Source organism: Paenibacillus sp. cl123, from assembly GCF_900101595.1.
In the GTDB taxonomy this organism is placed as follows: domain Bacteria; phylum Bacillota; class Bacilli; order Paenibacillales; family NBRC-103111; genus Paenibacillus_G.
Genome location: NZ_FMYY01000007.1, coordinates 178,298 through 293,640, shown reverse-complemented (window position 1 = coordinate 293,640; position 115,343 = coordinate 178,298). Strand labels below are relative to the sequence as shown.

105 protein-coding genes, 2 pseudogenes and 1 riboswitch (1 of these 108 cut by a window edge) are annotated in these 115,343 nt (G+C 56.7%); of the genes and pseudogenes, 73 read left to right on the top strand and 34 right to left on the bottom strand.

From position 1 onward, the window contains the following. The 3 genes from BLR08_RS14935 to BLR08_RS14925 form a co-directional block, all read left to right on the top strand. Nucleotides 1-751, top strand: partial view of a glycoside hydrolase family 43 protein gene (locus tag BLR08_RS14935; protein ID WP_072330389.1) — the 3' portion only. The gene continues 173 nt to the left of window position 1, outside the view; 751 of the gene's 924 nt are visible here — the last part of the coding sequence; its start codon lies beyond the left edge, outside the window; the stop codon is at nt 749-751. Nucleotides 752-880: 129 nt separating this feature from the next. Continuing rightward, the gene (locus tag BLR08_RS14930; protein WP_072330391.1) at nt 881-2,503 is read left to right on the top strand and encodes a response regulator transcription factor; all 1,623 of its coding nucleotides are present in this window, start codon (nt 881-883) and stop codon (nt 2,501-2,503) included. Beyond that, nucleotides 2,500-4,266, top strand: coding sequence for a sensor histidine kinase (locus BLR08_RS14925; protein ID WP_072330393.1), 1,767 nt, complete (start codon nt 2,500-2,502; stop codon nt 4,264-4,266). The genes BLR08_RS14930 and BLR08_RS14925 overlap by 4 nt, the downstream gene beginning before the upstream one ends. A gap of 340 nt (nt 4,267-4,606) precedes the next feature. Here the strand turns inward: BLR08_RS14925 and BLR08_RS14915 are convergent, their stop codons facing one another. Further along, nucleotides 4,607-6,694, bottom strand: a complete 2,088-nt coding sequence (locus tag BLR08_RS14915) for an AAA family ATPase (protein WP_072330397.1) — start codon at nt 6,692-6,694, stop codon at nt 4,607-4,609. Between the two features lie 108 nt (nt 6,695-6,802). After that, complete coding sequence (locus BLR08_RS14910) at nt 6,803-7,714, bottom strand: LysR family transcriptional regulator (protein ID WP_072330399.1); 912 nt, start codon at nt 7,712-7,714, stop codon at nt 6,803-6,805. Nucleotides 7,715-7,840: 126 nt separating this feature from the next. Between BLR08_RS14910 and aroA the strand changes: the two genes are divergently transcribed. After that, nucleotides 7,841-9,181, top strand: a complete 1,341-nt coding sequence (gene aroA / locus BLR08_RS14905) for a 3-phosphoshikimate 1-carboxyvinyltransferase (RefSeq protein ID WP_072330896.1) — start codon at nt 7,841-7,843, stop codon at nt 9,179-9,181. A gap of 56 nt (nt 9,182-9,237) precedes the next feature. On the opposite strand, the gene BLR08_RS14900 is transcribed toward aroA, so the two are convergent. The 8 genes from BLR08_RS14900 to BLR08_RS14865 all read right to left on the bottom strand — a co-directional run bounded on the left by BLR08_RS14900 (nt 9,238) and on the right by BLR08_RS14865 (nt 14,871). Continuing rightward, nucleotides 9,238-9,936: an aspartate/glutamate racemase family protein gene (locus BLR08_RS14900; RefSeq protein WP_072330401.1), complete on the bottom strand. Its 699-nt coding sequence runs from the start codon at nt 9,934-9,936 to the stop codon at nt 9,238-9,240. Nucleotides 9,937-10,113: 177 nt separating this feature from the next. Continuing rightward, complete coding sequence (locus BLR08_RS14895) at nt 10,114-10,881, bottom strand: nucleotidyltransferase (protein ID WP_072330403.1); 768 nt, start codon at nt 10,879-10,881, stop codon at nt 10,114-10,116. Nucleotides 10,882-10,992: 111 nt separating this feature from the next. Further along, a complete protein-coding gene (locus BLR08_RS14890) occupies nt 10,993-11,685 on the bottom strand; it encodes a zf-HC2 domain-containing protein (protein ID WP_072330405.1) in 693 nt (230 codons plus the stop codon). After that, the gene (locus tag BLR08_RS14885; RefSeq protein WP_072330407.1) at nt 11,682-12,173 is read right to left on the bottom strand and encodes an RNA polymerase sigma factor; all 492 of its coding nucleotides are present in this window, start codon (nt 12,171-12,173) and stop codon (nt 11,682-11,684) included. The genes BLR08_RS14890 and BLR08_RS14885 overlap by 4 nt, the downstream gene beginning before the upstream one ends. Nucleotides 12,174-12,437: 264 nt before the next feature. Further along, complete coding sequence (locus BLR08_RS14880; RefSeq protein ID WP_072330409.1) at nt 12,438-12,920, bottom strand: P-loop nucleotide/nucleoside kinase family protein; 483 nt, start codon at nt 12,918-12,920, stop codon at nt 12,438-12,440. Nucleotides 12,921-12,965: 45 nt separating this feature from the next. Beyond that, complete coding sequence (locus tag BLR08_RS14875) at nt 12,966-13,412, bottom strand: CDP-alcohol phosphatidyltransferase family protein (protein WP_143014386.1); 447 nt, start codon at nt 13,410-13,412, stop codon at nt 12,966-12,968. Between the two features lie 101 nt (nt 13,413-13,513). Continuing rightward, on the bottom strand, nt 13,514-14,083 hold the full coding sequence (locus BLR08_RS14870) for a class I SAM-dependent methyltransferase (protein ID WP_083537072.1): 570 nt from the start codon (nt 14,081-14,083) through the stop codon (nt 13,514-13,516). 86 nt (nt 14,084-14,169) lie between these two features. Further along, on the bottom strand, nt 14,170-14,871 hold the full coding sequence (locus BLR08_RS14865) for a TVP38/TMEM64 family protein (protein ID WP_072330414.1): 702 nt from the start codon (nt 14,869-14,871) through the stop codon (nt 14,170-14,172). 174 nt (nt 14,872-15,045) lie between these two features. On the opposite strand from BLR08_RS14865, the gene BLR08_RS14860 reads away from it, so the two are divergent. Both BLR08_RS14860 and BLR08_RS14855 read left to right on the top strand, forming a co-directional pair. After that, on the top strand, nt 15,046-15,744 hold the full coding sequence (locus tag BLR08_RS14860; RefSeq protein ID WP_072330416.1) for a response regulator transcription factor: 699 nt from the start codon (nt 15,046-15,048) through the stop codon (nt 15,742-15,744). Next, on the top strand, nt 15,737-17,092 hold the full coding sequence (locus BLR08_RS14855; protein WP_072330418.1) for a histidine kinase dimerization/phospho-acceptor domain-containing protein: 1,356 nt from the start codon (nt 15,737-15,739) through the stop codon (nt 17,090-17,092). The genes BLR08_RS14860 and BLR08_RS14855 overlap by 8 nt, the downstream gene beginning before the upstream one ends. 211 nt (nt 17,093-17,303) lie before the next feature. Here BLR08_RS14855 and BLR08_RS14850 read toward each other — a convergent pair whose 3' ends face one another. Both BLR08_RS14850 and BLR08_RS14845 read right to left on the bottom strand, forming a co-directional pair. Beyond that, entirely contained in the window at nt 17,304-19,121 is a 1,818-nt protein-coding gene (locus tag BLR08_RS14850) for an ABC transporter ATP-binding protein (protein ID WP_072330420.1), read from the bottom strand. Beyond that, nucleotides 19,114-20,850 carry an ABC transporter ATP-binding protein gene (locus tag BLR08_RS14845; protein ID WP_072330422.1) on the bottom strand — a complete coding sequence of 579 codons (1,737 nt, stop codon included), beginning with the start codon at nt 20,848-20,850 and terminating at the stop codon, nt 19,114-19,116. The genes BLR08_RS14850 and BLR08_RS14845 overlap by 8 nt, the downstream gene beginning before the upstream one ends. 129 nt (nt 20,851-20,979) lie before the next feature. Between BLR08_RS14845 and BLR08_RS14840 the strand changes: the two genes are divergently transcribed. The 11 genes from BLR08_RS14840 to BLR08_RS14790 all read left to right on the top strand — a co-directional run bounded on the left by BLR08_RS14840 (nt 20,980) and on the right by BLR08_RS14790 (nt 35,098). After that, nucleotides 20,980-21,819 (top strand): MerR family transcriptional regulator, encoded by an 840-nt coding sequence (locus BLR08_RS14840; protein WP_072330424.1) that lies wholly within the window; start codon nt 20,980-20,982, stop codon nt 21,817-21,819. 274 nt (nt 21,820-22,093) lie between these two features. Beyond that, nucleotides 22,094-24,811: a sigma 54-interacting transcriptional regulator gene (locus BLR08_RS14835; protein WP_072330426.1), complete on the top strand. Its 2,718-nt coding sequence runs from the start codon at nt 22,094-22,096 to the stop codon at nt 24,809-24,811. Nucleotides 24,812-24,989: 178 nt separating this feature from the next. Next, nucleotides 24,990-25,472, top strand: coding sequence for a PTS sugar transporter subunit IIB (locus tag BLR08_RS14830; RefSeq protein WP_072330427.1), 483 nt, complete (start codon nt 24,990-24,992; stop codon nt 25,470-25,472). A gap of 18 nt (nt 25,473-25,490) precedes the next feature. Then, nucleotides 25,491-25,904, top strand: coding sequence for a PTS sugar transporter subunit IIA (locus BLR08_RS14825; protein ID WP_072330429.1), 414 nt, complete (start codon nt 25,491-25,493; stop codon nt 25,902-25,904). A gap of 51 nt (nt 25,905-25,955) precedes the next feature. Then, complete coding sequence (locus BLR08_RS14820; protein WP_072330431.1) at nt 25,956-27,539, top strand: PTS system mannose/fructose/sorbose family transporter subunit IID; 1,584 nt, start codon at nt 25,956-25,958, stop codon at nt 27,537-27,539. Nucleotides 27,540-27,555: 16 nt separating this feature from the next. Next, nucleotides 27,556-28,647, top strand: coding sequence for an SIS domain-containing protein (locus BLR08_RS14815; RefSeq protein WP_072330433.1), 1,092 nt, complete (start codon nt 27,556-27,558; stop codon nt 28,645-28,647). Nucleotides 28,648-28,683: 36 nt separating this feature from the next. Next, on the top strand, nt 28,684-28,947 hold the full coding sequence (locus BLR08_RS14810; RefSeq protein ID WP_072330435.1) for an HPr family phosphocarrier protein: 264 nt from the start codon (nt 28,684-28,686) through the stop codon (nt 28,945-28,947). Between the two features lie 24 nt (nt 28,948-28,971). Further along, a complete protein-coding gene (ptsP, locus tag BLR08_RS14805) occupies nt 28,972-30,642 on the top strand; it encodes a phosphoenolpyruvate--protein phosphotransferase (protein WP_072330437.1) in 1,671 nt (556 codons plus the stop codon). A gap of 83 nt (nt 30,643-30,725) precedes the next feature. Then, the gene (gene rpoN, locus BLR08_RS14800) at nt 30,726-32,057 is read left to right on the top strand and encodes an RNA polymerase factor sigma-54 (RefSeq protein WP_083537076.1); all 1,332 of its coding nucleotides are present in this window, start codon (nt 30,726-30,728) and stop codon (nt 32,055-32,057) included. A gap of 98 nt (nt 32,058-32,155) precedes the next feature. Then, entirely contained in the window at nt 32,156-33,148 is a 993-nt protein-coding gene (locus tag BLR08_RS14795) for an asparaginase (RefSeq protein WP_072330439.1), read from the top strand. A gap of 231 nt (nt 33,149-33,379) precedes the next feature. After that, nucleotides 33,380-35,098, top strand: coding sequence for an ABC transporter ATP-binding protein (locus BLR08_RS14790; RefSeq protein WP_072330902.1), 1,719 nt, complete (start codon nt 33,380-33,382; stop codon nt 35,096-35,098). A 250-nt stretch (nt 35,099-35,348) separates the two neighbouring features. On the opposite strand, the gene BLR08_RS14785 is transcribed toward BLR08_RS14790, so the two are convergent. After that, nucleotides 35,349-35,972, bottom strand: a complete 624-nt coding sequence (locus BLR08_RS14785) for a pyridoxamine 5'-phosphate oxidase family protein (protein WP_072330441.1) — start codon at nt 35,970-35,972, stop codon at nt 35,349-35,351. Next, the gene (locus BLR08_RS14780) at nt 35,972-36,451 is read right to left on the bottom strand and encodes a GNAT family N-acetyltransferase (RefSeq protein WP_072330443.1); all 480 of its coding nucleotides are present in this window, start codon (nt 36,449-36,451) and stop codon (nt 35,972-35,974) included. The genes BLR08_RS14785 and BLR08_RS14780 overlap by 1 nt, the downstream gene beginning before the upstream one ends. Nucleotides 36,452-36,572: 121 nt before the next feature. On the opposite strand from BLR08_RS14780, the gene BLR08_RS14775 reads away from it, so the two are divergent. The 7 genes from BLR08_RS14775 (at nt 36,573) to BLR08_RS14745 (ending at nt 45,356) form a co-directional block, all read left to right on the top strand. Then, nucleotides 36,573-38,054: a MocR-like pyridoxine biosynthesis transcription factor PdxR gene (locus BLR08_RS14775; RefSeq protein ID WP_072330445.1), complete on the top strand. Its 1,482-nt coding sequence runs from the start codon at nt 36,573-36,575 to the stop codon at nt 38,052-38,054. A gap of 92 nt (nt 38,055-38,146) precedes the next feature. Further along, a complete protein-coding gene (locus BLR08_RS14770) occupies nt 38,147-39,346 on the top strand; it encodes a hypothetical protein (RefSeq protein WP_072330447.1) in 1,200 nt (399 codons plus the stop codon). Next, nucleotides 39,343-40,332, top strand: a complete 990-nt coding sequence (locus BLR08_RS14765; protein WP_072330449.1) for a Gfo/Idh/MocA family protein — start codon at nt 39,343-39,345, stop codon at nt 40,330-40,332. The genes BLR08_RS14770 and BLR08_RS14765 overlap by 4 nt, the downstream gene beginning before the upstream one ends. Before the next feature lie 23 nt (nt 40,333-40,355). Continuing rightward, entirely contained in the window at nt 40,356-42,527 is a 2,172-nt protein-coding gene (locus tag BLR08_RS14760; protein WP_256257608.1) for a glycoside hydrolase family 31 protein, read from the top strand. 84 nt (nt 42,528-42,611) lie between these two features. After that, a complete protein-coding gene (locus BLR08_RS14755) occupies nt 42,612-43,019 on the top strand; it encodes a cupin domain-containing protein (RefSeq protein ID WP_083537077.1) in 408 nt (135 codons plus the stop codon). Between the two features lie 190 nt (nt 43,020-43,209). Continuing rightward, nucleotides 43,210-44,208 carry an aldo/keto reductase gene (locus BLR08_RS14750; protein WP_072330451.1) on the top strand — a complete coding sequence of 333 codons (999 nt, stop codon included), beginning with the start codon at nt 43,210-43,212 and terminating at the stop codon, nt 44,206-44,208. Nucleotides 44,209-44,519: 311 nt separating this feature from the next. After that, a complete protein-coding gene (locus BLR08_RS14745; RefSeq protein ID WP_072330453.1) occupies nt 44,520-45,356 on the top strand; it encodes a tetratricopeptide repeat protein in 837 nt (278 codons plus the stop codon). 745 nt (nt 45,357-46,101) lie between these two features. On the opposite strand, the gene BLR08_RS14740 is transcribed toward BLR08_RS14745, so the two are convergent. From BLR08_RS14740 to BLR08_RS14730, 3 genes are all read right to left on the bottom strand, one after another. Continuing rightward, nucleotides 46,102-47,358, bottom strand: a complete 1,257-nt coding sequence (locus BLR08_RS14740) for an MFS transporter (protein ID WP_072330455.1) — start codon at nt 47,356-47,358, stop codon at nt 46,102-46,104. Between the two features lie 327 nt (nt 47,359-47,685). After that, nucleotides 47,686-48,486: an archaetidylserine decarboxylase gene (gene asd / locus BLR08_RS14735; protein ID WP_072330457.1), complete on the bottom strand. Its 801-nt coding sequence runs from the start codon at nt 48,484-48,486 to the stop codon at nt 47,686-47,688. 247 nt (nt 48,487-48,733) lie between these two features. Continuing rightward, nucleotides 48,734-48,946, bottom strand: a complete 213-nt coding sequence (locus BLR08_RS14730) for a hypothetical protein (protein ID WP_072330459.1) — start codon at nt 48,944-48,946, stop codon at nt 48,734-48,736. Nucleotides 48,947-49,148: 202 nt separating this feature from the next. Continuing rightward, nucleotides 49,149-49,254: riboswitch (TPP riboswitch) on the top strand. Nucleotides 49,255-49,390: 136 nt separating this feature from the next. On the opposite strand from BLR08_RS14730, the gene BLR08_RS14725 reads away from it, so the two are divergent. The 8 genes from BLR08_RS14725 (at nt 49,391) to BLR08_RS14690 (ending at nt 56,467) form a co-directional block, all read left to right on the top strand. Then, entirely contained in the window at nt 49,391-49,972 is a 582-nt protein-coding gene (locus BLR08_RS14725) for an ECF transporter S component (protein ID WP_072330461.1), read from the top strand. 253 nt (nt 49,973-50,225) lie between these two features. Further along, nucleotides 50,226-51,758, top strand: a complete 1,533-nt coding sequence (locus tag BLR08_RS14720; RefSeq protein ID WP_083537135.1) for an ABC transporter ATP-binding protein — start codon at nt 50,226-50,228, stop codon at nt 51,756-51,758. 7 nt (nt 51,759-51,765) lie between these two features. Next, nucleotides 51,766-52,560 (top strand): energy-coupling factor transporter transmembrane component T family protein, encoded by a 795-nt coding sequence (locus tag BLR08_RS14715; RefSeq protein WP_072330465.1) that lies wholly within the window; start codon nt 51,766-51,768, stop codon nt 52,558-52,560. A gap of 57 nt (nt 52,561-52,617) precedes the next feature. After that, nucleotides 52,618-53,295 (top strand): thiaminase II, encoded by a 678-nt coding sequence (gene tenA / locus BLR08_RS14710; protein ID WP_072330467.1) that lies wholly within the window; start codon nt 52,618-52,620, stop codon nt 53,293-53,295. A 254-nt stretch (nt 53,296-53,549) separates the two neighbouring features. Continuing rightward, nucleotides 53,550-53,711, top strand: coding sequence for a cytochrome c oxidase subunit 2A (locus BLR08_RS14705; RefSeq protein WP_090586179.1), 162 nt, complete (start codon nt 53,550-53,552; stop codon nt 53,709-53,711). A gap of 39 nt (nt 53,712-53,750) precedes the next feature. Then, nucleotides 53,751-54,221, top strand: coding sequence for a cytochrome c oxidase subunit II (locus BLR08_RS14700; RefSeq protein ID WP_072330469.1), 471 nt, complete (start codon nt 53,751-53,753; stop codon nt 54,219-54,221). Between the two features lie 38 nt (nt 54,222-54,259). Then, nucleotides 54,260-55,909, top strand: coding sequence for a b(o/a)3-type cytochrome-c oxidase subunit 1 (locus tag BLR08_RS14695; RefSeq protein WP_072330471.1), 1,650 nt, complete (start codon nt 54,260-54,262; stop codon nt 55,907-55,909). 156 nt (nt 55,910-56,065) lie between these two features. Continuing rightward, the gene (locus BLR08_RS14690; protein ID WP_072330473.1) at nt 56,066-56,467 is read left to right on the top strand and encodes a DoxX family protein; all 402 of its coding nucleotides are present in this window, start codon (nt 56,066-56,068) and stop codon (nt 56,465-56,467) included. Between the two features lie 287 nt (nt 56,468-56,754). Here the strand turns inward: BLR08_RS14690 and BLR08_RS14685 are convergent, their stop codons facing one another. The 5 genes from BLR08_RS14685 to BLR08_RS14665 form a co-directional block, all read right to left on the bottom strand. Next, nucleotides 56,755-58,176, bottom strand: a complete 1,422-nt coding sequence (locus BLR08_RS14685; RefSeq protein WP_072330475.1) for an MDR family MFS transporter — start codon at nt 58,174-58,176, stop codon at nt 56,755-56,757. A gap of 419 nt (nt 58,177-58,595) precedes the next feature. Further along, nucleotides 58,596-59,375, bottom strand: coding sequence for a pirin family protein (locus tag BLR08_RS14680; protein ID WP_072330477.1), 780 nt, complete (start codon nt 59,373-59,375; stop codon nt 58,596-58,598). An 88-nt stretch (nt 59,376-59,463) separates the two neighbouring features. Further along, entirely contained in the window at nt 59,464-59,922 is a 459-nt protein-coding gene (locus BLR08_RS14675; RefSeq protein WP_072330479.1) for a MarR family winged helix-turn-helix transcriptional regulator, read from the bottom strand. Nucleotides 59,923-60,077: 155 nt separating this feature from the next. Then, the gene (locus BLR08_RS14670) at nt 60,078-61,238 is read right to left on the bottom strand and encodes an MFS transporter (RefSeq protein WP_072330481.1); all 1,161 of its coding nucleotides are present in this window, start codon (nt 61,236-61,238) and stop codon (nt 60,078-60,080) included. An 85-nt stretch (nt 61,239-61,323) separates the two neighbouring features. Further along, the gene (locus BLR08_RS14665; RefSeq protein ID WP_072330484.1) at nt 61,324-62,343 is read right to left on the bottom strand and encodes a LacI family DNA-binding transcriptional regulator; all 1,020 of its coding nucleotides are present in this window, start codon (nt 62,341-62,343) and stop codon (nt 61,324-61,326) included. A gap of 123 nt (nt 62,344-62,466) precedes the next feature. Between BLR08_RS14665 and BLR08_RS14660 the strand changes: the two genes are divergently transcribed. The 7 genes and pseudogenes from BLR08_RS14660 to BLR08_RS14630 all read left to right on the top strand — a co-directional run bounded on the left by BLR08_RS14660 (nt 62,467) and on the right by BLR08_RS14630 (nt 68,372). Continuing rightward, nucleotides 62,467-62,784, top strand: coding sequence for a UxaA family hydrolase (locus BLR08_RS14660; RefSeq protein WP_072330486.1), 318 nt, complete (start codon nt 62,467-62,469; stop codon nt 62,782-62,784). Between the two features lie 156 nt (nt 62,785-62,940). Then, the gene (locus tag BLR08_RS14655) at nt 62,941-64,101 is read left to right on the top strand and encodes a UxaA family hydrolase (RefSeq protein WP_072330488.1); all 1,161 of its coding nucleotides are present in this window, start codon (nt 62,941-62,943) and stop codon (nt 64,099-64,101) included. 23 nt (nt 64,102-64,124) lie between these two features. Next, complete coding sequence (locus tag BLR08_RS14650; RefSeq protein ID WP_256257611.1) at nt 64,125-65,249, top strand: Gfo/Idh/MocA family protein; 1,125 nt, start codon at nt 64,125-64,127, stop codon at nt 65,247-65,249. After that, nucleotides 65,243-65,665: pseudogene (gene fucU, locus BLR08_RS14645) on the top strand (L-fucose mutarotase); the annotation flags it as partial. The gene BLR08_RS14650 and the pseudogene fucU, both read left to right, overlap by 7 nt. Nucleotides 65,666-65,772: 107 nt before the next feature. Next, nucleotides 65,773-66,603: an amidohydrolase family protein gene (locus tag BLR08_RS14640; protein ID WP_176835524.1), complete on the top strand. Its 831-nt coding sequence runs from the start codon at nt 65,773-65,775 to the stop codon at nt 66,601-66,603. An 85-nt stretch (nt 66,604-66,688) separates the two neighbouring features. Beyond that, nucleotides 66,689-67,462: an SDR family NAD(P)-dependent oxidoreductase gene (locus tag BLR08_RS14635; protein WP_072330490.1), complete on the top strand. Its 774-nt coding sequence runs from the start codon at nt 66,689-66,691 to the stop codon at nt 67,460-67,462. 13 nt (nt 67,463-67,475) lie between these two features. Beyond that, nucleotides 67,476-68,372, top strand: coding sequence for a fumarylacetoacetate hydrolase family protein (locus tag BLR08_RS14630; protein ID WP_072330492.1), 897 nt, complete (start codon nt 67,476-67,478; stop codon nt 68,370-68,372). 184 nt (nt 68,373-68,556) lie between these two features. Here BLR08_RS14630 and BLR08_RS14625 read toward each other — a convergent pair whose 3' ends face one another. Then, a complete protein-coding gene (locus BLR08_RS14625; RefSeq protein WP_090586175.1) occupies nt 68,557-69,669 on the bottom strand; it encodes a PRK06851 family protein in 1,113 nt (370 codons plus the stop codon). A 347-nt stretch (nt 69,670-70,016) separates the two neighbouring features. Between BLR08_RS14625 and BLR08_RS14620 the strand changes: the two genes are divergently transcribed. Together BLR08_RS14620 and BLR08_RS14615 are read left to right on the top strand one after the other, a co-directional pair. Next, complete coding sequence (locus BLR08_RS14620) at nt 70,017-70,400, top strand: VOC family protein (protein ID WP_072330494.1); 384 nt, start codon at nt 70,017-70,019, stop codon at nt 70,398-70,400. A gap of 66 nt (nt 70,401-70,466) precedes the next feature. Beyond that, nucleotides 70,467-72,008, top strand: a complete 1,542-nt coding sequence (locus tag BLR08_RS14615; protein WP_072330496.1) for a hypothetical protein — start codon at nt 70,467-70,469, stop codon at nt 72,006-72,008. 125 nt (nt 72,009-72,133) lie between these two features. Here BLR08_RS14615 and BLR08_RS14610 read toward each other — a convergent pair whose 3' ends face one another. The 4 genes from BLR08_RS14610 to BLR08_RS14595 form a co-directional block, all read right to left on the bottom strand. Continuing rightward, on the bottom strand, nt 72,134-73,006 hold the full coding sequence (locus BLR08_RS14610) for an SDR family oxidoreductase (RefSeq protein WP_072330498.1): 873 nt from the start codon (nt 73,004-73,006) through the stop codon (nt 72,134-72,136). Nucleotides 73,007-73,078: 72 nt separating this feature from the next. Continuing rightward, on the bottom strand, nt 73,079-73,270 hold the full coding sequence (locus BLR08_RS14605) for a DUF2188 domain-containing protein (protein WP_072330500.1): 192 nt from the start codon (nt 73,268-73,270) through the stop codon (nt 73,079-73,081). 256 nt (nt 73,271-73,526) lie between these two features. Further along, a complete protein-coding gene (locus BLR08_RS14600) occupies nt 73,527-73,697 on the bottom strand; it encodes a DUF1328 domain-containing protein (protein ID WP_072330502.1) in 171 nt (56 codons plus the stop codon). 102 nt (nt 73,698-73,799) lie between these two features. After that, nucleotides 73,800-74,546 (bottom strand): EcsC family protein, encoded by a 747-nt coding sequence (locus BLR08_RS14595; RefSeq protein ID WP_072330504.1) that lies wholly within the window; start codon nt 74,544-74,546, stop codon nt 73,800-73,802. A 195-nt stretch (nt 74,547-74,741) separates the two neighbouring features. Here BLR08_RS14595 and BLR08_RS14590 point away from each other — a divergent pair, with 195 nt between their 5' ends. After that, a complete protein-coding gene (locus tag BLR08_RS14590) occupies nt 74,742-75,341 on the top strand; it encodes a DNA-3-methyladenine glycosylase I (RefSeq protein ID WP_072330912.1) in 600 nt (199 codons plus the stop codon). Nucleotides 75,342-75,500: 159 nt separating this feature from the next. On the opposite strand, the gene BLR08_RS14585 is transcribed toward BLR08_RS14590, so the two are convergent. Continuing rightward, a complete protein-coding gene (locus BLR08_RS14585) occupies nt 75,501-76,730 on the bottom strand; it encodes an aminopeptidase (protein WP_072330506.1) in 1,230 nt (409 codons plus the stop codon). Nucleotides 76,731-76,938: 208 nt separating this feature from the next. Between BLR08_RS14585 and BLR08_RS14580 the strand changes: the two genes are divergently transcribed. The 4 genes from BLR08_RS14580 (at nt 76,939) to BLR08_RS31145 (ending at nt 84,072) form a co-directional block, all read left to right on the top strand. Beyond that, entirely contained in the window at nt 76,939-78,096 is a 1,158-nt protein-coding gene (locus tag BLR08_RS14580) for a glycosyltransferase family 4 protein (protein ID WP_072330508.1), read from the top strand. Between the two features lie 138 nt (nt 78,097-78,234). Next, nucleotides 78,235-82,413, top strand: a complete 4,179-nt coding sequence (locus BLR08_RS14575; RefSeq protein ID WP_090586172.1) for a WIAG-tail domain — start codon at nt 78,235-78,237, stop codon at nt 82,411-82,413. Nucleotides 82,414-82,675: 262 nt separating this feature from the next. Continuing rightward, nucleotides 82,676-83,908 (top strand): glycosyltransferase family 4 protein, encoded by a 1,233-nt coding sequence (locus BLR08_RS14570; RefSeq protein WP_072330914.1) that lies wholly within the window; start codon nt 82,676-82,678, stop codon nt 83,906-83,908. Continuing rightward, nucleotides 83,905-84,072, top strand: a complete 168-nt coding sequence (locus BLR08_RS31145; protein ID WP_176835513.1) for a hypothetical protein — start codon at nt 83,905-83,907, stop codon at nt 84,070-84,072. Before BLR08_RS14570 ends, BLR08_RS31145 begins: the two co-directional genes overlap by 4 nt. Before the next feature lie 96 nt (nt 84,073-84,168). Here the strand turns inward: BLR08_RS31145 and BLR08_RS14565 are convergent, their stop codons facing one another. The 4 genes from BLR08_RS14565 to BLR08_RS14550 all read right to left on the bottom strand — a co-directional run bounded on the left by BLR08_RS14565 (nt 84,169) and on the right by BLR08_RS14550 (nt 86,603). After that, nucleotides 84,169-84,621 (bottom strand): hypothetical protein, encoded by a 453-nt coding sequence (locus BLR08_RS14565; protein ID WP_072330512.1) that lies wholly within the window; start codon nt 84,619-84,621, stop codon nt 84,169-84,171. Between the two features lie 103 nt (nt 84,622-84,724). Further along, entirely contained in the window at nt 84,725-85,117 is a 393-nt protein-coding gene (locus BLR08_RS14560; RefSeq protein WP_072330514.1) for a hypothetical protein, read from the bottom strand. Between the two features lies 1 nt (nt 85,118). Continuing rightward, nucleotides 85,119-86,210 carry a glycosyltransferase family 4 protein gene (locus BLR08_RS14555; RefSeq protein WP_072330516.1) on the bottom strand — a complete coding sequence of 364 codons (1,092 nt, stop codon included), beginning with the start codon at nt 86,208-86,210 and terminating at the stop codon, nt 85,119-85,121. An 18-nt stretch (nt 86,211-86,228) separates the two neighbouring features. Then, on the bottom strand, nt 86,229-86,603 hold the full coding sequence (locus BLR08_RS14550) for a hypothetical protein (protein WP_143014382.1): 375 nt from the start codon (nt 86,601-86,603) through the stop codon (nt 86,229-86,231). Between the two features lie 153 nt (nt 86,604-86,756). On the opposite strand from BLR08_RS14550, the gene BLR08_RS14545 reads away from it, so the two are divergent. Both BLR08_RS14545 and BLR08_RS14540 read left to right on the top strand, forming a co-directional pair. Further along, nucleotides 86,757-87,380 (top strand): DUF1796 family putative cysteine peptidase, encoded by a 624-nt coding sequence (locus tag BLR08_RS14545; RefSeq protein ID WP_072330520.1) that lies wholly within the window; start codon nt 86,757-86,759, stop codon nt 87,378-87,380. Between the two features lie 123 nt (nt 87,381-87,503). Beyond that, nucleotides 87,504-88,136: a DUF1796 family putative cysteine peptidase gene (locus BLR08_RS14540; RefSeq protein ID WP_072330522.1), complete on the top strand. Its 633-nt coding sequence runs from the start codon at nt 87,504-87,506 to the stop codon at nt 88,134-88,136. 9 nt (nt 88,137-88,145) lie between these two features. On the opposite strand, the gene BLR08_RS14535 is transcribed toward BLR08_RS14540, so the two are convergent. Next, entirely contained in the window at nt 88,146-89,069 is a 924-nt protein-coding gene (locus tag BLR08_RS14535; RefSeq protein WP_072330524.1) for an NAD-dependent epimerase/dehydratase family protein, read from the bottom strand. A 219-nt stretch (nt 89,070-89,288) separates the two neighbouring features. Here BLR08_RS14535 and BLR08_RS14530 point away from each other — a divergent pair, with 219 nt between their 5' ends. From BLR08_RS14530 to BLR08_RS14440, 18 genes are all read left to right on the top strand, one after another. Continuing rightward, complete coding sequence (locus BLR08_RS14530; RefSeq protein WP_072330526.1) at nt 89,289-90,008, top strand: sugar phosphate nucleotidyltransferase; 720 nt, start codon at nt 89,289-89,291, stop codon at nt 90,006-90,008. Then, the gene (rfbB, locus tag BLR08_RS14525) at nt 90,008-90,994 is read left to right on the top strand and encodes a dTDP-glucose 4,6-dehydratase (RefSeq protein WP_072330528.1); all 987 of its coding nucleotides are present in this window, start codon (nt 90,008-90,010) and stop codon (nt 90,992-90,994) included. The genes BLR08_RS14530 and rfbB overlap by 1 nt, the downstream gene beginning before the upstream one ends. Continuing rightward, complete coding sequence (gene rfbD / locus BLR08_RS14520) at nt 90,991-91,872, top strand: dTDP-4-dehydrorhamnose reductase (protein ID WP_072330530.1); 882 nt, start codon at nt 90,991-90,993, stop codon at nt 91,870-91,872. The genes rfbB and rfbD overlap by 4 nt, the downstream gene beginning before the upstream one ends. 136 nt (nt 91,873-92,008) lie before the next feature. Then, on the top strand, nt 92,009-93,139 hold the full coding sequence (locus BLR08_RS14515) for a CgeB family protein (protein ID WP_072330532.1): 1,131 nt from the start codon (nt 92,009-92,011) through the stop codon (nt 93,137-93,139). Nucleotides 93,140-93,160: 21 nt separating this feature from the next. Then, nucleotides 93,161-94,285 (top strand): glycosyltransferase family protein, encoded by a 1,125-nt coding sequence (locus BLR08_RS14510; protein WP_072330534.1) that lies wholly within the window; start codon nt 93,161-93,163, stop codon nt 94,283-94,285. A gap of 80 nt (nt 94,286-94,365) precedes the next feature. Further along, a complete protein-coding gene (locus BLR08_RS14505; RefSeq protein ID WP_072330536.1) occupies nt 94,366-94,689 on the top strand; it encodes a hypothetical protein in 324 nt (107 codons plus the stop codon). 1,875 nt (nt 94,690-96,564) lie between these two features. Then, nucleotides 96,565-98,406: a glycosyltransferase family 4 protein gene (locus BLR08_RS14495; protein ID WP_176835522.1), complete on the top strand. Its 1,842-nt coding sequence runs from the start codon at nt 96,565-96,567 to the stop codon at nt 98,404-98,406. Between the two features lie 32 nt (nt 98,407-98,438). Further along, nucleotides 98,439-99,530 carry a non-hydrolyzing UDP-N-acetylglucosamine 2-epimerase gene (wecB, locus tag BLR08_RS14490; protein ID WP_072330542.1) on the top strand — a complete coding sequence of 364 codons (1,092 nt, stop codon included), beginning with the start codon at nt 98,439-98,441 and terminating at the stop codon, nt 99,528-99,530. Then, on the top strand, nt 99,523-100,506 hold the full coding sequence (locus tag BLR08_RS14485; RefSeq protein ID WP_072330544.1) for a polysaccharide biosynthesis protein: 984 nt from the start codon (nt 99,523-99,525) through the stop codon (nt 100,504-100,506). The genes wecB and BLR08_RS14485 overlap by 8 nt, the downstream gene beginning before the upstream one ends. Further along, nucleotides 100,506-101,372, top strand: a complete 867-nt coding sequence (locus tag BLR08_RS14480; RefSeq protein WP_072330546.1) for a dTDP-4-dehydrorhamnose reductase family protein — start codon at nt 100,506-100,508, stop codon at nt 101,370-101,372. Before BLR08_RS14485 ends, BLR08_RS14480 begins: the two co-directional genes overlap by 1 nt. Further along, a complete protein-coding gene (locus tag BLR08_RS14475) occupies nt 101,369-102,379 on the top strand; it encodes an NAD-dependent epimerase/dehydratase family protein (protein WP_072330548.1) in 1,011 nt (336 codons plus the stop codon). The genes BLR08_RS14480 and BLR08_RS14475 overlap by 4 nt, the downstream gene beginning before the upstream one ends. A 14-nt stretch (nt 102,380-102,393) precedes the next feature. Further along, complete coding sequence (locus tag BLR08_RS14470) at nt 102,394-103,110, top strand: glycosyltransferase (protein WP_072330550.1); 717 nt, start codon at nt 102,394-102,396, stop codon at nt 103,108-103,110. A gap of 154 nt (nt 103,111-103,264) precedes the next feature. Next, a complete protein-coding gene (locus BLR08_RS14465; RefSeq protein ID WP_083537082.1) occupies nt 103,265-104,068 on the top strand; it encodes a glycosyltransferase family 2 protein in 804 nt (267 codons plus the stop codon). 214 nt (nt 104,069-104,282) lie between these two features. Continuing rightward, a complete protein-coding gene (locus tag BLR08_RS31715; protein WP_256257614.1) occupies nt 104,283-105,605 on the top strand; it encodes a glycosyltransferase family 2 protein in 1,323 nt (440 codons plus the stop codon). Beyond that, entirely contained in the window at nt 105,565-106,299 is a 735-nt protein-coding gene (locus tag BLR08_RS14455; RefSeq protein ID WP_072330554.1) for a glycosyltransferase family 2 protein, read from the top strand. Before BLR08_RS31715 ends, BLR08_RS14455 begins: the two co-directional genes overlap by 41 nt. Before the next feature lie 128 nt (nt 106,300-106,427). Continuing rightward, the gene (locus tag BLR08_RS14450; protein WP_072330918.1) at nt 106,428-106,718 is read left to right on the top strand and encodes a nucleoside-diphosphate sugar epimerase; all 291 of its coding nucleotides are present in this window, start codon (nt 106,428-106,430) and stop codon (nt 106,716-106,718) included. Nucleotides 106,719-106,770: 52 nt separating this feature from the next. After that, nucleotides 106,771-107,118 (top strand): alpha-helical endospore appendage domain-containing protein, encoded by a 348-nt coding sequence (locus tag BLR08_RS14445; protein WP_072330557.1) that lies wholly within the window; start codon nt 106,771-106,773, stop codon nt 107,116-107,118. Continuing rightward, nucleotides 107,115-107,447 carry a hypothetical protein gene (locus tag BLR08_RS14440; protein WP_072330558.1) on the top strand — a complete coding sequence of 111 codons (333 nt, stop codon included), beginning with the start codon at nt 107,115-107,117 and terminating at the stop codon, nt 107,445-107,447. The genes BLR08_RS14445 and BLR08_RS14440 overlap by 4 nt, the downstream gene beginning before the upstream one ends. Before the next feature lie 301 nt (nt 107,448-107,748). On the opposite strand, the gene BLR08_RS14430 is transcribed toward BLR08_RS14440, so the two are convergent. Continuing rightward, nucleotides 107,749-108,774, bottom strand: a complete 1,026-nt coding sequence (locus BLR08_RS14430) for a ketoacyl-ACP synthase III (RefSeq protein WP_072330559.1) — start codon at nt 108,772-108,774, stop codon at nt 107,749-107,751. A 1,041-nt stretch (nt 108,775-109,815) separates the two neighbouring features. Between BLR08_RS14430 and gap the strand changes: the two genes are divergently transcribed. The 7 genes and pseudogenes from gap to BLR08_RS14395 form a co-directional block, all read left to right on the top strand. Then, nucleotides 109,816-110,862 (top strand): type I glyceraldehyde-3-phosphate dehydrogenase, encoded by a 1,047-nt coding sequence (gap, locus tag BLR08_RS14425; protein ID WP_072330560.1) that lies wholly within the window; start codon nt 109,816-109,818, stop codon nt 110,860-110,862. A gap of 128 nt (nt 110,863-110,990) precedes the next feature. Then, complete coding sequence (locus BLR08_RS14420) at nt 110,991-111,809, top strand: sensor histidine kinase (protein ID WP_072330920.1); 819 nt, start codon at nt 110,991-110,993, stop codon at nt 111,807-111,809. Continuing rightward, entirely contained in the window at nt 111,806-112,477 is a 672-nt protein-coding gene (locus BLR08_RS14415) for a response regulator (protein WP_072330561.1), read from the top strand. The genes BLR08_RS14420 and BLR08_RS14415 overlap by 4 nt, the downstream gene beginning before the upstream one ends. Before the next feature lie 92 nt (nt 112,478-112,569). Continuing rightward, on the top strand, nt 112,570-113,211 hold the full coding sequence (locus BLR08_RS14410) for a YcnI family copper-binding membrane protein (protein WP_072330921.1): 642 nt from the start codon (nt 112,570-112,572) through the stop codon (nt 113,209-113,211). A gap of 217 nt (nt 113,212-113,428) precedes the next feature. Then, on the top strand, nt 113,429-114,226 hold the full coding sequence (locus BLR08_RS14405) for a CAP domain-containing protein (protein ID WP_072330562.1): 798 nt from the start codon (nt 113,429-113,431) through the stop codon (nt 114,224-114,226). Between the two features lie 158 nt (nt 114,227-114,384). Next, entirely contained in the window at nt 114,385-114,846 is a 462-nt protein-coding gene (gene mscL, locus BLR08_RS14400) for a large conductance mechanosensitive channel protein MscL (protein ID WP_072330922.1), read from the top strand. 267 nt (nt 114,847-115,113) lie between these two features. Continuing rightward, nucleotides 115,114-115,266 (top strand): annotated as a pseudogene (locus BLR08_RS14395) (LuxR C-terminal-related transcriptional regulator); the annotation flags it as partial. Between the last annotated feature and the right edge of the window lie 77 nt (nt 115,267-115,343).

Genomic DNA, 115,343 nt, shown 5'->3' with positions numbered 1-115,343 from the left:
GAAGGTAGAACGCATATTGGAAATGAAAAATATCACATGGGCCTGGCGAGCCTTATGGGCGCCATCGCCTATTGAGCGGAATGGCAAATATTATTACTACTTTGCTGCGAATGATATACAGAGCAATGAGGAACTTGGCGGCATTGGCGTAGCTGTTTCCGACCGGCCGGAAGGTCCTTTCCTGGATGCGATAGGTAAGCCTCTGATTGATCAATTCCATCACGGCGCTCAACCGATCGACCCGCATGTGTTTATTGATGATGACGGAAGCGCTTATTTGTACTACGGCGGTTGGGGTCATTGTAATGTCGTACGTTTGAATGAAGATATGATAAGTATCGGAACTTTCGAGGATGGGGAGACATTCAAGGAAATCACGCCAGAACATTTCGTCGAGGGGCCGTGCATGATCAAGCGAAATGGGGTTTACTATTTCATGTGGGCGGAAGGCGGCTGGGGCGGTCCGGATTATTCCGTTGCTTATGCGGCTGCAGACTCGCCGCTTGGCCCGTTCAGCCGGGTCGGGAAAATTCTGCAGCAGAATCCGGATGTTGCCACCGGGGCGGGGCATCACGGGATGATCCAGGTGCCTGGAACGGATGAGTGGTACATCGTATATCACCGTAGGCCGTTATCGGAGAAGGAGGCGAATCATCGGGTCGTCTGCATCGACCGCATGCACTTCGAGGAGGATGGCAGTATTCGCCCGGTAGAGATTACCTTGGAAGGGGTAAGTGCCCGACCGATCTAAGCAGGTATAGACAAGTTATTGTCGTTCAATTGACGGCAATAACTTGTCTATTTGTAGATGCTGCCCAATGCTCCAATTACGTAATAATAGTAGAAAAAGTCGAACTGACAGAGGAAAGGGGAGCGCAATATGAAAATACTCATCGTGGACGATGAACCGCGGCATCTACGAGGCATGTCTGCGATGATTCAGGCGATGCGTCCGCATGCGCAAGTTTCGGTTGCCAAAGACGGAGAAGTTGCCCTGGCGAGCATTCGTTCTGAGCTGCCTGACATTATTCTCAGCGATATTCAGATGCCTAATTTGGATGGGCTTGCATTGTTGAAGGCGTTGGAAGCGGAGGGCATTCGAACGAAAGTCGTCATGGTCTCCGCCTTTAATCTGTTTGATTATGCTCAGACAGCTCTCCGACATGGCGCGACCGATTATTTGCTAAAGCCGGTTGACGCCGACAAGGTGGAAGCGCTTCTACAGAGAATGGAAGGTCTAATCACAGAAGAAGCTAGAGAACGCGGGGAATCCGCAGACCTCAAGCAGCGGCTGCGTCTAACCTCACCCGCGTACCGGAGCCGCTTGCTTCACCAATGGCTAAGTGGCAATTTGACGTTGGATGAAGGCAAGAAATTAGATGAATGGGCGATGCTGCAGGAAGTCAATATCTTGATTCTGACTGAGATTGGCACCGGGGGCAGCTGCGCCGGAGACTCAGCGCTGCTGTCGCAATCGTTGACAGACCGTTTGTGCCAGCTGGGAGCGGTGTTCGGCGAAGCTTGTGTGTTCCCGCTGCATAGTTTACCTAATCAAGGGAGCCGTTTTGTCACAGCAATCAAGTTGAGCACGCCCGCGCAGCTGCCGAAGCTGCTCCCAGAGGTTCGTGTCCGGTTGCAAGCGATTTCAGCGTCCGGCCAAACGTGGGGCAGCTTGCGGCACGGCATTGGGTGCAGGGCGCTGGAAGAGAGGGACGGTGTGGGTATTCCTGAGCTGTATCAGCGTGCACAAATGGCGCTAGCGCACACATTCCATGAGGAATGGCAGGGGGTGACGAGCAGCTTAGAGCTTGTCCCAACGATGACAGAAGCCTTCAACTTGAACGGCGAGGAACTGTTCGAAGCGCTCCAAGGCCCGACGGTCGACGCTGCCGAAGCCATGTGCCGCGCGGCCTTCCGCGAACTGGCTTGCGGCGGCAATACCGATCCGAAGCTCATAAAAAATTACGCGTCGCTGATGCTGATGAAGATCAAGAGCCGGACCAAAGACATCGTCGACCGGCAGGTTGGAAATATGATTACCGAGACTGTCGTATCGCAAATTCCGGTATGCAGCAGCAGCGAAGAGCTCGTCGCGCTGCTGCTCCTGCGTTTGAACGAGCTGCACCGGTCGTTGGCACTGCGTAAGCAGGATCGCCACGAGCTGATCGTCGAGGAATTCCTCGGTTGGATCGCCGAGCATTTCCGCGATGATTTGACGCTTGAAATGGCGGCGGAGCGGTTTCATTTCAACGCCTCCTATTTCAGCACGTTAATCAAGAGCCGGACGGGACGCTCATTCTCTGACCACCTCACGGAAGCCCGCATGCGCCGCGCCAAGGAGCTCCTTGGCACCGGGCAGCACAAGATCTACGAGATCGCGGAGCAATGCGGGTATCGGGATACGAAATATTTTACGCGTATGTTCAAGAAGCAGTTCGGGCTGTCTCCGGAAGCCTACAAGCGAATCCCTGCTGCGACCGCCGGAAGCGAGGAACCATCATGACGTTCAGAGCGAGACTGCTGCAAAGTTATTTGATTCTCATTGCGCTGCCGCTCCTCGTGCTGAGCACAATCTTCTACAACACAAGCCTAAATGTGGTCACGGAGCAAGCGCAAAAGAATGTTTATGATGTCGTGAAAAAGAACAACGACGTGATCGATACGAAGCTCGGAATTGCCGATCAGAACAGCAGGGCCTTGTTCGTGGACAAGGATTTGTACCAAATCTTCAACAATCTCAACCCGGCCGATGCCGAGGAGCTCGTCGCCGCCGATCGCAAAATCACGGCCATCCTGAGCAAATACTTTTCGCAAAATGAAGACGTGTACGCCGCGCAGCTCTGGACTTCCTATTACAGTTTCGGCCTGTCGATGCCCCAAGGAGATCCCGCCAAATCGCAGATATATAAGGCGGCTGAGCAGGCGGCTGGTAAAATGATCTGGTACCCGACATACGATTTCACTACAATGTTCAATCAATCTTGGCTGAAGGACGGAACGTTCGACTACCGCTACTTGTTCTCCGCCACCCGGCTGCTGAATTTCTCACACCTGGAGGATAGCTCGCTGGTGAAGCTCGGAACGAATGTAGAACGTCCAGTGTTGACGATCAGCTACAAATCTACGGTGCTAGACGAGCTCTTCGAGAAGAGTATTCCTGCAGGCTCGATCTACATGGTGTTAAATCCGGACGATGTTGTCGTAGCATCAAGCGACAAGTCGCAAATTACCCAGTCTTACAAGCAGGACTGGATCCATTCGTTCCGGACGCAAGGCACCGGGACGACGCGGCTGAAGCTAAGCGGAGCGAATCAGATCGTCGTCTTCGACCGGTCAGAGGTGACGGGCTGGCTGTCGATCGTCATGATACCGCAATCCGCGCTCGTCGGAAGTCTGGTGCCCGTTATTCGCACATCGACACTCGTGAGTGCGCTGGCGCTTGGTGGTGGTGCGCTGCTGCTCGCGTATTTCATCCTCAACCATGTCACCGTGCCCATCAAAAAACTGATGAGTGCGATGCGCTCCGTGGGGGAGGGTGATTTCCAAACGAAGGTCGAGGTGGCAAGAAACGATGAGTTCGGGCTTCTGTCGCAGCGGTTCAACCGGATGAACGACCGCATCCAGATGCTGGTCAAGGAGAATTACGAGATCAAGCTCAAGGAGAAAGAAGCGGAGATCCAGGCGCTGAACATGCAGATGAATCCCCATTTTCTATACAACACCCTCAATATCATGAACTGGACTGCAATCGAAAACAACCAGAAGGAACTCAGCAAGATGCTAGTCTGCCTGTCGAGCATGCTGCATTATACGTCCCGCAAGGATTGGGGAGCCGTTCCTTTGTCCGAAGAGCTGGAATGGATGCGGAATTATTTCTACATCATGTCAGCCCGGTTTGAAGGGAAATTCAGCGTCACGTATGACATCGAGCCTTCGCTTTACAAGGAGAAGCTGCCGCGGCTGTTGTTTCAACCTTTCGTCGAGAATGCGATTTTGCACGGTTTCAGCGGGCTGGAAGAAGGCGGACGCATTGCGATCCGCGGCTGGACGGAGGAGGAGAGCAGGTTTTTCGAAATTCGTGATAACGGAATTGGCATCAGCAAAGAGGGCATCGAAGCCATTCTGTATAAGGAATCTGCCTCCGTCGGAATCAAGAATACGATTTCGCGTATCCAGATGGCTTACGGCGAGGCTTATGGCATTCGTATTCATTCGGTGACTGGGCAAGGAACGTCCGTCATTGTGCATCTCCCGCAAAGATCTTAAACTGCGGATTCAGAATAAAGATACAATGGCCAAGCCGTTTTTTTGCGACACGTGGTTTATATATCCAACGAGGAACGTTAGTTCAACGATCCGGAGCAGTATGCCGCCGCGGCAGCTGCTCCCTGGTGTCGTTGAAGTAGCGGGCAGATTTGCCCAATGGAAAGAGATGGAGAGTTATATGATCATCGACATGCTGACTTTTTTGTGCAAAAAATGCACGGTAATCTTTTTCTATCTACGTTAAATTTTATCTTGAAGGGAGGGGAAACGATGGCGTTGGAGAGGATGAAAACGCCGCGGAAGCGTGAAAACAGTTCCCCAACAAAATTCAACTCTCGTTTCACGAACCATCAGTCGTGTCCGTAAGATGCCCGGTGTCCATTGGCGGTTTTTTTTCGGTTTGCCCGTGCCGGGAGCCGGAGCCTTCATACAGCTTTATCATCAGCTGCGACCGGTTTTTAACACCGTATTTGTCGAACATTTGAGCCAAGTTTTTCTTGACTGTAATTTCGCTCAAATGCAGGTGAGAGGCAATTTCCATGTTGGTTTTGCCCTCCAGCAGCAGCACAGCGATTTCCTTCTCCCGGACGGTTAACCCGGCCAGCCGTTCGGAATCCGTCTTGATTCCGATGCTCGAGGCCATACGATCCAGATAAGCTTGCAGCCTACCGCCGCGCAGGTCGATCAGGAAGGTCGGCGATGGCGTGCCCTTGCCATAATCATTGTGCAGCGCTTTCGGCACCTCTTCGAATCCGAGCCGGCGGAGCAGCGTCTGATAGAATGGCAGCGGCGTCGAAGCCAGCAATATGCCGCCCGTCAAAATGTGGGAGAACACGAAGCTCAACAAGTCTCTTCTGGCCGAAGCATCTTCCGGATCGAGCGCGTCAACCATCCTGATGTACCAGCCGCTCTGCGTCTGCCGTGGGACGGCAAACTCTTTTTTTCGGCTTGGCGACAGCCCTTTGAAGTAGGCGCGGCTTACCGGTTGTGTCGTCAAATAATCGAGTGTGCGCTCGTTGATGGGAATCATGACGACAAGCCCGATTAGCCGGCCTGCCTCGTTTCTGAGGAGATGCACGGCGTCAGGGCATAGCTCAAGCAGGCTGCACGGATCGAACAAGTCCGATTCTTTATGATCCTGGCTGGCAGGTACGATCAAGTCGTACTGCCGGTTCGTTTCGTGATCGACGAAGGAAACTTTTTTGTCCCGGGCTTCTGCTGTCCTTTGCTTGAAATAATGGACAACCTCGTTCACATTGTGCTCGTCCATCGTCTCCAGGTGATTGGAGGAAAAAGAAAGCGGCTGAAAAAATACAGCTCGAATCAACGAGTCGCCCAGATGATAGAAAAACTCGCCGCGCTCCCATGAAATGTCTGGATTGGAGGCGTTTTGCCGCAATTTCCGGTCGTAATAAAGGACACAGCGCCGGGATAAACGCTGGTATGTCTCTGGCATACGGGCACGAAGATCTTGGCGGATAGATTCCCGCATCAAATCGTGCAGCACCCATCCCCGTTCAGTGAACCTGACGAAAGATAGCTGGGTCAACCGCCGGAAATCGACAGCCTGGACTTCTTGCTCGATGACGTAGCCGAGTAAGTCCTGGTTGAAATGCCGCAGCATCGATGCGGCCTCCAGAAGCTTCTGCAAGCTCTCATCCGTCACCTCCTTCAGCCACAAGTGGACGAGTCCGTTTAGCACCTCCGTTCGGTCCGTTCCCCCCAAGCGGTTCGAAGAACCGGAGTGGATTGTAGAGGCTGCCAAAGAAAGTGTGAGCGGGTGTCCTTGGGTGAACCGCCACAGCTCCTGTATCACTCCCTCTTCCTGAATGCCAATCTTTCCCAAGTATTCGCACAACGTCTCATAAGGGAACTCAATAAGCGGCAAGGGCCGGATCATCCGGCGCCATCCTGGCGAGACCGCCCATTCGCCTCGCAAGGGGAATCTGCCGGCTATAATGACAAGTACGTTGTCGGGGAGCCGTGCGATGAATTCCTCCCTCAACCACAAGTCCAACCCGCTCAATTCCTCATAATTATCGAGCGCAAGCACAATTCGCTTGTCCGTCGCGATCGCATTCAGTTTTTTCAGACAAGCGTCCGTCCAGTTGGCGGCTGGCATCTGTTCGGGCTTGTCTAAGACAGAGGAATCGGAACAAATAGAGCCCAGCACAGACAAGAAACGTCTCGCAAACGCTTCGGGGGAATGGATAAAATCTCTGCTGCCCAGCAGTATGAACAAAGAGCCGGTCTTCTCTAAAGCCCGGTTAAGCGCGTCGAGCAGAAAGCTTTTGCCGATGCCGCCCGGACCATAAATATTCACGATGCGCTCCGTTTGCCCACCGCGGTCAGCGAACTGCAAGAGCTGTTCAAGTTCAGCTGCTCTGCCGATAAAAAAATGGTCTTTCCATTGCTCCAATACTTGCACAGTGCCTCACCCTCACTTCAAGTCGAATGCCATCGCATATGCCTTAATTATACCAAAGTATAGTTTGCTGCGACATTTACCCGAATCTTTTTCTAGGGGCCCGTCCGTTCAATCCGATCCCGCGTTCTTCCAATGCTCCTCCATATCCATTAACAGACGGGCAAATCGATCGGCAGGCATCGACAGCTGCACTTCGCGACGGATAGCGAAACCGATGCTTCGAGGGGGGACGGGTTCCTCCAGTTGAAGCTCATAGAGCATGCCGTTCTGAAGCTCTGCTTCGACGAAAGATCGAGTGATAAAGGCCGCCCCGTACCCGCGTCTCGCAAACTCTGCCAGCAGATCGATACTCCCCAGCTCAATGTCGGGCTTCACCGTGTAGCCCTTGGCTGCAAACCATTGCTCCACAAAAAACCTCGTACTGCTTCCCGGAGACAAAAATAGCAATGGAAGCCCCACCAACTCTTCCATGGACAATGAGCCGGCCGTAAGCTCACGATGAGCTTCTCCGACAACAAAGCATTCCTCCAGCTTTGCCAATGGCCGAATAACCAGTTGCGGATCGATCAACGGCATATGGACAATGGCGCAGTCGATATGACCTTCCTTCAAGCGCTTTGCAAGATCAGGCGTCCTGCCATGGGAAAGGCGGATGCGTATTCCCGGATATTTGACGTGAAACAGATCAAGCTTCGGCAGCAGCAGATGTTTGATCAGCGATTCGCTCGCCCCGATCCTAAGCTCCCCCTCGGTTAATTGCTTTAATTTCTGCACATGCTCCTGTGCGGCGTCCAGTAGAGAAAACGATTGCTCCACATAGCCTAGTAGGGCACGCCCCTCCTGCGTCAACTCGACTCCTTTGGAAAGCCTGTTAAAAAGCTTAATCCCGAGAGATTGCTCCATCTGCTTAAGCGCGTAACTGACAGACGGCTGTGTGATGTGCAGCTCTTGTGCGGCCTTCGTTAAATTCCCATGCCTTGCTGTTTGCAAGAAAATACGGTACCATTCCAGATTCATCATGATATAGAACCTCTCTATTTCAAACTAACGAATTAGCGATTTCACTTATTTCATTGTTCTCATTATAATGTGAAGCAACAGTTCAATCAAATGGAGAGGTGAAGAAGCTTGAAACCGAAACAGCACATGCCGGATCGAGAAGCCCGATCCCCCTGGTCCAAGAATAATGACAAAGCAACAGTAGAGGTTATGCCTCCCGGGAAACCGGTAGAGGGAACCCTACGTCTATCTGGAAGCAAAAGTCTTACAAATCGCGCTTTAATCACAGCGGCTCTTGCGGAGGGGACATCCCGATTAGAGGGGATTCTAAAAAGCGATGATTCCTATTGGTGTATGAACAGCTTAACGAAGCTTGGAATACGAGTCCACTTGGTAGGAGAGACCGTATGGGTCGAAGGCTGTGCTGGCTCATGGCCAATGTCATCGGGTGATCTCTATGTCGGTTCTGCGGGGACGGTCGCCCGCTTTTTGCCCGGTGCTCTGGCAATTGGCCGTGGACGCTGGAACCTTACAGGAAGCAAACGCATGAGTGAAAGGCCGCTGCTCCCACTACTGGATGCACTGTCGAAGCTAGGCGCTCGTATTGAGGATAAGAAAGTAAATCGAACCCTTCCTTTTGCCATAGAAACCAGCGGTCTCCGTGGAGGGGACATCTCCCTGCCTGGGTCAACCTCGAGTCAGTTTATCAGCGGGCTGCTCTTAGCTGCCCCTTACACAAAAGAACCGTTGACGATTTTCATTGACGGTGGGATTGTCCAGCGCGATTATGTGGAAATGACGCTGGAGATGATGCGGACGTTTGGCATTCATGCCCAGTTCTCCGATGATGGTCATTCCATAAGCATCCATACAGGTAAGTATCAAGCGCAATCCATCCAGCTGGAACCAGATGTTTCCACTTGTTGTTACTTCTGGTCGATAGCCGCAATGACCGGGGGACGCATACGAATCGAAGGGATACGTGCCGCTACCCGTCAGCCAGACATCGAATTTCTTACCGTTCTGGAACGGATGGGCTGCAGGGTTATACGGGGAGATCATTTTATAGAGGTTGCTGGTTCCAGACAGCTTCGGGGAGGCTTTACACTGAGCATGCAAAAGTGGTCCGACCAGACGCTTACGATCGCTGCAATGGCTGTTTTTGCTGACGGACCTGTTACCTTGACGGATGCCGCTCATATCAGACAGCATGAATGCGACCGCATTGCAGCGATATGCAGCGAGCTTCGCAAGCTTGGCATTCATGTAGAAGAGCATTACGATGGGCTAACCGTCTACCCCGGTCGACCGGAACCCGCCTTACTGGACTCTCATGACGATCACAGGATGGCTATGGCCCTTTCCTTAATCGGTCTGAGGGCGGAAGGAATCCGCATTATGGATCCGGGATGTGTCTCGAAGACGTGTCCGGACTATTTCGAACGATTATCCGACCTTGGCATACCTATCGAAATCTATGCCAAGTGAAATTTTCGGGGGAGCGTAACAGCCTGATGCTGCAGTCACATATAGTTTTTTGTTAATTACCCCTCATTCAAAGCGAAGTCAACAGCAGATTCAGCATGAAGTCTTGTCGTATCATAAATCGGTATATGGCAATCGTCTTGTGAAATGAGAAGCGTAATTTCTGTACATCCAAGAATAATAGCTTCTGCTCCCTGTTGGACAAGACTATTGATGATTTTTAAGTAGGATTGCTTAGACTCTTCCTTTATAATTCCAAGACAGAGTTCTTGATAAATGATGTCATGGATAACCATTCTTTCTGCTTCATTTGGAACAATAACCTCAAGTCCGAAGCGTTCAACAAGTCTGCCTTTGTAAAAATCTTGCTCCATAGTAAAAGCAGTCCCCAGCAAAGCAACCTTTTTAATATCATCCTTAACAATTTCGATTGCTGTTGAATCTGCGATATGAATGAAAGGGATAGATATCGATTCTTCTACTTCATGTGCCATTTTGTGCATCGTATTGGTACATATAAGTATTAAATCGGCTCCACCATTTTCCAGTTTTTGTGCGCAGTCAATCATAATTCTAGTGGCTTCCTCCCAATTTCCTTGATGCTGTAAAGTCTTAATTTCTTGAAAATCTACCGAATACATGAGGCTTTTAGCGGAGTGATGACCGCCTAACTTTTCTTTTACACGTTGATTGATTATTTGGTAATAGAGCAAAGATGACTCCCAGCTCATTCCACCAATAAGACCTATAGTTTTCATGTGATTAGTACCTCCAGTATGCAACTTAGAATAACTTTGGAATTGAACGTACCGTGAAACTTCCAGCTCAAAAGTTATTTCTCGATATTTATTAAACTAACCTGCCCGTCCAGACGGGCTTAAGGGGCTGGATGTGGTCATTCGCTTCTCGGAGTGACCCGGAGCGTCAATGTGCTGTTAGCCGAAGGAAGTTCTGGAATCAGCCATTGCATTTAAGGCGTTCTCAAAATAGCTATATACTTTATCTGCAATTCCGAGAAACTCTTCAACAAGTACATGACTATCCAAGTAACAAGCATACAGATAATCCACTAGAGCGGAGTCAATTTCACAATAGGTTAATATGGCGTCCTTCATCTTAATAATGTCATCCTGCCATACACCTGTATCTTCTAAAACCAAAGAGTATAATGCACGAATTAATCTCTTAGAGTAACCTTTAATATATCTAGCTTTCATTGTGTCATCACTAGCATTAGAAAGTAACCTATGTATACGATCTACTTCCTCCTTGGTCTCGGTATTTAAGTCTAAAATGAACTCCGGAGAAATAATTATCGGTGGTACATTTTCACCTACGTCATGACCATATATGCAAACACAAATTATCTTTATCCAAAAACCCCACTCATTTGGTTTACTTAATACATCGTCAATCGAGCAAATTATTGTATCAATCTTAGTTACTATTGGATATTCCTTCAAAAGCCTGTCTTTAATATTTGACAATTTTTCGTAATCAATATCTTTGGGATCTACACATACAAGAGTAAAGTCTGCATCTGACTTAAAAGGTTTAGCAGTTCCTTTTGGAATCGAGCCACACATATAAATGCTATGAATCTTACCTTTAAATTCGGTAAGTATATTATATACATACTTATCAACAAAATCCTTATATTCACTTTGTATTACAATTGTATCTATAACTTTTTCTAATATCAGATAGACTCCTCCTAATTGTATGTAAATTTTTTAATATGAACAATGCATTGTTTTTCTGGTATTCATAAACAAAGCTTTCATAACCTCCTATGGTTCGCAGAAACCATGAGGTTAATCAAACTGGGCTTCGACCAAGTCCGTCGCCGGAGGCAGCTTCATGCCTTGCTTCCAGATCAGAAATGGGTTGTCGTCCTTTGAACCGTAAAATACAGCTTTGATCTGCTTGGCAGGGTCCGTGCGGTTAGTGTTTAATTGTTCAAGATTGATGACATCGTACCGGTTACCGAGTCTCAGCTCTTCATCCGTTTTAGATTTAAAGACAGGCCGCATCGGAGTGATGTATAGAATGCCGTCGTCTCCCGCTTTAGCGCTGATTTTGTTCAACCGGTATCCGTCGGTCAGCTTGACATGATAGGCAATCCTCCCATCCCGGAGCTGGCTTACCTCGGTTATTTCGATCGCACTGGAAGGGACCTTCGTAATGTTCCAGCTAAACAAGCCAAAGTATCCGATCAGGATAACGCCGCATACGGTTGAGGCCAAGAGTAGACCTTTGGCAAAGGAAGCTACCTTGGAACGTTTCCAATGCTCCTTGAAGCTTGCCAGCGCGTTGCTTTCCTGTTTGTTCTTCGTAATGACTTCAAAAGGCAGGTTGCTGCTCTGCTTCAGCTTGTTCAGGGCGGCAGTACACTTCTCGCAGGTCGCCAAATGGGCTGCGATCGATTGTCGGGCATCCGGACTGCACACTTCATCATAGTATAGCGGCAGCAGGTCCTGGACGATTTCGCATGACAGCTTGTTCATCTTTTCTCCTCCGTCATTAAATCTTGTATGCTGTTTCTGGCGCGGTGAAAGGTAACCCTGGCCCAGCTCTCCGTTCGGCCAAACACCTCGCTGATCTGACCGAAAGACAGCTCTCCGAACACCCTCAACATAAAGACCTCCTTATAGGGCTCTTTCAGATTGTGCAACAGCTTATGGATCCGCAAGGCTTCGGTTTTTTCGATCAGCTTTTGTTCTATCGAGGGGGTGTTTCCCCCTGTATTCTCCTGCAAATCGCCAAGCAGATAGTGTTTTTGTTTATCCATGTACTTGAAGTAAGTATTTTTGGCGATCTGGCACAGCCAGACACTGATTTTACAATTGCCCTTGAACTGGTCAATATTTTTCACCGCTTTGGCGAAGGTTTCTTGCGTAATCTCCTCGGCAATCTGTTGATCCCGGCTTAAAGACAACGCAAATAAGTATACGTCCTGAAAATATTGCTCGTAGATTCGTTCGACATCGGCCACCTGTTCACCACCTTACCCCTATAAGACCCGCCCGCGAGCGTTTCGTTACAAAAAAGATAACATTGTTTGTCTCAATAATAGCTCATAATCCCCAACTTATACCGTACAAACATCTCTTGTTCAACTACTTGGTTAATTAGTGAGAGCCATGATGTTAATCGAAATAGATCCAGCAAGTTAATAAGGAGAGCCATCAGAATATGACGGCTCTCCCTTTTACAACTTTCAACTATCGTACCAGATAACGTAACAAATTGTCTCGTATTATCTTTGAGGATAAACGTAACTATATCCGAGCTCTTCTGGAAACAGAGGCTCAAAAATGGTTGTCCACTCTTTAAGCTTATTCGCTGGAATGTAAACGATCCCTTGTGGAAGTTGAGCATTTCTGTCAGCAAGCCGTGTAAACAGAACCTCTTCAGAAGCGTCTAAAAAGTGAATTCTAAAATCAGCACCCAATTGTGACGCTCGCAATCGCATATCGTCTCGTTGGCTGCGTACCCAGCATCCGAAGTCTAAAATAACATCTACTCCGAGCACTAATACCCGGGCGGCGACTTCCCAAAGCATGGATTCTACAAAATCGTGTCTTTTATCGCGATTCTCATCATCAAGATCCTGGCCATATAATCTGGTGTGCCATTCATCGGGAGTAAGACGAAGTGCCGAGTATCTCTGTTCGAGCTGCCGAGCAAGGGTAGTCTTTCCGCTACACGGGAGACCAACCGTTAGGTGAAGTGTTGCCAAAGCTATCACCTCCAATTTTCCGGTTCGATATGTCGATCCTGCTCCCTACCTCATCATATAAAACCGAGGAATGTTGATTCGACTTACCATCAGATAGCAAATCGAAATGATGATCAACACCTTCATCTCCCACTGAAAAGGCAGTATTGCGAGTAAAGTTAATAGAAGACCGGCAGCTTGTATGGGCAAGCCGGTATAACAATTTGGATTGCTAGTGGTAGTGATGTTATAGCGAGCAAGCCGCAAGGCACCGCAAATAATAAATAGTGAAGCTAAGAGCAGCGAGAAAGTCGGGAGTTTAAGGACAGGATAAATAATGATAGATGGAGCTGCACCAAAGGAAATTAGCTCAGATAGCGAGCGATAACTTTTGCCAATCTCACTGATGTTATGAAATCGCTCCCCAATCGTGCACCCAAGTCCAGCACATAAAGCTGCAATCCCGACACAGATAACAGCATGAACGAACTTGCCGTGAAATGAGAAGATCATGGATATCACACCTGAACTTAGAACAGCCGTAGAAAATATTATCGAGACGAATCGAAAATGCAATGATATCACTCCTTAACAGGTGGGACCTAGTTTAAAAACTATCGACTGATACTGCAATGTAATATATAAGCTGGAGGTATGTTTTTTATTTCACTTGTTATCTCAATTTTCTTAAAATAGGTTGAGAAGAGTCCCTTCTTAGTTGTCGAGTATTGACAAGTTATAAAGCTGCTGGTCGGTAAAAAATGTTTTTTTGTAACATAAAGAATGCTTGTAGCCTCTTGGATCGGCATATTTGTTAGGGGAATACTAGAAATGACATAATCGAGCCACGGGATATTATGTTTTATCAAATATTCCTCCATACATTTGGGAGACTGATTGATAACAAGTAAATTAGGTTCACCCCTATATTTTTTTTTAAGTAAATCGCAAAACTTCTTATTATTCTCAAAGAGCATAAGCAAAGTATCTTTTTTCCTGGCTTTTATCAATTTTTCAGTTATTACTCCGGTTCCTGGGCCATACTCTGCAAGATACTTGGCCTTGTCGAAATCGATTTTTTCGATCATTTTTTCCACTACATATTTTGAACTAGGAAGAATAGCTCCTATAGAATTTGGATTCTTGATGTATTGGCTCAAGAATAGCAGCATCTGTGATTGCACGTTCGTCCCTCCCCACACCTTATATCGACTTAGCCTGTAACACCCGCTAATAATGTATAATAGGGGAGAAACAGGCTTCCGTCAGTTCAGGATACACCCTCGCTTTTGTTAAACCGCGAAAGTTTGTGAATCAACTTGTCTTTATAGATCAGTCCTAAGATAAAGGACAAGATGGCCACCGCGGATATGATAATTGTGGACAGATAATTTTTGTTGTACATGTTCGCTCCGATGCTGACGGAGGCCAGCAGCCAGGGAAATCTCGCTACAAGCAAAATAACGAAAAACCTCAGAGGCTTAATGGGAGTTAATCCCGCGGCGTATATGAACATATCCTTGGGAAGCCCTGGTATGATGAACACGATGAACAGAAAAACGGAAAACTTTTTATTGTCGAGCATGTCGGCTATCCATTTAAATTTGCTCTTGTCCAGCAGCTTCTGGACATACTTCCCTCCCAAAAACCGGGTAAAATAAAAGGCAAGCATGGCCCCCGCCAGCAAACCGGCGACGGTATAAATGGTCCCTAACGTCACCCCATAAATGTATCCCCCGGCAATTTGAATCGCTTCTCCAGGAATAGGGGCAATGACGGTCTGCAGGATCTGAAAAAATATAAATCCAATGGGGCCGGCTTTTCCTAACGAAAGGATATAATTGCGGAATTCATCGATGGATAACGTAACCTTCAGCATTTGTGGGAAGTAACGGATCACCAGGATCGCTAAAATTAGCGTAGCAACTGTCAAGATCACTTTATAAACTAGTTGTTTTTTTGCATTCTTCACGCCATGTTTCCTTTCTGCTTATTGTGCCCTAATGTATAACCTGATTATAGATCCTGGTTCTTAAGAAGCAGCCAAAGGAGATCTTAATAATTCTTAAGTGCCATCGCAAACATAGTTTATTCCCAGCCAGCACAGTATACTTAAGGCATTGCTAAACACTTTGGAGGAGAATGGATGAATACGGATACGAAAATACTTATTGCTGACGATAACCAGGAAATACGGGAGATTGTCCGTGTACTGCTGGAGAGTGAGCGCTACCAAGTGATAGAAGCTGTAGACGGGGATGATGCAGTTTCTAAGGTGGATGAAAACGTGGATTTGATTATTCTGGATATTATGATGCCGGGAAAATCCGGGTTTAAAGCCTGTATTGAGATTCGCGAAAAAACAAGTGCTCCCATTTTATTTCTGACGGCCAGAACAGATGATTCGGACAAGTTCATGGCGTTTTCTGCCGGAAGCGATGATTATCTGTCCAAGCCGTTTTCATATACGGAATTAGTGTCCAGGGTGAAGGCCTTGTTGAGGCGGTACTATGTCTATAAGGGGAAGGATAAGCTGGTCCAGCCTGATATTATCATCATTAACGAGCTGCAGTTAAATACGATGACCAACGAGGTTAGTGTGGGGGGCAAGGAGATTTCTCTTACTGAAATTGAGTATAAAATCCTGCTGCTCATGGCAAAGTATCGGAAGAAAATATTTTCCGCCCAAAATCTGTACGAAAGTGTCTGGGAGGAGCCTTATTATCATAGCTGCAACAATACGGTTATGGTTCATATCCGGAACTTGAGGATGAAGCTGGAGCATAATCCCCAGTACCCGGAGTACATCAAAACGGTATGGGGAAAGGGGTACCGAATTGAATAGGAAGCTCTTTAAGGGAAGGCTGAAATTTAAGCTGATAGTGGCCCTGGTCCTTTCTCTCTCCCTTTCCATGGGTTTATTTGCTTTGCTTCAAGGCACAAGTGAGGATATTATCGTCAATCATCTTAACAAAACCTCCTTTATCACCAAGCAGCAGCAGGAGACGATTACAGAATTCCGGATATTCGTTACCCAGAATGCGATCACAACCGCAGACCATGAGAAAATAAAAAACTGGGTCCGTCACGCAAAATATATAAACATCTTCATTTTTCATGAGAACAAAATGATATTTTCCACGGATGGCTTCGAGACTGCCATTGAAGGCAACGAGTATCTGTTCGATATTACTCTGAAGAATGAGCCCTTCTATGATGTTCAATTCGCCGATACGAATACCAAGGTGTACATGGAATCTTATTTCGAATACAAGTACTATAACATCATCATGTTTTTTAATGTAATGGTAAGTGTTATATTCCTGGTCTTATTAATATCCGTTTTTATCAGTTGGAAAACCTCCTATATCGGTGTGCTTGAAAAAGAAATAAAAATTCTGGAGGGTGGCGAACTCCATTATCCGATCTCCATCCGTGGAAATGATGAACTCTCCTCCTTGGCGGAAAGTATAAATGAAATGCGGGTTTCTTTTTTGGAGCGCCTGGAATGGGAGGATGCTGCCAAAACCGCCAATAAGGAACTCATTACGGCCATGTCCCATGACCTTAGAACACCGTTGACGGCACTGGTCGGATATTTGGACATTATCATTCACAAAAAGTATAAATCCCAGGACGATTTCTTGAAGTATATTCGTAACAGTAGGGAAAAGGCTTATCAGATCAAGGAGCTCTCCGACAAATTGTTCGAATACTTCACAGTGTTTAAGACGGATGAGGACGATATGCAACTAGAGACCTTTAACGGGAATGAATTAATAAACCAGCTGATAGAGGAGGGATTGTTTAACCTTCAGAATAACGGATTTCAATACCAACTCAATACCTGCGCTGAACGGTTTAACTTGGATGTCCATCTGATTTCCATGCGCAGAGTATTTGATAACCTGTTCTCGAACATTCTCAAGTATGCGGATAAATCGAAGCCCATTGTCATCACTAGCTATATGAAGGACCGGCTATTCGTAATCAGTATTGAAAACCATATCAATAAGGAGCTCCTGATGGCCGCCGGCACCGGAATTGGTATCAAGACCTGTAAACGGATTATGGAGAGGCAGTACGGGCATTTTTCTGTATCAAATACGCAAGATGTTTTCACTGTCCATCTCTCTTTAAAAGCAGCATCCGTAACTCAATCACCTGGACCGGCAGGATCTAGCCAAGCTTGAGATGCAGCCATACCAAAAAGGACGTCCCACCGCGTCGCGGTTACGGGACGTCCTTCCATGCCAAGCTGCCCGGATGTTCTTCAGTGCTTTCTGCTTCAGCATTCAGGTTTCCGTTTTTACGATCCCATAGCTCATGCCTGTTTCGTTACCTACTCTATATTTATCGTTGCATGGATGCGTTGATGCATGAGTTGATGCTTGAATGTGTATGTTAATCCAACTCAAAGGCACCTGTGTACAATTGATAATAGGTCCCTTTAGCCGCCAGCAGCTGCTCGTGATCCCCGCGTTCCTTAATTTGGCCTTTTTCAAGAACCATAATGGCATCGGAATTTCGTACGGTAGACAAGCGGTGGGCTATCACAAACACGGTTCGGCCCTCCATCAGGTTATCCATACCCTTCTGGACCAGCGCTTCTGTTCGTGTATCGATGGATGATGTTGCTTCATCCAGAATCATGACGGGCGGATTGGCAATCGCCGCTCTGGCAATCGTCAGCAGTTGACTTTGTCCTTGTGACAGTCCGCTGCCGCTTCCATCGAGCTGTGTTTCATACCCATCCGGCAAACGTTCAATAAAACTCGCTGCATAGGACAGCTTCGCAGCCTGAATCACCTCTTCGTCACTGGCTTCCAGCCTTCCGTAACGAATGTTCTCAGCAACCGTGCCCGAGAACAGATGAGTATCCTGCAGCACAATTCCCAGAGAACGGCGCAGATCGGCTTTTCGAATACGCTGAATATTAATGCCGTCGTAGATGATCTCACCTTCTGTAATATCGTAGAAACGATTCAGAAGATTCGCCACAGTAGTCTTGCCCGCACCAGTGGCACCTACAAACGCAAGCTTCTGTCCAGGCATCGCATATAAAGTTATATTTTGAAGCACCTGTTTCTTCCCATCATACGTAAAGCATACATCCTTGAATTCCACCTTGCCTTTCAGAACGACGGTGGACCCGTCTTCCTGCCTCCAGACCCATCCGGCCTGATCCCGGTTTTTCTCCAAGGTCACACGACCTTCATCGGCTTCGGGCATTTCATCCATCATGTTAAATATCCGCTTTGCCCCTGCGATAGCCACGACAAACATGTTGACCTGCGAAGAGATTTCAGCAATGGGCATCGTGAAATTACGGGACAAGCTCAGAAAGGCTGCGATACTTCCCAGAGTTAGACCGGCATTCCAGCCCGATAGGGCCATAGCCCCGCCGGCGATCGCCACAAGCACGTAGATCAAAGTTGATAGATTCTCATTGATTGGCATTAGGATATTGGAGTATTTGTTGGCTGTCACCGAGTTGTCAAACAATTCATCATTCAAGCGTGCAAACTCTTCCATAGCTTTTTGCTCGCGGCCGAACACCTGCACCACTTTTTGCCCATGAATGATCTCCTCGATATATCCATCCACCACACCGATCGATTCCTGCTGCTGGAAAAAGTGCTGGGTTGCCTTAGTACCCACGGTTTTGGTAATCCAGAGCATAGCAAGTGCGCCTAGCACAACCACGATCGTTAACGGCACATCCAGATACAGCATCGTACCGAGAACGACCACCACTGTCACCGCAGTGGACAACAGCTGGGGCAATCCATCCGTCAGCATCATGTTCAGTGTGTCCACATCGTTCGTGTAATGACTCATAATATCCCCGTGAGCTTTACGGTCAAAATATTTAATCGGCAACTTCTGCATGTGATCGAATAAGCGATCACGAATCCTCTTCATAATGTGCTGTGAGGTGGTAATCATCAGCCTTTTGGAGACAAACGTACTAATGACTCCAGCAGCGTAGATGACAGCCAGAATGATTAAAGCCTGCAGCAAGGCGTCAAACACTGGATTCTGATTTCCGAGCAACGGCGTAATAAAGTCGTCGATCAGCAATTGCAGAAAGGCCGCTGAAGCGACAGAGACGGCGGAACTAACCAGAACCAGGATCAGCGCCAATGCCGTTCTGAATTTGTAATAGTTAAAGTAGGCCAGCAGACGTTTTATCGTCTGACCGTAATTCATGTTATCCATCCAGTGCTTCACCGCCTTTCGTCTGTGTATAATAAGCCTCTTGATAAATTGTATTTCTGCCCAGCAGTTCCTGATGGGTTCCGATATCTACCATCTTGCCTTCATCCAGCACGACAATCTGATCAGCATCTTCAACAGAGGCAATACGCTGGGCAATTATAATTTTGGTTGTATCCGGTATGCTTTCCTTGAAAACGTTGCGGATTAATGCGTCGGTCCGTGTATCTACAGCGCTGGTGGAATCATCCAGAATCAGAATCTTCGGTTTTTTGAGCAAAGCTCTGGCAATACACAGTCTCTGCTTCTGACCTCCCGAAACGTTAGTACCGCCTTGTGCCAAATGAGTGTCATATCCATCCGGAAACGTGGAAATAAACTCATGTGCCTGCGCCGCTTTGCACGCTTCAATCAACTCTTCATCGGTCGCATTTTCATTGCCCCAACGCAGGTTCTCCTTAATCGTGCCTTCAAACAGGACGTTTTTTTGCAATACCATCGCGACCTGGCTTCGAAGCACACTTAGATCGTATTCCTTCACATTGACTCCGCTGACAAGGACTTCACCCTCACTGGCATCATATAGACGTGGAATCAGCTGCACCAGGGTGGACTTTGCACTGCCCGCAGCTCCAATAATACCGATCGTCTGTCCCGATGCAATGCGCAGATTGATGCCAGACAGGGCATAATTCTCGGCTTTATCGGAGTAACGGAAGGACACCTTACGGAATTCAACCTCTCCACTGCGCAGCTCTGTAACTGGCGATTCCGGACTGGTAATGTCCGGCTGTTCACTAAACAGATCATGAATCCGTCCCGCCGAAGCGCGAGCAATGGCAACCATAATAACTACGAGGCCCAGGGTCATCAAACTCATTAGAATTTGCATGGAATACGCGAATATACTCGTAAGCTCGCCGGTAGTCATGCTTCCACCCACAACCAGTTTGGCTCCAATCCATGAGATGATCAGCATCACGGCATACAGCACAATTTGCATCAATGGAAGCTCGTACGACAGAATGCGTTCCGCCTTAACCATTTGTGCAAATATCCGCTGGGATACGGCCTGAAACTTGGATACCTCACGCTCTTCTCGCACATAGGATTTCACGACCCGAATGCCGCGTACGTTTTCCTGAACAACTTTATTCAGATCATCGTAACTGCCAAAGGCACGCTCAAAAATCGGAAAAGAATACTTCATGATGATGATCACGCCAATGGCCAGCACAGGGATAACAATCATGAACCAGGAAGCAATGGACGGGCTGATGCGATACGTCATAATCGTCGCAAAAATCATCATCGCCGGACTGCGGAAGGCAATCCGGATAATCATCAGAAATGCATTTTGCACATGCGTAATATCCGTGGTCAGCCTGGTGACGATACCTGAGGTTGAGAATTTATCCATATTGGAATACGACAGCTGCTGCACATGACGAAACAGGTCGTAACGCAAATTTTGGCCAAACCCCGACATGGCAATCGCAGAATGCTTACCCGCCAGCGCCCCAAAGACCAGAGACACAAGGGCAAACAACACCAGAATCAAGCCGTACTTCAACACCTGATTCATCTGCCCCCCCGTGATCCCCTGATCAATCAATTCGGCCATAAACAGCGGGATAATGACTTCCATGGCCACTTCACCAAGTAAAAACAAAGGCGTCAGCCACGTATCTTTTTTATATTCCCGTACACTTTGCAATAATTTCCTTACCATAAGCATTCTCCTCATTTAAAATAAACACCCTGATCGGCGATCTAAAAGTAGACTGACGATGAGAACAGATGTATCATACACTGTACAGTAACTATACAGTCAATCTACTTTTTTAACCTGGGGGTACTTATGCATCCAAATGAATTGTTATCCATTAGTGATTTTTCCAAGCTGTCCGAGGTTTCACGCAAAACCCTCATTTACTACGACCGCATTGGTCTGTTCAAACCTGCCTTTGTGGCGGATAACGGTTATCGCTATTACAGCCACAGCCAGTTTGAAACGATCGGCGTTATTCATATTTTCAAAGAGCTGGGCATGTCCCTGGAGGAAATTCAGCAGCATCTCGGTGAGCGTTCTCCGGAAACTACCCTTCAACTGCTGCGTAAACAGGAGGAAAATCTGCAGCTGCAGATCGCCAAACTGACTCGGGCGAAACAAATGATTATTCAGCGTGCGGAAAATATAGAGCAATCCATGCACCTGGACACCAGCCAAATGCATGTCATCTGGCAAGCCAAGACACCTCTACTGCTGAGCCGCCGAATCTACTCATCCAAAAAGGAGTTTCCGGAGGAGCTCTGGGAGGATTTTCGGGTGCGGCTGAACAAGGAGCATGCGCCGCTTGGTTACCCCAATGGGGTCATCATTCCCAAAGATGATCTGCTGAAGCAGGATGGAGACATGATCTCCCATATGTACTGCTATATGACCACAAAACATTATAAACAGGAATATATGCCGGAAGGATTCTACCTTGTTTCGTACGCCAGAGCGGACTACGGGGATACCGAGAAAATTTATCCGCAAATCTTTGATTATATCGAGAGAAAACAATACATCATTAAGGGAAATGCTTACGAAGATTACATGCAGGATGAAATTGTAATACAGCAAGCCGATGATTATCTGGTGAGGGTTATGGTCCACATTGAGGAACCAAAAGATAGCCATCCCTTAGGAGGATAGTTCATAAAATAAGCTGCCTTTCCTCGAATAAGCCCAGGGAAAAGTAGCTTTGATGGAACGATACAGAGACTTTTCGTGTCGAAAATCGTTGTGAAAGCGCGGTAATGTTAAAATTTCCGGAGATGGCAGTGTTGTAGAGAACCGTGAAAGCGGTATATAGTCAAAAAAAGCCATGATAACCGGGTCCGGAGAACGATGTGTTTGCCCGGCCTTGGTTGGCGCGGGACTCATGGGTCAGTCCATAGCTTAGTCGTGGGATAAGGGAGGGAATAGAATGCGCAAATATCGGATTTTGGATACAATTCGCCAGCTCGGGGCATTCGGCGAATCGGCGGGAGTGACGGCCGAGGAAGCGGCCAAAGCCTCGGGCATTTTGCGGCATAACGCCAGCGCGGACTTGAACGAATTATGTAGGGAAGGTCTGCTTCATAAAAGCGGAGGACGGCCGGTCCGCTTTTGGTTGGCCGGCGATGAGGCGCTAGCGGGGCTTGCGGGCGGTGAAGCGGCGAGGCCGGAAGGCACGGGAGGAGGACAGACCTCCTGCTTCGACCAAATTATCGGGGCCGCCGGCAGCCTGCGCACCGTCGTCGAGCAGGCGAAGGCGGCGATGCTCTATCCGCCCAGAGGGCTTGCCGCCTTAATCGTCGGCCCGACCGGAGCGGGCAAAAGCCATTTGGCCGGCATCATGTACCAATATGCGATCCAGGCCGGGCGGTTGAATCCGTCCGCACCCTTCAACGTGCTGAACTGCGCGGATTATGCGGCCAATCCTCAGCTCTTGCTGGCGCAGCTGTTCGGCTATGTGAAGGGGGCGTTTACCGGGGCGGAGAAGACGACGCCGGGCCTTATCGCCGAGAGCGAGAACGGCATCCTGTTCCTGGACGAGATTCACCGGCTGACGCCGGACGGACAGGAGATGCTGTTTTTATTAATGGACCGCGGGGAATACCGCATGCTGGGGGACGGAGGCGCTCTGCGCCAAGCGACCGTTACATTGATCGCCGCTACGTCGGAAGATCCGCACTCGGCGCTGCTGACGACGATGCTGCGGCGCTTTCCCGTTATGATCACTATTCCCGATCTGAACGGCCGCCCGCTGGAAGAGAGGCTCGAGCTGATCGAGTTGTTTTTCCGCGAGGAGGCGGTGCGCGTCGGCGTGGCGATCTCGGTCAGCCCGCTCGTTCTGGTAGCGCTGCTGACGTTCCGCCCTGTAGGCAACATCGGAGAGCTGAGAAGCGCCGTGCTGCTTGGCTGTGCCAAGGCGTTCCTGAATTATATCGCGGGTGGCAGCCATACCGAGGCGATGCCGCTATATTTGACGCATCTGGCACCGCATATTCAGCTGAATTATTTGCGCAATCATATGGATACGTCCAAGGCGGAAGCGATGATCGGCGTGGAGGACCGGATGTACGCTCCGGAGCAAGGGGCGGCCGCAAGTGCCCCGAAGGGCGAACGGGCGACGCTCGATCTTTACAGCGAGCTGCGCTGGCGCATGAACGGCTATTTGAACAGCGGCCTGGACCATGAGGAAGTTCAGAAGCTGATTCAGGTCGACGTCGATTACTATTTGCGGCGGCTGCTCGGCCGGCAGGCGGACGCTCCGGCATTGCAGGAGCAATTTCTCGTCGTCGTCTCCGATTTCATCGAGGAGGCAGGAAGGCAGCTCGGCTACGTCTTTGGCCCGCAGGCGGTCACGGGAATCGCCCTGCATTTGGCGTCTACCGATGCAGCGAGCAGTCCCGGCGCGGATCGGATTATGGATCTGGTCGCGCACTGCCCGCGAGAATACGGCGTGGTCCGCTCCCTGGCGGGCCGGCTGGAGGCAGGGCTCGGCATCACGCTGTCGCCCAGCGAAGCGGGCTTCATTTCGCTGTTTTTGGCGACCCATCGCAAAAGCAATCAGGAGCCTGCCGATGTGAAGGTGATGGTCATCGCACACGGCGACCATACGGCGACGAGCATGGCAGCAGTCGCCAACCAGCTGCTCGGGGAGAAGCGCGTTATCGGCGTGGACATGCCCCTGAATGCCAGCACGGACGACACGCTGCAGCAGGCGCTGCAGCGGCTTCAGGAGGCGGGCAATTCGAAGGGCGTGCTGCTGCTCGTCGATATGGGATCGCTGACCGGATTCGGCCGGTATCTCGAGCGGGCCGCCGGCATTCCGGTCGAAGTGGTGCCGTTGGTCACGACTGCCGCCGTCATCGAAGCGGGGCATTTGGCCGGACGCAGCGATGTCGATCTGGCTTATATGGTGAAGGCGGTCAAGCAAGTGTATTTGGACGATACCGATCTTCGGCCAACACAGGATGGGAAGCGGGTCATCATTACGACGTGCCTGACGGGCCAGGGGACGGCCCGCAAACTGGCCGCTTTCCTGCAGGAGGCGCTGCCGGCTCCGCTGCGCGGCGAGGTGTTGGTGCAGCCGGTTAATCTGGACAGTGGCTCGGATATCCCGGAGCTGCTGGTGGAAGGCTGGCGCGGGTCCGTCATCGCCGCCGCCGGCACGGTTGATCCGCACCTGCCCGGGGTTGCCTTTATCGGCATGGAGCAAATCTTGTTCGGCAAAGGCATCGAAACGCTGATCTCCCTGGCGATGGGAGACATTGAGGACGATACGGTGTCCGAGGCGATCACTCGCGAAGGGGCGGTGGAGCTGGCCAAGCGCTACGTCATCGATTCTGTCGAAGGTGCGGAAGGTCAGCGGTATGCGGCCGCGGCGGAGAAGGCGCTTGCGCAGCTGGAGGAGCTGCTGGGGCGGCACGTCAGCCCGAGCAAGGCGGCGCGCTGGACGATCCATCTGGCTTTCGCGCTCGAGCGGATCGCGACGGACGGGCCGGTATTGGAATGTGCGGAGCTTGTGTATCTGGAGGAGCATCACCGATTTTTGCTCGAACTGCTGGATCAGGCCGTACAGCCCGTCTGCAGGGAGTGGCCGATGACGATGCCGCGGCACGAGATCGGATTTTTGGCGCAAATTATTTTATCGTAAGACACTGTAAGGCGATTTTTCTGTTAGTGTCTTGAGTGGCGAAGGCAAATGTCTTCGCCACTCGCTGTTTTTGCCGCGAGAAATCGTTAGTGTCTTGGCACGATTCTTGCTTGTATTATTAACGAAAGGTAAATACAGCTTTCCGGCTGTTCATTTTCAAGAGGAATGGGGAGTTAAGATGAAGATTGTGCTGGTTCGGGTGGACGACCGTTTGATCCATGGCGAAGTGGCGGTAGGCTGGACGAGAATTTTGGGAGCGACCCATATCGTCGTCGCCAACGATCAGGCGTCCACCGACAACACGCAGAAGATGCTGCTCAAGATGGCGACGCCGGTCGGCGTGAAGTCGACGGTGCTGTCCGTCGCTGACGCCGCTCAGCAGCTGTCGGCGGCAAAGTTCAAGAACGATAAGGTGTTGGTGCTAGTGCGCGATCCCCAATCGCTGCTCGGGCTTATGGAGGGCGGACTAAACCTGGAGCAGGTGAACGTAGCCAACGTGCGAATGGCGGAAGGGCGTCAGCGGATTACGAAGGAAGTGGCTGCTTCGCCGGAAGAGATCGCGGCATGGAAAGAGCTGGACCGCCGGGACGTTAAGCTCGAAGCGCGGCTTTTGCCTGGCAGCGCGCCGAACGATTTCGGCAAAATTATCAGATCCTTGTAGGACGGGGGGTACTTCATTGTGATCGGCATATTGGTTGTGACACATGGCCAGCTGAGCAAGTATTTGTTGGAAACCGCTTCAATGTTCGTCAGCGATACCGCGTTGGCATTGGCGATAACGTTTACTTCGGGGCAAGGGGGCGAAGATCTGGAGGCGGCGGTGCGCCGGGCGGTCGCCGACATGGGAGCGACGGACGGCATTCTGGCGCTGGTCGATCTGCCCGGCGGCACGCCGGCCAAGGCGGTGGCGGCTTTGATTCCGGAGTATGAACAGCTTGAAATCGTCACCGGGGTGAACGTGCCGATGCTGGCCGAAGCGCTGATGTACCGGGAAAGCATGAGCTTGTCGGAGCTCGTCGGCCAAGCGGTGCTGTCGGGGACAGAAGGTATTCTCGACGTGAAAAAGATGCTCCAGCTGAATGAAGATATGTAAACCGATTCGCCGAACGGCTTTTGCAAATCAATCACAGGAGTGATAGGACGTATGTCAATCGTAACAGCGCTTTTGTTGTCTTTATTAGCAGGCTTTGCCTACTTATCCCGGCGCTTTCTCGGCGATCTGTATCTTGAACGCCCTATCGTGCTGGCGCCGATTGTCGGTCTTATCCTCGGAGACCTGCACACCGGCCTGATCGTCGGCGGAACGCTGGAACTGATTTTTATGGGCGTGACGAACGTCGGCAACTCGATCCCTCCGAACTATACGATCGGCGGCGTACTCGGCACGGCGTTCGCCATTACGTCGGGACAAGGGCTTGAGACAGCGCTCTTGATCGCTATCCCGGCGGCTCTGCTAGGCGTCTTCTTCGAGATGATCGCCAAGACGATTTGCGTGATGCTGCTGGGTGTCGCGGACCGCATGGCTGACCGGGGGAACGATCGGGGGCTGGCGCGCCTCTTACATGTGGGGAATACGGTGCATTTTCTGTCCACTGCGATTCCGACTTTCATCGCGCTCGTGCTGGGTAACGCCATCGTGCAGACGATCGTGGAAAGCATCCCGGTCTGGCTGAAGGACGGGCTGACCGTCGCAGGCAACCTGCTGCCGGCACTTGGCTTCGCCCTGCTGCTGAGCGTGCTCGCGACGCCGAGCCTGTTCCCGTTCTTCTTCATCGGCTTCCTCATCGTCGCTTATATGAAGATGGGCATTCTCGGCGTAGCGGCGCTCGGGCTTTGCATCGCCCTCGTCATGCAGACTCGCCGCAACGACATCGAGGAATACGCCGATATGGAAGCGGAAGCGGCGGCAACCGCCTCGGCAACAGGCGACATCTTTACGAAATCCGACATCCGGAGGGTCTATTTCCGGTCGTTTGCGATCCAATCCGCGTTCAGCTTCGACCGGATGCAGGCGTTCGGTTTCGTTTGGGCGATTCTTCCCATGCTGCGCAAGCTCTATAAGGACAAGCCGGAAGAATTCAAAGCGGCGCTCAAGCGCCACCTGATCATCTACAACTCGCACTCCTGGCTTCCAGGGCCGGTGCTGGCGCTAACCCTTGACCTGGAAGCGAGAAAAGCGAACGGGGAAGAAATCGACGATCAAGCCATTCAAGGGCTTAAGTCTGGCCTGATGGGTCCGATCGCTGGCGTTGGCGACTCGATGTTCAACGGCACGCTGAAGCCGATGCTTGGCGGCGTCACGGCGGCGCTGGCCTTGCAGGGGAACGTGCTGGCCCCGCTGCTGTTCTTCTTCGGCACCAACATTGTCCATGTGCTAGTACGCTGGTACACACTGAACAAAGGCTTTGCGCTGCGTGAGCAGTTTCTGGCAGTCATGGCTTCCGGCCAAATTAAGAAGATGATGGAAGCGGCTACAATTATGGGACTCATGACGGTCGGCGCCCTGACGGCGACATGGCTGAAGGTAGCGACGCCGATCGCCTATAAAATGAAGGAAACAACCATTTCGGTTCAGACGATGCTCGACGGCATTATGCCGAAGCTGCTGCCGCTGGCCGTCGTCATGATCGTGTTTTGGCTGATCCGCAAGCGAATGAAGACGACGACGCTGATGTTCGGGCTCATTATCGTCGGCCTTGTGCTCGGCGCGCTGAAAATTTTCAATTAAAAGGAGATGCATTTCTATGACAACGACCATTGAACTAATCGATTACGTATATGAGCAGCCTGCCATGTTAAAAAGTATTGTGGACAACCGCAAGGAGCTGTTGAAATCGTTTATCGAAGGCTTCCGGCAACATGAGGTGTCCCGCATCGTGCTTACGGGCTCGGGCTCATCCTACAATGCGTCCATGTCGTCCAGACATTTTATCGCCAAGCTGCTTGGGATCGAAACGCAGGTGGAATACGCCCATACGTTTGCCCAATATACGCATGTGTACAATAAACAGACGCTGGTGTTCGCCCTGTCGCAAAGCGGGGAAAGCACGGCCGCGGTCGAATGCGTGCAAAAAGCGAACGAGCTCGGGCTGTTCTCGGTAGCGATCACTTCTGGAGAGGGCAGCCTGATCACCGAATTCGCGCAAAACCAAATTATCGTGCCTTCGGGCGAGGAAAAAGCCGGAGCGACGACAAAGGGCTACACGGCGACGCTGCTTACGCTGTTCCTTATGGCGATTGAGACCGCCCATGCGACGGGCAAGCTGCCGGAGGGCGAATATAACCGCTACATCGATACCTTGTACAAGATTATTGATAACATGGCACACACCATCGCGGCGGCCGAGGAATGGTACAAGGAGCATAAAGACGAGCTGCTGGCGGCGAAAAACTATATCTTTACCGGAGCCGGCGACCATTACGGCACGGCGATGGAAGCGGGCCTGAAGTTTCTGGAAACGTCGCGCATTCCCGTGACGATCTACGAATTCGAAGAATTTATGCACGGACCGTACAATGCGATCGACGAGAACAGCTACATTTTCTATATGGGAGCGCCAGGGCAAGATTTCGACCGGATGATGATGCTGACGGACTATTTTGCCAAAATTACGTCCCACGGATTTGTCGTTACGAAGAGCGGCGGGGAACAGCGTCCAGGCTCGCTTGCGCCGAATTTCGTCAACGATGAGGAGCTGTCGCCGATCGAATATATCGTGCCGATGCAGGTGCTGTTCTTCCGCGCAGCCAAGGAGCGTGGCGTCAACATGAGAACGCCCCGGTACGTCGATTTTCATCCGTCCATGAAGAGCAAAAGACGACTGAGATTTCTATAAGATAAAAACAACAACGGATAAGGAGTCGAGAGACCGATGGAACGCGAAGTAAGGGTTAACCATGCTGAAGGGCTGCACGCCCGCCCCGCTGCCGACATTATGAAGCTGGCGGGTCAGTACCAAAGCCGCCTCTCGGTTGTACACGGGGGCAAATCGGCTAACGCCAAGTCGATGGTCAGCCTGCTGCGGCTCGGCGTCCAGCAGGGACAGAGCGTCGTGGTTCGTGCCGAAGGGCCCGACGAGGAGGAGGCGCTGACTGCGCTTGCCGATTTTCTTGAGGATGCCGCGCGCAGCCTGTAGCACCCGATAAAGAGGAGGACACCTATGAAATTGTTGGGAATCGGCGCATCGAAGGGGATCGCCGTCGGTCCAGTCAAGGTCGTGCAGGAAGCCCCTTTATTTGAGCGAAGGACAGTTTCCGAGGAAGAGAAAGCGCGGGAGCGGCAGCGGATCGCTCCGGCGATGGAGAGAGCCCGAAGCGAGCTGCAAGCGCTGGAAAGCCGGGTCGCCGAGGAGCTGAGGGAGATGATCGCCGCTCAGCTCTCGCTGCTGGACGATCCGGAGATAGCGGATGAGATCGAAGCCCGCTTGGCGGAACGGAAAAATGCGGAATGGGCGGTTGAGGAAGCGGTCGAATCGATCGCAGAGGCGATCGCCGCGCTCGACGATCCGTATTTGCGGGAGCGTGCGGCGGATATCCGCGATTTGGGCAAACGGATCGTCGCGGCGTTGCTCGGCCTGGACGCGCCGGGCATCGCTTTGCAGGAGCCGGCCATCCTGGTGTCCAAAGATTTGAGCCCGTCCGATACGGCAGGGCTGGACGCTTCGCTCGTGCTCGGCTTTGCCACCGAGCTCGGCGGGCCGACCTCCCACTCGGCGATCATGGCCCGTACGATGGGCTTCCCGGCTTTGGTCGGCGTCGCCGGACTGCTCGAATCTATGCAGGGCGGGGAAACGATCGTGCTCGACGCGGAGCGAGGCGAGCTGCTGATCGATCCGCCGGATGCGGTTCGCGCCGCCTACGAGGAGCAAGCGGCAGCGCAACGCCGCCTGCTGGCCGAGCAGAAGAGCAAGAAGGATTTGCCCGCCGTCACGACGGACGGCCACCGGGTCGAGCTGGCTGCCAACATCGGCGGTGTGAAGGACGTTGCTCCCGCGCTGGAGTGGGGGGCGGAAGCGGTCGGGCTGTTCCGCACGGAGTTTCTGTATATGGAGCAGAACAAGCTCCCCGATGAGGAAACGCAGTTCGCCGCTTACCGCCAAGTTGTGGAGCAGCTAGCGCCCCGCCCTGTCATTTTCCGCACGCTCGATATCGGCGGGGACAAAGGGCTTCCATACCTCGAACTGCCGAAGGAAGAGAATCCGTTCCTGGGCTATCGGGCCTTGCGGTTTTGCCTCAACCGGCCCGAGTTGTTTAAAACCCAGCTCCGCGCGATCCTGCGCGCCGGAGCTCAAGGCAAAGCGCGCATTATGTTCCCGATGGTGGCGACGCTTCAGGAATGGCGCCAGGCGAAGGCGTACCTGCGCGAAGCGGCGGACGAGCTCGGCCTGTCGGAGCTGCCCGAGACCGGCATCATGATCGAAATTCCGTCCGCGGCGATCATGGCGAGCGCTTTCGCGGAAGAGGTCGATTTCTTTAGCATTGGCAGCAACGACCTGATCCAATACACGATGGCGGCAGACCGCGGCAATAAAGAGGTCAGCTACCTGTATCAGCACCTGGAGCCGGCCGTGCTGCGGCTTGTGTCGCAGGTGATTGAGGCGGCGCACGGCGCCGGCAAATGGGTCGGCATGTGCGGTGAAATGGCCGGCGATCCACAGGCGATTCCGCTGCTCGTCGGACTCGGGCTCGACGAATTCAGCATGAGCGCAGCGTCGCTGCCGAAGGCCAGGGAACGGATTCGCGACCTGTCGCTGGAGGACTGCCGCAAGCTGGCCAGGTCGGCGCTGGCGTGCCGCGACGCGGCGGAGGTAAAACAGCTGTTGCAAAGGTAAAGGCTAAAGGGGACAATGGTGGGGGAGGGTGCGGAAGCGTTTCTTCCCCTGGCATTAATTTCGCGTGCAGGAGGGTGACAAGCATGACGCTGATGCAGCCGAACCTCATACAGGGGCAATCTATGCGGTTGACCGCAACCCCGCGTATGATCCAAGCGATGACAATGCTGCAAATGTCGGCTATGGAGCTCGCGCATTATATCCAGGATCGGGCATTGGAGAATCCATTTCTGAATGTGGATAGCGACGCCGAGCTGCCGGACGGCAGGGATGCGGCTTGGGCCCGCCACCCGGCAGGAACAGCCGCAAGCGGCATCGACGGCTTCATCGACACGATGAGCGCAGGCTCGGATTCGCTCGAGGCTGAGCTGCTGAGCCAGCTTCGCATCCGGGGTGTCCAAGGCCGCATTTACAAGCTGGCCGCTTATTTGGCCGGCAATGTGAACGAAGCGGGATATTTGGCTGTCTCCTTGCAGGAAGCGAGCCTCGAGCTCGGCGCGTCCGCAGCCGAGCTCGAAGCGGCGCTCCGCGAGCTGCAGGCGTTGGAACCTGCGGGCGTAGGCGCGCGCACGCTGCAGGAATGCCTCGAGCTGCAGATCGCCAGAGACGCTGCCGCCGATCCGTGGGCTTATGCGGTCGTTTCTCGCTTTCTTGACGAGCTGGCAGGCGGCAGGCTGCAGCGGATTGCCGAAGCCCTAGCGATCCCCGTCGAACGAGTGAAGCAAAGCCTTGCTTATATCCGTACTTTGAATCCACGGCCCGGGGCGTCTTATGGCCATCAAGCGCCTCAGTATGTTGCGCCGGATGCGGCCATCAGGTGGGAGCGCGAGCGCTGTGCCGTCGTCTTAAACAAACGAAGCGTTCCGAAGGTGGTGGTTCATCGTGCCCACGCCCAGCTCGTGGCGCTGAACGACCATCCGGCGGTTCGGCGGTATGCGCGCGAGCATCTGCAGGAGGCGGAATGGCTCGTCCGCTGCGTCGAGCAGCGAAAGGCGACGCTACTGCGCGTCGTCGAAGCGGTCGCCGGCGAGCAGCTTTCGTTCCTGGAGCAGGGCCGGGCGGCCTTAAGGCCGATGAATTTGCGCGCGATCGCGGACAAGCTCGGCGTCGACGAATCGACGGTTAGCCGGGCAGTCAGCGGCAAATACGTACAGACCCCGCACGGCATTTTTGAACTGAAATCGCTATTTACCAACGGGCTGCAGACCCAATCGGGCCATGCGGCGTCGACGGAAAGCGTCAAGGAGCGAATTCGCCGGGCGATTGCCGAAGAGGACGCTTCCCGCCCTCTGTCGGATCAGCAAATCACCGATCTGCTCGCCGGGGAGGGCATTCGCATTTCCCGCAGAACCGTTATGAAGTACAGGGAAGAGCTGCGGATCTTATCCTCCAAGCTTCGTTCGCGGGCCAAGTAAAAGAAAGAGCCGGATTGCCATCAGCGCGCCGGCCTATTTATAGAGTAAGTTAACCGATTCATAAAAGACGATATAACACGCGGAGTTGACGAGTCGGCATGAAACGGATCTTATTGATCAATACGGGAGGGACGATCTCCTCCTCCCCGACCTGTAACGGCCTGGTCCCGGCATTCAGCTCCGACAGCCTGCTGGAGCAAGTCCCGGAGGTGAAGCGAATGTGCGCCGCCCAAGCGATGTCGCTGATGTCTGTCGACAGCACGAATATGCAGCCCGAGCATTGGGCGGCGCTTGCGCGGGCGGTGTGCGCGGGGCTGGAGCAATACGACGGCATCGTCGTTGCCCACGGGACGGACACGATGGCGTATACGGCCGCGGCGCTGAGTTTCATGCTGGGCAGCCTGGCGAAGCCGGTCGTGCTGACAGGCTCGCAGCAGCCGATCGGCCGCGTCGACGGCGACTCCCGCCGAAATCTTCTCGACGCCTTTGCCGCCGCGTGCGGGGATGTTGCCGGCGTGCTGGTGGCGTTTCACGGGAAGGTAATGAAAGGCTGCCGTGTGACCAAGGTCAGGTCGAAAAGCTTTGACGCCTTCGAAAGCGTGAACTACCCCGATCTCGGATATATCCGCGACGGCCAGCTGGTGCGCAATCCCGCCGCCCCCTACGGAAACCTTAAGCCGCTGCCGTACAGCGACCGGCTCGCTACCGAGGTGTTCCTGCTCAAGCTGCTGCCCGGCATCAAGCCGGATATTCTGGAGGCGGTCCGGCAGCTTGGATACAAGGGTGTCGTAATCGAAGGCTTCGGTCTCGGCGGCGTCCCTAACCGTGAGCAAGGGCTCGTTGCCGGGATCGAGCGGCTAACCGAGGCCGGTATCTGCGTGGCAGTGACGACACAGTGCCTGTACGAAGGCTCGGATTTGACAGTCTACGAGGTCGGGCGTACCGCGCTGGCCGCAGGCGCGATTCCCGGCTACGACATGACGACCGAGGCGCTGACGGTTAAGCTGATGTGGGCGCTCGGACAGTCCTCAGATATCGGCACCGTCAAGGGTATCATGGGGACGAATGTAGCGTATGAGATGACAGTTTAGATCTCGGTTAAGATCGGCGTGAGAAGAGAAGGGAGATCTTGCTATGAGCGAAGCCTGTCCGATAAACAGGACAGGCCAGCTTCGCATTTGGATTTTGGCCTGGCAGCAAAAAGCCGCTTCTCTTCCTCGGACAGGGAGGAGGAACGGCTTTGCCGTTTCATAAGTCCAAAAAGTATTGCGCGATTCCGGCATATCTTATATGATGGCAGGCAGAGGAGGGTTACACGCATGATGCTTCGCCGGTTTTTCTCATATTACCGACCGTACAAAGGGCTTTTTCTGCTGGACTTCACCTGCGCGATTATTGCGGGATTGTTGGAGCTGGCATTTCCGCTTGCGGTCAGCAAGTTTATCGACGATCTGCTGCCCGGACAAGACTGGCCGGTCATCGTATTGGCTTGTCTGGCGCTGCTCGCTATTTACGCTTTGAATACAGCGCTCAATTATATTGTCACCTATTGGGGGCATATGCTCGGGGTCAATATCGAGACGGATATGCGCCGCAAGATGTTCGAGCATATCCAGAAGCTGAGCTTCCGCTTCTTCGACAATCACAAGACCGGCCATCTGATCGGGCGGATTACGAACGATCTGAACGATATCGGCGAGGTGGCCCATCACGGCCCCGAGGATGTATTCATCGCCGTGATGACGCTGGCCGGCGCATTTACGCTGATGGCGTATATCAACCTGGAGCTGGCGCTGCTGACCTTTATCATTATCCCGATCATGGCTTGGCTGATCATTTTCTTCGGTCGAAGGATGACCAAGACGTACCGGCGGCTGTTCGGCGATGTCGGCAATTTCAACGCGCGGATCGAGGACAATGTAGGCGGCATCCGCGTCGTGCAGTCGTTCGCCAACGAAGCGCATGAGAACAAGCTGTTCGCGGTGGACAACCAGAACTTCCGGGCGACCAAGCTGCTTGCTTACAAAACGATGGCCAAAAGCATCTCGGTCAGCTATATGATGATGCGTCTGATCACGGTATTTGTCATGATCTGCGGAGCCTGGTTTTTCATCCAGGGCAAGCTGGAGATGGGGGAGTTTATGGCGTTCCTGCTGCTCTCGAACATTTTCTTCCGGCCGATCGAGAAGATCAATGCCGTCATCGAAAGTTATCCGAAGGGAATCGCGGGCTTTAAGCGGTACACGGAAGTTATCGATACCGAGCCGGACATCGCGGATGCGCCGGATGCGGTGGACCTCAGCGGCGTGCAGGGAGAGATCCGCTTCGAGCAGGTGACCTTCGGATACGAGCCGGGGCGCGATATTTTGCATGGAATCGATCTGAGCATCCATGCCGGGGAAACGATTGCCTTTGTCGGCCCGTCGGGGGCGGGGAAAACGACGATTTGCAGCCTGCTGCCCCGCTTCTACGACGTAACCGGGGGCCGGATTACGGTCGACGGCCGGGATATCCGGCAGATCAAGCTGCAGTCGCTGCGCAAGCATATCGGGATTGTTCAGCAGGATGTATTTCTGTTCGCCGGCACGATCCGGGAAAATATCGCTTACGGCGATCTGAACGCGACGGAGGAGCAGATCTGGGAGGCCGCCAGGCGCGCCTCGCTGGAGGAGCTGATCCTGAAGCTGCCGGAAGGCATGGACACGGTGATCGGCGAGCGCGGCGTGAAGCTGTCGGGCGGTCAGAAGCAGCGGTTGTCCATTGCCCGGATGTTTCTGAAAAATCCGCCGATCCTGATCCTGGACGAGGCGACATCGGCCCTGGATACGGAAACCGAAGCGGCGATCCAGAAGTCGCTCGCCGAGCTGGCCATCGGCAGGACGACGCTTGTCATCGCTCACAGGCTGACGACGATCCGCAATGCGGACCGCATCGTAGTCGTGAACGAGCAAGGCATCGCCGAGCAGGGCAGCCATCAGGAGCTGATGGCGCTGGGCGGCATCTACAGCAGGCTGCACCAAGCGCATGCGGAGCATGCCTAAAGCTGGGCCTGCCGCCAAGCGCGGCTGGTTGAAGTATGGAGCGCGCCCGACCGGAGGGCGCGGCAGAGAGCCCGGGCGCTGAGACTAGCGTCCGGGCTCTTTATGAGGACTGGGAGCCGGCCGCTCCCTCCTCCTCCATTTGGCGGCTGGCTGCATAGGGCGCCGACAGCCGGTCCGCTGGTGCCGGGCTCTGGACCCGGGGCTGCGCTGCCACGGGCGTCACCCCAAGCCGAGCCGGGACCAAGCTAAATTAAGCCTCCCCGCGGTGATGAGGGCAATAGCGTTTCATCAGAGCGAGCGTCTCCGCATCGAGCGGGCCGTCCCGTCCCTCCAGGCCGGTTGTAATTTTGCTTCTTTGCCCGTCCTTCAGATTTTGTCCGAACTTGAACTTGGCGGTCATCGATTCGATCCGGATACGCACGACGGCCGTACCGCGGAGCTGCGGGACATAGTCGGCGTCCTCGGGGTCGATCGTTTCGTAGCCGCCTTCCGCCTGGAGTTTGCTCATGAAGGCGGACAGAGCCGTTGCTTTCTCCTGCAAATCCTCCAGCAGCTCGCCATAGCCCTTGATCAGCACCGACTTGAAGAAAGCCGTGGCCGGACAGGCCAGCTTGGGATCTACGAAATAAGAAGGGATTCGGGCGAACTCCTGCGCCACCGAGAACGTAACCTGCTTATGGTGTTTCAGATTGGCCATTTTCTGTCCGATCTTGCTGCCATGGAAATACACGGCCCCTTCGTGATAAACGAAATTGACGGGCGTCAGCTCCGGCCACCCATCCTCGCCCTGCGTTCCCAGCACCCCCCAGCTCATCTCCGCCAGAAAGGCTTCCATCTCCTGTTCCTCAGTCATCTCGAAGTCTCGTCTGCGCATTATAAACCCTCCAGGTTAAGAAAATAGTGAACAAATTCCGTATCCTCGGCATATCCGGCTTGCTCGTACAGCTGTCTGGCCCGCGCGTTGCCGGTTGCCGTTGCCAGCTCGATGCCCTTGGCTCCTGTGCCACGGGCGTAGCCGGCCGCCGCCTCCAGCAGACTTCGGCCTGCGCCGCGTCCCCGGGCGTGCGGCAGAACAAATAAGTCGTTAAGCGTCCAGACGCGCTTCATCGATATCGACGACCAGGTCGGATACAGCTGGGCGAAGCCCAGAACGGCTGCTCCCGGCTCTGCGGATTCCGCAGCTTTGTACAGCACAGAGAAGCCCTTCTCCAGATTGGTACGCAGGAAAGCTTCGGCGCCCGCGAGATCCGGCGTTTGTCCGTAGAACTGCCGGTAAGCGTCGAATAACACGGCGATGTCCGCGATATCGGAAAGATCCGCCAGCCGGCAGATCGGACGGGTTGAGAGATTCATCATAAACGCTCCATTCCAATTAGCTGATAGAGGAACTATAATCAATTCAATGACCATAGAAAAGATCCAATTTCTATTATTTTTATTGGACCATTATGTGAAAAAAAAGAGGAGGAGAAATATGGATTTTCCGATTCCTTACGAAGCGTACGCACGCAGGCATCCTACGAAGCATGAGGCGCTGTACGAGGCATTGCGCGATACGATCGTGAACGGCAGGCTGGGCTTCGGGATGAGGCTGCCGTCGACGCGCGAGCTGGCTGCCTTGTACGGCTTGTCCCGCGGCACGGTCAACCAGGTATATGAGACGCTTGCTTCCGAGGGGTACGTCGTCAGTTCGGTCGGACGCGGGACCTCCGTTGCTTACCGCTACGCGCCTCCTGCCGCGCATTCGCCTGCTGAGGAGGCCGAAGACGATTTTCATTTGTCCGCTTGGGCACAGCGACTGACAGAGCCGCCGTCGGAACCCAGGCTGCAGGCCGCCGAGGCGCAGAGCGCCATTATAAATTTCGCTTCGGGCAGGACGGATCGGCGGCTGTTCCCGCGCGAGGCATGGAACCGGTGCCTGTACGCGCAGATTCGCGCGGAAGAGGGACGCGGGGAAGGTGACGGCTCGGGAGCGCAAGGCGATAACAGGCTGAGGGAGGCGATTGCCATGTACTTGCGGCGCACCCGCGGGCTCAGAGCCCAGGCCAACCATATAGCCGTCGTGCACGGTTCGATGCAGGCGCTGGCCTTGATCGCCCAGCTTGTATTGAATCCGGGCGATCGAGCGGTTGCGGAGACGCCCGCTTACTCCGGAGTCCGTAGAGCTATCCGCTCGGCAGGCGGCCATGTCATTGACGCAGCCGTCGACTCCGCCGGTATCCGGCCGGAGGAGTGGGAGGCCCGCGCCTTGTTCGTCACCCCCTCGAGGCAGTTTCCTACCGGGGCGGTGCTTAGCCTGGAACGGCGTCAGGCGCTGCTTGCCTGGGCGAGCAGCAGACGGGCAGTTATCGTCGAGGACGATTATGACAGCGAGTTCCGCCATCGGGGACGGAGCATCGAACCGCTTAAGGCGCTGGATCGCGAGAACCGGGTCGTCTACGTCGGCAGCTTTACGAAGACGATGCCTCCTTCTCTGCGCATCGGGTATGCCGTATTGCCCGAGCCGCTTGTGAAGCCGTTTGTGCTTGCCCAGGCGTTGTACGAGCCGGTATCCTCCAACGTCCTGGAGCAGCGGGCCCTGGCCGCCTTTATGGCCAGCGGAGGCTACGAGCGGCATCTGCGCCGCATGAAGCGGACGTACGGCCGGAAGTTTGCGCGCCTGGCCGATCTGCTGCAGAGCAGGCTGTCCGGCCTGTTCGACTGGGTCCCCAGCGATGCGGGCTTGCACCTGTTCGGCTGGTGGAAGGGCGGACCTGCCGCTTACGAGGCTTACCGGTCCGCGTGCCGGACGGCAGGCGTTCTGTGGGCGGATGCCCCGCCTGCCGAGTCGGGGGCCGAAGCCGGACGGCAGGGAGCCTATTTTCATTTCTCGGATTTGAGCGAAGAGGAGATGGAGGAAGGGGTTCGCAGGATGTGTGAACTGGATTTTATCGTAAAAGAACACATGCGATCGTAAATTAAGCAATCACGATACCCCATGGACTGGGTTATGATAGAAGGTGTGGGCTTTCGGCCCTCCATATTTTAGCAAGCGAAGGGAGCAGACCAATGAACCGCGAGGAGTGGATATCCCGCGTGATGGGGATGGCTGTGCTGGACACGCATACGCATCTGGTCGGCGACCGTCTGGCCGCAAAAGACTTTTGGGAGCTGGCTGACTACTTCTGGCTGTTCCGCGAGCTGCAGTCGGCCGGTTATCCGGCCTATGCGGCGGAGCTGCCGGAGCGGGAGCGGATTCAAGCTTTTCTGAAAGCCTACCAGGCCAGCCGCAATACGCTGATGAATTGGGCTTTCACTTACAGCATCAAGCAGCTGCATGGCCTGGAGCTTCGGGATGAAGCGTCGGTCAGGGAGGCGGATGCTGCGATACGGGCTTCGGCGGCTGACCCTGCCTGGGCTCAGCAGGTGGCGGATCGCGCCGGCATCCGGCGCTCCGTAGTGAACCACCGCGACCATAGGAGGTTCGCAGGAATGCGCGCGGATGCGATCTGGATGCCACGCATCGACGGACGCATCGCGGAGTGGGTCAAGTCGATCCGCGAGGCTCCGGCTCCAGAGCTCACGGCCGCTGAGAAGGCGGAGGACATCCGGCTGCTGCTGGCTTCCTTCCGGCAGACGGGCTGCCCGGGCATCATGACGACGCTGCCCCGGTATGAAGCGTCGGCGAACGCTTCGACTGCCGCAACCGGCAGCCTGGATGGAGACGGCGCGTTGATGCGGGTGCTGCATGTAATCGGTGAAGCCGCCGAACAGGAAGGGCTGGCCGTGCAGCTGCTGCTTGGCGTGGAGCGCTCCTGGTGCGGAGAGCCTTTGCCGGCGGGCGACCCCGCTCGCATTCTGAAGCTGTGCGGCTTGTTTGAGCGGTATGCCTGTCCGTTCGAGCTGGTGCTGGCCTCGGAGATGAATAACCTGGACGCGGTTCAAGCCGCTTGGAACTTTCCCAATGTCCACATCGGAGGCATGTGGTGGTATAACTTCCGCGCAAGTACATACCGGCAGAGCATGCAGTACCGGCTGGAGGCCATTGCCGCGAGCAAAAGCTCTCTCATCGTCTCCGACGCCCGGTGCATCGAGTGGAGCTTCGGTAAAATTATGCTCGTCAAACGACTGCTCGGCGAATTTCTGCACAGCCAGGTGGAGACGGGCTGGCTGGATGAAGAGACGGCGCTGGCCGTGGCGGAGCAGTGGCTGTATGCGAGCGCCGCTGCGCGGTACGGCATATCCGATGGGGAGGAGGAGACGGCATGAGGAAGGCTATTTTGGTGGGGCTTGGCTCGGCCGGTTACAGCTGGTACAAGCGGCTGAAGGCGCAGGGCCTGCTGGCGGCCGTCGTAGAGACGGTTCCTGCGATGCGGGAGAAGATGGGGACGGACCCATACCCGTTCTACACGTCGCTGGAGGAGGCGCTTGAGCGCGAGCAGGCGGATTTCCTTGTGAATGTCACGAGCCCATCCGCTCATACGATCGTTAATCATGCAGCGTTCGATCGGAGGTTGCCGGTGCTGTGCGAGAAGCCGATCGCTTTTGACTATGAGGAGTCGGTGGAGGTCGTCAGCCGGGCGGTCCGCGAGGGCATTCCGTTTATGATCGCTGAGAATTACCGCCGTTTCCCGGCGATCCGGCTGATGAAGAGGAAGATCGACGAGGGAGCGATCGGCTGCGTCTCGTCCATCGATATCCGGTTTTTGCGTTATCATCGGGTGGAGCGTCAATATAGGGTGCAGCTGCTCGATGATATCGGGGTGCATCATTTCGATCTGATCCGGTATTTGACCGGGGCGGAGGGAACGCGCATCTGCGCGCGCCAATATAATCCGAATCATGGCTGGCAGGAGCCGGGGGCCGTGCTCAATGCCGATGTGTGGATCGAGCTGGAAGGCGGCATCCGTGCCGGCTATACGGGTTCTATCGCGTCATCGGGCGAGCAGACGCCATGGTCCGGCCATATCCGGATCGAGGGTACAGAGGGAAGCCTTGAGCTTGGCGGGCAAGCCTTGACGCTTCGCCGTGCCCGTGAAGAAAAGACGGAGAGCTGGGATGACTTCACCGGCGTCCATGCGCCGGATACGCTCAGCGATTTTCTGCAATCGCTTACCGATGGTCTGGAGCCGGAGACCAGCGCCCGGGATTATATTCGTACGCAAGCCTTGGTGCAGGCGGCCAAGCAGTCTGCGGAAGCTGAAGGCTGGATCGATGTGGTGCAGCCGGTTGTTGGAGAGCGCCTTCGGGCTTAACACGAGGAAGAGGTGGAAGAACGGTGAAGAAGCTGGAAGCTGTGAATGAGATGCAGGCTTGGGAGCAAATGGCGCCCGGCATATGGCGCATGACGATAGGGGAGCCGGACGGGTTGACTCCGCTGCGGCAGACGGCGCGGAAGCCCATGGGCGGAGCGTTGGAGAAGCTCGGCGAGGCCGTTCTTCCTTTTGACCGGGCCGAGGTGAGACTGGACTGCCCGGGCTCCGCACGGGTGCTTTCCTTCCCGCTGGCGGAGGAGGAGGCTTTGTACGGCATGGGGCTGCAATTCATGCGGATGAATCAGCGGGGACGCACCCGTTACCTGCGGGTGAACAGCGACCCTAAGCAGGACACGGGTGAAACGCATGCGCCCATGCCGTATTACGTCAGCGATAGAGGGTATGCAGTGCTGGTCGATACGTCGCGTATCGTCACGGTATACGCCGGCTCGACGCTGCGCGCCGAAGATACCCGGCCGGAGCAGGCGGTCGATCGCAATACGGACCGGAGCTGGAGAGCTACGCTTGTCTCCCCGAGGCTGGAAATTCGCCTCCCCGAGGAGGGGGCGGATGTTTATCTATTTGCCGGTCCCACGCTGTCCGATGCCGTCAGCCGCTACAACTTGTATGCAGGAGGCGGCGTTCTGCCTCCGAAGTGGGGACTCGGCTTCTGGCATCGCGTTCCCAAGCTGTACAGCGACGAGGAGACGGAACAGGAAGCGATGGAGTTCCGCAAGCGGGGATTTCCTTGCGATGTGATCGGACTGGAGCCGGGCTGGCACAGCCGCAGTTATCCGGTCACCTACGAATGGGATAAGGGCCGCTTCCCCGATCCGGCCAGGTTTGTCCGGACGCTGGGCGAGCAGGGCTTCCAGGTGAATTTGTGGGAGCACCCTTTCGTTTCGCCGGAGGCGTCCATCTATGAGAAGCTGAAGCCGTTGTCGGGCAGCCATACGGTATGGGGCGGACTGGCTCCCGATTATTCGCTGCCCGAGGCGCGCGATATTTACAAGAAGCAGCATGACGAGAACCATGTGGCCATCGGCGTGGCCGGCTACAAGCTGGATGAATGCGACGGCAGCGACCTGACCAACCATTCGTGGATGTTTCCCGCCCACGCTGCTTTTCCTTCCGGGCATGACGGGGAGCAGATGAGACAGATGTACGGCTTGCTGCTTCAGCAGATGACGGATGACCTGTACCGCAGTCGCAATAGGCGGACGTACGGGCTTGTTCGCGCGTCAGGCGCAGCCGCTTCTTCGCTGCCGTATGTGCTCTACTCGGATCTGTACGACCACCGGCAGTTTGTCAGGGCGCTGTGCAATGCATCCTTCTGCGGCTTGCTGTGGACCCCCGAGGTGCGCAAGGCGGACAGTGCGGAAGAATGGGTGCGGCGCATGCAGACGGTCTGCTTCTCCCCGCTGGCGATGCTCAACGCCTGGGGCGACGGGACGAAGCCATGGACTTACCCGGAGGCGGAGCCGGTGATTCGCCACTATATTCGTTTGAGAATGAGACTGCTGCCGTATCTGTACACGGCTTTCGCCAAGTATCGCTTCGGGGGTACGCCTCCTTTCCGGCCGATGCCTATGGCTTTCTCCAGCGGGGAGGCTTTCCGGAAGGCGGCCCGGTCCGTGCCCGTGGAGTCGGAATTCGCCAACACGGCGGAAGGGGCTTACGGCCGGCGTCAAGCCAAGGAATGGGATGACCAGTACATGATGGGCGATGATCTTGTGGTAGCGCCTGTATTCGCCGGCGAGCGGGAGCGGGAGGTGCTGCTGCCTCCGGACGTCTGGTACGGGCTGGAAACAGGCATCCGTTACGAAGGCGGCCAGGTTGTGCGGGTGCAAGCACGGCTTGAGATGATCCCGCTGTTCGTGAGAGAAGGCGCGCTGCTGCCGACGGCTCCCGCACGCGATCATGCTCCGGCAAGCGGAGAGGGGACGCAGGTGGAATGGCTGCACTTTGGCGAAGCCCCCGGCGAAGGAACGATGTATGAGGATGACGGGGAGTCATTCGACTATGAGCAGGGAAAATCCGCCTGGTTGAAGGCAAGCGTGGTCAAGGACGACGCGGGTCAGCTGAAGTTTGAAGCGGCGGCAGCTGACGGCGGATGGAAGGCGGCCGCAGCTGGCGGAGAGGCGAAGTTCCGGGTCGGCCTCACGCGGCTGCCGGAGGAATGGAACGGCGACTAGACCGCTATGAGACGGCCGGGGCCGGATTTTTCACCGCGCTAGTCAGTGAGCTTCGAGCGTTCAAGGGATAGGGAGGATTGAGGGATGATCATACGCAACTATTTGCAGGCGGAGCTGGGGGCCGGCTCCAGCCACCGCGGCAAGGGACTGGTGCATGGCGTGAGGCTGTTCGACAACAACGACTATGACAGCCCGCTGCGATTCATGTATTATACGGAGATCCCGCCGGGCGCTTCGATCGGCTATCACAAGCATGGTCAGGATGAAGAAGTTTATGTGATTCTTGAAGGCCGCGGCCTGATGACGGTCAATGGAGAGACGCGAGAGGTCGGCGCTGGCGATGTCATTCTGAACAAACCCGGCTGGAGCCATGGGCTGGAAAATGCGTTTGACGAAACGATGCGGCTGCTTATCTATGAAGCGGCGTTATGTCCGGCCGCTGTAAGCCCGGGAGCTGCTGACGCAGCGTCGGCGACGGCGACGACGGAATAAGCGGCAGATTCGGCTATGCCCGACAGCGTAGAAGTCCGGTAAACAAGAGGCCGGAGAGCCGATAGGGAGTTGAAACAGCGAGCGAGTGTAAGCCCGATCGGCCGCAGGCCGCGAGTTGTTCACCGGACTTTTAGACCCGGCAATTTTGATCTATATAAGGATACGGATACATAGGAAGGGGAAATCGGAAATGACTTATCAAGCGCAGGAGTCACGCTATACGGGAGGTATGCTTTACCGCCGGACCGGAGCGAGCGGGCTCAAGCTGTCGGCCATCTCGCTTGGCCTCTGGCATAATTACGGCGGTCATGACGCTTATGAGAACGGCAGGGCTATGTTCAGGCGCGCCTTCGATCTGGGCATCACCCATATCGATCTGGCGAATAACTACGGCCCGCCTCCCGGCTCGGCCGAAGAAACGTTCGGCCGGCTGCTGAAGGCCGACTTTGCGCCGTACCGCGATGAGCTGGTAGTGGCGACCAAGGCGGGCTACCGGATGTGGCCGGGTCCTTACGGGGAGTGGGGCTCCCGCAAGAGTATGCTGGCCAGCCTGGATCAAAGCCTGAAGCGGATGGGGCTCGATTATGTCGATATTTTCTACTCGCATCGCTTCGATCCGAATACGCCGCTGGAGGAGACGATGGGGGCGCTGAGCCATGCCGTACGCCAAGGCAAAGCGTTGTACGTCGGCATTTCCAATTACAATGCCGAGCAGACGAAAGAGGCGGTCCGGATCCTGCGCGCGCTCGGGACGCCGTGCCTGATCCATCAGGTGCATTACTCGATGTTCGAGCGCAAGCTGGAGGAGGGCCTGCAGCAGGTGCTGGAGGAGGAAGGCGTCGGCTCGATCGCCTACAGTCCGCTTGCCCGCGGATTGCTGACCGACCGCTACCTGGAGCGCATCCCCGAGGACTCCCGTGCGGCAGGAGCCAGCGTCTTTCTGCGACCGGAGGATATTACCGAAGCGAAGGTGGCGAAAGCCCGGCTGTTGAACGCGCTGGCCGCAGAGCGCGGCCAGACGCTGGCTCAGATGGCCGTCGTCTGGGCGCTGCAGCAGGGGCGGGTGACCTCCGCGCTGATCGGCGCCAGCAGAGTCAGCCAGATCGAGGATATCGCGGGCGCGCTGCGGAATCCCGACTTTAGCGCTGAAGAGCTGGCGCGCATTGAGACGATATTGGCAGAAGGGTGATTTAGCAAGCCGTTTTGAGTGTCGCGTGGGTGGGGCCGCTCAGGAGAGCTGCTAGCTGGTAGCTGAGAGCTGAGAACTGAGAGCTGGTAGCTGAGAACTGAGAGCTGGTAGCTAAGAGCTGAGGCCGAGAGCTGGAGGTGAAGGCTGAGGCATCCCCCCTGCCCGCAGCAGCGAGCATACGGGCCGCAAGCCTCTGGCGCAGGGCTGCGGCGCGCCACGACGATCTTCGTTACATGGGTTTGCCCAGAAAGTGGCTTCTCCTGCCTTGCCTTGAGTATAATAAGGAAAAGCGTATGTAGGAGGAGAAGCGGTTGCCGCCAATTGTAAAGTTGCTGTTGCAGGTTGCTGTCGTCATTATTTTCATCGTGCTTCTGTTCAAGGTCCATTGGGCGCTCGGACTTGGGGTCGTTGTACTGGGAGCGGGTTTGTTTGCATTCATGAATCGTTCCGCGTTGTACGCCCAGAGAGGAAATATGGCTTATATGAAGGGCGATCAGGGAAAAGCGCTGGAGCTGCTGGAGAAAGCGAGCAAGCTGAAGCGGGTTATGCCGCAGCACCGGATCGGCTACGGGTTTCTGCTGCTGAAGGCAGGGAGACCGGACGAAGCAGAGGGAATATTCCGCGAGGTGCAGCGTTCGTCGCCGCCCCGGGAAGTCATGATGCAGGCCCGGATCAATCTGTCTACGGCCTATTGGCTGCAGGGCAGAAGGGAAGAGGGCCTCGCGCTGATGGAGCAAGTGCTGGCAGACTATAAAAACACGCTGGCTTACGGCAACCTCGGCTATTTCAAGCTGCTGAACGGCGACCTGGAGCAGGCCCTGACTTTAAATGAGGAAGCGTACGAATTTAATGATAGCGATGTGACGATCCTCGATAATCTGGCGCAGACCTATTATATGCTGGGCCGTCTGGAAGAGGCTGCGGCTATGTACGACAAGGTCATGGACAAGTCTCCGAAGTATGCGGAGTCCTACTATTTCCATGCGCTTACGCTGCGGAAGCTGGGTCGGCTGGATGAGGCCCGCGCGCAGAGCGAACAGGCGCTTAGCCGGGAGCTGGCGCTGGTGACGCCACTGGCGCGCGAGGATCTGGAGCGTCTGGCGGGGGAGCTGGGGGCAGAAGCGGGATCGGCGGCCGATCAAATTTAGAGTAGAATCAGAATCACGATCTGAATCAGAGTCAACACAGTGTCAGAATCTGAAGCAGAATCAGAATTAGCATCGGGATGGGACTTGAAAGGTTCGCAGCTGCTTTAAAAGGGCAGCGGACCCTTCAAGTCTTTTTTAACTTCACTAAAGCAATAAAGCGCGGTGGAACTTTCTGCTCGCAAGAAAAGCTACCGCTAAAACATGAAGGTATCTTCCACGAATAGGCTCCGATCAGGAGCTTTTCTTATCGTAATAAGGATGGATCAGCTATGAAAATGGGTTCTGCGTCGGTGGGCGCAGTAAGCAAGAAAAGCTCCTCGCCGGAAGCTTTTCGGGGAACGATATAAGTGTGTTTCAGCTGTAGCCGGAAAATCGTATAAAATGCGCTCGCTTGGCGGTCAAGGTATAGGATTTATACGGAAAAACGTATAAATCTGCCCTGCTGGCGATCCAAATTAGGGGATTTGTCCGAAAAATCGTATAGATATGCTCGACCGGTGGTCAAAAGGATTAAGCTTGTACGAAAAAACGTATAAAGGGTTGGGTACGCTTAGCTCCCAGCCATGTGCAGGTCTAAACAGCAGTGACTGACACCCTTGAAGCCGGCACGGACATCTCCAAGCCCGCCGGCGGTCTAAAAGTAGCTAGCCGTCTGCATTCCGGCGGCAGGCGGATGACCTTGCTGCGGCAGAGCCTCCGGTCCAATTGCGCTGAGCAGACGGAGGGCCCTTACTCCTGCTGCCGACTAGCTTTCGGAGGACCACTCCTTCAGCTTGCGGTCCGATGGCAGGAAGAAAGTCAGCAGTCCGATCAGCGGAAGGAAGCTGACCCAGCCCATAACGGCCTGGAGATGAAATTTGTCCGCCAGTCCGCCAAGCGCCACGGCGCCGAGCGCGCCGAGACCGAAGGCCAAGCCGGTGATCAGACCAGATACGGTGCCGATTTTGCCCGGAATAAGCTCCTGGGCGTAGACGACTGTGACGGAGAAGCTGGATAAGATAATGAAGCCGTTGATCAGCAAAATAACGTAGGCCCAAAATTCATTGGCATACGGCAGGACAAGAGCCAGCGGAGCGGAGCCCAGCATGGAGAAGAAAATAATGTTGCGGCGTCCGAATCTATCCGAAAGCGGTCCGCCCATAAAGGTTCCTACTGCCCCGGCGGCGGCGAACAGGAAGATATACACCTGCGCGTGCTCCAGCGTCATGCTGAACTTCTCCATCAGCTGAAAAGGGAAATAAATCGTAATCCCGGCGTGGTACCAGGAACGGGCGAACACAAGAAAAATCAGCATGTAGACGGCAAAACGCAGCTGCCGTTTGCGGCTCGGATCAACGGCTCGGGTTCCGCTTTTGCGCGGAGCGGGCGGATTAGCTGCCATATAACCGCTGTACCACCGGGAAATAAACAGCTGTACGGCGATGGCGATGGCGGCCACTGCCGTGAACCAGATCGCCCCGAGCTGGCCGAGCGGGGCGAAGACGAGCGCCGTCATGACGGAAGCCAGCGATTGACCGGAATTGCCGCCGACCTGGAAGATGGATTGCGCAAGTCCGCGGCGGCTGCCTCCCGCCATATAAGCGACGCGCGAGCCTTCGGGATGGAAGATGGCGGAGCCGATGCCGACCAGCAGCACGGAAGCCAGCACGAGCCAATAATTTGGCGCCAGCGCCAGTCCCAGCACGCCGACGAAGGTAAAGCACATCCCGACCGGAAGCATATAAGGCTGGGGCTTGCGGTCCGAGTACATCCCTATCAGCGGCTGCATGACGGAAGCCGTCATATTCAGCGTGAAGACAATGATGCCCGACTGAGTATAGGTCAGCTTCATGGTATCCTTCAGAATCGGCAGAATGGCGGGAATGACGGATTGAATCGTATCATTAAACAAATGCACAAGGCTGATAGCGAGCAGGATACGGAAGACGGTGGGCTTCGCCTCGGACCTAGAAGTCTGAGGCGCATCCAAACCGCCCGCCGCAGCCCGAGCGGAAACGTTCATGCTGATTGCTCCTTCTTGATGTTGCAAAGGCAGCGCCGCTGCCTTTGCCTGTAGAGAGAAATATGGCCGGGAATGCCCTGAGGCAGGGGGGCTGGGCCCACCTGCCTCGCGGAACGTACGGCTTGCTTGTTTGCCGGGTCCGGCGGCCCGTGTTGTCGGCGCAAATGGAACTCGCGCCATCAGGGCGAATTCGCGCACAAGGCGAAACAACGCGCCGGTTCAGGCCGCCAGGAGACGGCGCCCAACCGGCGCTTCAGAGGCTGCCGGGCAAGACGTGCCGGGCGGAGTCCGGCCAGCGTGGCTCCGCCGGCGTCAGACCGGGGTCGGCTATGTGCCGGCCGACTGGCTGGTCAGGACGCCGAGCGCTTCGCCCATCTTCACTTTGCTGCCAACAGCAAGATCGGACCGCCCTTGGTACGTACCGTTCTCCATGAGCAGAACGACGGTTGAGCCGAATTCGAAGTAAGCGAGCTCATCGCCCGCTCCCACCCGGTTCGGCAGCGGGGACACGTACTGGATGGAGCTTACGTTCAGGGCGCCGACCTTGACCACGGCAATCTCGCCGGCTCCGTGCTGGAGATAGGTAATCAGCCGTTCGTTGCGGCTCAGCACACGACGCATATGCTTCAGACCGAAGTCGTTAACGGGATATACCTTGCCGGGCACATGCTCCTTCTCGATGATCTCTCCGGCTATCGGCGTATGGATGCGGTGATAGTCGGTCGGACTCAGATAGAGCACGTAGAAATATCCGTTCGTATAGTTAATGCGTCGCGGGCTAAAATTCAGCAGCTCCTCGACCGTGTAGTCCTGCCCCTTGACATTAAGCATCGTACCTTCCCGAATTTGGCCCATGCCGGTAATCATCGCATCGACAGGGCTTACGACGACGCCCTTCGCGGGATCGACCGGACGCAGGCCCGGCTTCAGACGGCGGGTGAAAAAATCGTTCAAAGACGCATATTCATGCACCGCTTTCTCCGCGTCCTCGACCCGTATGCCGTAAGTCTTGGCGAACTGGGGGATGAAGGCGCGGCTGGCGCGGGACTTGGCAAAGGCTCCCGTAATGCGGGATACGGTCTTGCGAGATGACAGCTCGGTTAAAAGCCGAAAAAACGTAATCTTCATATGGGTCAGTCGTCACCTATTTCTACAGGATCATTGATGGAACCTACCGATTATCTTGACACAGAACGGGAGACAAAGCAACCGCAAAACAGCGGCAAAAACAGCGGGAAGGCCCCCGAAGGAGCCTTCTTGGCTTGCAGTCCTCTTTTTTTCGGCGCTTTGCCGCTTTTCTCCGGCTTCCGCTTCCCCGCTTGATGCGCCGGCGTATTCCGGCCGCCTTGGTTCAGGAGCTGCGGGCCGGAGCCCGTCAGCTATTATTTTTGTATTCTCCGCAGGTCATGCAGGCGGCCAGATTGACCAGAATCGGGCTGCAAGCGCCGGACCACTTGGTGCAGTGAACGGGCGTACGGCAGGAAGGATCGCATTGGATTCGCGTGCAGAAGCGGCAGCTGACGATCATGTTTGCGGTAACAGCCATCATCTCTAAACCTTCAGGCTCGTTATGAACCGTGTCGTGCATTAATTGCTCCCCCTCGACCCTTTGATGTAAAGACAGCGCTTTCAAGCTTATAATATCCCCGCCTCGCTTTAAAGAGAGTAAGGCTATCTTATCAAACATTCGCCGAGAACACTAGAAAGTTTTTCTAAATATTTCTTTAAGATTTCTATCGCCTCCAAGATGAAAAGGGGCGTTGACAAATATGGCATTCATGTTACGATAGGGGTGTCACTAGGGGAGCCTGACGGCTGAGATTGGATCTGCGAGATCCTAGACCCTCTGAACCTGATCTGGGTGATGCCAGCGTAGGGAAGTGGAGAGCGTAGACAAGTACGATACGTTTACTTATGCTCGCAAGCCGCTTCCTGCCATAGGAAGCGGCTTTTTTGGCATAATCCGCGACAAAGAGGAAGGCGCTGCAACGGTGCGCCCCGGGACCATATCATTTAAGGGAGTTGGAATTAGATGTCCAAAGGTTTGAAGCTGACCGATATTTTGGTCACGGTCGTGATTGCCGTCGTTTTCGGGATCATATACCGGGTATGGGGGGATGTTTACAATGTATTCAAAGTGCCGGGCATTCCGCTGGAGCAGCTGATCTACGGGATGTGGTATATGGCGGCGGCCGTTGCCTTCCTGATTATCCGCAAGCCCGGGGTAGCTCTGCTGGCCGAGGTGGCAGCCGCTCTGTTCGAAATGCTGCTCGCCTCGCACTACAGCGTATCCTCGCTGACCTACGGGATCGCGCAGGGCTTATGCGCCGAGCTTACCTTCGCCAGCTTCCGCTACCGCAATTACTCGCTGGCCGTCGCCGGACTGGCGGGCGTCGCTTCAGGTATCGGGGCGCTTGTCATGGATATTTTCGGCAATTATTTGACGGAATATTCGCCATGGCTTCTTATTCAATACGTGGTGTACCGGTTCGTCGGAGCTTTCCTGATCTGCGGCACGCTCGCTTATGCGCTGGTCAAGGCGCTTGAGAAGACAGGTGTGACGCAGCTGGTCAGGCCGGTCAGCCAGGATGATCTTGACGCGTTGGGCAGGTGAGGGACGGATGAGCAATAGGCTAGAGGAACGAGCGAAGCGGGTGGCCGTTCGGAATGAGTTGCAAAGCGACGAAGCCAGCAGCGCTCGTGGAACCGGCGGGCACGAACTGCAGGGCGACGAAGCCGGCAGCGCCGGTGGAGCCGGTGGGAATGAGTTGCAGAGCGACGGAGAGACCAACGGTCTCACGGCTGAAGCCTCGCAGACGCAAGCCGGCCGCGAAGCCGCTGCAGCCGTCTGGGTAACCGGGCTGCGGATGAAATTTCCGGGCAGCGGGGCGCTCTTGTTCGAGGATTTGTCTCTGACGATCAGGGAAGGGGAGAAGGTGCTGCTGCTGGGGCCGAGCGGCTGCGGCAAGTCGACCCTGCTGCAGACGCTGGCCGGGCTGATCCCGGAAGTCGTCGAGGTGCCCATGAAGGCGGAGAGCCGGGGCAAGCCGGCTTCCTTCGGATATTTGTTTCAAGACCCGGATGCCCAGTTCTGCATGCCTTATGTGGATGAGGAGCTGGCCTTCGTTCTTGAGAACCTGCAGGTGCCCCGGGAGGAAATGAAGAGGCGGATCGCGGAGCTGCTGCTGCGGGTCGGTCTTGACCCGGAAAACAGTCATGCGCCGATCGCTTCGCTTTCGGGCGGGATGAAGCAGAGGCTGGCGATGGCTTCTCTGCTCGCTTTGGAGCCGGACGTGTGGTTTCTCGACGAACCGTCGTCTCTCCTGGACCCGGAAGGCACCCGTGAAATCTGGGAGACCGTGAAGCGTGTGACCGCGGGCAAAACGGTCATCATCGTCGAGCACAAAATCGATGAGATCGTGGATTTCGTCGGACGCGTAGTCATGTTTGATGAGGCGGGCCGCATACAAGCCGATGGAGCGCCCGCTCTTGTGTTCCGAGAGCGGCTGGGCGACCTGCAAAGCTGCGGCATCTGGTATCCCGGCGTCTGGGAGGATTACATGGCGGGCCGGCTGCAGACCGGCCTCCCGCCAGAGGAGCGGAGGCTGCCGCAGACGGCCGGACTTCCGCCGGAAGCGGCAGGGGAGCCGCTGCTTAGCCTCCGCCGCTTCGAAGGCTGCCACGGCAAGCTGAAGATCGTGGAGGCGGGTATGGCCGCCATTTGGCCCGGAGACTGGGTGGCTGTGATCGGTCGCAACGGGGCGGGCAAAAGCACGCTGCTCTCGGCGCTGATGCAGCTGATCCCGACGCACGGCGAATACATGCTGGACGGCAGGCAGGTCAGCCGGCTCGAAGACGTTGTCTGTCAGGCTGCCTATGTGTTTCAGAATCCGGAGCTGCAGTTTATCTCCTCCAGCGTATTCGAAGAGATCGCCTTTAATTTTCGCAGGGACGGCGAGCCGGAGGAGTCGATCGAGGCCGGGGTAACCGCGCTGCTGGACGAATTCGGTCTGGCAGGGCAGCGCGGACAGCATCCGTACCAGCTCTCGCTGGGCCAGAAGCGCCGTCTGTCCGTTGCCGCCGCGACGGTCAAGGCTCAGCGGCTGCTGCTGCTCGACGAGCCGACGTTCGGACAGGATGCGGCTCATACGTTTGCGCTGCTGGAGAAGCTGGAGCAGTGGCGGCAGAACGGCATGACGATCGTGATGGTCACGCACGATATGGACATCGTCCGGCACTTTGCCACGCAGGTGTGGACCGTGGAGAACGGCGCCGTCAAGACGGAGAGAGTTCCCAGAGGCGGTCGGGCCGAGCGAACACAGGCTGACGAGGCGGCGCGCCCGACTGCCGCAGCAGCCGCTTCACCTGCCGCGTGCGGGACCATGGGGGAGAGGAGCTGACGCAAGGATGCTGGACATACTGGCGGGACGATCCACCTGGCTGCACCGGGTGAATCCGAGCTTCAAGCTGCTCGTGTCGATGGTCGCTTTTATCGTTGTTCTCTTTACGCATAACATCAACGTGCTTCTTCATATTACGTGGATGTATACGGTTCTGCTCTTCGCCGCGAGCGGGCAGCCGGCGCGCAGGCTGCTCCTGATCCTGCTGCCGTTCGGCCTTCTCTTCGTTTCATCCGCCGTGTCGATGGTGCTGTTCGGTACGGGGGAGACCGTATGGTATCAGTACGGACTGATTCGAATCTCGGAGGAGAGCTTCTTCCGAGGGCTGCACCTGGGCTTCAAAACCGTCGATGCGGCGCTCGTCGGACTGCTGTTCGCGCTGACGACGAATCCCGTGCAGCTGTTTTATTCGATGATGCAGCAGCTGCGGCTTCCGGCCAAATACGCCTACAGCTTCCTGGCCGCGATCCGGCTGATGGGGCTGTCGGTCGGCGAATACCGGACGCTGCGCGCCGCTTTCCTCGTTCGCGGTGTGAAGACCCGGCGGGGCTTGCGGGGCTTCGGCGAATCGGTAAAGCGCTATGCGATCCCGCTGCTCGCCCAGAGCATCCGCCGCGCCCAGCGGACGGCCGTCGCCATGGAAGCGAAGCGTTTCGCCTCGGGGGCGGCGAGGACGTACTATTACCGCGTCGGCTGGTCCGGCAGCGATGCGGCGCTTGCGGCCGTCATGCTGAGCCTGTGGGGATGCGCCTGGTGGCTGGCGGCGCAGGTGCCGCCGTTTGACATCACGGACGTCAGGTAAGAGCTTCTAAATTATTGAATGAATATAGTAGAAGAAAGATGAGGAGGAGAAACATTTATGCAGGCAACGACAACATTTTCCGCAGGGCTGAGGGAGGCTGTCCGGGACAGCTGGGAAGCGAGCTTCAACCATCCGTTCGTTCAGGGGATCGGGGACGGGTCGCTGCCCCTCGAATGCTTCCGTCACTATGTGCAGAACGATGCCTATTATTTGTCCCAATTCGCCCGCGTACAGGCGCTTGGCGCCGCCAAAGCTCATGACTTGCCGACGGTGAACCGGATGGCGGTCCATGCGCAAAGCACCTACGAGGCCGAGCTGTCGCTGCATGAGAAATTTTCCCGGCTGCTCGGGATCACGTCCGAGGAGAGGGAGAACTTCGAGCCTGCGCCGACCGCCTATGCGTATACCTCCCATATGCTGCGGGCTGCCTATAGCGGCTCGCTGGGCGATATTATCGCGGCTATTCTGCCCTGCTATTGGCTGTATTATGAAATCGGCGAGCGCCTGCAGCATTGCACGCCGGAGGAGCCGATCTACCGTGAATGGATTGCTGCGTATGGTGGAGACTGGTTTCGAGAGCTGGTGGAGGAACAGATCGGGCGGCTTGACGCTTTGGCCGAACAGGCCAGCGAGGCGGACAGGGCGCGGATGCGACAGTATTTTGTGCTCAGCAGCCGCTATGAGTACATGTTCTGGGAGATGGCTTATACCCGTGAGGGCTGGCCGGTTCGCTAGGGCTTGCGGCAGCCGCGACGGAAGTGAAAAAGGCGTATTTCCAATAATTATGCGGCAAGCAGTTTGCCAATTAAGGTTGTCCCGGTTTGCTCGGGGCGGCCTTTTTTTGTTTGCGGCAGCAATTTGACCCCGGATTGTGCCGTTGTTCACGACTCTTTCACAATCGCTGTGATCCATATCATAGAGTCGCTGCGCCACGTTCCCCTACAATGAGGACATCAAACAGAAGCCCTCATGAAGGGAGAGGAAAGATAATGGCTAAATTGCAAGAGATCAACCGGGACGTGAAAAAGCAGACGAAAGAAGAGCGCAGGGAGCCGGTGCTCAGCGGAACCTTCGCATCGGTCATGCTGCTCGGTCTGTTTTTGGTTCTGAGCTGGGTCGGCATATTTATTTTGTTTCTCGTAAGGGGTTAAAGACTAGAAATCGTAGGGTCCAGAGGAGCTGACACGCATATGCATATTCATCGTTTAGAAAAATATTGGCTGATCTTCGGCGTATCCATGCTGATCGTCTTCCTGTCCGTAGTAGGAGTCGGGGCATTCTCTCTCGGCATGGAGCCGCCGGGCGGCCACAGGCACACGGTCGATCCCGAGAAGCTGGCGCAGACGCCGCCGTTCGACAAGCCGGGATTGAAGCAGATCGGTGACAAGGAATACGAAGCCAATCTGATCGCCTTCGCATTCGGCTTTACGCCGGATAAGCTGGAAATTCCGCTGGGGGCCAAAGTCCATTTCAGCGTAACGAGCCAGGATGTTGTTCACGGGATGCAGGTAAACGGCACGACGATCAACATGATGGTTATTCCGGGCGAAGTCAATCATATGACGTATACCTTCGACAAGCCGGGCGAGTACCTGGTGCTCTGTAACGAATATTGCGGAGCCGCGCATGAAGTGATGATGATGAAGATTATTGTGACATAGACAGACATAACGGGGATATCGGAAAGGGTGTAACACAGATGATAAAGGAAATCAAAAGCTTCGACCGGCGCGACTCTGCGCTTGTGCTGGCCCATATCCTGTTCGCATTTTTCGCCTTGTTTATGGGCGGCGTGGCCGGCGTGCTGCAGGGGCTGGTGCGCGGGGGCATGGTTACGCTGCCGATGGGGATCGGCTACTACCAGCTGCTGACGGCGCACGGCGTGCTGATGGCGTTGATTTTTACGACGTATTTCATTATAGGATTTATCTATTCGGGGGTAGCCCGCACGCTCGGCGGACGGCTGCTGCCGATTGCGCGCCATCTCGGCTGGCTCGGCTTTGCGCTGATGACATTCGGCACGCTGCTCGCAACCGTTCTTATTTTGCTTAACAAAGCGACGGTCCTATACACGTTCTACGCGCCGCTCAAAGCGGACCCGTGGTTTTACGTAGCGCTCGTATTCGTAGTAGTAGGCAGCTGGATGAGCGGCATCGGAGTATTCCTTAACTACCGCTACTGGAAACGGACGAATCCGGGCCAAACGACTCCGTTGTTCACATTTATGGCGGTCGTGACGATGCTGATGTGGATTATCGCTACATTGGGCGTAGCTATCGAGGTGCTGTTCCAGCTGATTCCATGGTCGTTCGGCTGGGTCGAGACGATTAACATTACGCTCTCCCGTACGCTGTTCTGGTACTTCGGCCATCCGCTCGTGTACTTCTGGCTGCTGCCGGCTTACATGTGCTGGTATGTCGTCATTCCGAAGGTGATCGGCGGCAAAATGTTCAGCGACGCGCTCGCACGGCTCTCCTTCATTATGTTCCTGCTGTTCTCGATTCCGGTCGGCTTCCACCATCAGCTGATGGAGCCGGGCATCTCGAATGTATGGAAATTCGTTCAGGTCGTGCTGACCTTCATGGTCGTTATTCCGTCGCTGATGACGGCGTTCTCGCTTTTCGCCACGTTCGAAATGCATGGCCGCTCCGTCGGCGCCAAAGGGCTGTTCGGCTGGTTCAAGAAGCTGCCGTGGAGGGATGTCCGCTTCTTCGCTCCGTTCATGGGGATGCTCGTATTTATCCCGGCGGGAGCGGGAGGGCTGATCAATGCGAGCCATGAGCTGAATGCGATCGTGCATAACACGCTGTGGGTAACCGGCCACTTCCACCTGACGGTAGCAACGAGCGTAGCTTTGACCTTCTTCGGCATCACGTACTGGCTCATTCCATCCATGCTCGGCCGCTCGATGACGCCGCTGATGAACCGGCTGGGCATTATCCAAACGATCCTATGGCTCATCGGCATGTTCTTCATGTCCGGCTCGATGCATACGGTCGGCTTGCTTGGCTCCCCGCGGCGAACGGCGTTCACGACGTATCAGGATCATCCGGATACGGTGCTCTGGATGCCGTACCATGTAGCGATGGCGATCGGCGGCGTCATTCTGTTCTTCGCCGTCGTCCTGATGATCGTCAACATCTGCATGCTGATGAGCGCTCCGAAGGGCGAGACGGAATACCCGATCGCCGAAGTCAGCGAGCAAGCGGAGAAGGCTCCCGCCATCTTCGAACGCTGGGGCGTTTGGGTCGGGGTGCTGGTCGTGCTCATTCTGGTGGCTTACACGATACCGGTGATGGATATTATAAATGATGCGGGTATCGGATCGAAAGGATTTAGAACCTGGTAGATGCTAAGTCGTTCCCATTATCGCCTTTTCCTGCAACTGCAGGGGAGGGCGGTACCGGGGACGGCTCTTTATGTAAATTAAGCAATCGATAAGAAATCCGACCCGAACAGCTGTGCTACAATGAGCTCAAATCTGTTACAGGTGAGAGGATTTCTTATGAGAACAACGAAAATTTCGAAAGGCCGGCTGTGGACGGCTCGCGTGCTGAGCGGACTGGTGGTCGCGTTTATGCTGTTTGACGGCATCTTTAAGCTGTTTCCGCCTCCGGAAGTGTTAGAGGGGACGGTTTCACTCGGCTTCGCGAAGCATCACATTCCTTTGATGGGGATACTTGCTCTGCTGTCAACTCTGCTGTATGTGATCCCGCGCACCGCTGTTCTGGGAGCGCTGCTGTTGACTGCGTATTTCGGGGGTGTGGTCGCCTCCCAGATTCGGATTGATGCGCCGCTGTTCACACATGTGCTGTTTGCGGTTTATTTGGCGGTTATGGCCTGGGCCGGACTGTGGCTGCGCGACGAGCGGGTGCGCGAGCTGCTTCCTCTGCGCAGCAGGGAGTAGGCAGCTGGGTCGTTGCATAGGCAGCGCTTCTTGGGGAAGCAGCCAAGAAAAGAAGTAATAGACGAACTTCAACTTGGAGTTCGGGAGTGCCCTGTGTGTACGCCGTTCACAGCCGCATTAACGGATGACTCTAGAGCCATAAAAAAACAGCGGCATTTTTAGACGATTCGTCCGCCGCTGTTTTATTTATTGGGTTGGTCAAACCTATTTTACGAAGGGGCGGTCTTACGGACATCAATCCGTTCTGCGGAAGCATACGCATGGCTGGTTATGTTATCAGTGTATGTTCAAGCCCCTTGCTTCACTTTACCAGCTTTCGGAACTAATCTCGCATTTCCCATCAAGAAGCAGGCAATCAGAGCGACAATGACAAAGCCGAGACTTACCAGGAAGATATGATTCAAAGTGTGGCTCAGCGCCATTCCAGAATCTGCTTCGCTACTACCTGCGACCATCCCCTGCGTTAGCAAGCTGCCGAGCACACTGACTCCGATCGTTCCTCCGATAGACCGGAAAAACTGCGAGGAAGAGGTAGCGACACCCCGTATTCCAGGCTCCACTGCACTTTGTGCAGCAGTGCCGACTACCGGATACAGTGCACCCATGCCCAGACCCGTAATAATCATATAAAAGACCAGTTGCAGCGCAGTAGTATCAACCGTCATTCTGCCGAGCAGCCCCAATCCCATTGCCATGAGAGCCATGCTGGGGACAAGGATGGCCCGGTACGAGACCTTGCTCATCAACCTTCCGCCTATTGTCGTTGTAACGACTACGGACAGCATGAGCGGTATCAGGATGTAACCGGCATAGGTAGGGCTCACTCCCATCACGTCCTGGGCAAAAAGAGGAATGAACGCAATCGCGCCAAACATTCCGGCGCTCATGAAAAATCCGGCCATGTTTCCGAAAGCAATGACGCGGATCTTAAAGAGATGAAGCGGTAGCATCGGTTCTTTCGCCTTCGTTTCGATCCCTATAAACAAGGCAATAAAGAGAGCGCTTAGACTGAACAAAACGATACGGGTTGGTGGGTCCCCGCTTAGAACCGGCGCCAGTAAAAGAGAAACGATAGAGATACTGAACGTGGCAATACCGGCCCAATCGATGGATCGTCTCGCGTAGCGCTTGCTTTCCTTCCAAGCAGCGGCCATGAGGCAGATTGCCGGAATGCCAATCGGGAGATTGATGAAAAAAATCCACCCCCAACCTAAGTATTCGGAGATTATTCCGCCGAGTGCCGGCCCGAGTATGCTGGAAATAGAGAATACGGCGCTAAACAAGCTCATGAACTTGCCTCTTGATTCCGGTGGGTACAGATCCCCGACTATCGTAAAGGCAACCGGCAGCAATGCCCCGGCTCCCAATCCTTGAATCCCTCTGAAGAAAATCAATTGCATCATGCTTCCAGCGAATCCGCATAGAACGGACCCGAGCAGGAAAAGGGATAAGCCGGTTAAGTAGACGTTCCTGCGTCCGAATAAATCCGCCAGTTTCCCGTAAATCGGGATAGTCGTCGTCGAAGCTAACATATAGATGGTGAACACCCAGCTGTATAGGGACAATCCATCCAATTGTTTGATGACGGTTGGCATAGCTGTGGATACGATAGTCTGGTCTATAGAAGCCAGGACCAATCCCATTAATAGACTGATGGTGACCAGTTTTACTTTTGGTTGCTGGTTTGGATTATTAAGTTCACTTGACATGTAGTCGAACGTTTCCTTTCCATGGATTGCTGACCCGCGCGGAAACAGTACCAACAATATACCGGGAATCCGAAAAAAAGAATAGACTTATTCTTTCCGATGATTTATTCTATAGCTAGAGAGCGCCCCAAGAGAAGGCGCTCTTTTCTATTAGGGGCACATGTATGATCTTGGAAGGCGCCCAAATCCTGCCAAAGCCAGCCTTTTAACAAAAGACGCGAGGAAGATGCCGATTCCCGTAATCATCGCGTAGAATCCAAGGGCTGTACCAGTTGCATGACGAGGGATGAAATAAACAACAGCCTGCGGAGACCGCAGGCTGTTTGGGCTTGATTTGCAGGGCGGATTTCCCGTGCGTGCGACTTGCGGCTGAGACGGCAGAGAAAGCCGCCAGCCGCCGGCGACTCTTGGTCCGCTGATCAGCGCTTCGGATACAGCGGGTACGATACCGTTGTCGGCACATCGATGCCGATCAGGCGCAAGGGCGCGTCTTCCGATGCCCGCAGCGTTATCTCGGCATCATCATCGGCGCGCATGACGAGAAAGTCACGGTGCTTGAACGGTGTGGCTGCTCGTTCAGCGCTGCCGCCGATCTCCCCGCTGCCGCCGCCGCGAATAGCCAGTACAGCCAGCGTGCGTCCTTGCTCGACCGTATAAGTGAAAGCGCCTTGAGGATCAAACTCGAGATCCCAAAGCCGTGCTTCGGCGACCAGCTCGATCGGGGAGCCGGGACCGAGAATTGTTTTGAGGCGGTATCCGTCGCCCGCGGCAATCGGAAAATCCTCATGCTCGAATTGGTTGTAGGTCGGCTTGCGCTGCAGCGCCGCTTGGAACTCCGGCTCGAACCAGATCTGGAACGCCTCCATATCAGGACCGATGAAGCGTTCCGTATGGGAGACGCCGGACCCGGTCTGCATCACCTGCGCGCCGCCGGCTCCGACGATGCTGCGCGTGCCGAGCGTATCGCCGTGCGAAGCTTGTCCTTGCACGACGTAGGTCATGATCTCGAACGCCTTGTGCGGATGGAGGCCGATATGACCCTCCTGAGGCGCGAATGCCCATGCCCAGTAGAATAGAGGGCCGATTCGTTTGACAACCGAGCCTTCGCCCGAGAAGCCGATCGGCTTCTGCTCCACAATTGTGCCTCCGTCAAAGCTGCCTGTGGCCTGCATGGCAGGCGTATAGACCATCATTTGCATATGAATCTCTCCTTGAAATTTAGTTGAAATGTAAAGAAAGTGAGTTTTCCTTAATATTAAGATAATAGACGGGAGAACACCCGGCACGCTAGCTGCCGCTCTCCTTAAACGTTGCTTTCGCATACAGCCCCAGCTTCTTGAGAAGATCGATCGCTTGACGTTTCTCATCGTCGCTTAAGCCGGATACAGCCTGGTCGATGACCTCCCGATGCCCGGGAAAAACGCTGTCGAGCAGCGCGACCCCGCTGTCGGTAATCTCCGCAAAGCTCACTCGGCGGTCCTCAGGACAAGGCTTGCGAATGACGAGTCCCTTGCCGACCAATTTGTCGACGACGTAGGTGATGTTGCCGCTCGTCATCAATACTTTCTCACCAATCTGCTGCAGGGGTTGCGAGCCCTTGTGGTACAGCAGCTCCAGCACGCCGTATTCTGTCGGATTCAAGCCGTGACGGCGGATGTCCCGATGCGCATGGGCGGTTACCCATTCGCAAGCACGGGATAACACGATGAACAAATGCAGGGAATCATCTCGTTGCTGCTCGGACATGCGGTTCAGCTCCTTTTCAGTGCGATGCTTGGTTCGCAACTGTTATCTTAATATTAAGATAAATCACCGGAAAGCAAATGTCAACTGTTTTGGACTCCAGGCGGCCCTCCTGCGCTATCCGACCTGCTGTAAGCGCAGGTCGGATAGCGCGCCTGTCAACTGGCGCGAGGGCTGTCGGCCTGCGCTTCTCCGGTTTTCTCGCGCATGATCACAAACACTGTAAACACGCAGCAGGCAAGGGCGATCCAGCCGCAGAAGGCAAACACGGCGCGCATGCCGAACGCTTCGCTCGCGAACCCGCCGAAGAAGCTGCCGATAATGCGGGCTACCCCGAGACTTAGCAGACCGTACAACGTTTGCCCGCTTGCCTTCAGCGACTTGGGCACCTCCTGGTTAATATATATCGCCATCGTAACGGTCAGCACGATGAACATAAGCCCGTGCAGAAGCTGGGCGGGAAGCAGCCAGCCCGCGCTGTCCGTCACCGAATAGGCGAACCAGCGGACGGCTGTGGCCAATCCGGAGACGAGAAGCACCCAGGAGATGCGGATTTTTTTGAAAATTTTGCCCGCCAGCAGCAGGAACGGAATTTCGCTCAATGAGGAGATGAGCATCGACCAGCCAAGCAAGGCGTTATCCCCGCCCAAATCCCGGAAATATACGGGGAAGAAGGAATAATAATAGCCTAGCGTTATTTGCAGGACGAGATTGATGCCCATGTACGTCATCAGCTTCCGATGCTTCAGCAGCACCCAGATTCGCTCCGGATTGCCGGCAGTCCGGTAGCCGGCGACCCGGGGCAGCCGGGTCAGAAGCCCCAGCGAGGCAAGCATTACGAGCGCATAGACGGGAAAAAGCAGCCCGATATGCGTCTTGGCCAGCCAGCCGAAGGCGACGGACATGAGGGCGAAGCCGAATGTGCCTCCAAGCCGGATCGTACCGAACGTCCAGCGGGGATGCTTCTCCAGCTCCTCCAGCGTGACGGCGTCGCTGATCGCAAAGGTCGAGGTCTGGAAAAATGTAAACAGGCAGACCATCAGCAGCAAATAGATAAAGGCTTCCGACAACGGGAACAGCATAATGGCGGTTCCGCTGCCCAGCAGCAGCACGGCAAGCACTGTATTTTTGCTGCGCGCCCGGTCTCCGACCGCTCCCCAGACGGGCTGGGCCAGCACGGCGACGAGCGGTCCCAGACTAAGCAGCGTACCGATCTGCGAAGGCGTCAGGCCGATCGACTGGAAGTACACGGGCATGTAGGTGCCGTACACGGCATTGCCCATATAGATAACGGCGTAGAACAGCAGAAAATAGATCACAGGTCAGGACCAGCTTTCTTCATAAGAAGTAACAGACACAGCCTATTATCCCACCCGGCGGACGAGTTGACAACGCTAAAAACGGTCATTTTCCTTCACGGGGACGCGCCGCCGCCGAGGACCGGACAATCAGCTCCGATGGCAGGATGATCGTGCGCGGCTCTTCCTGGGCCCGGCCCTCGATCCGGTCGATCAGCCACTGCATGCCGAGCGAGCCGAACTGGTACGCCGGTTGGGCCGCTACGGTCAAGAAAGGATGCAGCGCCGAAGCGAGGCCCAGATCGTCGAAGCAGACAACGGACATGTCGTCCGGCACCCTCAGCCCTTGAGCGCGCAACCCTTGAATGGCCCCGATGGCAAGAAAATTGTTGGCGGCAAATACGGCGGTCGGAGGGTCCGGAAGGTGGAGCAGACGGTCCAGCGCCGCTTCGTCTTGAATATCCCGGTAGTTCGCATGAAGCACAAGCGCTTCATCGTAGGCGATGTCATTGAGCTTCAGCGCTTCCTTGTAGCCGGTATGCCGCTGGCGAGCCGTCGAGACATCCTCCGAGCCGTTGATCAGCGCGATGCGGCGATGGCCCAGCGCGAGCAGATGCTCGACGAGCCGCCGCGCCCCTTCCTTGCTGTCCCCGAGCACCGTATCCGCCTGGATGCCGGGAACCTCGCGGTCGAGCAGGACGAGCGGAATGCGGTGCTTTTGCAGCTGCTGCAGATGGACGGCTGAGCCGTCTCCCGCCGGAGCGAACAGCACGCCGTCTACCCGGGTGGAGAGAATCATATCCACATAGTCCTTTTCCTTCGCATAGTTCTCGTCGCTGTTGCCGAACAGCAGCTTATAGCCGAGCCGCTTGGCCGTATCCTCGGCTCCGCGCGCAAGTGTCGTATAGAACGGATTCGTAATATCCGTAATCAGCAGGGAGATAATATGCGTTTTCTGCAGCACCAGGCTGCGGGCGTTGGAATTGGGCACATAGTTCAGCTCCTCCATCACCTGCTTGACGCGCTGCCGGGTCAGCTCGCTGATTTTGCCATTGTTATTGATAACTCTGGAAACGGTCATCGCGGATACATTGGCTTTCTTGGCGATATCGTAGATCGTAATCAACAATGACGCTCCTTTCCGTTAGTTGCTACGATTCATTGTAGGGAAAAAAGAGATTGACAGCAAGTCATTTCATTGCTATTTTGGAGTTATCGATAACATTACCTTAACATGGAGGCTTATCTTATGGCACATTCGATTGAACCCGGCGCTGACGCGCTCGTGATGGATGAAGCGGATCATGTGGCGACAGCTCTCAAGGATCTGGCCGCGGGCGAGGAGATCCGTTACCGGATCGGCAGCCGTGTGGAGCAGGTAGTGTTGCTGGACGCCGTGCCGTTCGGACACAAAATTTCTATCGTCGCGATGGATGCGGGCTTTGACGTCAGGAAATACGGCGAGGTGATCGGCCGAACGGTCTGTCCGATTGAAGCGGGCAGACATGTGCATGTTCATAATATCGAAGGCATTCGCGGGCGCGGCGATCAGGCGGCTGCCAAGTAACGTGCCTAGGAATGGAAACAGACGTGACCGGCAAGCGGCGGATATCGCGCAAAAATGTCACGCAACCTGAAAGATCAGCTGACTAACGGCCGCCAAGTAAGCGGTTACCGTGACAGCCAAGCATACCCAACTATATGCAGGGAGGCAACTTACAAGATGACAACCATTATGGGATACGAACGGGCAAACGGAGACATCGGCATCCGCAATCATCTGCTGATCATACCGACCGTTATTTGCTCCAACCAGGTCTGTTCGCGGATTATGCAGAACGTGCCGGGAGCGGTAGCCATTCCGCATCAGCATGGCTGCAGTCAGATCGGCGCGGACAAGGACAGAACCTTCGACGTGCTGGCCGGTACGGGGAAAAATCCGAACGTAGGCGCAGTGCTGATCATCAGCCTGGGCTGTGAAGTGGTCGATCCGGAGGCATTGGCTGAAGCGATCAAGGTTACCGGTAAACCGGTCGAATTTTTCGATATTCAAAGCGTTGGCGGCTCCGTAAAGGCGATCCAGCACGGCACGGAGCTGGCGCGCCGGATGCTGGTCGAGCTGGAGAAGCAGCCGAAGGTGCCGGTTCCGCTGTCCAAGCTGAAGGTTGGCGTGAAATGCGGCGGCTCGGATGCAACCTCGGGCCTTGCGTCCAACCCGGCGCTTGGTGCGGCGGCAGACTCGCTGATCGCGGAGGGCGGCACGATCGTGATCGGAGAGACGACCGAGATCATCGGCGCAGAGCATGTGCTGGCGGAGAGATGCGCGACGCCGGAGACGAAGGACCAGCTCTATCATATCGTCGACCGGTTCGAGAAGGAAGTCGAGCGGATGGGCGCAGATATGCGCGGCGGCAATCCGAGCCCCGGCAATATCGCGGGCGGGCTGTCCACGATCGAAGAGAAATCGCTGGGCTGCATCAGCAAATGCGGCACCGCGCCGATTCGCGGAGTCGTCGAATATGCGGAGCATTTGCCGGAGGGCGGCTTGTATTTCATGGATTCCCCGGGAAATGACATTGAATGCGTATCGGGTATGGCGGCGGGCGGCGCCCATATCGTCTGCTTCACGACGGGACGGGGCACGCCGACGGGAGCGGCTGTCATTCCGGTCATCAAGATTACGGGCAACAAGCGGACCTTCGACAAGATGGAAGACAATATGGACGTTGATGTCAGCGAGATGCTGGACGGCACGCTTGGTCTTGGGCAAGCGGGCGACCGCATCTGGCAGGAGATTCGTGAAGTGGCGGAGGGCAAGCTGACCAAGGCGGAAATTTTAGGCCATCAGGAATTCAGCATCAACCGCATCGGGCCGAGCCTGTAACAAGAACGGAAGGAGGAAGCTGCGTGACAGGAATACCAGGGAATACGGAGTGGCTGGACCTCGACTATAAGCCGAAGGTGCCGCAGGACCGCTCCAAGGGGATTGCCATCGTGGGTGCGGGTGAGATCGTAGGCGCCTGCCATCTGCCGGCTTACCGGATGGGCGAGCTGAATGTGGTCGGTCTCTATGACGTTGATGCTGCCAAGGCGCAGGCGCTCGCGGACAAATTCGGCATCAAGCGCGTATACGGCTCGCTGGATGAACTGCTGGCCGACCCGCAGGTAGTCGTGGTCGATCTGGCCGTGCCGGCCAAGGCGCAGCCGGGGCTCGCGGCCCCGGTCGCGGAGGCGGGCAAGCATATGCTCTGCCAGAAGCCGCTGGCCGAGTCATACGCGGAAGCGGTGTCGATCGCGGAAGCCTGCTCCCGGGCGGGCGTGAAGGGCGCGGTCAACCAGCAGATGCGCTGGTCGCCGGGCATCCGGGCCACGCACACGATCATCCAGCGGGGCTGGCTGGGGGAGCTGCTGCAGGCGTCGATCGCCGTGAACGTAAAGCAGGATTTCGCCAACTGGGCCTGGCTGAGGCAGATGCCGACACTGGAATTTATGTATCACAGCATTCATTATATTGATGCGATCCGGTTTCTGTTCGGAAAGCCGGAATATATTTACGCCGACGGCGCACGGTTTCCGGGCCAGCAGTGCATCGGCGAGACCCGTACGCTGCTGCATATGAAATTTCCCGGCGAAGCGCGGGGGCTGATTCACGACAACCACAACCATATCGCGGGCGAGGATGACTGGTATGCCACATACCGCTTCGAAGGAACGGAAGGGATCGTGAAGGGGACGAACGGCTCGCTGTACAACTATCCCGTAGGACGCGAGGATACGCTTAGCTTCCACACGAAGCGGCTGCATCCGGACTACTGGTTCACGCCTTCGCTGCACGGCAAATGGTTTCCGCACGCCTTCCTGGGCACGATGGGCGAGCTGCTGAGGGCGATCGAGGAAGACCGTGAGCCGGAGAACAGCGTGCAGGATAATCTGAAGACGATGCAGATCGTATTCGGCGCTTACCGCTCCATGGAGGAGAACCGGCCTGTCAGGCTGGATGAGATCGCGCAAGAGGAGGGGGCCGCATGCTGAAGGGCATCTCTCCCTTATTGTCACCGGAGCTGCTCGCTATATTGATGGAAATGGGCCATGGCGACGAACTGGTGCTGGCTGACGGCAACTTCCCAGCGGCGTCCTGCGCCCGGCGTCTGGTGCGCGCTGACGGGCACGGTATACCGGAGCTGCTGGAGGCGGTGCTGCAGCTGTACCCGCTCGACCAGTACGTCGAAGCGCCGGTCAGCCTGATGCAGGTTGTGCCGGACGATCCGGTCGTCCCGGTCATCTGGGAGGAGTACCGCGAGATTGTCGACCGGCACGAAGGACGCGCGGTGCAGCAGACTTTTCTGGAACGGTTCGACTTCTATGAACGCGCGAAGAAGGCTTATGCGATCGTCGCTACCGGGGAACGGGCGCAATATGCGAATATTGTGCTGAGCAAGGGTGTGATCGTGGAAGCCTTGTCCGGTGAAGCCGGCAGAAAGACCAAGGCAATCCCGGCGGGGGAATTATCTCCCGTACAGAACGGGTCCATCGAACAGACGGGAGCGTGATCGTGATGCGAATCGATGCGCATCAGCATTATTGGCAGGTGGCGCGCGGCGACTACGGCTGGCTGACGCCCGAGCAGGGTGTGCTGTACCGCGATTACGGTCCGGACGATCTGCGGCCCGAGCTGCTCCGTCAGCAGATCAAGCGCACGATCGTTGTACAGGCGGCCCCGACGGTGGAGGAGACGCGGTATTTGCTCGAGCTGTGCGAGCGGGAGGAGACTTTGGCCGGCGTCGTCGGCTGGGTCGACCTGGAAGCCGACGGCGTGGAACAGGTGCTGGATGAGCTGGCGCAATCTCCGTATTTTAAAGGCGTCCGCCCTATGCTGCAGGATATGGAGGACGATGCCTATATAACGCGGGACCGGGTGGTCCGCTCACTGGAGCTGCTCGCCGAGCGCGGTCTGGCGCTGGATATTCTCATCCGCTCGCGCCATCTGCCTTATGTCCTGCAGATGCTGGAACGGGTGCCGGGACTGCGCGCCGTTATCGACCATATCGCCAAGCCGGATATCGCCGGAGGCGAACGGGAGCCGTGGCTTAGCGGGCTGGAAGCGGCCGCGTCGCATCTGAACGTGTACTGCAAGCTGTCCGGCATGGTCACCGAGGCCGACTTGGCGAACTGGACAGAGAGCGATATTCGCCCCTATGTGACAGAAGTATGCCGGATGTTCGGGCCGGACCGGCTGATGTTCGGCAGCGACTGGCCGGTGTGCTTGCTCGCGGCCAGTTATGAGGATGTTGTTCGGTTGATTGAGCGTACCTTGCCGGAGAGCTGGACATCGGCGGACAGGACGGCGGTATTTGGCGGCAATGCGGCGAGGTTTTACCGGATTTGACAGAATGGACTTCTAGAACGCCGGATTGCCGGACGTGAAAGGAAATGGAAGAGACGTCAATCGGACGAAAAGGAGATCGGATACAATGAGACTTGCTGGAAAAATCGCGCTGATCACCGGCGCAGGCTCGGGCATCGGCCGCAGCTCGGCGCTGCGCTTCGCTCAGGAGGGCGCATCTATCGTCATCGCGGACCTCGATGAAGCGAAGGGGCAGGAGACGGCGGAGGAGATTCGCCAAGCGGGCGGATCGGCTATTTTTATACAGGCGAATGTGACCGATCCCGAGTCCGTGCAGGCACTGGTAGCGGGCGCGATCGCCGAATACGGGCGCATCGACGTGCTGTTCAACAATGCCGGCATCAGCGGCGTTGGCGCGCTGCATGAGGTGGAGCCGGAAGTATGGGACCGGGTCATTAACGTCAACATTCGCGGGACCTTCCTGCCCAGCAAATACGTGCTGCCCCATATGATGGAGCAGGGCAGCGGCTCGATCATCAACATGTCGTCCTGCATCGCCGAGATCGGACTGGCTCAGCGGGCCTCCTACGCAGCGACCAAGGGCGCGGTGCTTGCGCTGACCAAGTCGATGCAGGTGGATTACGCCCCGTACGGCATTCGCGTCAATGCGCTGCTGCCGGGGACGATCTTGACGCCGTTCGTCGAGAACTACCTGAAGCAGTCGTATGCCGATCCGGAGGAAGGATTGGCCGGCATCAAACGCCGTCAGCTCAGCGGGGACCTGGGCCGGCCGGAGGATGTGGCGCAGGCCGCCGTATTCCTCGCTTCGGACGAATCGAAGTTTATGATGGGCTCGCCGCTGTATATTGACGGCGGAGTCGTGTTCGGCAAAAACGCTTAGGAGGGACTTTATCGTGAAATTGGTTACATTCGAACAGGCAGGCGCCTACAAGCTGGGCGTCAAGACGGATAAAGGGATTCTGGACGTGGCTGCAGCTCAGGCCGCATCCGGTAGGCAGGGCGTGCCCACCGACGTGCATGAGGTCATCGAAGGCGGCGCAGCTGCTATCGCGGCGCTGCAAGAGCTCGTGGACCGCGCTTCGGAGAACGGCGGCGAGGGCTGGCTGGATGAGTCCAAGCTGCAGCTCGGGCCGTGCGTCACCCGTCCGAACAAAATCATCTGCGTCGGACTGAACTACCGCAAGCATGCGGAGGAGACAAACGCTCCGATCCCGCAATATCCGATTCTGTTCAATAAATTCAACAACACGCTGGCTGCCCAAGGCGACGATATCCCGCTGCCGAAGGTATCCTCCGAGGTGGATTACGAGGCCGAGCTGGTCATCGTCATCGGCAAGACGGCGAAATACGTCTCCAAGGAAGACGCACTCAGCCATGTATTCGGCTACTGCTGCGTCAACGACCTGTCCGCCCGCGATCTGCAATTGCGGACGCATCAATGGCTGCTCGGCAAATCCTGCGACAAGTTCTCGCCGCTCGGCCCGTACCTGGTCAGCGCCGATGAAGTCGGCAACCCGAACGAGCTGGCGATCAAGGCGACCGTCAACGGCGAGGTGCGCCAGAACTCCAACACGTCGGACATGATCTTCCACTGTGACGAGATCGTCAGCTACATCTCGCATCACATGACGCTTGTGCCTGGCGATATTATCCTGACAGGCACGCCGGAAGGCGTCGTGCTCGGCCTGCCGCCGGAGCAGCGCGTCTACCTGAAGGACGGCGACATCGTGACGATCGAGATCGAGAAGCTCGGCTCGCTGACGAACCGGATGGTTGCGGAGACGGTGTAAGCAAGCTGTTAGGGCGATCATGGACGGGACGGCCCACTGGTATCGGTCAGCCCGTTTCGTAAAGCCCGAAGCCTGTACGTATGTACTGTTGACTAGCGAGTAGTAAGCATAATGGAAAAGCTTCAACACCAAAAGCATCCCCCTTCATTAACCATGGGGGATGCTTTTTTATTCCTTCCTATCCTCAACTCCGAGCAGCGGCCAGACCAACAATATCCTGCAAAATATCATTCTTGATCCGCTCAACCACGCTGAAATCTGTTGCTTCCGCATGAATTTGCTTCAGCTCATCCTGGAGGGATTTAGCTTGCGACAGAAATTGTATGGATTGCTTCATCTGAGAAGCGTACTGCTCTTTCAACACACGAATGTTATCAGCGTACGCTTCGTCAGTGCCCGGCTTGATGCACCTTGCGTACGTATCCACAATTTCATCGGTGGCATGCTCGGGGTCATATTCATGCGGAGCCGTACTGTCGAATATGGCAAATCCCAGCTCGCGCACGATGATCATATCCAGACTGTTCGGATCGAAGCCGCAGTGGTAAATCTCCACATCGAAGCCGTGATCCGTCCCGTATGCCGCCAATTTCTTCAGCATGGTCGATTTGCCGGAGCCGGGCCGGCCTTTAATGAAATATCGCTTGAGACCCTCCGTCAGGTTGGGGACAAAATCCACAGCGCCATTTGGGGTAGCAGCTCCGAGGAACCGGTGATCCACCCGGCTTTGTTTCTCCAGCCTGCGATCGCCATAGAGCAGCCGACTATAAGTTTCTGTGAGCTCGTCAGCCGCCCCATAATTCATATTGGCTATATAGAAGGCCTCCCAGTCATCATGAATGCGAAGCGCCTCCGCGAAGCTGGAGTAGGCGTGTTCATACGCTTGAGAAATGTCGTTGTGCAAGCTCAGATTGTCCGAGCTTCTGCCGCTCAGTTGAGCCGCATCCTTGGCCGCGTCCATCCGGACGTATTGCAGGACAGTCTCCGGCAGCTTGAGCTCTATGATATGAGGGACGGTTCCATCGACATCGACAATCCCGATCTTAAGAGCAGGGATGACCAATCCTTCGACGGCGTCATTATCCGAAGCGCAATGAATCAGCCAAATGTCATAGCCCTGCTGCGTCATATGAGCTCCGATGTCTCGAAGCAGGCCGGACTTTCCTGTACCCGGTCCTCCTTGCAGCGCATAAACACGCTCCAGTCCTTGCATGGACGAGTCGAACAGGCTGGTGAATCCACGAGCGGTATTGCCGCCTGCGTAAAAGTTGGTGATGCCTCCAGTCACAACGGTCACACCTTTCTAGACTAATGTCAGGGTCCCTGCTTCATCCTATTATGCGCCTAGAGAAAAGGTGCGGCTGAATTTGAGGTTAATCTGAGGGACATCTCGCCTAAAAGCTTGCTTTCCGTCGTAACCGAATTGTCTTGAGCAGCAGCTGTCCGGGGGCGAAGCGGCGAACGGTCCTTCCTGGTTCCTGGATTCTGGTTGGAGCTCATAGCCCCGGAAGTGCTTCCGAGAGGGCATCCCTCAGCCGGCAGCATTGCCGACCGCACCCGGGACGTGTAAGATGAGGTTTAGGAGGCACGGATGGCTGCAAGCTGATTAATAACCGACGACGATAACGGGAGGCGGAAATACCGATGATTGAATTCGAGCATTTGCATCATGTGAGTCTGGCTGTCCGGGAGCTGGAGCGCTCCAGAGTTTTTTATACCCAGGTGCTGGGGCTGCAAGAAATAGCGCGTCCGCCGTTCACATCCAAGGGGCTGTGGTATGCGGTAGGCACGCAGCAGCTGCATCTGCTGGAAAATCCGACAGGCGAAACGCTGCGCGAGAGCGGGATCAACACGGTCGACGGGCATTTCGCCATCTGGGTGAAAAGCTATAGCGGGACAGTGGCTTGGCTGGAAGCCGCCTCGGTGCCTTATGAAGCAAGACCGGACAGCGTAGCCGGATTTGCGCAGATTTATGTGCTCGATCCTGATCTTAACGTGATCGAATTCGATGCGCCCTACGGCTCCTAATGCTTGATTCTTCCTTTTTCCGGGTAAAATAACCTCAGCGGGTATGCTCGGATGGAGGAACCGAATATGGACAACAAACATCGATCGGGTCCAGTTCCGGACAGCTGGGAATGGGGCCGTTTTTTGCATGACGATCAGGCGCGACACGGAGCTGTAGGACTGCGGACAGAGCTGGAGGAGCGGCTGGAGGATCTCTCCGAGCTGCGCTGGCTGCTGGATGGAGCGAGGGATGAGCTGGAGCTGTACCGGGATTCGTTCCCGGACGGAAGGTTCGAGCGCGAGCTGGCCGCGGCCTTTGCCCATCAGGCGGACAAGCTGGAGCGGCAGACGGCCGCTTATGAGCGGGAGCCTGAAGCGTGCGACTGGAATGCCTACCTGGGGCTCAAATATGAGATCCGCACACTGATCAAGCAGCTCGGAGCGGTCGTCGCCGGGAGCGACTGGCAGTCGCCCTGCAAGCGGTTCAAGTCGTCCGACCCGGACGTTCCCCGGGAGGCGGGCTACACGCAGGAGGAGCAAAATACGTACCGGCGCAGCTACGGCAGCGAAGCGGTCAAAGACTATGAGGCGGCATCGCTTCGCGCCTATTATGCCATGTCGGCGGAGGCGCGCCGAAGATGCGTCGGCTTCCTGACGACATCGGGCATGAAGGCGTTGGAGCTCGCGCTGGCCGCTTACCGGAGCTTCACGGGGGAAGCTCTGCCCGCTTATCTCCAGCAAGGGTTTTACGGAGAAGGGGTTGAGCTGGCCCGCCTTCTTCTGAACCGTCCAACAGAGCTAGAGCCCCAGGAGATGTATGCGAAGGTGGAGCGAAACGAGCCTATCGGCTGCCTGCTCGTCGATCCGGGGATGTGCTGGCCGGTGAGGCCACCCGTAGACCTGGGCCGGCTGATGGAGGGCTTATGCCGGCACAGGCAGGAGGAGCCGCTCTACGTCATCGTGGACCGGACGCTCACGACGGCGGCCAACCCGCTGTTCGCAAAGTATGCGGACCGGCTTCCGCCGCATGTAGTGCTCATCAGCGTGGAGAGCGGCATCAAGTATATGCAGCTGGGCATGGAGCTGGCCAATACCGGCTTTATGGTAGCGGCAGGCAGACAGCTGGAGCAGGAAGCCCAGCGGCAGAGCTGGGTGACGCTGCTGGCGCTGCTGGACGCGGGGGCCGATCCGCTAACGGTGCGTCAGCTGCCTGTTCCGGATCAGGAGAGGCTGACGGCCCGCTTGTCCAGATTGAACCGCAACGCCTATTGGGTGGACGCCTTCCTGACCCATCTGATGCGCGAAGGCAAAATAACGGCGTACCAGCGTTCGGTGGAGCCTTCGGACCAATACCTGATCGAGGGCCGTAGATGGATGGGCTCGCTCTTTTATATTCAACTGCCGGGCTGCCGCTCGGAGCGGGACTACCAGGCCTGGGTCGACGCCTTTGTTGCCGGCGCGCCGGAGGAGGCGCATTTCGTATCGGGCGGCAGCTTTGGCTTCGATACGTTCCGGATGAATGCCGTAGCCGGCGAGCTCGGGCTTGAGGCCGCGCTGCGGGTGTCGGTCGGGCGGGAGCCGATCGGACAGCTGCTGTCCCGGCTCGTCTATCTATTCACCAGGCTGTGAGCGGGCGCGGCGACGTCCCCGATGCCGCCGCTAAACAACTGCATAACAGCATGATAAGAGCCGGTCACTGCCTCGCGAGGAGGGGGACCGGCTCTTGCTGCGGGCTGCCTTCCGGCAAAACCTGCTTATCCGTTAATAATCTCGCCGCCGTTCAGATGCAGCACCTGACCGGCCATATACGAGGAGTCGTCCGACGCCAGGAAAACATAAGCCGGACCGAGCTCCTCGGGCTGGCCGGGACGCTTCATGGGAGCGGCAGCGCCATGCTCGCTTGTCTTCTTCGCATCGAAGGTCGACGGGATGAGCGGCGTCCAGATCGGGCCGGGCGCAACGGCATTGACGCGGATGCCTTTCTCGATCACATTCTGGGACAACGACCGGGTGAAGGCGACGATAGCGCCCTTGGTGGACGCGTAGTCCAGCAGCTCCGGATGGCCGCGGTACGCCGTGACCGACGTCGTATTGATAATGGCCGACCCTTCCTTCAGCAGCGGCAGCGCCGCCTTGGTCAGGTAGAACATGGAGAAGATGTTTGTGCGGAACGTTTTCTCCAGCTGCTCCTGCGAGATATCTTCGAGGCTTTGCTGCGGATGCTGCTCGGCCGCGTTGTTGACGAGAATGTCGAGCCGTCCGAACTTGTCCACGGTCTGCTTGACGACCTCCTCGCAGAACGAGGCTTCGCCGATATCTCCGGCGATCAGCAGGCATTCGCCGCCCTGCTCCTCGATCAGCCGCTTCGTTTCCTTCGCGTCCTCATGCTCGTCGAGGTAGACGATCGCAAGGTTGGCGCCTTCGGCCGCGTAGCAGACGGCGGCCGCCCGGCCGATGCCGCTGTCTCCGCCGGTGATGATGGCGACCTTGCCTTGCAGCTTGCCGCTGCCCTTGTAGCTGCGGTCGACGGCTACCGGCTTAGGCGTCATTTCGCTTTCCAGGCCCGGCTGGCGGTCCTGATGCTGCGGGGGGACGGTTTGCTTTTTATCCTTTGTCGATGTGCTCATGAATCATGCTCTCCTTTGCCATATGGAATTTGTGAATGAGATCAAGCTTTATAGATAGGGGGTCAACTGCGTTTAGTCTGTCTTGCTGCCGGGTTCGGGATGATTTTCGTTCCATTCCTTCGCTTGAGCGGTGGCGATAGCGATCGCCCGCCCTTCCTCATAACCGTCCTCCAACAGGGCATTGGCGATTTCGACGGCCTTATTCCGCACCCTTGTGTCCAGATTTTTCATTGATGGGGGATAATCTCCTTGCGTCCATGGCATCACGATCACCTCTTGTCGAAAAATGGTGTACGTACCTTCTTTACCTGTTTACCGGACGAGCGAAACAAGCCTTTCCTGGTGAAATGAGACCGGCTGGTTGCGCTGCGTCCCGCAGCCGCGGAGATGCAAGAGACGCAGGATAGGTACAGCGCTCCCGCCTCCAACGTCTGCCCCAACGGCAAAACGGCCCTCCCCTAGGAGGGGAGAAGCCGCCGGTAGAGCAATGGCTTATGCAGGGAAAGCAAGGTCCCGCTCGCTATACGCGGGTTTTAGAGCCTCTTCCCATGAAGAACGAGATGACGAACAATACCAGGAAGATGAAGAACAAAATTTTGGCGATTCCGGCCGCCGCCGAAACGATTCCGGCGAAGCCGAAAATACCTGCAACGACGGCAATAATCAGGAACAGCATGGAATATTTCAACATAGAGATCAACCGCCTTTCCAAGGCCCGTAGGCTATTAGTTTAGCTGCATTTTGTTGTGCAGCTTGTCTTGGTATAGGTTTACCCGGGCGGCCGCGGGGTGAATCAAGACTCTTGAAGCCAGCGCATCCGGTAGACGTTCATGCCGGTCTGGCCCAGCTCCTCCAGCAGGCCGTAATTGGCCCAGGCTCCGACGACCGCTCCGATCCCCGGGACGAGCTGAAGCATCTTCCGGAAGTCGATGGTGTCGCGGTATTCCTGCTGAAGCTGCCGCCAGTCGATCTGGCTGCCCAGCTCTTCGCCCGGAGGAAGGGTTTTGGCGTATTCCGGCCAGTCGGCCAGCGTCTTCAGCAGCTGGGGCTTTTTGGCTTGACTGGAGAAGGCGAGCTGGAAGATGTACAGAATATAGACTCTCTCGCGGTAATCCATGGTCGAATGCCCGTACACATGGGCCAGCTCAAACAGAAATTTCATCTTGATGCCGATCAGGATCGGGAAATCGGCCAGGCCGAGCAGCAAGCCGCCTGCTCCTGCGCCTGCTCCTTCGGCGGCCGCCAGCTTCTTGTAGAAGCCGAGCAGCTCCTCCGCTCGCGCATCCCGCATGGCCAGCGACATATCGGTCAAGGGGGCGCTTTTCGGCGTATAGTCCATCGTGAACAAGGCCGTTTGCACGATGCCTTTGACCGCGGCGGTAATGGCCGTGTGGACTTTCTCGGGGATAACCTGATTCACGCGGGTTTGCACAGCCCTGGATGTTTTCTCCAGCAGTCCGGGCGGCTTCGCCAGCTCCTTCTCCCAGCGCAGCAGGGCGCGTGCGGTTTGCTGTTCATATACGGTATATCGATCGTTCATCAGATGCTTCACCTCAGCTTATCTTATCAACACGCCCCGAACGGGACGGGAGTTTATGTTAGTTGATACGCATCCGGAGAGCAAAGTATGCATATTGGCGCGGTTGAGTCCTCAGGCCGCAGGCAGTATGGTATGCTGGAAGGGAAATGAATGGGCAATGCGAGCACAGAACATGATCCCGAGGAGATGAAGACGATGGTTTGCCGATGCGGCTGGGTCAATCAAGATCCGCTTTATATGGAATATCATGACAAGGAATGGGGAGTGCCGCAGCATGACGACCGGAAGCTGTTCGAAATGCTTATTCTGGAAGGAGCGCAGGCCGGACTGAGCTGGTACACCGTGCTGAAGAAAAGGGAGCGTTACCTGGAAGCGTTCGACGGCTTCGATCCGGCGCTGGTCGCCCGGTATGGCGAGGACAAGCTGGCAGAGCTGCTGGCCGACCCCGGGCTGATCCGCAACCGGCTGAAGATCGCCGGCTCGGTCAAAAATGCCCGCGCCTTCTTGCAGGTACAGGCCGAGTTCGGCAGCTTCGATACCTATATCTGGAGCTTTGTCGGCGGTTCTCCCCGGGTGAACCGGCGGGCATCGCTGCAGGAGGTGCCCGCCAGCACGCCGGAGTCGGATGCGATGAGCCGCGATTTGAAGAAGCGGGGCTTCACCTTTGTCGGCACGACGATCTGCTATGCCTTCATGCAGGCGACCGGCATGGTCATGGACCATGTTACCGACTGCTTCCGTTATGAGCAGCTGTGTGCGGGGGAAGGGGAGCCCCAGCTTTCGCGGGATCTCTAAGTATGGTGAATAACTTGCGCAGAGGACCTTTGAATCTGGAAAAGCAAAGCGTTCGCCTTTTGAAACCGGATTCCAACCGTATGGATAACAAAATGGAAGATCTAAGGTCTGCTGAAGGGCCCGCTTGTTCACCACACTTCTAAGCTTACCCGAGCTTAGTCAGGCCCAGTTCCCGCTCCGGAATACGGGCTCCACGGTGCCGTCCTGCAGCACGCCGTCGATATCGAGCTGATCGGAGCCGATCATGAAGTCGACATGGACGATGCTGAAGTTGGCTCCTCGCGCATCAAGCTCCTCGCGGCTCATCGAGGAGCCGTCCTTGAGGCATAGCGGGTACGCATTGCCCAGAGCGAAATGGCAGGAAGCATTCTCATCCAGGCCGGTGTTGTAGAACAGCACCTTCATATTGGAGATAGGCGAGTCCTGCGGCACGAGAGCGACCTCGCCGAGCCGGGCGGCCCCGGGATCGGTGGCGATCAGCCGCTGGAGCGCCTCAAGTCCGGTTTCCGCCGTACAGGAGGTCACGAGGCCATGCTCGAAGGTGAGCGAGAACTTGTCGATGAGCTGGCCGTTCCAGTTGAGCGGCATCGTGCTGGACACGGTTCCGTTCACACTGTCCCTGTGCGGCAGAGTGAACAGCTCTTCGGTCGGAATATTCGGCACGAAGAACGTGCCCTTCGCATTGTGAATGCCTCCGGCTACCCACTGATGATCCGGCGGCAAATCCACGCTCAGCTCAGTGCCCGGCGACCGGTAGATCAGGCGGGCATACCGCTTGGCATTCATACGCTCCACATGGCCGCGGAGCCTCTCCAGATGCTGCCTCCACGCTTCGACCGGATGCTCCTCATAAGCCCGGGCGGCTCTAAGCAGATGCTCCCACAGCAGCCGTTCCGCATCCTCTGGCGAAGCATCGGGGAAAACCTTGCGCGCCCAGGCGGGTGAAGGGGCCGAGACGATCGCCCAGCTGATCCGGCCGGCCTGCATCATCGCGCGGTATTCGCGCATGGCCGTCCCATAGGCTTTGCTGGCTGCGGCCAGCCGCTCGGGCTTGACATCCCTCAGCAGGTCAGGAGTCGGGGAGTACACCGTCAGGAAAGCGGCGTCATTGCCGGCCATCTCCACATAGCCCTGCGCCTTCCAGGCCGGATATTCCTCGAAGGCTTCGTCGGGAGCCATCATATATTTCATCCGTTTCAGCTCGTCGTCATCCCATTCGACCTGAACGTTTTTGGCGCCGGCCTCATACGCCTTCTTGGCAATCAGCCGCACGAATTCGGCATTGTACAGCGGAGCTTGAATGACCAGGGTTTGGCCCGGTTGAACATTGATGCCTACGCTAACGGCCAGCTCGGCGTAGCGCTCGATGGCATGGGTTAAGGAACTCATCTGCGGATCACCTACTGATTCGGAATATAGGTCCGGCGTCTCTCCCAGCAGGAGAAGACATCGGCCTTATTTCCTTATTATGCGGATTGCGGCCGTCTAATACAAACTTTGGGCAGGCATAAGCCGGGAAACAAGACCGATGCCTATCCACGTCAAGACGAGATTGAATATACTGCCTGCATACCCGTTCATGAAGGAGGAGTAAGCGATGAAACGTCGTTGGGACGCTGTGGTGGTCACGCCAGGCACTTTTCCCATTCCTTCGGGGACCAGCAGCTCCGTTGAGCTTGTTACGGCCGAGGTGGCCCGCCGTCTGCATGGACGAGTGAAGCTGGCGGTATTCGGACGCCGCGGCAAACGCCAGCGATCCCGGGAGCTGTGTGGAGGAGTCTGCTACAGGAGGGTGCCGGCGCCTTCTCCTCGGTCGTACATCCGCTCGGTCAGCCGGCGGCTGAGAAGCTTTCGCCCGCGCGTCATCCAGGTGGAGAACCGTCCGAGATTCGCCCGCGTGCTGAAGCGTCGGCATCCGGGGGCCAAAGTGTGGCTGTCGCTTCATTCCGTGACCTTCGTCTCCCGCCCCCACATGGGCCGAAGGGAGCTTCGCCGCTGTTTGCGGGCGGTCGACCGGGTCATTGTGAACAGCCGCTACTTGTGCGAGGAGCTGATTCGGCGGGTTCCGGAGATCGCGGATCGCATAACGGTCAATCATCTGGGTGTGGACAAAGAGCGGTTTATATCGCGGTGGACGCCGGAGGGAGCGGTCAGACGGCAAGCCTTCGCGGCGCAGCAGGGGCTGGAAGGGCGCAAGATCATTCTGTATGTCGGCCGGCTTATTCCGATCAAAGGCGTGCATCATCTGCTGGCCGCGATGCCGGATATTATCCGGCGGGTGCCGGAGGCGACTTTGGTCGTGGTCGGCAGCGCTTTCTATGGCTCCAAGCGAACGACTCCTTACGTGCGGCGCTTGAGAAGGATGGCGGCCAAGCTCCAACCGCATGTCAGGTTTGTTCCTTATGTTCCGCATCACCAGGTGGACGAATGGTTCCGGCTGGGAGATGTGCTGGCCGTTCCTTCCGCCCGGCATGAAGCGTTCGGGTTGGTGAATGTTGAGGCGATGGCAGCGGGCGTACCGGTTGTAGCCACGCGGGCCGGGGGGATGCCTGAGATCGTATTGGACGGAATCACGGGCTACACCGTGGACCCGGCGGCCATCGTTCCCGAGCTGTCGGACCGTATAGCGGCGCTGCTGCTCGATGAGGAGCGGGCGCGTTGTTATGGCGAGAGCAGCGCGCAGCGGGTGGCTGAGTGTTTCACATGGGATTGTACGGCCGGACGCTGGCTGGAACTGTTCATTAGCGAGCGCTGAACGGCGCAGCCTCCTTGTATTCAGCGGATTTGCCGCGCATGGAACCGCCTAATTTTACCGGGACAGCTAACCAGGAAATGGGTGAATGCATATGCTACCCTATGATTGGATGTCAATTGTCAATTAGGAGGAACACCCATGAAAAAGGAGAACCGTCGCCGGAAAACCGGAACTTCCGGATTGCTTCAGCCGAAGCGAATTCGCCCCCTGGTCAACGAGCTGCGCTGGCTTGAGGAGACGCCCGCTGAGGAGGCGGGACGCTATTCGATAGACGAAGAAGCCAATATCAGCAGAGTCGCTGAAGAGGAAGATCTATTGGAGGAAAAGGAATATATATACAGACATGCAGAGGCAGCGGTAGAGAAGGCGAAGGCGGGTTTCATCGTCTATACGGACGATCTGGCTGACGAAGCGGTGACGGGAGAGAAGATCGCGCGCTATGCCGTGGACGGAAGCCGTATCCGCAGGGGGACCATTCAGCGCGATAACCTGGCGGATTATATCATCGATGCCAGCAAGCTGGCGGCTCAAAGCGTTACCGGCCAGAAGCTGGCCGGACGGGTTGTCACTGCGGAGCATCTCGCGAGCGGCTCTGTTACGACTGACAAGATCCAGCAGGCGGCGATTACGGCAGATAAAATACAGGACCACAGCATCACTTCGGAGAAGCTGGCTGACAAGACGATAGACGCGATGAAGATCGCCGAGTCTTCCATTCATACGAAGCATCTGGCCGAGGAAGCGATCACAGGAGAGCTGCTGCAGAGTCAGGCGGTAACGACGGATAAAATCAAAAGCGGAGCCGTGCAAACGACCAACCTGGCCAATGGGGCGGTTAACACCTCCAAGCTGGCGGATCATGCCGTCACGACGGAGAAGCTGCGCGATCATTCGGTCACAGCCGCCAAGCTGGCAGACGGCGGAATCGGAAGCACCAAGCTGGCCGACGGGGCTGTGACGGAGGAGAAGCTGGCGGCGAGAAGCGTGTCCTCGCAGCGGATCAAGCAGGGCGCAATCATGACCGAACATTTGTCGAGCGGATTGATCCGCAGCGGGCACCTGGCACAAGGCCAGATCGAAGCCTCCCACCTGTCGGAGCAGGCTGTGATGCGGGAGCATCTGAAGGATGCAGCGGTAAATGCCGCTAAGCTTGCTCCCGGCGCGGTTCAGGGGCCGCATCTGCAGGAAGAGGCCGTCGAAGGGAAGCATCTGTCCCACGGCTCGGTTGAAACCCAGCACCTGTCGCCTCGTGCGGTGACGAGCGACAAGCTTGCGGCAGGCAGCGTTCAGTCCCTTCAGCTCGCCGAGCAGTCGGTGACGCAAGAAAAGCTGGCGGAGCGCTCGGTGACGGCCAAGAAGCTCGCCAAGCAATCCGTATATGCCGAGCATCTCTCCCGTTCGGCGGTCACAGCGGAGCATCTGGCCGATAAAAGTGTGCTTAGCTCTCATCTGGAAGTCAAAGCGATCGCCGCCGAGCATCTGAGGGAACGAAGTGTGACGACGGAAAAGCTAGCGGAGCGGTCGGTGACCTCCGACAAGCTGGCACCTGGCTCCGTCCTTTCGCAGCATGTGCATGAGTCGGCAGTGCTGACGTCGCATTTGGCCAATCACAGCGTTACCACAGTAAAAATATCCAGCGAGTCCGTTTCGACCGACAAGCTGACGAATCTGGCCGTCACTACGGCCAAGATTGCCCATGCCAGCGTAACTGCGGAGAAGCTCGGCAAGGCGGCCGTGCTCTCCGAGCATTTGGCCGCAGGCGCTATCCAGCCCATGCACATCGGAGCGGAGACGATTGCCGGGCTGCATTTGGCTGCCGGGGCGGTCTCGCGCGACAAGCTTGAGAATGGAGCGGTGACGGGCGCCAAGCTGGCGGACGATGCGGTGACGGGCGACAAGCTGGCGGGCGGAGCGGTCACGGCCGACAAGCTGGCGGACGGAGCGGTGTTGAGCGACAAGCTCGCGGAAGGCGCGGTCACGGGCGTTAAACTGGCTGAAGGAGCAGTCACGGCCGACAAGCTGGCGTACGAAGCGGTTACGAGCAATAGACTGGCGGAAGGTGCGGTAACGAACGTTAAGCTGGCGGACGAAGCCGTGACAAGCGATAAGCTGGCGGACGAAGCGGTGACGGGCGTTAAACTCGCAGAGGGAGCAGTCACGACCGATAAGCTGACAGACGGAGCGGTGACGGCCGACAAGCTGGCGTACGAAGCTGTAACGGCCGATAATCTGGCGTATGGAGCCGTGACGGGCGTTAAGCTGGCGGACGAAGCGGTGACGAGCGACAAGCTGGCGGACGAAGCCGTGACGGTCGAAAAGCTGGCTGGCGGAGCGGTGACGGCCGACAAGCTGGCGTACGGAGCGGTGACGGGCGATAAGCTGGCGCTTGAAGCCGTGACGAGCGATAAGCTGGGGTACGAAGTCGTGACGAGCGATAAGCTGGCTGACGGAGCGGTGACGGGCGTTAAGCTTGCCGACGAAGCGGTGACAAGCGATAAGCTGGCGGCTGAAGCTGTGACGGTCGACAGGCTGGCCGACGGAGCGGTGACGGGCGTTAAGCTGGGTTATGAAGCCGTGACGGGCGATAAGCTGGCGTATGAAGCGGTAACAGTCGACAAGCTCGCGAACGAAGCTGTGACAAGCGACAAGCTGGCGGACGGAGCGGTGACGGGCGATAAGCTGGCATACGAAGCGGTGACGACCGACAAGCTGGGGTACGAAGCCGTGACGGTCGACAAGCTGGCATATGAAGCCGTGACGAACGACAAACTGGCGCATGAGGCGGTGACGGCCGACAAGCTGGCTGCAGCAGCGGTAACGACCGACAAGCTGACGGACGAAGCGGTGACGAACGGCAAGCTGGCAGCCGGAGCCGTGACGGACGTCAAGCTTGCCGACGAAGCGGTGACGACCGATAAGCTGGGGTACAACGCCGTGACGGTCGATAAGTTGGCTGATGAAGCCGTGACGAGCGATAAGCTGGCGAATGAAGCCGTAACGAGCGATAAGCTGGCGAATGAAGCGGTGACGACCGATAAGCTGGCGAACGAAGATGTGACGAGCGACAAGCTGGCAAATGAAGCGGTGACGGCCGACAAGCTGGCGCACGAAGCGGTGACGACCGACAAGCTGGCAGACGGTGCGGTGACGGTCGACAAGCTCGAAGATGAAGCGGTGACGGCCGACAAACTGGCGGATGAAGCCGTCACGAGCAATAAGCTGGCGTATGGAGCGGTAACGGGCGTTAAGCTCGCCGACGAAGCGGTGACAAGCAATAAGCTGGCGTACGGAGCGGTGACGGGCGTTAAGCTGGAAGATGAAGCGGTGACGGTCGACAAACTGGCGGACGAAGCCGTCACGAGCAATAAGCTGGCGTATGGAGCGGTAACGCCCGTTAAGCTCGCCGACGAAGCGGTGACAAGCAATAAGCTGGCGTATGGAGCGGTGACGGGCGTTAAGCTGGCGTACGAATCGGTAACAGTCGAAAAGCTTGCCGACGCAGCGGTAACCGCCGACAAATTGGCGGATGAAGCCGTGACGGCTAGCAAGCTTGCCCCGCTGTCCGTGAGGGGGGAACATCTTGACTTCGATGCGATTGATAGCCTTCACATTAAGCAGGAGTCGATCTCCGGTTACCATCTGCTGCCTGGCAGCATCTCGCTGATTCATCTGGAGCCTTCCATCCAGGCGCTGCTGACGGAGCGCATCCAAGCGTCGGCCGGCAGGCCGCAGCCGATTGAGGAGTCGCTTCAGGGCCCTCTTGAGAATTTGCCTGAAGAGTCGCTTGAGGATTCGCTTGAAAATTCATTTGAAAACTCATTTGAAGAGCAGCTGGAAGGGGCGCTGGAGCACGACGCAGACATAACGGCAGCATCCGAGCTTTCCGAACAAACAGAAATTTCGGCAGATAATAGCGGGCAGGCGGAGGAAGAAGAGGAGCAGCAACTGGACGTCCCGCCCGTTCAGCCCGAACCAGCTGATGCCGCCCCACAGCAATCGGAGCCGGCTGCCGTCCATGGACGCAGCGCCATTACTGCGGTTTCGCCGCTGCCCGCCATCCAGCAGTTCGGTGTTGCGCCGTTCCAGATGGGGGCCGACGAAGATCAGTCGGAGGTGCTGATCACCTTCGATGCCGCATTCCGCAACAGGAATTATGTACTCGTATCGACCGCTACCGATCCGAATTGCTATGCGTCAGTCAAGGAGAAGCTGGAGGATGGCGCCATTCTTACGATCGTGCGGAGCAAGTATTCGGCATATTTGCAAGGAGAGATGAACTGGATCGCGATCGGGGAGCCTGCGACGCGTGCGGACTGATCAGAGCTCAGCAAAGTGAAACGTCCCCGAGCGTCTCGGCGGATGTTTTCACGCTGTCCGCAGGCCTTTCTGGAAATGGGAGGATGCGGCAAGGCCGGGCCCCGGCCGGCATGCTCCAAAAAAAGTTAAACGGGCAAGGGGCATTGGTCGTGCCCCCGGCTCCCGGCTGCCCATACACTATACTACTGAGACTTTGCCGCGAACCGCCGGAGGGCTTAGGGCAAGGGGCGAGGGGAATGGCGATATGGGAGGGAAGAAATTTGTGAATATTTTGCTGGCAACCTATTGGCCGCTCCCTCATCTTGGAGGCGTCTGGCCTTATATGAAACAGATCAAGGAGAACTTGGAGCGCAAGGGACATTCCGTCGACATTATGGGCAACGGTCCCGACATACCGAAATACCACATTCTGTATGAGAACAGGGAAATACTCAAAGAGACGCTATTGCCCTTGCTGCATGCCAAGCTGAATCCGTACACAGCCCCGCTGCTTCATGTCAACGACTGGATCCGGACTGTAGAGACGGACCGCTACTGCATGGAGCTGGCTGCCGCTTACTTCGGCTTGGGCAAGTATGATGTTATTCATACGCAGGACGTCATCTCAACCCGGGCTTTGAAGCGGGTGAAGCCGGCATCGACGCCGCTTGTCGCCAATATTCACGGCTCGCTTGCCCGCGAGGTGCAGCTTGCGGTCGCCAAGGATGCCGGAGAAGCGTACAGGGAAAGCGACATGTGGAAGTATTACGAATCCCTGGAGCACTGGGGGGCGCTGTCCAGCGATGTGACCTTGACTTCCACGCAGTGGATGAAGCGGATTCTTGTCCATGATTTCGCCATTCCGGAGGGGCATATTCAGACCTTCCAGTACGGACTGGATGCGGAAAAGTTCTGGAACATCTGCAGAGAGGGTACGCCGATCCGGCCGGGAGCCGGGAAGAAGGTCATCATCTGCCCTTCCCGTCTCGTGTACATCAAAGGCATCGCGTACCTGATCGAAGCGCTGGGCAAGCTGAGACATCGGACGGATTGGGAGTGCTGGATCGTCGGGGACGGGCATCTGCGGCATGAGCTGGAGCAGCAGGCTATGGCCCTCGGGATAAGCAACGACGTGAAATTTCTCGGTCATCGGACCGATGTGCCTGCCTTGCTGCAGCTATCCGATATTTTCGCGCATCCGAGCGTACAGGATAACCAGCCATTCTCCGTCATGGAAGCGCAGTTGTGCGGCAAGCCGTCCGTTGTGTCCGATGCGGGAGGACTGCCGGAGATGGTGGAGCACGGCGTAACAGGCTTCGTCTCCAGGGTAGGGGATACGGGCACGCTGGCGTTTCATCTGGAGAAGCTGCTGGAAAATGATCGTTTGCGCCGGAAGATGGGAGCCGCAGCGGCCAGCTGGGGAGCCCGGCACTGGTCCATGGACCTGATGATGGAGAGGCTGCTGAACGTATATGAGCAAGCGATTCTTAACAAGAAAAGAGAGGGATACGCATGAATCTGACCCATATATGCGGCGATTTGTACAACCGGTTGTTCGCCGTGCAAATCTCCTCCCCGGAGCTGAGAGTGGATTATGAGGTGTGGACGCGCATTTATGAATCATTGCCGGAGGGCTACACGCTTCCGGATTACGAGATATTGCAGGCTCTGCAAAGATAGCGGCACTTCCGGGGCGCCGCACGCCAAAAAAAAGGAACCCATTTCCGCTTGCTGCGGGAATTGGGTTCTTTTTTCGAAATCGGATACCGGCATCCGTCAGGCGCCGATCGTCATGCCTCTCAGATGCACGGGGCCGACGATGGACGCGCTGCCCACGTTGCTGAGAGTTACGGTCAGGAAGTAGGATTGAGGACCGACTGCCGTAGGGCTGAGCGTATGCTCGAACGTCGTTGTCACCGGATTCGAAATCAGCGGAATGAGAATCCCTGTCCCGATGAAGGCCGAATCGCTGGTTTCATAAATGGTCGGGGAGTTTGGCGCGAAGCCGCCTTGCCGGATGCGAAGCGTCAGTGTTGGCAGCACTGGCGTCAGCAGGGCCAGATCGGGCTGCCAGCAAACGGTGCCTGCGAATACAAGACGGTTCGACAGGCTCAGACTGGAGAGAGAGATCGTTGCAAGCGGCACCTCATTGCCTGAGCTGAGAGCAAAGGGGAGGGAGCCGTTTCCTCTCAGGGCATCGTTGGACTGAAAGTCAATCAGTGTAGCCAATATGATCCACTCCTTCGTTAAAAGTCGCTTGTCTTACAGGATCATTACATGTAGAAACCGGCGGGTTGGAACCGGATATTCGTCAGAGGACAAGCGGCTATTTTCACGCCCGGACGGTTGCCTTGAGGACGACCGGTCCGACGATAATCGCCCGTTCGTCGGAGGAGCGGACCGTCAGCGCATAGACGCGGGCCGTGTCTGAGCCAATCGTCTCTTCGAAATCAAGCTCGGCTTCGCCGCTCAGATAGCAGGACTCTTGTCCGCTGGCCAGCAGCTGGCCATGAATCCCGGTATCGCGGATGAACAGCTCGAGCTCGCCGATATCCATATTGGGCACGGCATTGTGCCAGACGATGCTGGCCTCCACGGAGACCCGCTGACCGGGCAGCAGGTTCGTCAATAAAACGGTAGTGAGCGGAAGCTCCGCCTCCCCGACTTTCATAGGCAGGGAATGACTGTCTGGTCTTGCTTCGCTGATCACGGTGTAGGAACTCATGCTAATCTCTCCTTTGAGGGGGTGTGAGATGCAGAGCTGCCAGCATGCCGATGAATTGCCGGGCGTACTCATCGGGCGAGAAGCTGGTTTGCACATGCAAAAGCGCTGTGGTGCGGATGCGCTCGCGCAGCTCCGCGTCGTTCAGCAGCTCGGCGATCTCGTTCACGGCATGCAGGACATCTCCGAGACGGTAAAGCTTCCCGGTCCGGTTGTGCAGGATGGCCTGCAGCACGCCGTCCGCATCGGAGGAGACGACGGGACAGCGGCAGCTCATAGCTTCCAGCAGCGCGTACGGAGCGCCCTCGCTTTTGGAGGTGGAGCAGAGCAGGCCGCCCGAATCTCCGATAGCGGAGAAATAGGTCGGCATCTGGGCATGAGGAATATTGGAGTAGAGCGTCAGGTTGTCCGACAGACCGTATTCGCCCACGAGCTGCTGGAACGCCCTGCGCTCCTCGGGGCTGGAGAGCTCGGCATCCTCGAACATCCACAGCCGCAAGGAAGGCGTATGCCCATGAATCAGGAGATGGCCGATATGCAGAAACTCCCGCCAGTTTTTATTATCCTCAAGACGTCCCAGCCAGCCCAATATGGGCTGGGCGGACCGGAAGCCGGGCTGATAGGAGAATTCGGCTGTATTCAGGCAGTTGTTGAACTGAAATTTCGGGATATGCGGGTACAACTCGTCGAACAGGCCCGCGATATGGGGGGTTCTCGGATGAAGCAAGGCTGCGGCATGCCCCGTAATATGCGGCAGCGCCCGGGTCAGCTCTTCCCTGGCGGCAGCGGGAGATCCGAGCCCTTGAATCTCCAGAATAAGCGGCCCGGTGTAACCCAGCCGGCGGAATCTCGGCAGCGTCCAATAATCCGAAACGACGACGACGGCTCCGTAGGCATGCTCTCGAAGCAGCATGCCGATCTGAGCGTCGTCATCGGTGACGAAGCTGGGATGCCGGCCGAAGTTTTGCACCCCCGAGCCGGTTCTGTAATACAGACAATGGCCTTCCACCCCATAGGGCCGCAAAGCCTGGCAGCGCTGCCGGTTCAAGGTTTCAACGCCGCCGCTCGGCACGTAGAACACAAAGAGAATCTTCATAACGCTCCCTCTTCCTGTCTAATCGAGCTTGTTCAGCTCGGAATGCTCGTGGGTGACGCGCGCGACCACGGTATCGCCTTGGAGGAACTCCAGCATAATGCCGAGGGAGTTTTTATTGCGGATATTGGTCGCGATCTGCAGATGGAACGGTTGATAGCCGGTAAAGATGCTGTGGGCCGTGTAAGTCGAAGCGGGCATCCCGGCCGCATACATGCGCTGCAGTCCGAGCAGCAGCATCCGGTCGGGGCTGGCGGATTGGACGAGCAGGTCAAAGCTCCTGTCCCCGAAGTTCTGGATATAAAGATGATAGGACTGGACGTACCGGGAGTCGATCGGCATATGCACATCCGACATTAAATAGAACAAAGCCATGGGCAGGAATCCCTCCAACACTTGCGTTTTCTCCCAGTATATGAAAGTGAGCGAGGAGAGGATTGGACACGCGCCTCATTTTGCCGGGGGGCGGCCCTCGGGTCCAAACCTTCGGGGCTTCCCGCGCATTACATATTACGAAGGACAGGAAATCAGTTTGAGGAGGAGTGGGCGATGAGGCTTTCCGAGCTTGCCGGAACCTATGACGCAGTATTTAGTCTGGGACAAAATTGCACGCCGGCTATCCAATTGGAAAAAAACGGGCTGCGCCCGTTTGCGGGCGTGCTGGACTGGATGATGTCGGATACGCTTGCCGATGTGAATCGGCTGCTGCTTACAAGGTTCGGCCATTTTATGGAGTGGTCCGACCTGCAGGTGATGTCGGCCGGATATAAAAGCTATATGGTCAAAGACCTGCACAATAATGTCATCTCCGTTCACGACTTTCCTTTGTCGAAAAATACGGAGCAGCATCTGGCTACCTACGGGGAATTCAAGGAGAAGCTGAATCGGCGGATCGCGCGCTTTTACGAGAAAGCGGGAAGCAGTCAGCGTATCTTATTCGTGCGCCTTCTGGGCGCCTATGAAGAAGTGCGCGAGCTTCAGGCCATACTGCGCAGCATCGTGGCTCATGATTTTACGCTGCTGATCGTCAATTATACGGGTGTGACGGGGCTGACTGAGATAGAGTGGGGGCTTAATCATGTGTGCGTTGTAGAAATCCCCTCAGCCGATTTGTGGAATTATGCCAGCGATCCCTATTGGGAGCAAATGTTCAAGGGTGTGTCGCTGCGCTAGAGTGCAATCGGTCCGGAGACCGATTCCCCCCTTCCCCGCTTGCGGAAGAAGCGGATTCGGCCGATTGTCAGAAATTCCTGTTTGCCTGACTCAAGGCATGTCCAATATGAGGAGGATAACCGGATGAAACTAAGGGCCCATGGGGTTTATGATGCTGTATTCAGTCTTGGCGGACATTGTCTTCCCTCCATCGAGCTGGAGAAGCGGGGACTGCGCCCCTACGCGGGCGTGCTGGACTGGATGATCTCTCCTTACCTGTCGGAGGTGAACCGGCTGCTGCGCAACCGATTCTCGGACTTTATGGCAAGAGAGCGCCTGCAGCCGGCGGGATACGATAGCGGAGGAAGCAATCTGATGGTTGAGGATACGTCGTACCGGATCACGGCTGCCCATCACTTTCCCTCGGAATTGAATACGCCGGAACATCTGGCGACGTATCCCGAGTTCAGAGAAACGCTGGATAGGCGGATCGCGCGGACGCTGGATAAGTTCGCGAACAGCCGCCGTATTTTGTTTGTGCGCATAGGAGGCTCGTATCAGGAAGCGATCGAGCTGCAGCAAGTCCTAAACGAGATCGTGGCTCATACGTATCATGTGCTGCTGATTAATTATCAGTTGACGACGGTTTGGCAGGAGGTCTATTTGGGGCTTGAGCATACGACGGTGATGGCGCTGCCCTCCCATGATGTTTGGGAGGGTCAGAGCCATATCTGGGATGCGCTGCTCGCAGGCGTACAATTGGTGGAGAGGGCTTAGCTTAGCCGCTTAGCGAGTGCTTCTTTGCTGGACGTACTCATAGGTTTCGCGCAATCCCGAGACGATGTCATAGGCAGGCTGCCAGCCAAGCATGCTTGTAAGCTTGCGGTTATCTAGACAGCTGTGCCGGATATCTCCCTGGCGGGGAGGCAAATAATCAGCCGCCAACGGGGTTCCGCTGAGCCGCTCAAGTTCTCGAACCAGGGTGTTCACGGTGACGGGCCGGCCGGTGCTGGCATGAAATGTCTGCTGGTCGCCCTGGCCGATGCAAGCCAGATTGGCTTCCACGATATCCTTCACGAAGATGAAGTCGCGGGTTTGCTCGCCATCGCCGAATATGCGAACGGGCAAGCCCTGCCGGAGCTTGTCGGTGAACAGGGCGACGACGCCTCCTTCTCCCTTGGCCTGCTGACGCGGACCGTATACGTTGCCATACCGGAGTATCGTGTAGGACAAGCCGAACATGCGGTGGAATAACCGGATGTACTGCTCGCCGGCCAGCTTGGAGAGCGCATAGAAGGAGATGGGAGCAGCCGGGTCGTCCTCCTCGATCCGATCCTTGGCCAAATCGCCGTATACGCCGGAGGTGGATGCAAACACCAGCTTACGCACGCCGGCTTCCCGGCAAGCCTCCAGCATGTTCAGCGTGCCGAGCACATTGACCCGGGCGTCGTAGCCGGGGGCTTGCACGGATTGCTGCACATCCGCCTGGGCCGCCAGATGAAACACCAGATCGGGCTTCAACCGGACGACTTGTTCCCGCGCTTCCGCACTTTCCACATCGTATTGATGCAGCACAGCCTGACGATTTACATATTCAAGCTTGCCCGCGTACAGATTGTCGATGACATGGACCTCCGCGCCTCGGGCCGTCAGAGCGTCGACCAGATGGGAGCCGATAAATCCGGCTCCTCCTGTCACAATTAGTTTCATATCGGATCTCTCTTCCTCTCCTGAAGCTTGATTTCATTGCGCTTCCTCATACTATGTGGCCTACGGCGGATTGGCTTAGGCGAGCCCGGAGAGGCGCGGGCGGGAGCCAATTTTCCGGCATTCATGGTATTCGTCCACTAGACATGCGGGGAGGGTGCATATCATACCAGCATGACTATAGGTCGATCACATATCAGGGATAGGAAGGGAGACGCGCAAATGAAAGGGATTATACTGGCGGGCGGAACGGGCACTCGGCTGCGTCCGCTCACAGGTATCGTCAATAAGCATTTGCTGCCTGTCGGCAAATACCCGATGATCCACTATGGCCTGGTTCAAATGGCTGAGGCCGGCATCAAGGAGGTCATCCTTGTCACGGGCAAGCAGTCCGCCGGCCTGTACGCCGAATATATCGGAAGCGGCCGGAGCTGGGGCTTGCAGGTAAGCTTCAGCGTACAGGAGGAAGCGGGAGGGATCGCCCAGGCGCTTGGACTGGCGGAAGCCTGCGTGCATCCGGGCGACAAGCTGATGGTGCTGCTTGGAGATAATTTATTCGGGGATTCGCTGAAGGAGGCTGTGCGAGCCTTCGAGGCGGGGAGCAAGGGAGCGCATGTGTTTTTGAAGGAAGTCGATGACCCCCGCAGGTACGGGGTAGCCGAGATAGCTGACGGGCGGATCGTCCGAATCGTAGAGAAGCCCGAGCAGCCGCCATCTTCTTACGCCGTGACTGGCGCATATTTGTACGACTACAGCGTATTCGGGATTATACGCACGCTGCGGCCCTCGGACCGGGGAGAGCTGGAGATTACCGATGTCAACAATGCCTATGCCGCAAAAGGACTGCTGGATTACAGCCTGCTCCCGGGGTGGTGGACCGATGCCGGGACGCACCGGTCGCTTCTGGAAGCGGGCATGCGGCTGATGAAGGAGGAGACATGATGACTGCACTGCTGGTAACGGGCGCTATGGGTTTTATCGGCAGCAACTTCGTGCTGCACTGGATGCGGCGGCATCCGGCGGACAGAATTATCGCCCTCGACGCTCTGACCTATGCCGGCAATCCGGACAATGTGGCGTCTGTCTCCAGTCTGCCGAACTTCCGATTCGTCAAGGGGGATATTGCAGATCAGGCGCTGGTCCGGAGGCTGTTCGCCGAAGAGTCTATCGAAGCGGTCGCGCATTTTGCGGCGGAGTCGCATGTCGACCGCAGCATCGCCGATCCGCAGGCATTCATCCGCACGAATGTGATGGGCACCCAATGTCTGCTGGAGGAATCGAGGCGCAGCGGGGTGCGGAAATTCGTGCATGTCTCGACCGACGAGGTGTACGGGTCGCTGGGCAGCGAAGGATATTTTTCAGAGACGACGCCGCTTGCTCCGAACAGTCCGTATTCCGCCAGCAAGGCCGGCTCCGACTTCATCGCTCGCGCGTATTACGAGACTTTCGGCCTGCCGGTCGTCATCACCCGCTGCTCCAATAATTACGGTCCGTATCAGCATCCTGAGAAGCTGGTGCCGACTATTCTCACACGGGCGCTGAGGGGGGAGACGATCCCTGTGTACGGGGATGGCCGCAACGTGCGCGATTGGCTGCATGTGGAGGATCACTGCGCCGCCATCGAACTGGCAATAGAGCGCGGAATACCCGGAGAGGTATACAATATCGGCGGCAGCAACGAGCGGACCAATCTGGAGGTAGTTCGCACGGTGCTTGCCGAGCTGGGCAAGCCGGAGTCGCTGATCCGCTTCGTGCCCGACCGTCTTGGCCATGACCGCCGGTATGCGATCGATGCGTCCAAGATCAAGCGCGAGCTGGGCTGGACGCCGCAGTATGCATTCGAAAGCGGGATCAAGCAGACAGTCGCCTGGTATGTAAGCCATACGGACTGGTGGAGCCGCTGGCCGCATAAGGAGGAAGGGGAATGAAGCTGCTGATTACCGGAGCGGGAGGCCAGCTCGGCCGCGATCTGGTCCGTGTGCTGGAGCCCGCTCATACCTGCTATGCGTTTACCCGACAGCAGCTGGATGTGACCGACGAAGCCGCGATGCGCGAGCGCATCCTGTCCATCGCTCCCGACGCCGTCATCTATGCGGCGGCCTATACGCAAGTGGACCGGGCCGAGTCGGAGCCGGAGCTGGCGTTCCGGGTCAATGCAGTCGGAGCGGGCCATGCTGCGATGTACGCCGAGCTGGTCGGCGCGGCCATCGTGTATGTCAGCACAGACTACGTGTTCGACGGCGAGAAGGGCGAACCCTACAAGGAAAATGATTGTACTCAGCCGCTCGGGGTATACGGCCGCTCCAAGCTTGCCGGCGAGCAGTTGACCCGCGAGTTGAACGCCCGCCACTTTATCGTTAGGACCTCCTGGCTGTATGGCAGAGACGGCAGCAATTTTGTGACGAAAATTTTGGCGGCCGCAAGCAACAAGCGGGAGCTGACCGTCGTAGACGATCAATACGGCTCCCCGACCTATACGGTGGATCTGGCCGTTTGCATCGGGCGTCTGCTGGAGACGAACGCTTATGGCCTATACCATGTGTCCAATCGGGGCTTCTGCTCCCGATACACGTTCGCCGAGGCGATCCTGGCGGCCGCCGGCCGCAGGGATGTCCGTATCCGGCCGGCGCGCTCCGACGAGTTTGTTCTGCCTGCTCCGCGGCCGGCGAACTCGGCCCTGACGGATCTGGCGCTGCGCCGGGCGAGGCTTCCGCGCATGCGCGACTGGAAGTCCGCTCTGGAGCACTTCATACATGTCGACTGGGACTCCCCGCCGGAGAGCGGCCGGGGAGGACTGATCCGATGAAGTCCGGGCTCGATGGAGTCGGGTGGACGGGATCAGGCGCCGGTCTCGATGGGACGATCACATTTCGCTGGGGAGAGGATGAGGGGTGAAGGCTAACAAACGGCGCTTACGATTAGCAAAGCGGTCAGCAAAGCGAGTGGCTAGGCGAGTAGTAAGGCGAGTAGTAGGGCGAGTAGTAAAGCAGGGCAGGCGAACCGCCTGGAAGGAAGGGCGCGCCGCAGGTTATGAGCGCGGGTATCACTACGGCCGCTGCGAGGCAGTCAGGGCCCGCACCGTACAGCCGGAGCCGGGAAATCGCCTGGAGCTGAAAGTGTTATTCATCCCGCAGGGCTTCCAGGCGCTTGATCATGGGATCGCCGGAGGGCTGGAGAGCCGCGTGCGGGAACTTGTAGTAGGGACGCCCGAGCGAATGGCAGAGCTGGCTGCGGAACACCGGCCGGATGTGATGATTGTGCTCAACGGTCTTCATGTATTCCCCACCGACCATCTGGAGCAGGTGGACCGGGTGCGCGGCCTCGGAATCCGGACGGTGATCTGGTTCGCCGACGACCCGTACTTTACGAACTATACGGCGGACATCGCGCTGCGCTACGATATGGTGATCACGCATGAGCAGAGCTGCGTGCCCTTCTACGAGCAAGCCGGATGCCCGCAGGTCCGGTATTTGCCGCTGGCTGCCGACACCGGGCTTTTCCGTCCGATGCCGGTGCCGCCCGATTACCGCAGCGATATTTGCTTTATCGGCATGGCCTTCTGGAATCGGGTAGCTTTCTTCGACAGGCTTGCTCCTTATTTGCAGGGAAAGCGCGTCTTTATCGGAGGAGGCTTGTGGGAGCGCATGTCCAACTACCGGATGGTCCGGCGGTTCGTCCGCTCGGGCTGGATACCCGTCGAGGAATCCGTCTTGTACTACAGCGGCGCCAAGCTGGTCATCAACCTGCACCGGGGGCCCGACCATGAGACGGATAACCGCAATGCGCTGCGGATACCGGCCATGTCGGTCAATCCGCGGACATATGAAATTTCCGCTTGCGGCACCCTGCAGCTGACGGACATGCGGCAAGACTTGCCCCGCTACTATACGCCCGGGGTCGATCTGGATGTGTTCGGGAGTCCCGAAGAGCTCATCGCCAAGATAGATTATTATCTGAAGCATGAGGATATCCGGAGAACGATCGCCTTTAACGGACTGCGCCGCACCATGACGGAGCATTCCTTCGTCAGCCGAATCGGCCAGCTGCTCGGGCTGCTGGGCTATGAAACCTAATTACGAAGAGGAGGAACAGGAATGCCAGGGATAACGGCGCATCAACGGATCTCGGGGGCTGCCCTCGGCCGTCGCGAAGGAAGGGAGCATGGCTACCAGCTTGGTATGAATTACGGCTATTATTACGGCCGCTGCGAGGCGGTGATGCGGCAGTCGCCGATCCGGTCGCAAGGCTGGTGGGATGCTCGCATCCTGTACATTACGTCGGGCAAGGGCTTCCCCTATTCGCCGCTGGACGCTTCGATCATCGAAGCGCTTCGCGAGCTGGTCAGAGAGCTTATCGTGCTCACACCGGTACAGGATATCGTAGCGGCGGCCGAGCAGATCAAGCCGGATTACGTGATCGTATTGGACGGCCTGAATGTGGAGGTCGACCGGATCGACCTCATCCGCTCGCTCGGCGTCCGCACCGCCGTCTGGCTGACGGACGATCCCTATTACACGGATATGACGCTGCCGATGACGCTGCACTACGATGCGGTATTTACGCTGGAGCTGGAATGCGTCGAGCTGTACCGGAGCAACGGAAGCGCACAGGTACACTACCTGCCGTTCGCCGCCAATCCGAGCATATTCCGTCCGAAGCCGATTCCGCTTCACTACCGGTACGATGTCGGATTTATCGGCTCGGCCTACTGGAACCGGGCGCATTTCTTCGATCAGATCGCTCCTTTCCTTGCCAAACGCCACACGTATATATCCGGCCTCTGGTGGGACCGGCTGAAGTCTTACCGGCTGCTGAGCGACAAAATCGAGCTGAACAAATGGATGGAAGCGGAGGAAACGGCCACCTACTACAACGGGATGAAAATTTCGATCAATCTGCACCGCTCGGTCGATGACGAAAGCTTCAACAATAACAGCAGACTGATCGGCGCTGTTTCTCCGAATCCGCGGACTTTCGAAATCGCAGGCTGCGGCACGCTTCAGCTGACCGATATGCGCGGGGACCTGCCCCGTTTCTATACGCCCGATCAGGAGATCGTCACTTACTCTTCGACAGAGGAGCTTAAGGAAAAGATCGACTTTTACCTGGCCCATGAAGAGGCCCGCCGGGCGATCGCGCTCGGTGCGCTGCGCCGCACGATGTCGGAGCACACGTATTCCCATCGTATGGCCCAGATGATGCGGCTGCTTCTCGGATAAATTAGGCGGCTATCCCCGGGCGCCGGGCGGACTTCCTGCATATCTTATAGAGATGCGTATGCTTGAAGGAGGTGTCGGGGATGAAAAAAAGAAAAACACGCAGCGTACGGTCCAAACGCCCAGCGGCCGGCTCGCGCGCCGCAAAAATCAAACGCAGGCCCGCCGCTGCGGGCAGGAGAGCAGGAGGAAGGGCGGCAGGGCCGCGGAAGGGCGCGCCCAGACGTGCCGGGGCGAGAGCCCTAAGGCGGCGCCGGCGGCATCCGGCCGTCCGCGTCGGCGGAAGCCGCGTTAGAGGCCGGTCGTATGCGCAAGCCTACAACGAAGCGTTCAATCAGGCCTATAACGAAGCGTTCAGCGTAGGGATGGAGCAGGGCATCAAGGACGGACAGCCGCCGCCGGGTTAGCCCGGCGCACGGTGTCCGAGAGCGATGTCCGCAGCCCCAGCTCGGCGTGTGAGCGGAGAGCGGGCTGCGTGCAGGGAAGGCGGTCTGGCGCGTGAGCCGAAAGCGTAGACTGCGGCCGCAGCTCGGCGCTGCGAGCGGAGAGCGGGCTGGCGCGTGAGCTGAGCGAAGTCTGCCCGGCCCGCCCCCCGCGCTAGCCGAGAGTGCCTGCCGGGGAAAGCCTCCTCGGTCTGGTATGACGACCAGCCGCTTCTGCGCTGTAATCAGGCTAAGCGACGGCTGGATGGCAGAGCGCTTATGTCGCTTTTTGTATTTTAGCCGGGCGGCCGCTTCGATTCTAGTTTGCCGGCGGCACCCGGAAGCTCGATTTCCAGCTTCGTCAGACCGATCCCGTCAACCGGGCTGCCATGGCGGACGCAAGGAGGAGTGCGCATAGGCCAAGGACATCTTCTTGGGATGAAGCGGTGTGGGACAAGCTGTCCTGAGGGCAACGGAGACAGCTAGGAGTTCCTTATAAGACGAAACGGTCCCATTTTCGTTCATTCTGCCTGTCTAGGGTCGCTGAATTCCGTTTACAGTTCCACGCCATCATCTCGTCCGACTGTTCGTCGCTCAATCGCCCATTCCTGCGCCGCCGAATTTCGTAAGAATGGAAATATCTGGGAGAAGTGGCTTTAAGGGTCAGCCAATGCCGTTACAGCCCGCGCAGCCACCCAGCTGCTGCTTCCGCCCGCATACCTCTCACGATATTCGCTGCATATATTAATGCTTCACAATCTCTCATAGTGTTTAACAGACATTCCGCTCACATCCCATCTTTTAACCGCGCGCCGAGTGCATTTTGTGCGGTTTTTCGCCCACCTTCCCATCCTTTGCCCGCCGTCCGAGTGCATTTTGTGCGGTTTTCCGCCCACCTCCCATCTTCTGCCCGCCCGCCGAGTGTATTTTGTACGGTTTTTCGCCCACCTCCCGTCCTTTGCCCGCCGTCCGAGTGCATTTTGTACGGTTTTTCGCTCACCTCCCATCTTTTAACCTCGCGCCGAGTGCCTTTTGTGCGGTTTTCCGCCCACACCCCATCTCCTGCCCGCCCGCCGAGTGCATTTTGTACGTTTTTCCGCCCATTCCATCTCCTGCCCGCCCGCCGAGTGCATTTTGTACGTTTTTTCGCCCACATCCCATCTCCTGCCCGCCTGCCGAGTGCCTTTTGTACGTTTTTCCGCCCACATCCCAACTTCTGCCCGCCCGCCGAGTGCATTTTGTACGTTTTTCCGCCCACATCCCAACTTCTGTCCGTCCGCCGAGTGCATTTTGTACGTTTTTCCACCCACAACCCATCTCCTGCCCGCCTGCCGAGTGCATTTTGTACATTTTTCCACCCACAACCCATCTCCTGCCCGCCTGCCGAGTGCATTTTGTGCATTTTTCCGCCCACATCCCATCCTTTAACCGCGCGCCGTGTCGTTTGCTAAGGCAACCTGTCTTGCTCAGCAGATGGTGCGCATCCATGGCTTCGCTCACACGCCGAGCATGGAAACATAGAAGCGCATTTTCTTATAGGAGATCACCATGCATCCATGATCTCATTCTGTCTGCTTGCAGCCTCTTTCCTCCGTCTTATCCCTCCCCCTTTTACCCTATTTTTTCCATACCCCCGGCCAAATTGTACGAATGGACGGGGGCTAAATGACGTGCCGCTACAGTTGTCCCGCTAATATATTGTATGGACCTAGGAACTGCGCATATGCACAAGGTTCATAGCGGAGCAGGGGCTTAGTACTTGAAAGCGGAGGTGAGCGTCGTGTCGACCGCGTCAAGCGGATGGGGCATCGGGCGATTCCTATGAAAATCATGCTTTTTTCACATGTGAGTGGAAATCAGATGATCACTGGCGCTGAAAAATATTTGCTGTTGCTTGCCCGGGAACTGGGGCAGTACGCCGAATGCACGCTGGTCGCTCCGGAATCCGGGCTGCTTGCGCAGGAGGCGGAGGCGGCCGGTATCCGTACGGTCATTCATGAGGTGCCCCTCGTCTGGCAGATGTTTAATCCGGGCCCCGATCTTCGGCAGGAGGTGGAGGCCAGGCTGGACCGCGGGGAGCATGAGAGGCTCGTGAACCTGCTTCACATGCATCAGCCCGATCTGGTGGTGGTGAATACTTGCCTGAATGTATTCCCTGCCGCTGCGGCTCGCGTGGCGGGAGTGCCGGTGGCCTGGTTTGTGACGGAGAAAATAACGGAAAACGCCTGGACCTCGCAGACCGTTAGCCTGATGAACAGCTATGCCGACTGGATCGTCGGCATCTCGGAAACGACGCTTCGTCCGATCCGAATGCACTCTCAGGCCGCGGGGGCCAAGGCTCATCTGCTTCCGCCGACCTGGCGGCTGGAGGAGCTTCGTCCGGAGGAATGGCCTTATCATCGCGAACTCAGACGGCTGGAGCTGGGTATCCGCGCCGGAGAGCGGCTGATCGGGTATATTTCCTCCAGTCTGCATGAGGAGAAGGGACTTGAGCACTTCGTGACGATGGCGGCTGAGGTGGCGTTGAGACGGCCTCATACCCGGTTTCTGATCGTCGGCAATGTGACGGATGAAGCGTATTTTACCCGTTGTTCGAATCAAATCCGGGCGACCGGCTGCGGAGCAAGGTTTCAATGGCGAAGCTTCGAGCCCCGTATCGAACGGCTGTTTCCCGCTCTGGATATGCTCGTGGTGCCGAGTCTGATTGACGAGGGCTTCGGCTTGACGGCTGCCGAGGGGCTGTTGTTCGGCGCAGATGTCGTCGCCTACCGGGCAGGCGGGCTTGAAGAGATCATGCTGGCCGTCGGTCACGGCGCTTGGCTGGCGGATAAGGGCGATGCCGCCGGGCTGGCCGACCGGGTCCTGGAGCTGCTCGACTCGGACGCAGCCGGAGCGGAGGGGCGCAGACAGGCGGGCCGAGCCTCGCTTGAGGCCGCTTATGGCATCGAAGCGTATCGTCGGCGGCTGAGACCTCTGGCGGAGCGGTTCTATGACGAGAGCAAGCAGAGAAGCGTCGGCCGAGCGGCCAGCCCCGGCAGGGATTTGGACCCGGGCTGGCTGTACAAGGGCGAGCGCAGCGCAGCTGTTTTTCTTCTGGAGTCAGGGATGAAGCGGCCTTTCGCGACGGAAGAAACGATGCGGTTCTACCGGTACCGCTGGGAGGAGGTGCGGGTCGTGCCCGATGCGTGGCTCTATGCGCTGCCTACCGGCCCCGAGATCCGGCATACGCCTCCTTCGGCCGGCAATCGGCCGGCGATACTGCTGGCCAAGGGCTCGGGGCCGAGAGTCTATCTCATTGCCCACGGCCGGAGATTCCCGTTTGCTTCCCAGGCGGCACTGCGTCAGAGGGGTTATACGCCGGAGCGTGTCGTGGAGCTGCCGGACAGCGAACTGGACTTACTCCCGCTGGGAGAAGCGCTGAGAAGCTCGCGAACGCGGACGCGGGCGCTCTCCCGCAAGCTCCGCAAGTCCGGGAGACGGCGCAAGCTCAAATTAAGGCGAAGGCCGCTGAGAAAGCTTCCGCTCAAGGCCAGGCGCAAGCCGGGCGGAAAGCGGCTGCTCCGGCGGAGGAAACGTCATTCCGCGGGCAGAAAGCGGCTTCGGGGAACACGGCGTCATCACACCCGGGGGCATCGGCGGCCTGCGGCCTCCGCCCGAGTGACTCGGAGAGCAAGACGACGGCATAGACGCCGTTCGGGGTGAACCGGAGCCTATTTTTACGAAAGGTGATGAGCATGAAGATCGTTACAATACTGGGCACAAGGCCTGAGATCATTCGTCTTAGCCTGATCATTCGGAAGCTGGACGATCTGGCCGAACGCCACGTGCTGGTGCATACGGGTCAGAACTTTACGCGCAGCCTGAGCGACGTGTTCTTCGAGGAGATGAATCTGCGTCAGCCCGACTATGTGCTGGATCATCGCAGCTCGGCGCTCGGCGCGCAGCTGTCGGCCATGTTTGGCCAGGTGGCGGACATTCTGGAGCGGGAGCGCCCTGACAAGGTGCTGCTGCTGGGCGATACGAACAGCGCGCTATGCGCCATTGTGGCGGAGCGGATGGGAATTCCCGTCATGCATATGGAAGCCGGCAACCGCTGCTACGACCTGCGGGTGCCGGAGGAAAAAAACCGCAAAATCATCGACGCGGTATCCACGATCAATATGCCCTATACCCCGGGGAGCAAGCGGAATTTGAGCAGAGAGGGCTGCCCGGCGGATCACATCGTCCTGACAGGCAACCCGATCTACGAGGTGCTTCAGGCTTACGCGTCCAGCATCGATTCCAGCCGAATTCTCGACAAGCTCCAGTTGATTCCCCGGGACTACTACTTGGTCACGGCACACCGCGCGGAAAATGTGGACGTTCCCGAACATCTGGAGCAGATCCTTCAAGCGCTAAACGACATCGCCGCACGCGACAACCGGCGTATCATCTGCAGCATTCATCCCCGCACCCGCTCCCGCATCGCCGCTCTCGGCCATGTACACCCGCATCCGCTTGTAGAATTCCATGAGCCGTTTGGCTTCTTCGATTTTGTTCGCCTGGAGCGTGAAGCGCTCTGTGTAATGACCGACAGCGGGACGGTGCAGGAGGAATGCTGCCTGATGCGCGTGCCGACCGTTACAATGCGCCATACGACCGAACGGCCGGAAACCGTGGATTGCGGGAGCAACGTGGTAGCCGGCTTGAATGCCGGGCAAATTGCAGACGCCGTAAAGCTCATGGTCAAGCTGCCCACGGATTGGGAGTTCCCGGAGGGGTATACCGACCGGGACGTTTCGACCAAGGTGGTCAAATACGTATTGGGAGGAAAGCAAAATGTTTAAAGACAGCACGATATTAGTAACCGGCGGCACCGGGTCCTGGGGGCAGGAGCTGGTCTCCCAGCTGCTCGTCTATGATCCCAAGGCGATTATCGTCTTTTCGAGAAGCGAGTCCACTCAGGTGGCGATGAAGCGGCATTTCGACGATCCCCGGCTTCATTTCCGCATCGGCGACGTTCGCGACAAGGAGGCGCTGGTGGCGGCGACCCGGGGGGTGGATTACGTCTTCCACCTGGCGGCCCTCAAGCATGTTCCCGTCTGCGAGGATCAGCCCTACGAAGCGCTCAAAACCAATGTCGTGGGCACACAAAACATCATTGAAGCGTCTATTGAAAATAAAGTAAAGAAGGTCATCAACATTTCGACCGATAAAGCAGCCAATCCTTCGAATTTCTACGGCATGACCAAGGCGATCGGAGAGAAGCTGATCATTTATGCGAACCTGCTTCGCTCGGAGACGACATTCGTATGCGTGCGGGGCGGCAATGTGCTCGGGACGAATGGCAGCGTCGTTCATTTGTTCAAGAAGCAGATTGCAGAGAAAGGCGAGGTCGGGATTACGCATAAAGACATGACGCGCTTCTTCCTGACCGTCGAGGAAGCCATCTCGCTGCTGCTCAAGGCGACGGCCGAGGGCAAGGGCGGAGAAATTTTCATCATGAAAATGCCGACCTGCAAAATTATCGATCTGGCCGAGGTGCTGGCGGAGCATATGGGGGTCTCTGACCTGAAGTTTGTGGAGCTGGGCATTCGCCCTGGCGAGAAGCTGCACGAGATTTTGTACTCGGAGTATGAAGCGCAGAACTCCGTGGTCTTCGACCGCGATTATGTCGTCGTGCTGCCTCCGCTGGAAATTCCCGGACTCAAGGAGTCGTATGCAGGCTGCCGCAAGGTTGGGGATGACGAATACTCGTCCGAATTTTCGCTGATGGATAAAGAAGAAATTTATACGATGCTGCGCAAAGGCGGTTTTCTGTGATGAAGCTTCTTATTCTCGGAGGCAATGGGATGGCCGGGCATCTGCTTCTCCGTTATCTGGATGAAGCCGGTGAGCATGAGCTGTTCTACACCATTCGGACAGAGGCCGAGAAAGAAGGCTTGCACCGGACTGCGCTCCCCGGAGCGCGTCTGTATGTGGATGTGGCGGACTGGGAGCGAGTGTCGCATGCCATTGAGCTGATCAGGCCGGATGTTATTGTGAACTGCGTCGGTATTCTGAATGATGCGGCCCGGCTGCAGCAGGTGCTGGCTTACGAAGTGAACGGCCTGCTGCCTCACAAGCTGGCCAGGCAGGCGGAGTCCGTCGGCGCGAGGCTTATTCATATCAGCACGGACTGTGTGTTCAACGGGGACCGGGGCCGGTATGAGGAGCGTCACGTACCGGACGGACATTCCGTATATGCCCGCACCAAGGCGCTGGGAGAAGTGAACAGCGCGCCTCATCTGACAATCCGAACGTCGATTATCGGCCCGGAGCTTCGACAAGGAGGGATCGGGCTGCTGCACTGGTTCCTTCAGCAGTCGGGAGAGATCAAGGGCTTCGTCCATGTGCCGTGGAATGGGGTAACAACGCTGGAGCTGGCGAAATTTATCCGCTACGCGCTGGAGCGCGGAAGCGGCTTAAGCGGGCTGGTGCATCTGACCGCTCCGGAGACGGTCAGCAAGTATGAGCTGCTGAAGCTGTTCCAGCGGACGTTCGGCCGATCGGATGTGACGATCCGCGCGGACGACGCCATCGTGCTCGACCGGACGCTGCAGAGCACGCGTGCGGATCTGGGCTACGCTGTGCCGGATTACGAGACGATGCTCGCCGAGCTGAGCTCCTGGATGCGGATGCACCCATGAGCCGGGGCAGGGTGGTCGTGACCGGGGCCTCGGGCTTTACCGGCCTGCATGCCTGCGCTCATCTGGCGGCCCTCGGCTATGACGTGACCGCTGTCCTGCGCAGGCCGGGATCGGCGGCACGTATCGCCGCCGAGGCTGCCGCTGCCGGGCATGGCGTTATCCGGGAGCGGGCGCTGGATCTGTCCGATCGGTCAGCCGTCCTGGAGCTGCTGGAGCAGGAAAAGCCGGATGGCCTGCTGCATCTGGCCGGTCTGAATGCCGTTGGACCTTCCTGGCAGCAGCCGATCACGTACATGCAGCTTAATGTGATGTCGACGCTTTACCTGCTCGACGGGTTGCGGCAGCTGGGGCTGACAGGCTGCCGTACCCTGATCGTCGGCTCCATGCTGGGCTGCCGTCTCCGGGACGATGAGACACCGAAGCCGCCGCATCCCTATTCGCTCAGCAAAACCCTGCAGGCATTGACGGCCGCCGCCTGGGGACAGCTGTTCGGTCTGCACGTCAGCCTTGCGCTGCCCTCCAATCTGATCGGCCCTGGCGCATCCAACGGCATCTGCGGCTTGATTGGCGCGCATATCGCCGGATGGGAGCGCGCGGGGGAAGGCGCTCCGTTTCGCCTCTCTTCGCTTGCGGAAGCGAGGGATTTCGTGGACGTGCGCGACGCTGTGCGGGCTTACGGCCTGATTCTGGAGCAAGGGGAGCCGGGGGTCTCTTATCCGATCGGATCAGGACGGCTTCGGACGCTGGGCGAGATCGCCCGGCAGTTCGAGCAGGCGGCGCAAACGCCCGTATCATGGCGCATCGGGATGGAGGAAGGCAGCGCAAGCCAGCCGATACGGCTGACGGAGCTGTCCGGCGAGACGGCGGACGCCTTGAAGGCTGCGGGCGCGTCGGCCGTCAATATGGCGCCGATGCGCGCGCTCGGCTGGGAGCCGGTCATCGCCTTCGGGCAGTCTGTCGCAGATATTTTGGGCTATCACCGGACAGCCGCAGCCTTGGATAGTTGAAAGGAGGAGTGGCTGTGTATCCGAAGGTTTCCATTGTCATCCCGTTTTATAACGATCCGTATATCGGGCAGGCTGTCAGCAGCGCTGTTGCCCAAACTTACCCGAATGTAGAGATTATCGTCGTCGACGACGGCTCGACCCGGCATGCGAACATCCTCGCCCCCTTTATGGACCGGATCTGTTATCTGGGCAAAGCCAACGGGGGCACCGCAAGCGCGCTGAATCACGGCATCCGGATGGCATCCGGCGAGTATATAGCCTGGCTGAGCTCGGATGATATGTTCTATCCTCATAAACTGATGGCGCAGCTGCCTTTCATGCTGGAGCGGGGAGGTGCGGTCAGCTTCTCCTCGTTCGATCTGATCGATGCCTATAACCGGATTACGCAACAGCATGTCGTGCCGACCTTCCCGAACTACGGCGCGCTGGTGCGCTCCATGATCGATGCCAATCCGATCAACGGCTGCACCGTGATCGCCCGCAAGGACGTGCTCGTAGGCTTCGGTCTGTTTGACGAGCAGCTCCCCTATACGCAGGATTACGATATGTGGATCAGGCTGATGCTGAACGGTATTCATTTTCATTTCTATCCCGGCCCGCTTATTCAATACCGCTGGCATCCGGCTATGGGGACGGAAAGGCATCGCCCGGTCATCGAGCAGGAAATCGCCATGGTCAGAGGCAGATACCGCCATCTGCTGGATGACTTTGCGCGCAGGCACGGCGGATAGCCGTCACGCTGCTGCGGGCTCCGTCCGGCTTTTCCTTCCGCCCGGCTTCCGCAGCTGCCCTGTCCCCCTGCGCGGACCGGCATACGATAGATTAACCGACGACAATTGCGATGAGACGAGAGTAAGTCATGATTCGATGAAAGGGGATGGATGAATGGGACGCTTACGCATGCAGACGAAGGGAACGAGGCGCCGGAAAAAGGCTGCGCCCTTGCGCGCAGGCCGGGTATCCGTCATCATTCCCGTCAGGAACGAACGCCGAACGCTCTCTTCCGTTATCCGGCAGGTTCGCAGGCTGTCTCCCTCCCGGATTGAAATCATAGTGGTCGTGAACGGGTCTACGGACGGCTCAGGGCGAATTGCCGAAGCATTGGGCGCCAAGGTGATCTCTTGCGAGGCTGCGCTTGGGCATGATGTCGGCCGAAGCATAGGCGCCCTCCATGCGACCGGAGATGTTCTGTTGTTTGTCGATGGCGATACGCCTATTCCGGCGAAAGAGCTTAGACCCTATATTCGCGCGGTCGAAAGAGGGACGGACGTGGCGCTGAACCGTTACCTGGGTCCGGTGCGGGGTAAACGGACGCATCCGGTCGTGCTTGCCAAGCATGTGCTGAATGCCGCCCTCGGCCGGCCGGAGCTCCGGGGCGTCTCTATGACGACTGTGCCCCATGCGATCAGCCGGAAAGCGCTGGAGGCGATCGGGGCCGCGTCGCTAAGCGTGCCTCCGCTGGCGCAGACGATAGCGATTCATCGCGGACTGAAGGTAAGCCCGGTCCATCTGGTGAACATCGGACGAATCAACCGGAGACGGGGACGGCGAATCAACAAGCTGGGCGTCGACCAGGTCGGCCAACTGATCGTCGGCGATCATTTGGAGGCGCTGGGCTGGTATTTGGAACAGGAAGGAAGCCGGGGGCGGTATAAGGATGAGACACGGATTCGAGAAACGGTGAGGTGATCCTTGGCTTATGAACTCCACGGTTGATCTGCAATCTGTATCGTTTTCGGACAAAAGATGCGCTCTGGGTGCAGGCCGGCGCCCGCCTGCCGCAGCCAGGGCCGCTCGGGCTCGGGCTCGGGCTGCGGCTGCTGAACATGCCGGTATGGGTATCGACCACAGCATTTGTTCCCCGGAGAGCCGGGCTGCGGCGGAGGTCAAGATAGCCGGAGCTATGGAGAGCTCTCGCGCTTCGGCCCGGGGGGCCGGGAGCCCGCGCGCGGACGGAGACGCTGCCGCTCTCTCCGGCCGGCAGGTCGGGGCTCGCAAGCCGGCACGCGGCAAGGCCGTTCGAGTGGCGGCGCTGCGCCCGGCGGCGACTGGCGCGGCAGGCCGGCGGCAGCGGGGAACTGTGCGGGCGAACGCTATCTCTTCCGGCGGGAGAGAGGCCGGCCGCCGAGGCGCGGGCAGGGGAAAAGGTAGGGACCGCCGTCGTAAGGTTGCCGGAGGAACAGGCGCTTTTTCTTATGAGCGGAAGACGCAGGCCTTCCGTTACGGGTATATTCTGGGGCGGGAGGATGCGCTGGCCGGCGCCCTATGCGCCGAGGGCCGGCTTCACCGGGCTCTTAACCGCCGCTGGGCGGAACGCCTCCGCCACTGGGAGGGGAGCAGGCGTAACTGGAGCAGGTATCGCTCGATGAGCGAAGGGTACTTGCACGGCTTTTTCGTAGGCAGGAAGGAGGCTGTTCCCGATTGGGTGCTGTCGCCTGTCGAGCAGTCGATAGCCGTCGTTATCACGGCGATGAATGAGGAGGCTACAATCGGCCGGACCATCAGAGAGGCTGTGAGACTCGGCGCGGATGAAGTGATCGTGGTGGTCAACGGCTCCACCGATCGCACCTACGAACGGGCGAGCCAGCATGCCGAAGCGAAAATTGTCCATTACCCGCATCCGCTTGGACATGACGTAGGGCGAGCCGTCGGAGCGCGCCTGGCCACAGCCGATATCGTGCTGTTTCTGGACGGAGACATTCCGATCCGGGCCGAGCGTCTCGTTGCTTTTGTGCATGCCGTCTCGCGGGGAATGGATATCGCCCTCAACGATATCAGTCCGTATCTCGGATCGTTTAGCCGCCGGGATCAGGTGACTCAAGTCAAGCAGTTTCTCAACCTTAGTCTTGGCCGCCCCGACCTGAAGGCGAATTCCTTGACGGCCGTTCCCCATGCAATGTCCCGCGCAGCCCTGGAGGCGCTTGGACCCGAGCTGCTGATGGTGCCGCCCAAGGCGCAGGCCGCCGCTCTGCTGCAGGGGTTGTCCGTCGGAGCCCCCGCCAGTGTAGACGTTATCCGGCGCAACAAACGGCGGAAGGGCAATCAAGGGGCGCTGAACCGGGTCGCCCGGCTTATCATCGGCGACCACCTGGAAGCGCTGAAGCTGGCCGGAGAAAAGGCTGGGGCAAGACTGTGCTTTCCCGACACTCAGCGAGCCCGCATAACGGGGGGAGGGGCGGCTGAACATGAGCGAGAGACGGCTGAGCATCATCATCCCGAACTATAACGGGGCTCATGTGCTGGAGCCTTGCCTGAGGTCCATAGGCCGCTATGTCAGCAGTCCTTATGAGATTATCGTCGTCGACAACGGCTCCACTGATGACTCGGTGAAGGTTTGTCTCCGTCATAATGTCAAGCTGATCGCCCTGCCGGACAACCGGGGGTTTCCGGCCGCCTGCAATCGGGGTCTCTGGCTGGCTTCCGGCGATGAGCTGCTGCTGCTCAATAACGATACGCAGATGACCCGCGGGGCGATGGAGGCGCTCCGGCGCTGCCTGCACAGCAGCCCGGATATCGGAATCGTTGGTCCGATGACCAACTTTGCAAGCGGCCGGCAGCAGATGAAGCAGCCGTTCACGACCATTGCCAGGACGGCGGCGCGCATCAATAGGCATAATCCTGCCAAGTGGCGGCAGGCGGAGAGAATTGTAGGTCTTTGTTTTCTCTTCAAACGGGAGCTGATGGAGCGGATAGGCATGCTAGACGAACGATTTACGCCGGGCCACTTCGAGGACGACGATTATTGCTTCCGCGCCCGCCAGGCCGGTTACAGGCTGATGATAGCGGGTGATTCCTTCGTCTACCATCATGGCAGCGTAAGCTTCAAGCGGCAGAAGCCGGAACAGGTACAGGAGCTGATCCGGGTGAACCGGGCAAAGTTTATGGCCAAATGGCAGGTCGATCCTTTCGATTTTATATAGCGTTCCCTGGGCATCCGCCCAGGTCGTGAGGTGCCGGCGCGCATACACTGCTAAGTAAGGGAATGAAGAGCCGGCTGCCTGAGCGGCTAAGCGCGGGCACGGACTTCCGGAGCAAGGAGGTAAGCGACATGCATAAGCAAATCACAACCATGATGCATCATATGGCAACCTCGCAGGAGGAGATGGTTCGTATCCTGGAAGCCAAACGCCAGGTTGCCGTCCGGATGGCTCAGCTGGTCCATGATATTCCGCCGCAATATCCCGGCTTCGACGGCGTGGAGGCTTTGACCGAGAATGCGATGAACGTTACGAAAAACATCGCCGGTTATTTGAGCTCTCTGGCCGATCTGGAGGAAGCGCTGGCCGATAATCTGACCTTTGTGCTGAAAGAAGTGCAGGCTCCTGCGGGCGAGGAGTAGGCAAGGCTTGATCGGGCGCGGAAACAATAACGAACAGGAATGAGGGAGAGTAGTGAGCAGAGCCGATGCGTATAACCGCATGCTGACGGCGGCAGCGAGGTTCCAGCATAATATCGCGTTGATCCTGGAGGCGAAGGCCATCGAAGCGGAGCGCTCCTGTCAATGGATCTGCGGGCATGTGAGCGGCGAGCACTTCGAGAGCCACAGCGATCAGCTGAAAGGATCGATCGACATTCATGATCAGCTGCTGGAAGTCATCGATGGAATGACAAAGCTGGAGAGGGCGCTGGCCAAACATATGTCCGTGTTGCTGGGCGAGCAGGAGAGCGGAGAAAGCTCGGATGATGGGGGCGGCGATGTCGGGGATTTCTTTTCCTTCGGAGGCGACGACACCAAATGAACGGGCTAGAGACGGAGAACAAGGTTAAGCTGCATATGCTGACGTCTCTGGCTCGGAGCCAAAGGGCGCTGGCCCGCATGTTGGAGAGCGTGGCGGATGCCATGGAAAGCGGCAGGCAAGAGCGGCCGACCGGCGGGGCGCAACCGGCAGGCGAGCGGGCGCAGGGCAGCGTAGGGGCCCCGCCTGAAGGCCGGGAATGGCTGGCCCAGCTGGTGGTGCTGGGCCGCTATCAGCGGGCGATGGCCGAGCGGCTTGGCCTGCTGCGGCTCCGCCGCATCAGGCGCGGCGTCCCGGGCAAGCCCTGGTTGAATCCCCGGCTCAAGCGGTAACGGGGCTGCGCTGGGCTGGCGGGGCGTCCGGTCTAGGGCGCAGCCCTTATGCGGTAGACTGACGGCCTTCAACCGCAGGGGGCCGCCTTCTTATGCCAGCGGACAAGCCCGCAGTCGCTGCGGGCGGGGCAGACGCCGCCGGCAGCGCCCCGGCCGTCGCCGGCAGCGCCCCGGCCGTCGCCGGCAGCGCCTGGGCCATCGCCGGCAGCGCCTGGGCCGTCGCCGGCAGCGCCCCGGCCGTTGCCGGCAGCGCATCGGCCGTCATTGGCGAGCCTTGCTTCCGCAGCCGTCCGCCGCCCCGCTACAAGGCTTTCCAGTTCATCAGCAATCCGCCGTGCACGAAGCCTCCGCCGAAGCCGAACAGCAGCACGCGATCTCCGCTGCGGAACAAGCCCTCGCGGATGCCTTGGTCAAGCGCGAGCGGAATGGTAGCCGCCGACGTATTGCCCAGCCGCTCGATCGTGTGCAGCGTCTTCTCCAGCGGGATGCCCAGCTTGCCGCAAGCGGACTCGATAATGCGAAGATTGGCGCTGTGCGGGATGAACCAGTCGACATCCGCTACGGCTAATTCCGCCTGTTTCAGCAGCGCGGTTACGCCTTGGGGGATGGCCTGCACGGCAAAGCGATACACCTCCCGCCCGTTCTGCACCAGCTTGCCGTCCGTGCGAAGCTCCGTTCCGTTCAGGACGGGCGCTGTCAGGGAGCGATACAGATGCGGAGCGCCGGAGCCGTCGCTTCCTGCTGAATAAGCGAGGAACAGGGGCTGCGCGTCCGGCGTCTCATCTCTCTCGAGCAGTACGGCTGCAGCGGCATCGCCAAACAGGATGCAGGTCGTGCGGTCGGTGTAGTCGGTAATTTTGGACAAGGTCTCAGCGCCGATCACGAGCGCTTTGCGGCATAGGCCGGAGCCGATCATGCCGTCGGCCACCTGCAAGCCGTAAACGAACCCCGCGCATGCTGCGCTCAGATCGAAGGCCAGCGGCGAAGCGATGCCGAAATGCTCCTGAACCAGACAGGCGGTGGATGGGAAGGAGAAGTCGGGTGTGCTGGTGCTGACGATAATCAAGTCCACGTCGGCGAGAGCAGACGAATAGCGATCAGCCAAATTTTGAACCGCGCGTATAGCCAGATGGCTGGTGAATTCCGTGTCGGCGGCAATACGGCGCTCGCGTATCCCCGTCCGCTGAACGATCCATTCATCGTTGGTGTCGACCATCCGTTCCAGATCGCTGTTAGATAAAATACGCTCGGGAACGTAGCTGCCGATGGCGGTCAGCTTGGACGCGTATCTCGGAGGGGCTGAAGAGGAAATAACTCCGTTTATCATGGGCAACACCTCATTTGATTTGATAATAACCAGATTATATGACTTAGTTTTAGTATCTAGTACTAATTATAACGGATCATAAAAAATAATCAATCCGAAAATTGTTAACTTTCAACAGACCGACGAGGATAACCTAGCTTATGGCATCCTTAGAAGCCGCGCGTAACCAGGAAATCGAACAAGCACCGGCGTCTATACTTTCGAAATATAAGAAAATTCCTGATCGGAGCTCTTTCGTGGAAGAGGCATCCGTATTAGCGAAAGCTTTTCTTGCGAGCAGTAAGTCCCACCGCGCTTTATCGCATTAGTGAAGTCAATTAAGAGTCGCCGGCATCGAAGTTTTTCAAGCTGTGATCAGTTGATCACGAGGAAATTCAGCGAAGTTCAGCGAAGCAACGCTTAATTTAAACGGCGTCTTTTTAGCTCTAAAGAAACAGCTGACAGCATCTGTACGAACAGACGGACAAGAGGGTGGCGCGGGACTGTAGCGGAGCTGGCTGACTTTTAAAGCTGATTTTTCTCATGGCATGGCCGTTCTTGGGGAACTCAGGCACTCTTAGACGGGCAAAAGGAGAGGAGAATGAACCGTTCAGTTCGCTAAGGGTGCTGCGTTACAAATGGAATTTGCTCGATTTCATGCGCTTAAGGTCGCTGAGTTCCGTTTACAACTCCGTCCTGCTGCGTACACGGTTTAATACCTAATTCCGGAGTTATCATACTGTACCCTTTCCTTCCTGAAAGGTTAATCTACTATGCCGATCGGTGGGCCGAAAGCTCGCGTTTCATTAACGGCGTCCTGATGCATGTTGCGGGCGAAGGGGCCATCAGAATGATCGATCTTGAAGAAAACGGGCTGGTATAGCTGGAGTCTGAACTATAAAGCGCTGGACTTTCCGCTGAAAGCTCGGCGCTTTTTCAGCATGTAGAGGCATTCAAGGGCTTGAATACATCACTATTTGATTGTATAGTATACATCATTTGATATTTATTGTATTATAAATATGTAATTAGTACATACTATTTAATCGAGGTGATGTGAGCATGGCGTTCGGAGTAGGGATTAGCGGTATGGGAAGAATCGGGCGGCTATTGATCCGGACTATCGGTTCAAGCCGGCAGCAGGCCTTTCAACTGAAAGCGATCAACAGTATTTATCCCGCTGAAACGGTTGCCCATCTTCTGAAGTATGATTCCGTACACGGCCGGTGGGATGCGGATATTTCCGTCCGGCAGGGGAAGCTTCATATTAACGGAAATATCGTGGAGGTGGCGGAGGAGAGAGAGCCGGCCGATATCGGCTGGTCCAGCTACGGGGTTGAGCTGGCGATTGACGCTACGGGGCAATTCAACAATCGCGAAGGGGCGCAGCGCCATCTGTCTGCAGGCGCTTCGCGCGTGCTGCTTACGGCTCCGGGCAGGGAGATGGACCTGACGGTGGTCATGGGAGTTAACGATCATCGTTATGATCCTGCCAAGCATCGGCTCGTATCGGCGGCTTCCTGCACGACCAATTGTCTCGCTCCGGTACTCCATCTGATCGACCAGGCGTATTCGGTTCAATCGGGCTGGATGACGACCGTTCACGCCTTCACCTCCGATCAGAAGCATCTGGACAATCCGCACCGGGATTTGCGGCGGGCCCGTGCCTGCACGCAGTCGATCGTCCCGGCGGCAACAGGCGCAGGACAGGCGCTGGCAGATGTGCTGCCGCATCTGGCTGACCGCGTCCAGGGACTTTCGCTGCGAGTCCCGACTCCGGACGTTTCGCTGCTCGATCTGACGGTGACGGTCTCGGAGGAAACGGATCTGGACCAAGTGAAGGAGCTGTTCAGACAAGCCTCCTCTTCTGGTCCCTTATCCCCCTATATCGGGTACTCGGAGGAGCCTCTGGTTTCTATCGATTATATCGGCTGCCCGAAATCCGCGGTGATCGACGGCGATTCATTATTCGTCATGGGCAAGCATATCAAAGTGCTCGCCTGGTATGACAACGAATGGGCGTATGCGGGCCGTGTCATCGATCTGGCCGGGATGATGGCGAGCAGAGCAGGCGAGGCGCTCCACGCGGCTCAGCCGGAGCCCGTCTGATCCGGCAAGCAGCCGAGCCAAGAAGAAGCTTCTTCCGAACGGGAGAGGCTTCTTAGTCTTGGTTGTGGGAATGCAGACTCTCCCTTATACTGAAAGCAGCAACCGGAAAGTGTGTGATGATTATCCGCATGTCGATGAGAACGTTGAAATGGTGCACCATTTTGCTGCCGCCCTTCATTATCGGCGGCTTTGAGTATGTCCGCCATGATTTTATGCTGCATCTGCTGTCGATGGAAACGGGCAACCTGTACATTACGCTGCTGACCTTGCTCTTGTCTTATATATTCGGCACGTGGATGTTTCGGCGGATCGAGGCGATGAACGAAACGATAGCCGGCGAGAAAGCCAAGCGGGCTGTCTACGAAGAACGGGAGCGTCTGGCCGAAGAGCTGCACGACAATATCGCGCAGGTGTTGTTCTTCCTGAATGTGCAGCTGACCAAGGGCCAACTGCATGAGGCGCGCGAGGCGGTATCCGAGATCGACCATCACCTGCGTCAGGCGATCTTCAATCTTCGCACGACGCCCGAGGAGGGGGCGACCTTCGAGAGCAGGCTGCTTGCCTGGCTGGAGGAATGGAGCGGCTTGACGGGGATCAACGTGGAGCCGGCACTGGAGCTGAACGGACGAGTCATCCCGCCCTCGGCGGAGGTGGCGCTGTTCTCTATCGTCCGTGAGGCGTTCACGAATATTCGCAAGCATTCGCACGCGGATCAGGCGTTTCTGGAGCTGGGACGCACGGAGGACGGGCAGCGCTGGCGACTGCGTATCGCGGATAACGGCGTCGGCTACGATCCGGAGGCCGACGCTTCGGGCAGCCGCTACGGCCTGTCGATTCTGCGCAAGCGTGCGCTCGAGCTGCACGCCGAGCTGCAGTTCCGCTCTCCTGAGGAGGGGGGCGTGGAGCTGGTGCTGACCGGAGCGTTGGAGGAGGGGAAAAGTTTATGAAGTATCGTGTGCTGGTAGCCGATGACCATCCGCTGGCCCGCAGGGCGGTCCGAACGCTGCTTGGCGGGGAGAAGGATTTCGAATGGATAGGCGAGGCGTCCAGCGGGGAAGAAGCGCTTGAGCTGTGCCCGGTGCTGCTGCCGGATCTGATTCTGATGGATATTCGCATGCCGGAAGGCGGCGGTTTGGAGGCGACGAGGCGGATCAAGCAGCTGTATCCGCATATCCGCGTCGTCATGCTGACCGTGTCCGATGATGTGACGGATCTGTTCACCGCCGTCCGCCATGGGGCCCAAGGGTATTTGCTGAAAAATATGAACCCGGAGGACTGGATTCATTATTTGCGCGGCCTGCTGGACGAGAACAGCGAGATTTCCCGCGGGATGGCGGACCGGCTGTTCCAGTCGTTCCGGCGCGCGGGAGGCGGGGAGCATGATGAGATTGCCCCAAGCTCCCTGTCTCAGCGCGAGAATGAGATTCTCAGTTATATCGCGACCGGTCAAAGCAACCGGCAGATTGCCGCAGCCCTGGTCATTACGGAGAACACGGTCAAAAATCATGTCAAAAACATCCTCTCCAAGCTGGCGCTGGACAACCGGGTTCAGCTAACCGCCTATGCCGTGCGCCACGGCCTGACACAAAACGTCCAAAAACCTTCCGAAAAATAGCCCGGTCGAGTCATGTTGCCCTGAAGCGGTTTGCGCTACAGTAGGAATGGACATACTTACCGCTGTATAGAAGGAAGGGGCTAGTGAATCAAATGAAGAAGTTGAAACCCGCGTACGGGGCCTTTGCACTTGTGTTGTTTTTGTCTTTACTGCTATCGGGAGTCGCCAGCGCTCACGTGACGGTGCTGCCCAAGGAAGCGACGCAGGGCAGCTACGAGAAATTCGCCGTACGCGTGCCTAATGAGAAAACGATCCCGACGGTTAAAGTCGAAGTGAAATTCCCGCTGGACTCGGTGTCGATCTCCCGTTTCGAGCCGAAGCCGGGCTGGACCTATGAGCTGACCCGCAATGGCGACAACATTACGGGCGTCATCTGGACGGCGACAGGCGAAGGACTCGGGGCTACCGAGTTCGGCGAGTTCTATATGCAGGGAAAAGTGGCCGATACGGCAACCGCTATCAGCTGGAAAGCCTATCAGACGTACAAGGACGGCAGTGTAGTGGAGTGGGTGGGCGCCGAAGGCTCGGATAAGCCTGCTTCGGTGACCAAAGTCAATCCCAAGCCTGCCGGCGCCGCAACCGACAGCCACGGTCATACGGCCGCTGCCGCTGCGGGCGAGACGGCAGCATCAGCCGCGGCAGCGCCGGCCTCCAGCCTGCCGCTGTATCTCTCCATCGCGGCAGTCGTGCTGGGCGCTGCCTCGCTGCTTGTCTCGCTCAGCCGCAAGAAATAAGCTCCCGGCAGCCAGCAGATCCGCTTCCCCCTGAACAGGGCGGGGCGGATTTTTTGGCATCAGCCCGTTTAACCTTGCAGCTTTCAGGAAGCAGGGGGGCGACATAAGCTCCGTATTAACCGGGAAATCATTCATAATTTGACCGGCAAACGGGGATGCTGGAATTAAGAAATGGCATTCCGGCCATTCATTAACAACCAGAAGGAGCTATGGACAGATGTTGAACCATTGGCGCACCAAGAGATTAACCTGGCTGCTGCTTGCCGCGTTGCTGCTCAGCCTGACGCTTCCCGCCGCTGCCTCCGCCTTCGGCAAAGGGGTGAAGGGGCCTGACGTCTTCGCCGTTCAAGGCATGCTGAAATCCATCGGGTACTTCTCCGGCAGCATTACGGGCTACTACGGTCCGGAGACCGAGAACGGCGTCAAGCTGTTCCAGAAAGCCTACGGGCTGCCGGTCACGGGCGCAGTCGACGACAAAACGCTGGAGTCGATCCTGTGGGCGTATGCAAACGCCAAAATTCCTAAGAAGCCGGCCCCGGCGCCCGCTCCGACCCCAGCACCGACGCCCGCTCCAGCACCGACCCCGGCGCCAGCGCCAGCGCCTAACGAGCCGCAGCCTTCGGATTATCAACTGTCCGCCGAGGAGCAGCGGATGCTCGAGCTGGTTAATCAGGCCCGCTCTGAAGCCGGATTGCCTGCTTTGGCGGCCGATCTGGAGCTGTCCAAGGTAGCGCGGCTTAAGAGCCAGGATATGGCCGACAAGAACTATTTCTCCCATCAGTCGCCGACGTACGGATCGCCGTTCGATATGATGAAGCAATTCGGCATCAGCTACCGGACAGCGGGAGAAAATATTGCCTGCAATCAGGGCGTCGAGGCGGCGCATCAAGCGCTGATGAATTCCCCGGGGCACCGGGCCAATATTTTGAGCAAGGATTTCACGCATATAGGGATCGGGATCGTAGACGGCGGACAGTGCGGCAAGATGTTTACTCAGCAGTTCATAGGCAGATAGCCGAAGCGCAAGCGCCGGAAGCGGCTTAACGCATATCGAGAAAAATAAACAGGCCCGGACAAAAGAATTTCTTTTGCCTTGGGCTTGTTTGTTGTACAATGATCGACATGAAACGACTTATGTTGCGGGAGGGATCTGCATTGGCGGATAAGACGAAATTGTGGAAGGAATTTAAGGAATTTTCGATGAAAGGGAACATGGTCGATCTGGCCATCGGGGTTATTATCGGCGGCGCCTTTGGGAAAGTGGTGACGTCGATCGTAAACGATATCATCATGCCGCCTATCGGTCTCATTCTGGGCAAAGTTCCGTTTAAGGATTTGTTCTTGAGTCTGGATGGGAAGCATTATAACACAATCAATGAAGCCAAGGAAGCGGGCGTGGCGACGCTGAACTATGGACAGTTCATCAGCACGCTGATCGATTTCCTGATCGTCGCGTTCGTCATTTTCGTCGTTGTCAAGCAGCTGAACCGTCTGCGCAAGAAGGAAGAGGCGAAGCCGGCGCCGAAACCCGAGGTCAAGGAATGCCCGGAATGCCTCTCGGAAATCCCGCTTAAGGCGACGCGCTGCAAATATTGCACAGCGCCCGTCGGTACCAAAGCAGGCGGACTGTCCTAATGTCCCGGTATTTGTCAGGGACAGGCTCTTCCCAAGTGTAGTTTTCGGAGCCCGCGCGTGCGCCTGAGCCGAACACACTTGGTTTTGCCTGTTGCAGCTCGCCTTGCAGCTTCGCCTGATTTTGCGGGAATGCTTTTGCCGGAGAAGGGGCTATCGCCTATTTTTGCCTAAGTGTCGCACCAGTCTATAGGATGCTTCATACACTGAATTTGACTGTATCCCTAGACCTTGTATTGATACAAAACCCGGGCAAGGAGGGGTGACACTTTGATGGGCAATGATCACAAGAGCAAATTCTTGCTTACCAACCGCGAGCGCGAAGTCTTTGAACTGCTTGTGCAGGACAAAACGACGAAAGATATCGCGCAGCAGCTGTTTATCAGTGAGAAGACGGTCAGGAATCATATCTCCAACGTGATATAGTTTGAAGCACACAATATGTGATGCTTCTTTTTTTGCGCCAGTGAGTATCTATAAGTGTAGGCGTGGCGCGGCAT

Excerpts from the sequence above, each read along its gene's own strand:
- BLR08_RS14770 (WP_072330447.1), top strand. The coding sequence starts at position 38,147 with ATGAACCGCGAGGAGTGGATATCCCGCGTGATGGGGATGGCTGTGCTG.
- BLR08_RS14715 (WP_072330465.1), top strand. The coding sequence starts at position 51,766 with ATGCTGGACATACTGGCGGGACGATCCACCTGGCTGCACCGGGTGAAT.
- BLR08_RS14730 (WP_072330459.1), bottom strand. The coding sequence starts at position 48,946 with ATGCACGACACGGTTCATAACGAGCCTGAAGGTTTAGAGATGATGGCT.
- BLR08_RS14810 (WP_072330435.1), top strand. The coding sequence starts at position 28,684 with ATGGAACGCGAAGTAAGGGTTAACCATGCTGAAGGGCTGCACGCCCGC.
- BLR08_RS14850 (WP_072330420.1), bottom strand. The coding sequence starts at position 19,121 with ATGGATAACATGAATTACGGTCAGACGATAAAACGTCTGCTGGCCTAC.
- BLR08_RS14420 (WP_072330920.1), top strand. The coding sequence starts at position 110,991 with ATGTCGATGAGAACGTTGAAATGGTGCACCATTTTGCTGCCGCCCTTC.
- BLR08_RS14610 (WP_072330498.1), bottom strand. The coding sequence starts at position 73,006 with ATGAGCACATCGACAAAGGATAAAAAGCAAACCGTCCCCCCGCAGCAT.
- BLR08_RS14890 (WP_072330405.1), bottom strand. The coding sequence starts at position 11,685 with ATGAACAAGCTGTCATGCGAAATCGTCCAGGACCTGCTGCCGCTATAC.
- BLR08_RS14585 (WP_072330506.1), bottom strand. The coding sequence starts at position 76,730 with ATGAGTTCCTTAACCCATGCCATCGAGCGCTACGCCGAGCTGGCCGTT.
- BLR08_RS14815 (WP_072330433.1), top strand. The coding sequence starts at position 27,556 with ATGACAACGACCATTGAACTAATCGATTACGTATATGAGCAGCCTGCC.
- BLR08_RS14575 (WP_090586172.1), top strand. The coding sequence starts at position 78,235 with ATGAAAAAGGAGAACCGTCGCCGGAAAACCGGAACTTCCGGATTGCTT.
- BLR08_RS14925 (WP_072330393.1), top strand. The coding sequence starts at position 2,500 with ATGACGTTCAGAGCGAGACTGCTGCAAAGTTATTTGATTCTCATTGCG.
- ptsP (WP_072330437.1), top strand. The coding sequence starts at position 28,972 with ATGAAATTGTTGGGAATCGGCGCATCGAAGGGGATCGCCGTCGGTCCA.
- BLR08_RS14700 (WP_072330469.1), top strand. The coding sequence starts at position 53,751 with ATGCATATTCATCGTTTAGAAAAATATTGGCTGATCTTCGGCGTATCC.
- gap (WP_072330560.1), top strand. The coding sequence starts at position 109,816 with ATGGCGTTCGGAGTAGGGATTAGCGGTATGGGAAGAATCGGGCGGCTA.
- BLR08_RS14635 (WP_072330490.1), top strand. The coding sequence starts at position 66,689 with ATGAGACTTGCTGGAAAAATCGCGCTGATCACCGGCGCAGGCTCGGGC.
- BLR08_RS14835 (WP_072330426.1), top strand. The coding sequence starts at position 22,094 with ATGCGCAAATATCGGATTTTGGATACAATTCGCCAGCTCGGGGCATTC.
- aroA (WP_072330896.1), top strand. The coding sequence starts at position 7,841 with ATGCCGGATCGAGAAGCCCGATCCCCCTGGTCCAAGAATAATGACAAA.
- BLR08_RS14685 (WP_072330475.1), bottom strand. The coding sequence starts at position 58,176 with ATGTCAAGTGAACTTAATAATCCAAACCAGCAACCAAAAGTAAAACTG.
- BLR08_RS14495 (WP_176835522.1), top strand. The coding sequence starts at position 96,565 with ATGATCACTGGCGCTGAAAAATATTTGCTGTTGCTTGCCCGGGAACTG.
- BLR08_RS31145 (WP_176835513.1), top strand. The coding sequence starts at position 83,905 with ATGAATCTGACCCATATATGCGGCGATTTGTACAACCGGTTGTTCGCC.
- BLR08_RS14725 (WP_072330461.1), top strand. The coding sequence starts at position 49,391 with ATGTCCAAAGGTTTGAAGCTGACCGATATTTTGGTCACGGTCGTGATT.
- BLR08_RS14405 (WP_072330562.1), top strand. The coding sequence starts at position 113,429 with ATGTTGAACCATTGGCGCACCAAGAGATTAACCTGGCTGCTGCTTGCC.
- BLR08_RS14415 (WP_072330561.1), top strand. The coding sequence starts at position 111,806 with ATGAAGTATCGTGTGCTGGTAGCCGATGACCATCCGCTGGCCCGCAGG.
- BLR08_RS14910 (WP_072330399.1), bottom strand. The coding sequence starts at position 7,714 with ATGATGAATCTGGAATGGTACCGTATTTTCTTGCAAACAGCAAGGCAT.
- tenA (WP_072330467.1), top strand. The coding sequence starts at position 52,618 with ATGCAGGCAACGACAACATTTTCCGCAGGGCTGAGGGAGGCTGTCCGG.
- BLR08_RS14695 (WP_072330471.1), top strand. The coding sequence starts at position 54,260 with ATGATAAAGGAAATCAAAAGCTTCGACCGGCGCGACTCTGCGCTTGTG.
- BLR08_RS14830 (WP_072330427.1), top strand. The coding sequence starts at position 24,990 with ATGAAGATTGTGCTGGTTCGGGTGGACGACCGTTTGATCCATGGCGAA.
- BLR08_RS14640 (WP_176835524.1), top strand. The coding sequence starts at position 65,773 with ATGCGAATCGATGCGCATCAGCATTATTGGCAGGTGGCGCGCGGCGAC.
- BLR08_RS14720 (WP_083537135.1), top strand. The coding sequence starts at position 50,226 with ATGAAATTTCCGGGCAGCGGGGCGCTCTTGTTCGAGGATTTGTCTCTG.
- BLR08_RS14795 (WP_072330439.1), top strand. The coding sequence starts at position 32,156 with ATGAAACGGATCTTATTGATCAATACGGGAGGGACGATCTCCTCCTCC.
- BLR08_RS14820 (WP_072330431.1), top strand. The coding sequence starts at position 25,956 with ATGTCAATCGTAACAGCGCTTTTGTTGTCTTTATTAGCAGGCTTTGCC.
- BLR08_RS14790 (WP_072330902.1), top strand. The coding sequence starts at position 33,380 with ATGCTTCGCCGGTTTTTCTCATATTACCGACCGTACAAAGGGCTTTTT.
- wecB (WP_072330542.1), top strand. The coding sequence starts at position 98,439 with ATGAAGATCGTTACAATACTGGGCACAAGGCCTGAGATCATTCGTCTT.
- BLR08_RS14775 (WP_072330445.1), top strand. The coding sequence starts at position 36,573 with ATGGATTTTCCGATTCCTTACGAAGCGTACGCACGCAGGCATCCTACG.
- asd (WP_072330457.1), bottom strand. The coding sequence starts at position 48,486 with ATGAAGATTACGTTTTTTCGGCTTTTAACCGAGCTGTCATCTCGCAAG.
- BLR08_RS14545 (WP_072330520.1), top strand. The coding sequence starts at position 86,757 with ATGAGGCTTTCCGAGCTTGCCGGAACCTATGACGCAGTATTTAGTCTG.
- BLR08_RS14605 (WP_072330500.1), bottom strand. The coding sequence starts at position 73,270 with ATGCCATGGACGCAAGGAGATTATCCCCCATCAATGAAAAATCTGGAC.
- BLR08_RS14535 (WP_072330524.1), bottom strand. The coding sequence starts at position 89,069 with ATGAAACTAATTGTGACAGGAGGAGCCGGATTTATCGGCTCCCATCTG.
- BLR08_RS14450 (WP_072330918.1), top strand. The coding sequence starts at position 106,428 with ATGCATAAGCAAATCACAACCATGATGCATCATATGGCAACCTCGCAG.
- BLR08_RS14595 (WP_072330504.1), bottom strand. The coding sequence starts at position 74,546 with ATGAACGATCGATATACCGTATATGAACAGCAAACCGCACGCGCCCTG.
- BLR08_RS14555 (WP_072330516.1), bottom strand. The coding sequence starts at position 86,210 with ATGAAGATTCTCTTTGTGTTCTACGTGCCGAGCGGCGGCGTTGAAACC.
- BLR08_RS14465 (WP_083537082.1), top strand. The coding sequence starts at position 103,265 with ATGGGACGCTTACGCATGCAGACGAAGGGAACGAGGCGCCGGAAAAAG.
- BLR08_RS14475 (WP_072330548.1), top strand. The coding sequence starts at position 101,369 with ATGAGCCGGGGCAGGGTGGTCGTGACCGGGGCCTCGGGCTTTACCGGC.
- BLR08_RS14785 (WP_072330441.1), bottom strand. The coding sequence starts at position 35,972 with ATGCGCAGACGAGACTTCGAGATGACTGAGGAACAGGAGATGGAAGCC.
- BLR08_RS14485 (WP_072330544.1), top strand. The coding sequence starts at position 99,523 with ATGTTTAAAGACAGCACGATATTAGTAACCGGCGGCACCGGGTCCTGG.
- BLR08_RS14765 (WP_072330449.1), top strand. The coding sequence starts at position 39,343 with ATGAGGAAGGCTATTTTGGTGGGGCTTGGCTCGGCCGGTTACAGCTGG.
- BLR08_RS14580 (WP_072330508.1), top strand. The coding sequence starts at position 76,939 with ATGAAACGTCGTTGGGACGCTGTGGTGGTCACGCCAGGCACTTTTCCC.
- BLR08_RS14505 (WP_072330536.1), top strand. The coding sequence starts at position 94,366 with ATGAAAAAAAGAAAAACACGCAGCGTACGGTCCAAACGCCCAGCGGCC.
- BLR08_RS14845 (WP_072330422.1), bottom strand. The coding sequence starts at position 20,850 with ATGGTAAGGAAATTATTGCAAAGTGTACGGGAATATAAAAAAGATACG.
- BLR08_RS14620 (WP_072330494.1), top strand. The coding sequence starts at position 70,017 with ATGATTGAATTCGAGCATTTGCATCATGTGAGTCTGGCTGTCCGGGAG.
- BLR08_RS14410 (WP_072330921.1), top strand. The coding sequence starts at position 112,570 with ATGAAGAAGTTGAAACCCGCGTACGGGGCCTTTGCACTTGTGTTGTTT.
- rfbB (WP_072330528.1), top strand. The coding sequence starts at position 90,008 with ATGACTGCACTGCTGGTAACGGGCGCTATGGGTTTTATCGGCAGCAAC.
- BLR08_RS14900 (WP_072330401.1), bottom strand. The coding sequence starts at position 9,936 with ATGAAAACTATAGGTCTTATTGGTGGAATGAGCTGGGAGTCATCTTTG.
- BLR08_RS14705 (WP_090586179.1), top strand. The coding sequence starts at position 53,550 with ATGGCTAAATTGCAAGAGATCAACCGGGACGTGAAAAAGCAGACGAAA.
- BLR08_RS14840 (WP_072330424.1), top strand. The coding sequence starts at position 20,980 with ATGCATCCAAATGAATTGTTATCCATTAGTGATTTTTCCAAGCTGTCC.
- BLR08_RS14440 (WP_072330558.1), top strand. The coding sequence starts at position 107,115 with ATGAACGGGCTAGAGACGGAGAACAAGGTTAAGCTGCATATGCTGACG.
- BLR08_RS14560 (WP_072330514.1), bottom strand. The coding sequence starts at position 85,117 with ATGAGTTCCTACACCGTGATCAGCGAAGCAAGACCAGACAGTCATTCC.
- BLR08_RS14690 (WP_072330473.1), top strand. The coding sequence starts at position 56,066 with ATGAGAACAACGAAAATTTCGAAAGGCCGGCTGTGGACGGCTCGCGTG.
- BLR08_RS31715 (WP_256257614.1), top strand. The coding sequence starts at position 104,283 with ATGGAGAGCTCTCGCGCTTCGGCCCGGGGGGCCGGGAGCCCGCGCGCG.
- BLR08_RS14510 (WP_072330534.1), top strand. The coding sequence starts at position 93,161 with ATGCCAGGGATAACGGCGCATCAACGGATCTCGGGGGCTGCCCTCGGC.
- BLR08_RS14655 (WP_072330488.1), top strand. The coding sequence starts at position 62,941 with ATGACAACCATTATGGGATACGAACGGGCAAACGGAGACATCGGCATC.
- BLR08_RS14680 (WP_072330477.1), bottom strand. The coding sequence starts at position 59,375 with ATGCAAATGATGGTCTATACGCCTGCCATGCAGGCCACAGGCAGCTTT.
- BLR08_RS14860 (WP_072330416.1), top strand. The coding sequence starts at position 15,046 with ATGAATACGGATACGAAAATACTTATTGCTGACGATAACCAGGAAATA.
- BLR08_RS14590 (WP_072330912.1), top strand. The coding sequence starts at position 74,742 with ATGGTTTGCCGATGCGGCTGGGTCAATCAAGATCCGCTTTATATGGAA.
- BLR08_RS14750 (WP_072330451.1), top strand. The coding sequence starts at position 43,210 with ATGACTTATCAAGCGCAGGAGTCACGCTATACGGGAGGTATGCTTTAC.
- BLR08_RS14755 (WP_083537077.1), top strand. The coding sequence starts at position 42,612 with ATGATCATACGCAACTATTTGCAGGCGGAGCTGGGGGCCGGCTCCAGC.
- BLR08_RS14740 (WP_072330455.1), bottom strand. The coding sequence starts at position 47,358 with ATGAACGTTTCCGCTCGGGCTGCGGCGGGCGGTTTGGATGCGCCTCAG.
- BLR08_RS14660 (WP_072330486.1), top strand. The coding sequence starts at position 62,467 with ATGGCACATTCGATTGAACCCGGCGCTGACGCGCTCGTGATGGATGAA.
- BLR08_RS14675 (WP_072330479.1), bottom strand. The coding sequence starts at position 59,922 with ATGTCCGAGCAGCAACGAGATGATTCCCTGCATTTGTTCATCGTGTTA.
- rpoN (WP_083537076.1), top strand. The coding sequence starts at position 30,726 with ATGACGCTGATGCAGCCGAACCTCATACAGGGGCAATCTATGCGGTTG.
- BLR08_RS14615 (WP_072330496.1), top strand. The coding sequence starts at position 70,467 with ATGGACAACAAACATCGATCGGGTCCAGTTCCGGACAGCTGGGAATGG.
- BLR08_RS14930 (WP_072330391.1), top strand. The coding sequence starts at position 881 with ATGAAAATACTCATCGTGGACGATGAACCGCGGCATCTACGAGGCATG.
- BLR08_RS14875 (WP_143014386.1), bottom strand. The coding sequence starts at position 13,412 with ATGATCTTCTCATTTCACGGCAAGTTCGTTCATGCTGTTATCTGTGTC.
- BLR08_RS14480 (WP_072330546.1), top strand. The coding sequence starts at position 100,506 with ATGAAGCTTCTTATTCTCGGAGGCAATGGGATGGCCGGGCATCTGCTT.
- BLR08_RS14430 (WP_072330559.1), bottom strand. The coding sequence starts at position 108,774 with ATGATAAACGGAGTTATTTCCTCTTCAGCCCCTCCGAGATACGCGTCC.
- BLR08_RS14600 (WP_072330502.1), bottom strand. The coding sequence starts at position 73,697 with ATGTTGAAATATTCCATGCTGTTCCTGATTATTGCCGTCGTTGCAGGT.
- BLR08_RS14530 (WP_072330526.1), top strand. The coding sequence starts at position 89,289 with ATGAAAGGGATTATACTGGCGGGCGGAACGGGCACTCGGCTGCGTCCG.
- BLR08_RS14455 (WP_072330554.1), top strand. The coding sequence starts at position 105,565 with ATGAGCGAGAGACGGCTGAGCATCATCATCCCGAACTATAACGGGGCT.
- BLR08_RS14540 (WP_072330522.1), top strand. The coding sequence starts at position 87,504 with ATGAAACTAAGGGCCCATGGGGTTTATGATGCTGTATTCAGTCTTGGC.
- BLR08_RS14780 (WP_072330443.1), bottom strand. The coding sequence starts at position 36,451 with ATGAATCTCTCAACCCGTCCGATCTGCCGGCTGGCGGATCTTTCCGAT.
- rfbD (WP_072330530.1), top strand. The coding sequence starts at position 90,991 with ATGAAGCTGCTGATTACCGGAGCGGGAGGCCAGCTCGGCCGCGATCTG.